Origin of the sequence: Paenibacillus sp. JSM ZJ436, from assembly GCF_044383795.1 — a bacterium.
In the GTDB taxonomy this organism is placed as follows: Bacteria; Bacillota; Bacilli; order Paenibacillales; family Paenibacillaceae; genus Paenibacillus_AQ; species Paenibacillus_AQ algicola.
On record NZ_JBISEO010000009.1, the window covers coordinates 1 to 115,343 of the forward strand.

The 115,343-nt window shown below is 53.5% G+C and carries 104 protein-coding genes, 1 rRNA gene and 1 pseudogene (1 of these 106 running past the window's edge); 21 read left to right on the plus strand and 85 right to left on the minus strand.

The genetic code is table 11. The annotated features are described in order from the left end of the window. Positions 1-225: ribosomal RNA gene (locus tag ACH6EH_RS12730) — 16S ribosomal RNA — on the minus strand; the annotation flags it as partial. A gap of 367 nt (positions 226-592) precedes the next feature. Further along, positions 593-1,483: a nucleotidyltransferase-like protein gene (locus ACH6EH_RS12735; RefSeq protein WP_397332581.1), complete on the minus strand. Its 891-nt coding sequence runs from the start codon at positions 1,481-1,483 to the stop codon at positions 593-595. A 115-nt stretch (positions 1,484-1,598) separates the two neighbouring features. Between ACH6EH_RS12735 and ACH6EH_RS12740 the strand changes: the two genes are divergently transcribed. Then, positions 1,599-2,000 carry a YgzB family protein gene (locus tag ACH6EH_RS12740; protein ID WP_397332582.1) on the plus strand — a complete coding sequence of 134 codons (402 nt, stop codon included), beginning with the start codon at positions 1,599-1,601 and terminating at the stop codon, positions 1,998-2,000. A gap of 57 nt (positions 2,001-2,057) precedes the next feature. On the opposite strand, the gene ACH6EH_RS12745 is transcribed toward ACH6EH_RS12740, so the two are convergent. The 17 genes from ACH6EH_RS12745 to uptA form a co-directional block, all read right to left on the minus strand. Beyond that, a complete protein-coding gene (locus tag ACH6EH_RS12745; RefSeq protein WP_397332583.1) occupies positions 2,058-3,773 on the minus strand; it encodes a glycosyl hydrolase family 18 protein in 1,716 nt (571 codons plus the stop codon). Positions 3,774-3,865: 92 nt separating this feature from the next. Then, positions 3,866-4,297, minus strand: coding sequence for a peroxide-responsive transcriptional repressor PerR (perR, locus tag ACH6EH_RS12750; protein WP_138226965.1), 432 nt, complete (start codon positions 4,295-4,297; stop codon positions 3,866-3,868). Between the two features lie 96 nt (positions 4,298-4,393). Next, positions 4,394-5,713: a DUF4097 family beta strand repeat-containing protein gene (locus ACH6EH_RS12755; RefSeq protein WP_397332584.1), complete on the minus strand. Its 1,320-nt coding sequence runs from the start codon at positions 5,711-5,713 to the stop codon at positions 4,394-4,396. A 39-nt stretch (positions 5,714-5,752) separates the two neighbouring features. Then, positions 5,753-6,349 (minus strand): hypothetical protein, encoded by a 597-nt coding sequence (locus ACH6EH_RS12760; RefSeq protein WP_138226967.1) that lies wholly within the window; start codon positions 6,347-6,349, stop codon positions 5,753-5,755. Between the two features lie 211 nt (positions 6,350-6,560). Next, positions 6,561-7,280 carry an MgtC/SapB family protein gene (locus ACH6EH_RS12765; protein WP_397332585.1) on the minus strand — a complete coding sequence of 240 codons (720 nt, stop codon included), beginning with the start codon at positions 7,278-7,280 and terminating at the stop codon, positions 6,561-6,563. Positions 7,281-7,318: 38 nt separating this feature from the next. After that, positions 7,319-7,804, minus strand: a complete 486-nt coding sequence (locus ACH6EH_RS12770; protein WP_397332586.1) for a GNAT family N-acetyltransferase — start codon at positions 7,802-7,804, stop codon at positions 7,319-7,321. A 133-nt stretch (positions 7,805-7,937) separates the two neighbouring features. Continuing rightward, positions 7,938-9,377 (minus strand): Asp-tRNA(Asn)/Glu-tRNA(Gln) amidotransferase subunit GatB, encoded by a 1,440-nt coding sequence (gene gatB, locus ACH6EH_RS12775; RefSeq protein WP_397332587.1) that lies wholly within the window; start codon positions 9,375-9,377, stop codon positions 7,938-7,940. A gap of 27 nt (positions 9,378-9,404) precedes the next feature. Next, complete coding sequence (gatA, locus tag ACH6EH_RS12780; RefSeq protein WP_397332588.1) at positions 9,405-10,859, minus strand: Asp-tRNA(Asn)/Glu-tRNA(Gln) amidotransferase subunit GatA; 1,455 nt, start codon at positions 10,857-10,859, stop codon at positions 9,405-9,407. A 21-nt stretch (positions 10,860-10,880) separates the two neighbouring features. Then, positions 10,881-11,168, minus strand: a complete 288-nt coding sequence (gene gatC, locus ACH6EH_RS12785) for an Asp-tRNA(Asn)/Glu-tRNA(Gln) amidotransferase subunit GatC (protein ID WP_138226972.1) — start codon at positions 11,166-11,168, stop codon at positions 10,881-10,883. Positions 11,169-11,304: 136 nt separating this feature from the next. After that, positions 11,305-11,685: an ATPase gene (locus ACH6EH_RS12790; protein WP_397332589.1), complete on the minus strand. Its 381-nt coding sequence runs from the start codon at positions 11,683-11,685 to the stop codon at positions 11,305-11,307. A gap of 167 nt (positions 11,686-11,852) precedes the next feature. Next, positions 11,853-12,068, minus strand: coding sequence for a hypothetical protein (locus tag ACH6EH_RS12795; RefSeq protein WP_208204318.1), 216 nt, complete (start codon positions 12,066-12,068; stop codon positions 11,853-11,855). Beyond that, positions 12,061-12,393: a DUF5345 family protein gene (locus ACH6EH_RS12800; RefSeq protein ID WP_397332590.1), complete on the minus strand. Its 333-nt coding sequence runs from the start codon at positions 12,391-12,393 to the stop codon at positions 12,061-12,063. Before ACH6EH_RS12800 ends, ACH6EH_RS12795 begins: the two co-directional genes overlap by 8 nt. Further along, complete coding sequence (sigY, locus tag ACH6EH_RS12805; protein WP_397332591.1) at positions 12,386-12,922, minus strand: RNA polymerase sigma factor SigY; 537 nt, start codon at positions 12,920-12,922, stop codon at positions 12,386-12,388. Before sigY ends, ACH6EH_RS12800 begins: the two co-directional genes overlap by 8 nt. 94 nt (positions 12,923-13,016) lie before the next feature. Continuing rightward, positions 13,017-13,205, minus strand: coding sequence for a hypothetical protein (locus tag ACH6EH_RS12810; protein ID WP_397332592.1), 189 nt, complete (start codon positions 13,203-13,205; stop codon positions 13,017-13,019). Positions 13,206-13,401: 196 nt separating this feature from the next. Next, complete coding sequence (locus tag ACH6EH_RS12815) at positions 13,402-14,028, minus strand: MBL fold metallo-hydrolase (protein ID WP_243896149.1); 627 nt, start codon at positions 14,026-14,028, stop codon at positions 13,402-13,404. A 2-nt stretch (positions 14,029-14,030) separates the two neighbouring features. Next, positions 14,031-14,603 (minus strand): thioredoxin family protein, encoded by a 573-nt coding sequence (locus ACH6EH_RS12820; protein ID WP_397332593.1) that lies wholly within the window; start codon positions 14,601-14,603, stop codon positions 14,031-14,033. Beyond that, entirely contained in the window at positions 14,593-15,213 is a 621-nt protein-coding gene (gene uptA / locus ACH6EH_RS12825; protein WP_138226980.1) for an undecaprenyl phosphate transporter UptA, read from the minus strand. The genes ACH6EH_RS12820 and uptA overlap by 11 nt, the downstream gene beginning before the upstream one ends. A gap of 177 nt (positions 15,214-15,390) precedes the next feature. Here uptA and ACH6EH_RS12830 point away from each other — a divergent pair, with 177 nt between their 5' ends. Next, positions 15,391-15,708, plus strand: coding sequence for a hypothetical protein (locus ACH6EH_RS12830; protein ID WP_138226981.1), 318 nt, complete (start codon positions 15,391-15,393; stop codon positions 15,706-15,708). A 121-nt stretch (positions 15,709-15,829) separates the two neighbouring features. On the opposite strand, the gene ACH6EH_RS12835 is transcribed toward ACH6EH_RS12830, so the two are convergent. The 4 genes and pseudogenes from ACH6EH_RS12835 to yyaC all read right to left on the minus strand — a co-directional run bounded on the left by ACH6EH_RS12835 (position 15,830) and on the right by yyaC (position 20,364). After that, positions 15,830-17,434 carry an O-antigen ligase family protein gene (locus ACH6EH_RS12835; RefSeq protein WP_397332594.1) on the minus strand — a complete coding sequence of 535 codons (1,605 nt, stop codon included), beginning with the start codon at positions 17,432-17,434 and terminating at the stop codon, positions 15,830-15,832. A gap of 132 nt (positions 17,435-17,566) precedes the next feature. Then, positions 17,567-18,709 carry a class I SAM-dependent methyltransferase gene (locus ACH6EH_RS12840; protein WP_397332595.1) on the minus strand — a complete coding sequence of 381 codons (1,143 nt, stop codon included), beginning with the start codon at positions 18,707-18,709 and terminating at the stop codon, positions 17,567-17,569. A 207-nt stretch (positions 18,710-18,916) separates the two neighbouring features. After that, positions 18,917-19,708 carry an alpha/beta fold hydrolase gene (locus ACH6EH_RS12845; RefSeq protein ID WP_397332596.1) on the minus strand — a complete coding sequence of 264 codons (792 nt, stop codon included), beginning with the start codon at positions 19,706-19,708 and terminating at the stop codon, positions 18,917-18,919. Between the two features lie 111 nt (positions 19,709-19,819). Beyond that, positions 19,820-20,364 (minus strand): annotated as a pseudogene (gene yyaC / locus ACH6EH_RS12850) (spore protease YyaC). Between the two features lie 210 nt (positions 20,365-20,574). Here yyaC and ACH6EH_RS12855 point away from each other — a divergent pair. Then, entirely contained in the window at positions 20,575-20,799 is a 225-nt protein-coding gene (locus tag ACH6EH_RS12855) for a DUF1128 domain-containing protein (protein WP_397332597.1), read from the plus strand. A 120-nt stretch (positions 20,800-20,919) separates the two neighbouring features. On the opposite strand, the gene ACH6EH_RS12860 is transcribed toward ACH6EH_RS12855, so the two are convergent. Next, entirely contained in the window at positions 20,920-21,921 is a 1,002-nt protein-coding gene (locus ACH6EH_RS12860; protein WP_397332598.1) for an asparaginase, read from the minus strand. A gap of 195 nt (positions 21,922-22,116) precedes the next feature. On the opposite strand from ACH6EH_RS12860, the gene ACH6EH_RS12865 reads away from it, so the two are divergent. The 3 genes from ACH6EH_RS12865 to ACH6EH_RS12875 all read left to right on the plus strand — a co-directional run bounded on the left by ACH6EH_RS12865 (position 22,117) and on the right by ACH6EH_RS12875 (position 23,345). Continuing rightward, the gene (locus tag ACH6EH_RS12865) at positions 22,117-22,374 is read left to right on the plus strand and encodes a GlsB/YeaQ/YmgE family stress response membrane protein (protein WP_138226987.1); all 258 of its coding nucleotides are present in this window, start codon (positions 22,117-22,119) and stop codon (positions 22,372-22,374) included. Between the two features lie 50 nt (positions 22,375-22,424). Beyond that, complete coding sequence (locus ACH6EH_RS12870) at positions 22,425-22,838, plus strand: YtxH domain-containing protein (RefSeq protein WP_397332684.1); 414 nt, start codon at positions 22,425-22,427, stop codon at positions 22,836-22,838. Between the two features lie 96 nt (positions 22,839-22,934). After that, entirely contained in the window at positions 22,935-23,345 is a 411-nt protein-coding gene (locus tag ACH6EH_RS12875) for a DUF5665 domain-containing protein (RefSeq protein ID WP_397332599.1), read from the plus strand. Positions 23,346-23,500: 155 nt separating this feature from the next. Here ACH6EH_RS12875 and ACH6EH_RS12880 read toward each other — a convergent pair whose 3' ends face one another. The 11 genes from ACH6EH_RS12880 to ACH6EH_RS12930 form a co-directional block, all read right to left on the minus strand. After that, positions 23,501-24,502 carry a magnesium transporter CorA family protein gene (locus ACH6EH_RS12880; RefSeq protein ID WP_397332600.1) on the minus strand — a complete coding sequence of 334 codons (1,002 nt, stop codon included), beginning with the start codon at positions 24,500-24,502 and terminating at the stop codon, positions 23,501-23,503. A 119-nt stretch (positions 24,503-24,621) separates the two neighbouring features. Further along, positions 24,622-25,392 carry a sigma-70 family RNA polymerase sigma factor gene (locus tag ACH6EH_RS12885; RefSeq protein WP_397332601.1) on the minus strand — a complete coding sequence of 257 codons (771 nt, stop codon included), beginning with the start codon at positions 25,390-25,392 and terminating at the stop codon, positions 24,622-24,624. After that, positions 25,389-25,841, minus strand: coding sequence for an anti-sigma B factor RsbW (gene rsbW / locus ACH6EH_RS12890; protein WP_138226990.1), 453 nt, complete (start codon positions 25,839-25,841; stop codon positions 25,389-25,391). The genes ACH6EH_RS12885 and rsbW overlap by 4 nt, the downstream gene beginning before the upstream one ends. Positions 25,842-25,857: 16 nt before the next feature. Continuing rightward, positions 25,858-26,196: an STAS domain-containing protein gene (locus tag ACH6EH_RS12895; RefSeq protein WP_397332602.1), complete on the minus strand. Its 339-nt coding sequence runs from the start codon at positions 26,194-26,196 to the stop codon at positions 25,858-25,860. Positions 26,197-26,340: 144 nt separating this feature from the next. Further along, positions 26,341-28,035, minus strand: coding sequence for a response regulator (locus ACH6EH_RS12900; protein WP_397332603.1), 1,695 nt, complete (start codon positions 28,033-28,035; stop codon positions 26,341-26,343). Positions 28,036-28,056: 21 nt separating this feature from the next. After that, positions 28,057-28,932 (minus strand): CheR family methyltransferase, encoded by an 876-nt coding sequence (locus ACH6EH_RS12905; protein ID WP_397332604.1) that lies wholly within the window; start codon positions 28,930-28,932, stop codon positions 28,057-28,059. A gap of 66 nt (positions 28,933-28,998) precedes the next feature. Beyond that, positions 28,999-32,670 carry a response regulator gene (locus tag ACH6EH_RS12910; protein ID WP_397332605.1) on the minus strand — a complete coding sequence of 1,224 codons (3,672 nt, stop codon included), beginning with the start codon at positions 32,668-32,670 and terminating at the stop codon, positions 28,999-29,001. Then, a complete protein-coding gene (locus ACH6EH_RS12915; RefSeq protein WP_397332606.1) occupies positions 32,667-33,842 on the minus strand; it encodes a PP2C family protein-serine/threonine phosphatase in 1,176 nt (391 codons plus the stop codon). Before ACH6EH_RS12915 ends, ACH6EH_RS12910 begins: the two co-directional genes overlap by 4 nt. Positions 33,843-34,024: 182 nt before the next feature. After that, the gene (locus ACH6EH_RS12920; protein ID WP_138227879.1) at positions 34,025-34,369 is read right to left on the minus strand and encodes a YflT domain-containing protein; all 345 of its coding nucleotides are present in this window, start codon (positions 34,367-34,369) and stop codon (positions 34,025-34,027) included. Between the two features lie 86 nt (positions 34,370-34,455). After that, positions 34,456-34,983, minus strand: coding sequence for a hypothetical protein (locus ACH6EH_RS12925; protein ID WP_397332607.1), 528 nt, complete (start codon positions 34,981-34,983; stop codon positions 34,456-34,458). Between the two features lie 64 nt (positions 34,984-35,047). Further along, on the minus strand, positions 35,048-35,575 hold the full coding sequence (locus ACH6EH_RS12930) for a DUF948 domain-containing protein (protein WP_397332608.1): 528 nt from the start codon (positions 35,573-35,575) through the stop codon (positions 35,048-35,050). A gap of 216 nt (positions 35,576-35,791) precedes the next feature. Here ACH6EH_RS12930 and ACH6EH_RS12935 point away from each other — a divergent pair, with 216 nt between their 5' ends. Beyond that, positions 35,792-35,959, plus strand: coding sequence for a DUF1328 domain-containing protein (locus tag ACH6EH_RS12935; protein ID WP_397332609.1), 168 nt, complete (start codon positions 35,792-35,794; stop codon positions 35,957-35,959). Between the two features lie 131 nt (positions 35,960-36,090). On the opposite strand, the gene ACH6EH_RS12940 is transcribed toward ACH6EH_RS12935, so the two are convergent. Next, a complete protein-coding gene (locus ACH6EH_RS12940) occupies positions 36,091-36,666 on the minus strand; it encodes a hypothetical protein (protein WP_397332610.1) in 576 nt (191 codons plus the stop codon). Between the two features lie 159 nt (positions 36,667-36,825). Here ACH6EH_RS12940 and ACH6EH_RS12945 point away from each other — a divergent pair, with 159 nt between their 5' ends. Next, positions 36,826-37,224, plus strand: coding sequence for a hypothetical protein (locus ACH6EH_RS12945; protein ID WP_397332611.1), 399 nt, complete (start codon positions 36,826-36,828; stop codon positions 37,222-37,224). Positions 37,225-37,315: 91 nt separating this feature from the next. Here the strand turns inward: ACH6EH_RS12945 and ACH6EH_RS12950 are convergent, their stop codons facing one another. Further along, entirely contained in the window at positions 37,316-38,200 is an 885-nt protein-coding gene (locus tag ACH6EH_RS12950; RefSeq protein ID WP_397332612.1) for a cation diffusion facilitator family transporter, read from the minus strand. Between the two features lie 294 nt (positions 38,201-38,494). Between ACH6EH_RS12950 and ACH6EH_RS12955 the strand changes: the two genes are divergently transcribed. After that, positions 38,495-38,677 carry a hypothetical protein gene (locus tag ACH6EH_RS12955; protein ID WP_138227002.1) on the plus strand — a complete coding sequence of 61 codons (183 nt, stop codon included), beginning with the start codon at positions 38,495-38,497 and terminating at the stop codon, positions 38,675-38,677. Between the two features lie 66 nt (positions 38,678-38,743). Here ACH6EH_RS12955 and ACH6EH_RS12960 read toward each other — a convergent pair whose 3' ends face one another. From ACH6EH_RS12960 to ACH6EH_RS12975, 5 genes are all read right to left on the minus strand, one after another. Continuing rightward, a complete protein-coding gene (locus ACH6EH_RS12960) occupies positions 38,744-40,369 on the minus strand; it encodes an ABC-F family ATP-binding cassette domain-containing protein (protein ID WP_397332613.1) in 1,626 nt (541 codons plus the stop codon). Between the two features lie 166 nt (positions 40,370-40,535). Further along, positions 40,536-41,567, minus strand: coding sequence for an MBL fold metallo-hydrolase (locus ACH6EH_RS12965; RefSeq protein ID WP_138227004.1), 1,032 nt, complete (start codon positions 41,565-41,567; stop codon positions 40,536-40,538). Between the two features lie 77 nt (positions 41,568-41,644). Next, positions 41,645-41,746 carry a cytochrome bd oxidase small subunit CydS family protein gene (gene cydS / locus ACH6EH_RS20235; protein WP_407669122.1) on the minus strand — a complete coding sequence of 34 codons (102 nt, stop codon included), beginning with the start codon at positions 41,744-41,746 and terminating at the stop codon, positions 41,645-41,647. A gap of 17 nt (positions 41,747-41,763) precedes the next feature. After that, positions 41,764-42,786: a cytochrome d ubiquinol oxidase subunit II gene (locus ACH6EH_RS12970; protein WP_397332615.1), complete on the minus strand. Its 1,023-nt coding sequence runs from the start codon at positions 42,784-42,786 to the stop codon at positions 41,764-41,766. Next, positions 42,783-44,135: a cytochrome ubiquinol oxidase subunit I gene (locus tag ACH6EH_RS12975; RefSeq protein ID WP_208204364.1), complete on the minus strand. Its 1,353-nt coding sequence runs from the start codon at positions 44,133-44,135 to the stop codon at positions 42,783-42,785. Before ACH6EH_RS12975 ends, ACH6EH_RS12970 begins: the two co-directional genes overlap by 4 nt. A gap of 349 nt (positions 44,136-44,484) precedes the next feature. On the opposite strand from ACH6EH_RS12975, the gene ACH6EH_RS12980 reads away from it, so the two are divergent. Further along, positions 44,485-45,618, plus strand: coding sequence for a virulence factor (locus tag ACH6EH_RS12980; RefSeq protein ID WP_397332616.1), 1,134 nt, complete (start codon positions 44,485-44,487; stop codon positions 45,616-45,618). A 227-nt stretch (positions 45,619-45,845) separates the two neighbouring features. Continuing rightward, positions 45,846-47,297 (plus strand): amino acid permease, encoded by a 1,452-nt coding sequence (locus ACH6EH_RS12985; protein ID WP_397332617.1) that lies wholly within the window; start codon positions 45,846-45,848, stop codon positions 47,295-47,297. 132 nt (positions 47,298-47,429) lie between these two features. Here ACH6EH_RS12985 and ACH6EH_RS12990 read toward each other — a convergent pair whose 3' ends face one another. The 4 genes from ACH6EH_RS12990 to xylA all read right to left on the minus strand — a co-directional run bounded on the left by ACH6EH_RS12990 (position 47,430) and on the right by xylA (position 54,303). After that, on the minus strand, positions 47,430-48,629 hold the full coding sequence (locus ACH6EH_RS12990; RefSeq protein WP_397332618.1) for a transglutaminase domain-containing protein: 1,200 nt from the start codon (positions 48,627-48,629) through the stop codon (positions 47,430-47,432). Positions 48,630-48,866: 237 nt separating this feature from the next. Next, complete coding sequence (locus tag ACH6EH_RS12995) at positions 48,867-51,224, minus strand: YcdB/YcdC domain-containing protein (RefSeq protein WP_397332619.1); 2,358 nt, start codon at positions 51,222-51,224, stop codon at positions 48,867-48,869. A 213-nt stretch (positions 51,225-51,437) separates the two neighbouring features. Beyond that, a complete protein-coding gene (xylB, locus tag ACH6EH_RS13000; RefSeq protein ID WP_397332620.1) occupies positions 51,438-52,931 on the minus strand; it encodes a xylulokinase in 1,494 nt (497 codons plus the stop codon). A gap of 55 nt (positions 52,932-52,986) precedes the next feature. Next, the gene (gene xylA / locus ACH6EH_RS13005) at positions 52,987-54,303 is read right to left on the minus strand and encodes a xylose isomerase (protein ID WP_397332621.1); all 1,317 of its coding nucleotides are present in this window, start codon (positions 54,301-54,303) and stop codon (positions 52,987-52,989) included. Between the two features lie 207 nt (positions 54,304-54,510). Here xylA and ACH6EH_RS13010 point away from each other — a divergent pair, with 207 nt between their 5' ends. After that, positions 54,511-55,677: an ROK family protein gene (locus ACH6EH_RS13010; RefSeq protein WP_397332622.1), complete on the plus strand. Its 1,167-nt coding sequence runs from the start codon at positions 54,511-54,513 to the stop codon at positions 55,675-55,677. A gap of 161 nt (positions 55,678-55,838) precedes the next feature. Continuing rightward, positions 55,839-56,036 carry a hypothetical protein gene (locus ACH6EH_RS13015; protein ID WP_138227012.1) on the plus strand — a complete coding sequence of 66 codons (198 nt, stop codon included), beginning with the start codon at positions 55,839-55,841 and terminating at the stop codon, positions 56,034-56,036. Positions 56,037-56,163: 127 nt separating this feature from the next. On the opposite strand, the gene ACH6EH_RS13020 is transcribed toward ACH6EH_RS13015, so the two are convergent. The 6 genes from ACH6EH_RS13020 to ACH6EH_RS13045 form a co-directional block, all read right to left on the minus strand. Further along, a complete protein-coding gene (locus ACH6EH_RS13020) occupies positions 56,164-56,403 on the minus strand; it encodes a glutaredoxin family protein (RefSeq protein ID WP_138227013.1) in 240 nt (79 codons plus the stop codon). 61 nt (positions 56,404-56,464) lie between these two features. Continuing rightward, positions 56,465-57,406: a thioredoxin-disulfide reductase gene (gene trxB / locus ACH6EH_RS13025; RefSeq protein WP_397332623.1), complete on the minus strand. Its 942-nt coding sequence runs from the start codon at positions 57,404-57,406 to the stop codon at positions 56,465-56,467. Positions 57,407-57,635: 229 nt separating this feature from the next. Continuing rightward, positions 57,636-59,621: a heavy metal translocating P-type ATPase gene (locus ACH6EH_RS13030; protein ID WP_397332624.1), complete on the minus strand. Its 1,986-nt coding sequence runs from the start codon at positions 59,619-59,621 to the stop codon at positions 57,636-57,638. Positions 59,622-59,916: 295 nt separating this feature from the next. Continuing rightward, positions 59,917-61,098 carry a hypothetical protein gene (locus tag ACH6EH_RS13035; protein WP_397332625.1) on the minus strand — a complete coding sequence of 394 codons (1,182 nt, stop codon included), beginning with the start codon at positions 61,096-61,098 and terminating at the stop codon, positions 59,917-59,919. Positions 61,099-61,291: 193 nt separating this feature from the next. Continuing rightward, positions 61,292-62,584 (minus strand): homocysteine synthase, encoded by a 1,293-nt coding sequence (locus tag ACH6EH_RS13040; protein ID WP_138227017.1) that lies wholly within the window; start codon positions 62,582-62,584, stop codon positions 61,292-61,294. Positions 62,585-62,711: 127 nt separating this feature from the next. Beyond that, positions 62,712-64,001, minus strand: a complete 1,290-nt coding sequence (locus ACH6EH_RS13045; RefSeq protein ID WP_397332685.1) for a Gfo/Idh/MocA family protein — start codon at positions 63,999-64,001, stop codon at positions 62,712-62,714. Positions 64,002-64,130: 129 nt separating this feature from the next. Between ACH6EH_RS13045 and ACH6EH_RS13050 the strand changes: the two genes are divergently transcribed. Next, complete coding sequence (locus ACH6EH_RS13050; RefSeq protein WP_397332626.1) at positions 64,131-65,003, plus strand: helix-turn-helix domain-containing protein; 873 nt, start codon at positions 64,131-64,133, stop codon at positions 65,001-65,003. A gap of 161 nt (positions 65,004-65,164) precedes the next feature. On the opposite strand, the gene ACH6EH_RS13055 is transcribed toward ACH6EH_RS13050, so the two are convergent. The 5 genes from ACH6EH_RS13055 to ACH6EH_RS13075 are packed head-to-tail and all read right to left on the minus strand — an operon-like array spanning position 65,165 to position 70,589. Then, positions 65,165-66,028, minus strand: coding sequence for an ATP-binding cassette domain-containing protein (locus tag ACH6EH_RS13055; RefSeq protein WP_397332627.1), 864 nt, complete (start codon positions 66,026-66,028; stop codon positions 65,165-65,167). Beyond that, positions 66,021-66,869 (minus strand): hypothetical protein, encoded by an 849-nt coding sequence (locus ACH6EH_RS13060; RefSeq protein ID WP_397332628.1) that lies wholly within the window; start codon positions 66,867-66,869, stop codon positions 66,021-66,023. Before ACH6EH_RS13060 ends, ACH6EH_RS13055 begins: the two co-directional genes overlap by 8 nt. Beyond that, entirely contained in the window at positions 66,847-67,521 is a 675-nt protein-coding gene (locus ACH6EH_RS13065; protein ID WP_397332629.1) for an RNA polymerase sigma factor, read from the minus strand. Before ACH6EH_RS13065 ends, ACH6EH_RS13060 begins: the two co-directional genes overlap by 23 nt. Next, positions 67,514-69,727: an ABC-2 family transporter permease gene (locus ACH6EH_RS13070; RefSeq protein WP_397332630.1), complete on the minus strand. Its 2,214-nt coding sequence runs from the start codon at positions 69,725-69,727 to the stop codon at positions 67,514-67,516. Before ACH6EH_RS13070 ends, ACH6EH_RS13065 begins: the two co-directional genes overlap by 8 nt. Next, positions 69,720-70,589, minus strand: a complete 870-nt coding sequence (locus ACH6EH_RS13075) for an ABC transporter ATP-binding protein (protein WP_397332631.1) — start codon at positions 70,587-70,589, stop codon at positions 69,720-69,722. Before ACH6EH_RS13075 ends, ACH6EH_RS13070 begins: the two co-directional genes overlap by 8 nt. A gap of 234 nt (positions 70,590-70,823) precedes the next feature. On the opposite strand from ACH6EH_RS13075, the gene ACH6EH_RS13080 reads away from it, so the two are divergent. Beyond that, positions 70,824-71,648, plus strand: a complete 825-nt coding sequence (locus tag ACH6EH_RS13080; RefSeq protein WP_397332632.1) for a manganese catalase — start codon at positions 70,824-70,826, stop codon at positions 71,646-71,648. A gap of 295 nt (positions 71,649-71,943) precedes the next feature. Here the strand turns inward: ACH6EH_RS13080 and ACH6EH_RS13085 are convergent, their stop codons facing one another. After that, complete coding sequence (locus ACH6EH_RS13085) at positions 71,944-72,852, minus strand: aldo/keto reductase (RefSeq protein WP_397332633.1); 909 nt, start codon at positions 72,850-72,852, stop codon at positions 71,944-71,946. 210 nt (positions 72,853-73,062) lie between these two features. Between ACH6EH_RS13085 and ymzB the strand changes: the two genes are divergently transcribed. After that, positions 73,063-73,398 (plus strand): protein YmzB, encoded by a 336-nt coding sequence (gene ymzB, locus ACH6EH_RS13090; RefSeq protein ID WP_138227025.1) that lies wholly within the window; start codon positions 73,063-73,065, stop codon positions 73,396-73,398. Positions 73,399-74,055: 657 nt separating this feature from the next. After that, on the plus strand, positions 74,056-75,780 hold the full coding sequence (gene rnjA / locus ACH6EH_RS13095; RefSeq protein ID WP_397332634.1) for a ribonuclease J1: 1,725 nt from the start codon (positions 74,056-74,058) through the stop codon (positions 75,778-75,780). Positions 75,781-76,002: 222 nt separating this feature from the next. On the opposite strand, the gene ACH6EH_RS13100 is transcribed toward rnjA, so the two are convergent. Then, the gene (locus tag ACH6EH_RS13100; protein ID WP_397332635.1) at positions 76,003-77,220 is read right to left on the minus strand and encodes an MFS transporter; all 1,218 of its coding nucleotides are present in this window, start codon (positions 77,218-77,220) and stop codon (positions 76,003-76,005) included. A gap of 83 nt (positions 77,221-77,303) precedes the next feature. Continuing rightward, complete coding sequence (locus tag ACH6EH_RS13105) at positions 77,304-78,386, minus strand: ATP-binding protein (RefSeq protein ID WP_397332636.1); 1,083 nt, start codon at positions 78,384-78,386, stop codon at positions 77,304-77,306. Positions 78,387-78,686: 300 nt separating this feature from the next. On the opposite strand from ACH6EH_RS13105, the gene ACH6EH_RS13110 reads away from it, so the two are divergent. Continuing rightward, on the plus strand, positions 78,687-79,307 hold the full coding sequence (locus tag ACH6EH_RS13110) for a hypothetical protein (protein ID WP_397332637.1): 621 nt from the start codon (positions 78,687-78,689) through the stop codon (positions 79,305-79,307). A 345-nt stretch (positions 79,308-79,652) separates the two neighbouring features. Here the strand turns inward: ACH6EH_RS13110 and ACH6EH_RS13115 are convergent, their stop codons facing one another. The 12 genes from ACH6EH_RS13115 to ACH6EH_RS13170 all read right to left on the minus strand — a co-directional run bounded on the left by ACH6EH_RS13115 (position 79,653) and on the right by ACH6EH_RS13170 (position 90,349). After that, positions 79,653-80,303: a YqaA family protein gene (locus ACH6EH_RS13115; RefSeq protein ID WP_397332638.1), complete on the minus strand. Its 651-nt coding sequence runs from the start codon at positions 80,301-80,303 to the stop codon at positions 79,653-79,655. 200 nt (positions 80,304-80,503) lie between these two features. Next, positions 80,504-81,310, minus strand: a complete 807-nt coding sequence (thiD, locus tag ACH6EH_RS13120; RefSeq protein ID WP_138227030.1) for a bifunctional hydroxymethylpyrimidine kinase/phosphomethylpyrimidine kinase — start codon at positions 81,308-81,310, stop codon at positions 80,504-80,506. 70 nt (positions 81,311-81,380) lie between these two features. Beyond that, positions 81,381-82,130 carry a type I methionyl aminopeptidase gene (gene map / locus ACH6EH_RS13125; protein ID WP_138227031.1) on the minus strand — a complete coding sequence of 250 codons (750 nt, stop codon included), beginning with the start codon at positions 82,128-82,130 and terminating at the stop codon, positions 81,381-81,383. 104 nt (positions 82,131-82,234) lie between these two features. Next, positions 82,235-83,023, minus strand: a complete 789-nt coding sequence (locus ACH6EH_RS13130) for a TerC family protein (protein WP_397332686.1) — start codon at positions 83,021-83,023, stop codon at positions 82,235-82,237. 304 nt (positions 83,024-83,327) lie between these two features. Continuing rightward, complete coding sequence (melA, locus tag ACH6EH_RS13135) at positions 83,328-84,626, minus strand: alpha-glucosidase/alpha-galactosidase (RefSeq protein WP_138227032.1); 1,299 nt, start codon at positions 84,624-84,626, stop codon at positions 83,328-83,330. A gap of 425 nt (positions 84,627-85,051) precedes the next feature. Next, on the minus strand, positions 85,052-86,353 hold the full coding sequence (locus ACH6EH_RS13140) for a pyrimidine-nucleoside phosphorylase (RefSeq protein ID WP_397332639.1): 1,302 nt from the start codon (positions 86,351-86,353) through the stop codon (positions 85,052-85,054). Positions 86,354-86,386: 33 nt separating this feature from the next. Beyond that, positions 86,387-87,094 carry a purine-nucleoside phosphorylase gene (gene deoD / locus ACH6EH_RS13145; RefSeq protein WP_397332640.1) on the minus strand — a complete coding sequence of 236 codons (708 nt, stop codon included), beginning with the start codon at positions 87,092-87,094 and terminating at the stop codon, positions 86,387-86,389. A 16-nt stretch (positions 87,095-87,110) separates the two neighbouring features. Next, positions 87,111-87,503: a cytidine deaminase gene (locus ACH6EH_RS13150; RefSeq protein ID WP_138227035.1), complete on the minus strand. Its 393-nt coding sequence runs from the start codon at positions 87,501-87,503 to the stop codon at positions 87,111-87,113. Positions 87,504-87,535: 32 nt separating this feature from the next. Further along, positions 87,536-88,201, minus strand: a complete 666-nt coding sequence (deoC, locus tag ACH6EH_RS13155; protein WP_397332642.1) for a deoxyribose-phosphate aldolase — start codon at positions 88,199-88,201, stop codon at positions 87,536-87,538. Positions 88,202-88,312: 111 nt separating this feature from the next. Beyond that, positions 88,313-88,972, minus strand: coding sequence for a ribonuclease H (rnhA, locus tag ACH6EH_RS13160; protein WP_397332643.1), 660 nt, complete (start codon positions 88,970-88,972; stop codon positions 88,313-88,315). A gap of 39 nt (positions 88,973-89,011) precedes the next feature. Continuing rightward, on the minus strand, positions 89,012-89,545 hold the full coding sequence (locus ACH6EH_RS13165) for a DUF2179 domain-containing protein (protein WP_138227038.1): 534 nt from the start codon (positions 89,543-89,545) through the stop codon (positions 89,012-89,014). Between the two features lie 153 nt (positions 89,546-89,698). After that, on the minus strand, positions 89,699-90,349 hold the full coding sequence (locus ACH6EH_RS13170) for a TetR/AcrR family transcriptional regulator (protein ID WP_138227039.1): 651 nt from the start codon (positions 90,347-90,349) through the stop codon (positions 89,699-89,701). A gap of 209 nt (positions 90,350-90,558) precedes the next feature. Here ACH6EH_RS13170 and ACH6EH_RS13175 point away from each other — a divergent pair, with 209 nt between their 5' ends. Further along, complete coding sequence (locus ACH6EH_RS13175) at positions 90,559-92,109, plus strand: DHA2 family efflux MFS transporter permease subunit (RefSeq protein WP_397332644.1); 1,551 nt, start codon at positions 90,559-90,561, stop codon at positions 92,107-92,109. A gap of 142 nt (positions 92,110-92,251) precedes the next feature. Here the strand turns inward: ACH6EH_RS13175 and ACH6EH_RS13180 are convergent, their stop codons facing one another. From ACH6EH_RS13180 to ACH6EH_RS13190, 3 genes are all read right to left on the minus strand, one after another. Beyond that, complete coding sequence (locus ACH6EH_RS13180) at positions 92,252-93,946, minus strand: M3 family oligoendopeptidase (RefSeq protein ID WP_397332645.1); 1,695 nt, start codon at positions 93,944-93,946, stop codon at positions 92,252-92,254. Positions 93,947-94,190: 244 nt separating this feature from the next. Further along, the gene (locus ACH6EH_RS13185; RefSeq protein WP_397332646.1) at positions 94,191-95,630 is read right to left on the minus strand and encodes a sulfatase-like hydrolase/transferase; all 1,440 of its coding nucleotides are present in this window, start codon (positions 95,628-95,630) and stop codon (positions 94,191-94,193) included. Positions 95,631-95,636: 6 nt separating this feature from the next. After that, on the minus strand, positions 95,637-97,019 hold the full coding sequence (locus tag ACH6EH_RS13190) for an FAD-dependent oxidoreductase (protein ID WP_397332647.1): 1,383 nt from the start codon (positions 97,017-97,019) through the stop codon (positions 95,637-95,639). Between the two features lie 123 nt (positions 97,020-97,142). On the opposite strand from ACH6EH_RS13190, the gene ACH6EH_RS13195 reads away from it, so the two are divergent. After that, positions 97,143-98,141, plus strand: coding sequence for a LacI family DNA-binding transcriptional regulator (locus ACH6EH_RS13195; RefSeq protein WP_208204347.1), 999 nt, complete (start codon positions 97,143-97,145; stop codon positions 98,139-98,141). Between the two features lie 32 nt (positions 98,142-98,173). Here ACH6EH_RS13195 and ACH6EH_RS13200 read toward each other — a convergent pair whose 3' ends face one another. Next, complete coding sequence (locus tag ACH6EH_RS13200; RefSeq protein WP_397332648.1) at positions 98,174-99,091, minus strand: AraC family transcriptional regulator; 918 nt, start codon at positions 99,089-99,091, stop codon at positions 98,174-98,176. 105 nt (positions 99,092-99,196) lie between these two features. Here ACH6EH_RS13200 and ACH6EH_RS13205 point away from each other — a divergent pair, with 105 nt between their 5' ends. Next, positions 99,197-100,321, plus strand: a complete 1,125-nt coding sequence (locus ACH6EH_RS13205; RefSeq protein WP_397332649.1) for a glycoside hydrolase family 88 protein — start codon at positions 99,197-99,199, stop codon at positions 100,319-100,321. 143 nt (positions 100,322-100,464) lie between these two features. On the opposite strand, the gene ACH6EH_RS13210 is transcribed toward ACH6EH_RS13205, so the two are convergent. From ACH6EH_RS13210 to ACH6EH_RS13250, 9 genes are all read right to left on the minus strand, one after another. Beyond that, positions 100,465-101,766, minus strand: coding sequence for a sulfatase family protein (locus tag ACH6EH_RS13210; protein WP_397332650.1), 1,302 nt, complete (start codon positions 101,764-101,766; stop codon positions 100,465-100,467). Between the two features lie 90 nt (positions 101,767-101,856). Then, positions 101,857-104,931 carry a sugar-binding protein gene (locus ACH6EH_RS13215; protein ID WP_397332651.1) on the minus strand — a complete coding sequence of 1,025 codons (3,075 nt, stop codon included), beginning with the start codon at positions 104,929-104,931 and terminating at the stop codon, positions 101,857-101,859. Between the two features lie 32 nt (positions 104,932-104,963). Further along, positions 104,964-107,249 carry a polysaccharide lyase 8 family protein gene (locus tag ACH6EH_RS13220; RefSeq protein WP_397332652.1) on the minus strand — a complete coding sequence of 762 codons (2,286 nt, stop codon included), beginning with the start codon at positions 107,247-107,249 and terminating at the stop codon, positions 104,964-104,966. Next, positions 107,242-108,303 (minus strand): glycoside hydrolase family 88 protein, encoded by a 1,062-nt coding sequence (locus ACH6EH_RS13225; RefSeq protein ID WP_397332653.1) that lies wholly within the window; start codon positions 108,301-108,303, stop codon positions 107,242-107,244. The genes ACH6EH_RS13220 and ACH6EH_RS13225 overlap by 8 nt, the downstream gene beginning before the upstream one ends. A 90-nt stretch (positions 108,304-108,393) precedes the next feature. Continuing rightward, positions 108,394-109,932: an extracellular solute-binding protein gene (locus ACH6EH_RS13230; RefSeq protein ID WP_397332655.1), complete on the minus strand. Its 1,539-nt coding sequence runs from the start codon at positions 109,930-109,932 to the stop codon at positions 108,394-108,396. Positions 109,933-110,503: 571 nt separating this feature from the next. Further along, the gene (locus ACH6EH_RS13235; RefSeq protein WP_397332656.1) at positions 110,504-112,792 is read right to left on the minus strand and encodes a helix-turn-helix domain-containing protein; all 2,289 of its coding nucleotides are present in this window, start codon (positions 112,790-112,792) and stop codon (positions 110,504-110,506) included. A gap of 161 nt (positions 112,793-112,953) precedes the next feature. Further along, entirely contained in the window at positions 112,954-113,676 is a 723-nt protein-coding gene (locus tag ACH6EH_RS13240) for a 4'-phosphopantetheinyl transferase family protein (RefSeq protein ID WP_397332657.1), read from the minus strand. 65 nt (positions 113,677-113,741) lie between these two features. Beyond that, positions 113,742-114,422, minus strand: a complete 681-nt coding sequence (locus ACH6EH_RS13245) for an MBL fold metallo-hydrolase (protein WP_397332658.1) — start codon at positions 114,420-114,422, stop codon at positions 113,742-113,744. Next, a protein-coding gene (locus tag ACH6EH_RS13250) for an MFS transporter (protein ID WP_397332659.1) crosses the window boundary here: on the minus strand, positions 114,412-115,343 show its 3' portion. The gene runs 367 nt beyond the window's last position; 932 of the gene's 1,299 nt are visible here — the last part of the coding sequence; its start codon lies off the right edge, out of view — the gene reads right to left on this strand; it ends in the stop codon at positions 114,412-114,414. The genes ACH6EH_RS13245 and ACH6EH_RS13250 overlap by 11 nt, the downstream gene beginning before the upstream one ends.

Genomic DNA, 115,343 nt, shown 5'->3' on the forward strand with positions numbered 1-115,343 from the left:
GATTGCTCCGCCTTTCCAGATCTCACTATGCAGCGAAATCAACTATCCGGTATTAGCTACCGTTTCCGGTAGTTATCCCAGTCTTGAGGGCAGGTTGCCTACGTGTTACTCACCCGTCCGCCGCTAACTATCAGAGGAGCAAGCTCCTCATCAAGTCCGCTCGACTTGCATGTATTAGGCACGCCGCCAGCGTTCGTCCTGAGCCAGGATCAAACTCTCCATGAAAGTTGAGTTCCATTGCTCATTTCAAAACTGACGAGATTATAAAATCTCATTGTTGATCTCACCCGAAGGCAAGATCGGTTTAACTCACTCGTTGTTCAGTTTTCAAAGATCAATTCTGTTCATTCTTTATCGTCGCATCTCTCAGCGGCGACTTTTATAATATATCACAGTGACCAATGTTTCGTCAAGAACTTTTTTTATTTTGTTATTGACGACATATTCAGCGGTCAACTGTCGATTAAGCCTCTTAAAAGGGGCGAGTTATAATGTAACACATCTCCAAGTTAGTCGTCAACCATTTTATTAAACTATAAGCAGACAAGCCTTGTCCCTCGAAGCATAGAAGGACAAGGCTTGCTAGCCAGGGCTAGATGGCATAGTAGCGGATGTGATCCCAGCCAGGCCGCAGGGACTCCTTCCAGCCTGCTTCCTCGTGGATAATGGAACGATAAGAAAGCTTCCGGATCATAAGAGGCAGATCATCAAGCACCGGCTCCATCGCCGGATGCAGCATCAGCTCCTGAATCGTCCAGGGCAGCTTTCTGCTACGCAGAATTCGCACCAGCGGAGCTGAATAGTCGGCCATTCTAGACAACACTGAGAACTCGCAGGCCAGAAGCACCAGCTCAATCCGCTGTAAAAGCGTCTCTGAGCTTAAAGTGAGCTCTTCATACAATTTACGAACTGGGGTGTTTAAACCGGAAACCTGCTCCCATATTGCAAACTCCGGATGAATATCTCGATCAATCAGTTCTATACAAGCCCAGTAGCGGAGGCTTTCTGTAATGCTTTGGTAAGCATCCAGCATATTCTTATGCCTCAAATGAGTCTTGGTATCCACGTAATGACGCAAGAACCGGGCAAAGCCTATAAATTGCTTCTGTTCTTTCAAGGAGCCGCTAAAGCGCAGGAAATCTCGTCTTAACTGGCTAATCCGACCGTCCGTGTCTTTAATCAGGTCTCCATTCAGGAGGCATCTGATAATCATGCTGTCCTCCCCGTTCATTAGACCCTCCTGCAGCTCCTGCAGGCTGACGCTAATCAACTGAAAGCTCTTATCCAGTCCCTGGATATGCTGAACAGCAGGCTCATCCCATTCCACTTCATATACCACTAGTAGATTCAACTCAAAGTCATGGACAAGCGAACCGCAGAACGCTGAGTCCCGATTTCGGTATGCGACCGCTCCTAAGGCGTTCTCATTAACCGAGTACCTATAATATAAAGAAAAGTTGGCTAATTCCACGATTCCCTCCATACATTCCTTGGCTAAATCAGGCCAATTCAGTTATAATGTAATTCTACAAGCTGATGTGAGTTCCTTCTTTTTGTTATATTTCGTTTTCTATTCCTACTGTGACAGGAGCTATCCTATGATCTTCAAAAGTGCAAAAATAAACGCGTTCCGTACCTGGGGACTTCTGCTGACTATGATTGGCATGGGGCTCATGGTGTTAGGTACTGCGGGAATTGTTTTTTGGGGCCAGGCTGGGAAGATATTCGCCGGCATCGGCTTGGTGCTGGGATTAATCACGATGGTCGGCAGTATGGCCATTTACTTCTGGGCCGGCATGCTGTCCACCAGTGCGGTGCAGGTTCAGTGTCCCGAATGCGGCAAGCTTACCAAAATGCTGGGCAAAACGGACCGCTGCATGTTCTGCCATACGATTTTGACACAGGATCCCGGCATGGCCACAATTACAGCGGACGAGCTGGAAGCCCAGGAGAAATCTTCTACGCAGGGACGCAGCTCAACCTCATCCCAACCACGTTAACGTTATATAAAAAGACTGGCCGCTTATGACAGCGGCCAGTCTTTTTTTTTAATATTTTTATTTATGAATGCTTTTCAGAACCTCCCACGCCTCTGATGACCCCAGCATCCGGCTCCAGGAAGCGATGCCGCCCAGATTATATTGATGCGCCAGCTCTACCCGCGCCTTCAGGGAAATCTGGTCCTCGATCCAGATTTTGTTCAGAGACTGCTCTTCTTGGTACTGTACATAATTCTGACCTGTGAGCTCGTCGTAAACCGGCGTCAGCGCCTTCTCCTCCAAGAGGGATTGTACGGCTTCCATTCCCACCGCCTTCGAGGTCACTTTTCCGCCGCCTTCTACTCCTTCTTCAGTCCATATTCTTGTATATAACGGAATGCCCAGCACCAGCTTGGAAGCCGGTACCTCATCCTCTTCCAATATTCTCGTCACCGTTCTCTCCGCCCAGGGCAGCGAGGACACTGAGCCTGCCTCAGGACTGGCAGCCCAATGCTCGTCATACGACATGACCATCATATAGTCCACAGCATGCGCCAATTCCCTGCGATCCAGGAAAACAGACCACATTTCGCTGGAGGATTTCGGTGTTACATCGATCGATACGATCAAGCCAAGCTCTTTTGCACGGGGATAAAGCTCTCTCATGAACGCAATCAGATTCTGCTTGTCCTTGGTGTATACATTCTCAAAATCAATATTGATTCCATCCAGTCCGTGAGCCTGGCTTAGCCGGATCACTTCCGTAATCAGAGCCGCTCGGGTATCATACGTTGAAAGCACAGCGGTCGTAATATCCGGATTGAAGCTATTGGTCAGCACTCCCCATACTTCCTTATCCAGCTTGTGCGCCCACGTTACATAATCCGGGCTTACCTTGGATGTCACATCTCCCGTTTCGCTCGTAATCTCAAACCAGGTCGGACTGACTACGTTTACGCCGGGCAGCTGCCCCAGCTTGCCCGGATCTGGATTACGGGAATATACCGCTTCCCAGGCCAGGTTAACGGATCTATCTCTCCACTCCAGGTCTGCCCGGGAAGGCTCGTGAATTCTTTTGGGGTAGATCTTATTTCCCTTAGGTTTAACCTGATCTGATGGCACATAGCCGGTATATCCCTGGTCGGTTTGAACCTTCAGCCAGCCCTGCTCTTCCTGGCCCCAGATCCGCAGCCTCTCCCCCGGCGGCATGTCCTGCAAAATCGGCGACTTGATCGACGGGCTCTGCCGCAAGGCAGCAAAAGACTGTTTGCCCGCTGGCACCGCTTCTCCGAGCTCAAGATGGTCTCCCGCCCGGGAGAGCAGCACCGCTCTTGTCCCCGGATGCTCGTAGTATGCCGTGTAATACAGCTCCTTCAGAAGCTTCGCAGGGACGTACAGCTTGCCATCAATACGCTCAACGGCCTGCTTAAAGGAAGCTTCGTTTCCGTTACGCATCCCCTTCAACGTACCTGCAGACAATGACAACACTTCCGAGGACGTCGTAAACACTACCGTTTCCGAGCCTTCATCTTCGTAAATATATGGATCCACATATTCCTGTACTAGGGCCAAAGGCAGCATGAGACCGCTTCCCTGCCCTGAGGCGGAATAACCGGTCAATTCCCCCTGAACCAAAATCGGCTGCCTCAGTCCGCGCCAATCCGGCTCGGTATAGCTGCTATTCGGAAGCTTTTGAAGCATCCACCAGACACCTGCTGCCATCAGGATCAGAAGCATCAAGGTGAAGACTCCCGCCTTTTTCCTGCCGCCTCTGCGCCTTATACGTCTTGCCACTTACGCTCCGCCTTTCTATATGCAATCTTATATACAAAATAAAAAAACGTGAAGAATGGGTCATTCCTCACGTTGCAGATTCACGTTACAGATTAGTGTTGCATTTGCTGACAGCAGGTACACACACCATAAAGCTCCATACGGTGTCCCTTCACCTGAAAGCCGGTGTTCTTCTCCGCCTGGTGCTCTACGTCGGAAAGCGTAGGATAACTGAAATCTTCAATTTTGCCACAGCATTCACAAATCACATGGTAGTGATCTGACACATTGGCATCAAATCGACTGGAATTATCCCCGTAGGTGAGCTCCCGAACCATCCCAGCTTCTATAAACATCTTAAGATTATTGTATACCGTAGCTACACTCATGCTTGGAAATTTCGGTTCCAAGGCACGATAAATGTCATCGGCCGTAGGATGGCACATGGATTCTACCAGATAAGACAAAATCGCGTGGCGCTGCGGCGTGATGCGGACTCCCGTCGCTTTGAGCTGTTCCAATGCATGCTGCACGGACGTTCCCATATGGTCCACCGCCTTTAGTAGATAGTTTAACCTGTAAAACTGTGTAAAAGCTGCAGGTTAACATTATTTTCGGCTATGTTTTTTAATTTGTCAATGTCAATATGGCAAAGGCGTTAAGCTGCCTTCTCCTGATCTTCGCTCATATTCCGGATAGCTTCGGTATACATTGAGATCACTGTTGCCTTCGATTACAATTTGGTGCTCCCCGCTGCCAAGCTGCCCTGTGATGGTCTTCTGTTCGACTTGAAAGGGCGTTATTTCTGAAAAAATCCGTCCGTAGCTCGTTGTGCCCTTGATTTTGTAGTCCCCGGCCAAAGGCAGATGAAGATTCATCTCGCCCACCGCGCTGTATACATCCCAGTTCCCGCCGATCAGCCCTGAGCGAATATCGACCGCACCGTTCAAGGACTCCGCTTTGAGACTTTGCCGGACACCCGCTAAAGTAATGTTGCCGTTCTTCGTTCGAACATCAATATCCTTGCCCAGCCGGTTCGCCGTAATATTGCCCACTTGGGTACTGAGCACGACGCTGCCACTCACATCATAAGCCTGAACTGTGCCGCTGCTTGTCGTCATTTGTACATCTCCGGTCAGATACCGCACGTTCATATTTCCGTTCAGTGTGGAGCCTGTCACATCTCCGTATACCCGGCTGAGAGTAATGGGCCCGTTGCCGCTTTCCAGGGTGATTTTGCGATTCGCTTCGATATTGAGCAGGAAGATACCGCCGTTCATGGTGCGAACCTCCAGATCCAGGCGCCGGTTGACCGGAACCTGAATGTCGAGATTCAGGCGAGGCTGTCTTTTTCCGGATTCTCCATAGGCCTTGCCCTTGGCGCGAATAGAAATGATGCTTCTTCCTTCCACCTCTACCGCCGACTGCTCGGCAATCGCTTCAGCAAGCCCCGGCTCCTCTTGATCCACCCACACCTCGGTCTGCACAATAATATCGTCTGTACTGCCCCGGCGCACCACAATATCCCCGTTCAGATGATCGATACTCAGCCTGGCGGCTTCAATCGTCACGGGAATTTCCAGCTCCGGCTTCACAAAGCGATTGCCTGTTTCATCACTATAATCCACACCGGCCGCCGTTAAATTCAGACTAACCCGATTCCATAAATGCAGGAAATGATCCTGCTGGGATACGATAAAAAAGGAGGCCGCTGCCGCCAAAGACAACAGCACACCCCGGATATCCGGCCGGAAACGCCACCGGCTTCCTTCTCGCCGAAGCTTGAAGTAGGCAAAACGGGCCAAATATTCAATGCCTAGCAGCACAAACAATGCCGGCCACCAGGTTAGCAGCAAAAATACATGGTCCGTGTTGTACCACTCGTCGATAAGCAGCAGGCCGCCAGTGGCGATCAGGAGTAGCGCTGCAGTGTATCTTCCAATTTTTACAGTATGCCTCATCGATTCATTTCACCTTCTTTTCGCAAAAGCTGCTGGCCTTTACAGCCTCTTCTTATGCTTCAGCATTTCCCGAATGCCCATGATGAAGCCCGCCGCCACCAAGGTCAGGGCAGCTATTTCATTACCGTAATCACGGATCCCAGCCTGCAGCCAGGGCGGCCTCTGATGCAGCAGCATCAGTAATGCGCCTCCCGCAACCAGCATCAAACCGAAAGACAAGCCTCCGGCTCCGCGGAATATGTCAAGCTCAGGGCGTTTTGATTTCTGAGTATGCAGAGTGACCTGCTCCTCCGCACGCCGTTTTCGGGATGTTAGATAATCTGCAGTCTGCAGCACATCGTATACATTATAGAAATAACCCGCTGGAACCAGCAGCCCCAGCAGCATGAGCAGCGGAACATTTATTTGCATACCGATGGATGAAAAATAAAGCAGCGCGGAAATATCCAGCATGAGGAGCAGCACAAACAGCAGGCCTTTTCGATACAAGCCCAAATAAATGTGGCCTAATCCTGGAATGATCGCCGCCAAGAGCAGGGCTGGCAGCTTCCTTCTTCTTCGGCTCATAAAGCCAGGTCCGCCGGGAGACAAGCTCCGGGAGCGTCGTTGCTTATGGGTTGGCTGAAGCTGTTGCATCACCGTTCTCTCCTTCCACGAGAGGCTCATCATGATCCGATTGTGTCTTTCTTTGATAGTACCCTAAACGACAGACAGAGTAACTGTCAAAAAACTGGATACGTGTATGAGCACTCTATCCACCGTCTAGATTTACAATTGTTATCCGAAGCTTGTTCCCATCCCATGATAAAAACAGCCAACCCGCTTAAGGGATGGCTGTTTTCAATACTTATTCTGCCGTAACCATAGAAACTCCGCCTAAATCACGGATCTGCTGGGTCAGCTTCACCGGATCAAACCGGCGGTCTGTAAGCACATGCAGCGAAATTTCCACTCCCGGTATAGCCGGCTGCGTGTCGCTGAAGGGTACCGTATTCCGCTCGTTCACGATCAGCTTTTTGATTACAAAGCCCTCGCTGTTCAGCATCGCTGACAGTCCATCAAGCAGTCCGGGTGCATTACTGGCATGGACCGTCACCAGATGAAGCTTGCTGCCCCGTATGTATCGCTGCTCCAGCTTGTTAAACACGACGAGATTCACCAGAATGAGCAGGGTGGAGACGATAGCTGCAAAATAAAAGCCGGCTCCCACGGCCAGGCCGATCGCTCCAACGACCCAGATCGAGGCTGCTGTCGTCAAGCCGGTAATGGATTTCCCGGTAAACAGAATGGTCCCGGCCCCCAAAAAGCCAATCCCTGTAATGACAGCCGTAGCCAGACGGGCAGGGTCAATTCGAACATTTACCTCATCCACAAAATCCGCAAACCCGTATACAGAAAGAAGCATAATCAGGGATGAGCCCATACACACCAAGATGTGCGTACGCAGCCCGGCAGCATGATTTGACCGCTCTCGTTCCCAGCCAATCATTCCACCTAGTATGAGAGCCAGCACTAGTCTAAAAAAAATACTCACATTGTCAATTACCCATGGATTTTCGAGCTCCATGCCATTCCTCCTCGCGTATGTTTGTCATCTGTCAGCCTTCAAGCTTTGTCAGCCACGTTTTCCTCTGACCTGTGCAGATGAAATTCCGTCAGCTCCACGGCAGGTGCTACATCCAAGGTGCCCACCGGCTGAAAGCCTGACTTCTCATACAATCTGACAGCGGGAAAATTCTTGCTTCCGGTGAATACAATCAATAACGGGACCTCTTTATAGGTGCTTAGGACGTGCGTGACCAGGCGGGTGGCGATACCCTCGCGAAAATGATCCGGCGCGACCATCATACGACTAATCGTAAGCTTTTCCTGCTCCAGCTCTACAGCTACAGCACCGATCAAATCACCCTCCGGATCCCTGATGCCATAAAAAATCTCGCCGCAGGCGGCAATAGATGCATACGTATCTCTCAGCGGCGGCAGATCACTCAGTCCGATCGCCTGGGCCTCATAGGGATAGGCCGCATGCTGAAGAGACCAGATTTGCTGCACCGTATCCTCATCGCCTAGCTGTAATGCTTCAATCTCCATCCCTCATACCAGCCCTTCATTAGGCATGCACCTTAATATATAATCCGAAATGATACGAAACATAACAAGCAATCCGGCAAAGGTGTAAAAAAGAGACTGCCGACAGGCAGTCCCTTTGAAATTCATGCGGCGGTTATACGTTCAGCACATCCACCAGCAATTTGTTTACGAGCGCAGGGTTCGCCTTGCCCTTACTTTCCTTCATCACTTGTCCCACCAGGAAGCCGATGGCCTTCTGCTTGCCAGCCTTGTAATCCTCTACAGATTGCGGATGGCTTGCAACCACCTGCTCTACAATGGTCTTAATCGCGCCTTCATCACTAATCTGAACCAGACCCTGCTCCTCTACAATCTGCTGAGGAAGCTTGCCGCTCTCCAGCATGGTCTTGAACACAGTCTTGGCAATTTTGCTGCTAATCGTGCCCTTCTCAATCAATCCAATCATCTCACCCAGCGCTTGCCCGGTAATCGGAACCTGCGAAAGCTCCAGGCTATTAGCATTCAGATATCCCATCAGATCGCCCATAATCCAGTTCGATACTGATTTGGCATCCTGGGTATACTTCAGGCTGTCCTCAAACAAATCCGCCAATGCCTTGGAGGAGGTAATTACAGCTGCATCATAATTCGGCAGTCCATACTCCGCAGCGTAGCGGGCCTTGCGGGCATCCGGCAGCTCCGGAATGGTTGATCTTACAGCTTCCTTCCACTCTTCACTAATGTGTACGCGTACCAGATCCGGGTCCGGGAAATAGCGGTAATCATGGGCTTCCTCCTTACCGCGCATGGAAAGGGTCTTGCCCTGCGCCTCATCCCAGCGGCGTGTTTCCTGGACAATCTTGCCGCCCTCATCCAAAATTTCGGCCTGACGGTATTCCTCATACTCCAGACCGCGCTGCACACCGCGGAAGGAGTTCATGTTCTTCAGCTCAGCCTTTGTGCCGAGCTTCTCTTGACCGTAGGGACGCAGGCTGATATTCGCGTCACAGCGCAGCGAGCCCTCCTCCATCTTCACATCGGAAACCTCACAATACTGCATGATGGAGCGAAGCTTCTCCATGTATGCCTTGGCTTCCTCAGGTGAAGAAATTTCCGGCTCGGAAACGATCTCCACCAGTGGTGTGCCGACACGGTTAAAGTCGACGAGAGAAGCATAGCCGCCATCCACGTGAGTCAGCTTGCCGGCATCCTCCTCCAGATGAAGGCGGGTAATGCCAATCCGCTTGGTCTCTCCGTTCACTTCAATATCCACCCATCCATTCTCTCCGATCGGCTGGTCATACTGGGAAATCTGATACGCCTTTGGAGAATCGGGGTAGAAATAGTTCTTGCGGTCAAATTTGCTGATGTCACCGATGGTGCAATTCAGCGCCATGGCTGCCTTCATTGCATATTCGACAGCCTGTCGATTGAGCACCGGCAGAACGCCGGGATGTCCGAGACAAATCGGACAAGTGTGGGTATTCGGCGGAGCTCCAAATGCTGTGGAGCAGCCGCAGAAAATTTTGGACTTCGTATGAAGCTCGACGTGAACCTCAAGTCCGATTACCGTTTCATACTTGGATGTAGACATCTCTTTGTTCCCTCCTTCTGCCGGTGATTACAGTTCCGGACGCCGTTTATGATGGTCTGTATGTTGTTCAAAAGCGTGTGCTGTACGCAGCACCGTCTGTTCATCAAACGCCTTGCCGATAATCTGCATGCCCACCGGCATCCCGCCTGCAAAGCCGCATGGAACACTGATCGCCGGTACACCCGCCAGGCTGACCGGAATGGTCAGAATATCATTGAGGTACATCGTCAGCGGATCATCCACCTGGGCACCCAGCTTGAATGCCGTTGTCGGGGCTGTCGGTCCAATAATGACATCGTATTTCTCAAACACCTGGTCAAAATCCTGCTTGATCAAGGTCCGTACCTTCTGCGCCTTCAAATAGTACGCGTCATAGTAACCGGAGCTCAGGGCGTAGGTACCCAGCATAATCCGCCGTTTCACCTCATCGCCAAAGCCCTGGCTGCGGGATTCATGATACAAATCGAGCAAATTGCCGCTGTCGGCCCGCTGTCCGTAGCGGACGCCGTCAAAGCGTGCCAGGTTCGAGGAAGCTTCGGAGGAGGCCAGCAAATAATAGGTAGCCACGGCGTACTCTGTATGCGGCAGCGAAACCTCTTCCCATACGGCACCAAGACCTTCCAGCACCTTCAACGCATTCAGTACAGTTTCTTTGACCTCGGCGTCAACACCTTCGCCCAGATACTCTTTCGGTACGGCAATACGGAGGCCGGAAACATCACCGCTTAACGCGCTGATATAATCCGGGATGTCCACCTTGGCTGAGGTCGAATCCATCGGATCATAGCCGGCAATGGATTGCAGCACATATGCAGAATCCTCTACATTCTTGGTCAACGGCCCAATCTGATCCAGGGAAGAAGCAAAGGCTACCAGGCCGAAGCGTGATACCAGGCCATACGTCGGCTTCAAGCCCACGACGCCGCAATAGGAAGCCGGCTGGCGAATAGAGCCTCCAGTATCCGAACCTAGAGTGAAGAATGCCTCTCCTGCCGCAACCGCAGCAGCCGAGCCGCCACTGGAGCCCCCAGGAACTCGCTCCACATTCCACGGATTACGGACAGGATGGAAGCTGGAATTCTCGTTAGATCCACCCATGGCAAATTCGTCCATGTTCAGCTTTCCGATCGTGATGGCATCTGCAGCGTTAAGCTTCGATACAACCGTGGCATTGTATACCGGGTTAAAGTTCGACAGAAACTGGCTGGCACACGTTGTACGAAGCCCTTCGGTTACAATATTATCCTTCAGCCCTGCCGGCAGCCCGAACAGCAGCCCTCTGGCTTCGCCCGAAACCAGCTTGTCATCCAGTAATTTCGCCTGAGCGCGCGCTCCTGCTTCATCCAGCGTAAGGTAAGCCTGTACCTTCTCTTCCCGTTCCCCGATCTGGCGGAACACTTCGTCTACCAGATCGCTGACGGACAGCTCCTTCTCGTGAAGCTTGCTATGTATCTCGTGTAATCTATAATCTAACAAACTCAAGGTCATATCCTCCTCTGCGCTCTATTCCAATACGGCAGGCACTTTAAATTGTCCGTCTTCCTCATCCGGTGCATTCAGCAGCACCTTCTCGATCGGAAGCGACGGCCGGTTCTCATCTTCACGCATAACGTTACGCAGCGGCAGGACATGGGTGGTAGCCTCTACCTGATCCGTGTCCAGCTCTTTCAGCTTCTCGGCATATTGTAAAATGGCGTTCAATTGGCCGGTAAACAGCTCTTCCTCTTGTGGAGTCAGGTTAAGCCTCGCCAGCTTGGCCACATGCTGAACGTCCTTGGTCGTAATACTCATGATTTCACTCCTCTTTCTTCCCTTCTCGCGTTTAAAGGGATAAAGTCGCGGATAACTTTTCTCATTATATTGTAGAAGAAGATACAATTCAATGTTCAGAGCCATGCAAAAAAGAGCCGGCTCTTGGCCGACTCTTCTAAATCCATGCCCGAAGATTCACTTGCTTGATGAAATCAGCCTGAGACATCGTCTCCTTGACCTCTTCCTCTACCTCGGTCTGATCCTGCTCACCGTTCATCACCTGATGAAACAGCTTCTCATTATATGTCGACAGGGCAAAATCGATGAGCGCTTCCCGCTCCACCCGCTCGGCTTCCTGTTTCAACACGACAGCCTCCAGCTCAATATCATCCGCCGGAACAAAAAAATTACGGTTGAGAGAAGGAATCCGAATGACGTAATCAAACGCGTTGTCCGGATTTCGGTCGTACGCAATAATATAGGCGTACTGGCCAACGGGAAGATTCTGCTCAAAGGCGTCTGCGACCACTGTGACTTTTTCCCCTAAACGCAGCATCGTCTACCTCCTGAGATGTCTTTCCTTGCTTATCTTAGTAGTCTACTAAAAATTCATAGCGTTGTCTATGAGAATCCCAAGTAAAAAACATCTGGAAATCTGCGAGGCTCTGCCGGGAATAAGTCCCGGTTCCGCTGCGGCTATGGCCCGTTCTACATCATGAATAATTACGTCCCTCTACCGCGGCGGAGAATGAGAAAATAGTAAACAACCAGTGGGGTCGGCACGTTCAAAATGCCCCAAACGCCCCAGAACCAGGCCATTCTCCCGAGCCCCCGTCTTCTGGCATCCAGAAATAGCGCGGTTCCCTGCGTCAGGAGGAGCAAGGCGATGACCAGGATGGCCCATGGAGGAATGGATTGGATCTCGCGCCACTCACTCATAGGAGCTTCCTTTCCGGCCGGTATAACGACCGGCGAGGAAGGCGGCCCCGACAAGCAGCCCCAGGCCTTGGATCAAGAGCAGCAGCACCGCACTTGCCCATGCCGCCACAAGCACCATGCTGATCACTAGAACAGCCAGCAATATGAAGCTTAACAATTCACGCCGCTCTCTTTGGCCCCTTCTCTCTATAGAAGCAAGCGCCATGGCTTCCAGCTCCGCAAGCGGCGGCACCCCGGTGCGGTCCGCTGCGCGGTCCAAACGCTCCAGCTCCTGATTCCATGCCTTGATCCACTGCTCGTGCTCTTCACCAAGCCGCTCAGACATGTCTCTTCAGCTCCTTTCGCAGTGACTGGATTCCATACGAGGCTCTGGATTTCACCGTGCCAGCCGGAATCCCCAGCATTTCCCCGATCTCATCATAGGAATAGCCATAGTAATGCTTAAGCAAAATGGCAATCCGGTGGTCGTCTGACAGCGTCGATAAGGATTCCAGCATTTCATTCCATGCATCGCCCCCGCTCTCCAGCTGCCATTTCAGCTTGCGGAGGCCCTGCTCCTTCTCTTTCAGAAACCAGGCACGCTCCCGCTTCCTCCGCCTCATCTTGTCCAAATAGATACGCGTTCCAATCGTGATCATCCAGGAGGAAAAAGAAGAGGTTCCATTATAACGGTGCAGGTGCTCCATGCAGCGAAGGACGGTATCCTGCGCAATATCCTCTGCCAGTGTGGAATTCATGGAAATCTTCAGCAGATATTTATGCAGAAAAGAGTAATGCTGCTGAAACAGCTCCGCCATCGCTGCTGGATCCCCCTGCCGGGCCCGTTCAATCACCTCAGCGTCTTGCCTCTTCATCTAGGCATCCTCACCTGCTTCATGTGTCATTTCCTTCTTAATACGATTCTGTCCTGCTAAACGTTCAAGATCCGGGCTTCCCATGGGAGTTCCATTATTTGTCGATACGGCGCAGTTCCAGCCTCACTCTCCAGGGCTGGGGAATACAGCTGTGCCTTAGCAGCTGCAGCCAGGCTGCGGAGCTCTCTCTTCTTGTCTCCTCACAGGAAGTCTTCCCTGCTGCTGCACTCTCATGCCTCTGATCCAGGCTGCCTTCAACCAGCGGCAAAAAATCGGTTTTCATATCCACAGCTCCCTATTCACAGCGTCACATTACAGCGAAAAAAGGCGTATAAAATAAAAGAACGCAAACCGGGAATGACTCCACAGTCTGCGTGCTTCGCGAAAGTTATTATGCAATTGACGTAATTGTAGCAATTTCGCAAAGGCTTGTCCAGCATTAAATGCTCGGATGCTGTCGTTTTTTGAACTAAGCCGCTTCATCTGACATACGGGTTTCGCTCTTTTTCGTAGCCGATGCTGGTTCGAGGACCATGTCCAGGGTACACAATCGTGTCGTCGGGAAATGTGAACAGGGTGTGCTGAATGGAGTTCAGCAGATCGCGCTCCCGTCCGCCCGGCAGATCTGTGCGTCCAACGCCCAGCTTGAACAGCACATCTCCGGAGAAGAGATGCTGCCCGCACAGGAAGCTGACACTGCCCGGCGAGTGTCCCGGCGTATGATGCACGGTGAAGGTGTGCCCGATGAGCGATAGACGCTGGCCCTCATCCAGCCCGTATTCTGCGGGCTCCGTGCTAAGCGGACCTGTGACCTGCGGCCATCTCAGGGACCCGTTGAGCTTGGGCGATTCCAGCCACTCCTGCTCCAGATCATGAAGATATACCGGACAGCCCTTCAGCTTGCGGAGCTCATCGACGCCGCCCATATGGTCAAAGTGAGCATGCGTCAGCAAGATCGCTTCAACCTCAATGTCCTGGATGACTTTCAGCAGCGGTCCCGGATTCATTCCCGGGTCAATAATCACAGCCTGGCGTGGATTCTCACCCGTTAGCATATAAGCATTCGTCTGCAGAGGGCCCAGATTAAAAGAAGTAATATTCAGCATTCTTACCCCTGCGCAATCCCGGCAAGCTGTTGCCGAAGCTCACCGATCACGGCCGCAGCCGATTCATGCTGCTCTCCGTAGGCCTGCTGAATGCTCTTGCGGGTCTGCAGCAGCTTCTCCTGATAATCCGGTGCTTCGCGGTCCGGGTTATCCTGCTTGAATGCAGCCATATGCTTCTGGACATGTGCAGGCCGCGGTCCCCACTGACGGAGTACGTTCCCGCCGGAATCCACTATAAGGACGACGGGAATCGAGCGTCCGCCAAACGTGAGGAACTGATCCATCGTTTCCAGATGCTGCTCCATCACAAGCACCTCGGTGGTCACTTCAGCAGCCTCCAGCGCTCGGAAAATGGCCGGCACATTACGCAACACATCTCCGCACCAGTCTGCTGCCAGTATAAGCACCCGCACATCCTTGCCCTTCAGGCTCTCGAAAAATTCACGATCCTCATCCGAGCTCCATTTAAAGGCATCGTAATTGCTTTGAAAAGCCTCTTTGTTCTTCTCCATGCTGTCCATAAATTGTCTCGGCGTGATGCCGGTGCCCAATTTATGCGCTACATTAACGGCCATGCTGCGCCCTCCCTTTTTTCAGCTTCATCCATTTAATTATAAAGTAAATGATGAGGATTGCCAAAGCGCCAAGCAGGAATTCCCGGATGTACGGAGAGGCCATCTCATGAGCTTGCTCCCACTGATCTCCAAGCAGCATCCCCAAATAGAGAAACAGGGCGGTCCAGGGTATGACTGCCAGGGTGGTGAGGAGGGTAAAGCGTCCGAGGTTCATTTTGGAGATGCCTGCAGGAATCGAAATGGCATGCCGGACCACGGGCACAAAGCGGGCGGTGAAAATGACGCCGGTGCCATATTGGCTGAACCAGTCTTCTGCGTAGTCGATGTGCTTTTTATGGATGAGGAGATATTTGCCGTAGCGCTCCAGAAAAGGCCTTCCCCCATAGCGTCCGATCCAGTAAACGAACAGCTGGGCCAGTACCCCGCCCGCGGTTCCAAACAGCATGGCTCCCGCAAAGCTGATCTGCCCTTCGGACACCAGATACCCGCCGTAAGCCAGTACAATCTCGCTCGGAATTACCTCCAGCATCAGTCCCAGCATTATCCCGAAAACCCCCAAACCTTGAATCCATTCAAACAAACCGGCAATGCCATTCATGATTGCATCCATATTTTATTAATCCCCCTGAGCTAATGTAGTCCCGGATTGTGAAATCCTGTGCGGCTCTGCGGCCGGATATCTCATATGTATTCTCCGGCTTCAAAGGACATGCATCCCGCCCAAATAAGGATCGCCTTGTGTCTTCCGCCCGGCCGGGCACATATCGTGAAGAAAGGAGTGATGCCCATGCATACCCCATACAGCAAGCAGGATGGCATCCGTCCCCCGTCCCCACGGGGTATTCGGCGCGCCTGCAGCAAGGAGCTGTACCGGACCGTCAAGCGGCTGAAAACGTACATTGAGCCCGAGCTTGTCAAGCAGGGAGAAGAATTGTATTACCGGAAGGTCATTGGCAATCTGATCTGGATTCATGAGAATTACAGCAACAAAAAGCTGCTGTGCGACTGGTGGGACACCGAGGTGTCCGCAGAGCTGGCCGAGCTGTGGCAGGTGCCGGAAAAAGCGCTGCAGGGGGCTTTTCGCAGCGCTTTTGGAGGGGCTTGAGCGCGGGAGCTTTGAGTCCGGCAGGAGCGGATGCGAGCCGCTTGCAGGCAATGCCGTGGCGTGGTGCGGTAGTGCGGGGCTCGGCATGAACAGGTGCAGCCGGCACGCTTTAGCGGGGCGGCTAGGAGCGCGGGTCAGGAGAAGCTTGCCCGGCGGAAGGGCGGCTTGTTTCACCGTTAGCGGCAAGCAGAATGATGATGAGCCAGACCAAGCCATAGCTCCAATCGAAATCAACCGCGCTGTGAATCAAGAGCGCAAGCAGCGGGGTCCATTGTGCCGCCTGCCTGCTTACGCTGACTGCCCTGCATAAGGTCCAGAGCAGAAGAGCAATGCCTGCTGCGGAGATCAGGCCCAGATTGAGCAGCCAGTCCAGGTAACCGCTATGAACCTCGGCAGCCGCATAAGACTGGCTCTGGAAGAAGCTGTACGTTCTCCACGTATCCCCGCCCTGCCCGAACCAAGGGGACTGCTGGAACAGCTGCCAGGCATCACGGTACATGAACAGCCGTGATGCCATCGTCCCCCCTTGTGGATCCAGCCGGGTATGGATCTGCGACCCAATTGCCACAGCCGCAACGGCGTATAGCAGCAAGGATGCCAGCAGCGCGAGGTGGGCGCGGGGCGACGCGAGGTGGGCGCGGGACAGCGCGAGGTGGGCGCGAGACAGCGCGAGGTGGGCGCGAGACAGCGCGAGGTGGGCGTGAGACGGCGCGAGGCGGGCGCGGGACAGCGCGGCGCCTGCGGGCTGGCTGCGAAGCAGCCCGCAGGCCAGCCACCGGCCGGCGATGCTCCCGCCGGCCCACAGCCCGGCCAGCCATAGCAGGCCGGGCAGCACCGCAGGAGCCAGCTGCGCCTCGGCCAGCTGGCGATAGAGCAGCGCCGCGCCCGCGAATGGCGCGGCTGCCGCCGCCAGGAGCAGCGCGGCACCGCGCCGCTCCGCGGCAAGACCGGCCGCCGCTGCCATGGCGGCCGCAAGCCAGGCGCCGCGCGACTCCGTCAGGAGCAGCGCGGCGGCGTAGGGCAGAAGCGGCAGCAAGGCAGCCGCTTCACGCCCCGAGCCGGTGCGGCGCTGCAGCGCACCGGGGAGCGCAAACAGGCGCTCCAGCAAAAAGGCGGCCATCACGGCCCCGAACGTGTTCGGGTACTGAAGGAGGCCGCCGAGCCTCGCGCCTGCAGCGCTAATGGCAGGGTCTGCCGTCCGCAGAATAGCGTCCGGCAGCTCCAGCACCCCATACACGGCAAGCAGTGCGCTTCCGCATAGCACAGCTCCCGTACCGTGCCAGGCCAGCCGCAGCCAGCTTCTCCCTCCGTCCGTGCGGCTCAATCGCCAAGCCGTCAGGCCTGCCGCAGCGCACAGACTCCAATGAAGCATTTCACGCTGGGTGCCCTGCACCGAAACCGGGCCGCTGATCAGATGAAAGCCGTATGCAGCTGTCATCATTATGCTGAGCAGCAGCAGCGGCATCACTGCAGGCCGCATAATGACAGCGGAAGGATGATTCCCCATAGCAGCCTGCCCTGCGGCGAGCCCCGCCTCATCTCCAGCGGCCAGCACTTTACTCCCTTCTGCCGCCGGCCTCACCGCCAGCACCGCGCTTGCAGCCAGACAGAAGCCTCCAGTCACAGCAGCCACCCCGTACATCTCATGATCAAAAAACAGCCCCGTCTGCAGACACCCCATCCCCAGCATTGTCAGCAGCAGGATACCCAGCATGCCAGTGACCATACTTACCCCTCCCTTGACGCACTTGATCCTACAAGTGTCGCCGCCATGCCGGGAGATTAACCGCCGTACAGGCGTAAAAAAAAGAGAACTGCCCAAAGGCAGTCCCCCCACTCTTCAACTCAGCTTTCTCGCCTACTCCTGCGGCAGCAAATCCCGACAGGCACGTTCCAGATAAGGCGATGCCTGCAGGAAATCCCGAAAAGCTGTATATTCACTCCACAGCCGTGCACGGTCGCCGGCATTGCCTTTTACAGCGCGGATCAGGATATTTTTCGGGGTATGCTCCATATCAATAAACTCCAGCAGCTGGCTTTTGTAGCCCATCAGATCCAGCAGCTTGGCCCGAATCCCGTCTGTCGCCAGCGCGGAGAAGCGCTCCTTCAAAATCCCATGCGACAGCAGCGGCTCCAGCACCGGGCTTTCGATCTGGCTGAACAGCTCGTGCTGACAGCAAGGGACGGACAGAATGACCGAGGCATCCCACCGAACAGCCTTTTCCAGGGCTGCATCCGTTGCAGTATCACAGGCATGCAGCGTAACCACCATATCGACCTGATCCAATTCGTCATAATCGGCAATGTCCCCGACAAGAAACCGCAAATTCCCGTATTCCATTCTTTTCGCCAGCAAACTGCAGTGTTCGATGACATCCGCCTTCAGATCGAGTCCGACAACATGCAGCGTTCTTCGAGCTTTTACCGCCAAATAGTGATATAGCGCAAAGGTCAGATACGATTTCCCGCAGCCGAAATCCACAATTGTAAGCGCGCGGTCCTGGGGCAAATGAGGGAGGACATCCTCCACCATCTCCAGAAATCGGTTGATCTGCTTGAACTTATCGTATTTTTTGGCAAAGACCTTGCCTTCCTCATTCATGATCCCCAGCTCAATCAAGAAAGGCACCGGCGTCCCTTCCTCCAAAATGTAAGCTTTCTTGCGGTTATGGGCGAGCATCAAATCATTCTTGGACTTGGTCGGCGATTTGGTTAAAATCGAGACCTTGAACTTCTTGGAGATCAGCACCTGATAATCGGCTTCTGCAGTGCAGAACAAGGCCTGGCGGAAAACCTCCTCTACGAGAGAGGTAAGCACGCCGGCAGCTTCGTCCGGCAGTACATTCTGGTGATTGACCTGTGTTGCTGTATAGTAAGCGATCTGATAGTGTAATTGCCCCTTTAGCTCTACAGGCTTTATAGTGACTTTGTTATAGGCGGCTCCTTCACGCTTGCGGAGCTGACTCAAGGTACCGGTAATGAGGGAGGCCTCCTCCATCATCTGTTGGATTAGTTTACGCAGTGCTTCCAAAAGGGTCTTCCCTCTTTCATGTTGGATTGTACAGCCGTTTCGTTCACATCCTCCATCATACCACCTTCGTCAATCCTTCCAAAATCCCATGCCTTTCTAGCTATTTCATAGAAAAAAGCATCCTTGACCCCCATCCGAAATAGTCCGGGAAAGGATCAAGAATGCTTGCTGTATCCATTAAGATGAAAACACAGAGGACAGGAAGGAGTCCATCGTGCGGGCCAGCTCCTGCGGCGCTTCCATCATGCTCATGTGGCCGGCTCCTGAGATTACAGCCTGGGTAACATTGGGATGATCGGTCGTGAACACCCGCTCTTCGGGAATGAGCTCATCCTTCTCACCGGCTACCAGCAGCACAGGTAATGTGGTTGCAGACAGCACGTCACGACGGTCCGGACGCTCCCGCATCGCCAGCGCGGCTCCCACCGCACCCTGTGGAGGGGTTTGATACCCGATCTCCTTGGCCTTCTGGATGGAGCCTGTTTGGATCTCCCGGTTACCCGGAGCAAACAGCCCCGGAATCAGGCTGTCGATAAAATCTGTAATCCCTGCACCTTGAATCGTGCTCACAGCTTTCAGACGCTTTTCCTTCGCTTCATCCGAATCACTGTAGCCGGTGGAGTGAATAAGCCCGAAGCCATTCAGGCGTTCGCTATGACGCTGGGCAAAGGACAATGTAATATATCCGCCCAATGAATGTCCAAGCAGTACGGCCTTTGGCACCTCCAGCTCATCCATCAGCATCAATACATCATCCGCCATTTGTTCTATGGTATACGGCCCCATCGGTGCATCGCTCTTCCCATGACCCCGAAGGTCAGGGACAATGAACCGATAGCCGTGCAAATGAGGCAGCACAGGTTCCCAATAAGAAGAGCTTCCGCAGAAGCCGTGAAGTAAAATGACCGGCTCACCCTGTCCTTGCTCCAGATAACAAATCGTTTTACCGTTACAAATTACTTTTTCCAAGAGAACCCCTTCTTTCTTAGGCTGACGACTCTATAGAGGCATCAGCTAAAGTTCATTCCAGCTATAATATACAGTATTAAACCCGATTCACGCTGGAATGAAACGGCTGGATCAAGGAATAAGCCTAAAGGCCGATGCGGCTGCATCCGCAATCCGGGACGCCATATCCATGACCCTGTGAAGAGAGGTCGACTGTAAGGTCCAATACGGCTTTGGACCCTTTTCATTCACGACTGCAGCGATGCTGTAGTGACCGACGCGGGGTAAAGAAAGGCCTACGGATTCTGCCGGGCTAAGCGGACCTTGGCCTGCGAGAAAGCTGCCGACGGAGGCACGCTGTCCCAGACAAGCATCAATCGCCACGATATCGTATGATGTTCTGGGATGGAGCCAAGCTTCTCCTCGATACTCTGCGCATCACAAGGATCCGGCAGCGTGCCGATGACATGGGGGAAGCCATGCGCCGCCAAGCGGCTTCCTGTCAGTGGACCCAGTGCGTCACCGGTAGAGCGGTCTGTTCCAATACAGACCAAGGTCAGGTGATCTGCAGATACTTCCCTGGCAATCGCAGCAAAAAATAGTGGAAGCTCTTCCCCCGCAAGTCTGGCCTTTCTGGTGTATATCCCCTGCCCCTTAGGCTCTGTTTCCCTGTTCATTCCGTTTTCCTCCTTGCAGCACGAAACGACAGAACGTCCCGTTCTGCCTTATTCTCAACCGATTGTAAACCATTCCGGCGCCACTGGCAAAAAGGATTACCTGCACCTGTCCTCCCATGGTACAATACAAGGAACGCACAGCTGTTAGGATGGAGCCGGAAGATTCATCTCCTGGCGCCTGCAGCATATATGGAAGGAGTGTAAGAAGGTATGAATTTGAATGAGAAGAACCGGGAGAATCTGGAGTTCATGATCGAGCAGATCAAGCTGAAGCTGCGCATGGCTTCAGGGGCGGCCATGCAGCCATCCGCTTTCTCGGAAGAACAATATGAAGATATTCGTGATGTGTACGACATTGTGATGACCAAGAGCAATATGAGTATTTCCGAGGTGGAAGCGATCGTATCCGAGTTGGGACGCCTGCGCGGCCGCTAGCACCGTTTCAGCCTCCTAGGGCCGCACATATTGCGACTACATGGATCGGCACGACGATAAAAGAGGGGCTCTACCAAGCTATCATCAGCTTGATAGAGCCCCCCTTTTCGTACTTAGGCTTTAACGCTGGAGTGTAAATACGGTCTCCACATGCCCGACCTGCTGACCGCCGTCATTCAACAGCTTCCGGGTGTAGGTCTGGCGAAGCTTCTCCAGCATCGGCCGGCTGCCGCTGCCGAGCTGCTCCAGAATGGATTCCGTAATCCACGCCCACTCCTCTTCAGAGCCATCCAGAACCTTCAGCACAATGCCGAGGCGCTCCTTCTTGAGCCCAAAGCAGAATATGCCCTTGAAGCCTCCCTTGGCAATAATATTGTCATCCTCCATCAGCAGTGTATCCAGACGGTTTCTGCCGCCGACCATATAAGGGTGACTTGTCATAGCCGACGTAATTACCTGTACCGCAGCCTGCATGCCGGGATCCGAAATCAGATCCGGACAAGCCAGCTTGACATAAGCAGCCGCCAGGGATTGCAGCGGCAAAGCGAACACGGGAAGACCGCAGCCGTCAATGCCCACCGAGATCTGCTCTACAGTCAGGCCGCTCATGGACGCCATGCTGTTCAGCACCTGCTGCTGCAGCGGATGAGACGGATCTTCATAGCCTTCCATAGGAAACTGCTGCAAGCTGCAGCTTGCCAGCATGCCCAGGTGCTTTCCGGAACAATTATGGTAGAGCCGACGCATCCCGGCCCCGTTCAGGAGCAGCTGGTCCCGGCTCCGCCGGTCCAGCGGATAGCTTGGTGCACAGACCAGCCGTTCTTCTTCAACCCCCAGCTTCATCATGAGGGCGGCGAGCACGGCCTGATGCTCCGGCTCCCCTCGGTGAGAGGAAACGATGACTGCAAGCTCCTGCTCTGTCAGCCCATAATGGGTATGCACACCCGCCATGATGGAAGGAATGAGCTGCAGCGGCTTGGCAGACGAGCGGGTAAAGGCCAGATGGCTCGGATCTCCAGCCCATGCGGCTAATGCTCCGGTGTCGTCCACGACAGCGATATGCCCGCTGTGCAGACATTCCACCACGCCAGCTCGATATTCTGTAATTAATGCGGTTTCCATAGCGGTTCTCTCCTTCAATTCTATCTCATGCCTGCAAGCATTCTGATCGGTATCCTTAGTATGAGCTTCATTAGTATAATACAAAATCTATTCTCCTTCAGCAGGCCGGTTTATTGTTTCATATCAAGGTCGGAGGTTTAAATACGGAATAAGCAAGCCTGCGCAAGCCAATGCACCTAAAAGGAGGCGATACTTATGTGGGGCATCGTAATCAGCATCGTAATGGCTATCATTATCGGCATTATCGGAGACGCCATAGTGGGCCATGATATGCCAGGAGGCATTATTGGTTCCATGATCGCCGGCTTTATCGGCGCTTGGCTTGGACCGGTCATACTGGGTTCATGGGGACCTGTTATTGGCGGATTCGCTATTGTCCCTGCGATTATAGGCACCGCGGTATTCATTTTCATCCTGGGACTGGCATCGAAAATGCTCCGGCGTGCAGCCTAATCACCTTGTTTTAACGTTTACACCCTATACTAATTTAAGGAGTGATTATGATGAATCAACACGAACAGGATTATACAAACCAAGGGAATTCCAATTTCTTTAAAGGGGCATTTATTGGTGCTCTAGTCGGTGCAGCGGCAGCGCTGTTGTTCGCACCGAAGCCGGGCAGCGAAATGCGCGGCGATCTGACTGAGAAGATCAATCTGGTGTCTGACAAGACGAAGGAAGTAGCCGGCGTTGTCGGCACGAAGGCTTCCGAGCTTGCCAAAACCGTAAGCACGAAAGCTACCGATGTCATGTCTACAGTGAATGAGAGCCGCAACAATGTGATGGCCAGCTTCAAGCAGGCTTCCACAGAAGTAGCTGATGAAGCTGCGGCTGCTTCGGAAGAAGTAATGGATAAGGAAATGGAAGCTTCTGCGGAGGTCAGCCAGGAGCTGAAATCCACGAACAACTCTCACTAAGCACATGATTGAGAATGAAATAGCCAGCTGACACAGCTGGCTATTTTTTATCCCAGGACATGCCATACATCTTGTACAGAAAGGGTGGGAAGAGGAATGAGCAAAGCCAATCCATATCCAATGAATGCAGCTACGGGCAGCCGCACACGAAACGACAGCACACGGCGAGAGTCGGTTTCTGAAGAGAAGCCGCAGCAGCATGCATATGAAGTCAATGAGCATCCCTTCGAGCTCCGGCATGAGGTGAAGCGTCTGAATACCCGGCTGGATAAGGTAGCCGATACGCTGGAGCGTGCCGACTTCAAAGATATCATTGAGAATTATATGAATCCCAAGCGGAGACTGATCACGAACTTTACGGCCGGTCTTGCTCGTGGTTTAGGCTTAACTGTCGGTACTGTGGTCGTATTAAGCTTACTCGGTTATCTGCTGAGCCTGTTCGTAGACCTGCCTCTCATCGGTGATTATATTGCCCAGCTTCAAGGATATATTGATCAGGCTAGATAAGAGGACGGTCCCCCAAGGAATCATGCGACTTGAGAGATATCCATATTTTTAAGTAAAGACCGTGTATATAAAATAACCAGCCCAGGGTACTGCACTGGGCTGGTTATTTCTCTTTATTCGCTTTTGCCGCCCGTTTTAGCAGGTGATTTCGGTATTCATAAATTCTTTTTTCGCGATTTGACGTTCAGCAGATCTCCGGTCCAATTCTTTCGCCACATCCAGATGTATAATAGTCCGGTAAATACTAGGGTCAGCACCATAACCGCGGTAAACCCCCAGCCTGCTTTGGTCATGGGTAACCGATCGAAATTCATACCCCAAATCGCCCCGACCACGGTGGCTGGTGTTAGCAGAACCGTGAAGATCGTCAGCGTCTTCATAATCTCGTTGCCGCGGAACCCGGAAACCGCATCGTCAATAGATATCAGAGTTTCAATTTCCCGGTGATAATGCATAAAGAGCTGCTCCATACGCTCTACCCGGTGCAGCAGCTGCAAATAAAACCGATTGTCCTTCACCCGGTCCTCATAGCCTTCTTTCGTAGCCGCGATTAGCTCTTGAAAGGGAATGAACAGGTTGTGCCAGAAGAGCAACTCGAAGCGCAGCGACAATATCTGATCCATTAGATTCCGCGCATTGCGCTTTCGCATAATACTTTCGACCTCTCGCAAGTGGGCTTCAAACCGATCCATCCCGGCATGAAAATAATGAAGAATCGCCCGAGCTAGTATGAACATCCCTTCAATGGGCCGCGAGCATTGCTTCATCATCGCAATTCGGTCCGGTTTCAGCATAAGCTCCCGGGTATGCTGATCCAGATTGAAGGTTATAAAGACGTCGTTATCCAGATAGAAATACAGCTGCTTGTCCTTCTGCTCCTCCGGCTTGTCTTCTTCATCCTGCTTCAAATCCTCCGCCGTTTTGTATAGTATGGAGCCCATCATCACCGGCTCCGAACCATCTGGAAAGCGCACAGACAAATAATTACGATCTTTAAAGGTAGGAGCCAGCTTGCACCACTCCTTCAGGGAGGGATAGCTCTTGATCAAAGGCTCCAGGAGATCATCCTGCCAGTCTGATACTTTAAGATCATACCAGGTCCATTCCTGTGCCAGCTCATGGACATGCTGCCCATCCTGCTCCTTAATTGCTTTCATAAGTTCATTCCCTCCTTCCTATAGTCATCACCATGTTAAAAAGGGTACGCACTTCCGATGTGGAATAGCGTACCCCTTATATCATCTTCCTGACATATATGCAGAAGAGTTTGCCCATATCAGTAAGAAGAATTGGACATGATCTGCTTCAACTTCTCTGTAGCGCGTTTCTGGATACGGGATACACTCATTTGCGAGACGCCCAGCTTCTGGGCGATTGCCCGCTGTGACTGGCCCTCTTGGAATGCGAGCAGCAGTACCTTCTGCTCCTGCTCCTTCAGCTGGCTGAGAGCCTGCTGCAAATCCATACGCTTCTCGACAGAGTCAAAATCATTGACATCGGAGCTAATGAGCTCACCAAGCGTCGCACCCGTTTCCTCTTGAGAGAGCGGAGAATCCAGGGATACATAGTGATAGCACTCCCGGCCGGCAAGCACTTCTACTGTTTCCTCCACAGTAAGGCCCAAATGCTCGGCAATCTCATGCACATCCGGCGAACGCTCCAGCTTGACCATCAGCTCGTCGATGGCCTGCTGCACCAAGGCACCCTTCTCCTTGATCCGGCGAGGCACCTGTATGTACCAGGATTTGTCTCGAAGGAAGTTCTTCATATGGCCGATCATGCTCTTCATCGCGTAGGGCTCAAACGGAATACCCAGGCTGATATCGTATTGCTGAAGCAGCCGGATAAGCGCCATCTGACCCACCTGATACAAGTCTTCGTAGAGATCAGGTCGATTTCTGGCAATCTTGCCGGCTGCCATGCGAACCATCGGCTCATATTTTTGAATAAGGACGGTGGCAATATCGTTATCCTTGGTCTGCTGATATTCCCAAATCAGGCCAATTGCCTCATCCTTGGACTCTGGGGGAGTCACTTTATCATTCATACCGGCTCCTCACTTCTCGCAAGTCGTTTGGTAAGAACAACCTCTGTACCCTTTCCTGCCTGGTTTTTGATGCTCACCTCGTCCATAAGCGCCTCCATAAGATAGAAGCCGAGACCGCCGATCTGAACATCGCTAAGCTCCTTATCATGAAGAGTCTCGGAGCCGCCAACCCGATTATTACTTTCGAAACTCTCCCCTTCGTCTCGAACGGTAATCGACAGGGATCCAGAGGTCACATCAAAAATAACGTCTACCATTCCGCCCTGCTGACCATAGGCATACAGCACGGAGTTGTTGCAGGCTTCTGAAACGGCTACCTTCATATCTTCAATCTCTTCATACGAGAAGCCGATCTTGGAAGCTATGCCGTAAAGGTTCAATCGAACAATATCTACATATTCTGCACTGGCTGGCAGATTCAACGTAATTCGTTGCGCATCAGTATTCATGCTTTTCGATCCTTTCCTATTGGGAGTTCCGCTGAGGGGCAAAAAATTTGGCAATACCTGTCATGTCAAACAGCTTCTGAATCTGCGGAGGAACTTCCTCCACCCCGAAGCTTGCTTCCATGCCATGTCGCGCTTTGAGAATGGACAGCAGAATGCCAATGCCTGTACTATCAATATATGTCATTTCCTTCATGTTCACGACTAAGTCCATTTCCGCGTTACTGACCAAGGGCTCCATGACCAACCGAAAATCCGGTGCAACGGAAAGATCCAGCTCTCCGCTCAAAAACACCGTGCATACCTTGTCATTCATTTGCGTTGTGGCGTTAAACTTATCTTGATTCGTTGTATTCATAGACACTCTCTCCCGACATATGTTTTCTCTACTGATAACCCTTAAAACAGAGGTTTGAAACAAGCAAGCGACCAAAGCACACAATCCAATTACTGGGCAGGATCAGGTTGAGAGTAAAATGAAGTGTATTTTACCGTAAAGGGCTTAAGCGTGGTAGACCCTCCAGTCATCCTCCGGGGCGTGAATCAGACCTTCGTGAGCGGCCTCATGTCCCGTAAACGAATAATGCTTCAGCAAATGCCTCACACTGCTCATCTTCACAGGCTTGCTAATGTACTCATTCATTCCCGCTTCCAGACAGCGGACCTGAATCCCTTCCATGACATTCGCAGTCATCGCAACAATAATTGTGTCCTGCCCCGGGAGACCACTGCTGCGAATGAGGCGTGTCGCTTCCAGCCCGTCCATCACCGGCATCTGCAGATCCATAAATATCATGTCATACGTCTTGCGGGAAGCCAGGAACACCGCTTCTCTTCCGTTCTCCGCCATTTCTGCAGAAAAGCCAAGCTTGTCGATCATACTAACTAAAAGCTTGCGGTTAATCGGATGATCATCTACAACCAGGATACTCGGCTCTTTATCCTTTGCTTTCAGGCGCAGACGCTCCGGCGGCTCGTTCAGTCCATCCTTATCTTCTTCATCCTCATAACACTCTACTTCGATTGTAAAGACGAAGGCAGCTCCGTCTTCTTCACTGGACTCGACATGGATCTCGCCGCCCATAAGCTGCACGAGTGATTTACAAATCGCGAGCCCCAGTCCCGTCCCCCCATATTTTCGGGTCATCGAAGAGTCCAGCTGAGAGAATGGCTTGAACAGGTAGTCCAGCTTCTCGGCAGAAATGCCGATTCCTGTATCCCGCACTGTAAATTCCAGAGTCATACGCTGCCCCGTGCTTTCCTTCAGTGTCGTTTCCAGATAAACTCCGCCTTGATTCGTGAATTTCACGGCGTTCGATACCAGGTTGATCAACACCTGGCGCAGACGCCCCATATCTCCGTAAATCATCCGGGGAATGGACTGCTCCACGAAGCAGTCCAGCTCCAGCTTCTTCTTGGAGGCCTCGGCCGAGAACAAGCCGGCTACCTCTTGAACGCAGGATTTCAGCTCGAACGGATGCGCCTCCAGCTTCATTTTGCCGGATTCCATCTTCGTAAAATCAAGAATGTCGTTAATAATGGACACCAGCGCATCGGCGCTGTTACGAATAATATCTGCATATTCTCTCTGCTCATCCTGCAATTCGCTTTCCATTAACAGGTCAATCATGCCGATGACTCCGTTCATGGGCGTGCGGATCTCGTGGCTCATCATGGCAAGAAACTCGGTTTTGGCCCGGACTGCAATCTCTGCAGCATCCTTCGCCTGCACCAGCTCCTGATTAATACGCTCCAACTCCTGCGTCTTCTGATGAAGCAGCATGGATTGGGTCTTCAGGCGCTGGTTGGACAAATACATGTCCACGAAGCCCTCAATCTTGGACTTTAAGATTTGAGGGATGAAGGGCTTGACCATGTAGTCAATAGCGCCTGCGGAATAACCTGCAAACAGGTGCTCCGCTTCCTTACTGTTCGCAGAGATGAATATAATCGGGATATCTTTCGTTTTATCACGTGCCTTGATCAGCCGAGCTGTTTCAATGCCGTCCATACCGGGCATCTGAACATCCAGAACAATGACAGCAAAATCATACTTCAACAGGCACCGCAGGGCTTCTTCACCTGAGGTCGCTTTGACAAGCTTATAGTGCACACTGTCGAGTACAGCTTCTAGTGCCAGCAAATTTTCAGGGCGGTCATCTACCAGCAGAATATGAATCGGTTCTTGAAACCCCATGGAATCCTCCTATAAAACTATCTATTTAATCTTTCGGTAAATCTTCTCCGTCCGGTCAAGAGCCTTATATGCTTCGCTGAAGCTTGTAAAATGAATCGACTCCTTGGCTCCCAGCACCAGAATACCGAAATGACTTAAGCTCTCGTGAAACAATCCGTGTACATGATCACGGAGCTCGTCGTTAAAATAAATCATTACGTTTCTGCAGAAAATAACATTGAATTCATTAAATGAGCGGTCTGTGGCCAAATTATGCTCGGCGAAAATCATGTTCTTTTTGAGAAACGGGTGGAAAATCACTGAGTTATATTTAGCTGTGTAATATTCAGAGAACGAGCGCGTGCCGCCCGCCTCCAAATAGTTCTTCGTATACTGCTTCATTTTCTTAATATCAAAGACGCCTTCTTTGGCTTGCTGCAGCGATCTGGAGTTCATGTCTGTGGCATAAATCCGCGCCTTGTCATAGAGTCCCTCTTCATGCAGCATGATCGCCATCGAGTACACTTCCTCACCGGTCGAGCAGCCTGCATGCCAGATGCGAATATAAGGGTAAGTTCGCAGCAACGGAATCACCTTCTCGCGGAAGGTGAGAAAAGCCTGCGGATCTCTGAACATTTCCGTCACCGGAATAGAAAGGCTGAAGATCAGCCGTTCAAAGCAGTCCCGCTCGTGAAGCACCTTGTTCTGCAGCGCAGAGATCGTAGTCAGCCCTTCAGCATATACATGATGCCAAATTCTCCGCCTTAGGGAAGGCACCGCATAATTGCGAAAATCATAGCCGTAATATTGATGGATGCCATTCAGCAGCAGCTCCATTTCAATCTGTTCCAGCTCGGTTTCATTCTTCTCTTCCATATTCAGCTTCAAGCTCAATTCCGTTAAATCATCGGATGACATACTTCGCACCGGCTTTCTTTCCTTGCAATTTTTCGATTACTACTAATCTTTACCCACATTTGAAGCTTACGAATACAGCCAGACCCGCATCAATGAAAGAAGCTGCTCGGTCTGAATCGGCTTCTTCATATAATCAGATGCGCCGGCTTCGATACACTTCGCCCGATCCTCCTTCATCGCCTTCGCAGTTAGGGCAATGATCGGAATCTTCTCAAAGCGCGGCTTCTTGCGAAGAATCCGCATAGCCTCATAGCCGTCCATCTCCGGCATCATCATATCCATCAGGATCAGATCATAGTCCGGACCGGCTTCAAGCAGATCAATGGCTTCTCTGCCGTTCTCAGCGAAGGTAACATCCATATTGTAGCCCTCCAGCACACTGGATAAGGCAAAAATGTTGCGGATGTCATCATCGACCAGCATAATCCGCTTGCCGTCAAAGAGCTCTTCTTTATTGTGCAGCTTCTGCAAAATTTTACGCTTGTCCTCCGGCAGATTCGCCTCCACCCGGTGCAGGAAGAGGGTCGTCTCATCCAGCAGCCGCTCTGGTGATTTTACGTCCTTGATAATAATGGACTCGGCGTATTTCCGCAGGCGTGTCTCTTCTTTGGTGTCCAGCTCTTTGCCGGTATAAATAATAATCGGCAGATCGACCAGCTTCTCATCCTCTCTGATCTTGTCCAGAAGCTCAAAGCCATCCATGTCTGTCAGCATCAAGTCCAGCACCATGCAGTCAAACCGCTGCTGCTGCAGCTTCTCCAGGGCCTCTGCCCCCGAAGCTACCGCTGTAATTGTCACATCGTCATGGTCAATCAGCTCGATAATCGACAGGCGCTGAATGTCATCATCCTCGACAATAAGCAGCTGCTTCATGGTCTTCTCGGCATAAGCTTCAATGTGGGAGAAGGCCCCTTCCAGCGCTTCACGCGTGGACGGCTTCTTCAAGTAAGCGATCGCTCCCATCATGAGCCCTTGCTTCACTTCATCAATGACGGAGATCACATGCACCGGAATATGACGGGTTGCGGCCGAGCCCTTCAATTCGCCGAGCACCGACCAGCCGTCCATCACCGGCAGCTGAATATCGAGAATAATCGCATCCGGCTGGTAAGACTGAGCCATCTTCAAGCCAATATCCCCCTGCAGGGCGACCAAGGCCTTAAACCCGCGTCCTCTCGCCATATCGACGAGAATCCTTGCAAACTTGACATCATCCTCCACAATCAGCAGCACTTTATCAGTAGGGCCAATCTGGTCCCGATCGTCCTCAACATTCTCAATGATGCTGCTTGGCCGTACCGCGGAAGGCATCGTATTCCTCGAACGCTCCTCGATCAGCATATCGGATCTCGAAGACTCTTCTGCGGCAGGCGCAGCTTCTTCCTCCGCGGCTGACAGAGCAGTCTGTTCTGGAAGGTAAAGCGTGAAGGTGCTTCCCTCACCTTCCTTGGACTGCACGCCGATGGCGCCGCCCAGAAGCTTAGCCAGCTCGCGGCTGATGGACAGCCCCAGACCCGTTCCCCCATACTTGCGGCTGGTCGTGCCATCTACCTGCTGAAACGCCTCAAAGATGAGTCCTGTCTTATCCTCCGGAATGCCAATCCCTGTATCCTTAACCGAGAAGGCAATATATTTGGCCTTCCGATCCAGGAGAATTGGCAGTTGCTCCGGTTCTGCCGGAGTAATATGGACTTCAATAGATCCCCGGCTCGTAAATTTAAACGCATTGGACAGCAAATTCCGCAAAATCTGCTTCACCCGGTGGCTGTCTGTAATGAGGCTATCCGGCACTTCCTGGGATTGATCGACCAGAAGCGTGACATTTTTCTTATAAGCCACAGCATCAAAGTTCTGATGGACGAAGGCTTCAATCTCTTTCATATGAACAGGCTCGCGGTTGATCTCCATCTTGCCGGCATCCACCTTGGACAAATCCAGAATCTCATCAATCATCTTCAGCAGATCCGAGCCTGACATATAAATCGTCTGCGCATATTCAATCTGCTTGGTGGAGAGGTTGCCATCCTTGTTCTCGGTCAACAGCTGCGAAAGAATAAGCAGGCTGTTCAGCGGGGTACGCAGTTCATGCGACATATTCGCCAAAAATTCCGATTTATACTTGCTTGTCAAGGATAGCTGCTCTGCCTGTTTCTCCAGCTGGCCGCGAGCTTTCTCGATTTCATCGTTCTTCTCCTCGACCTCCTGCACCTGCTCTTCCAGGGCCCGGGTCTTGGCCATCAGCTCGGTATTAAAGTGCTCCAGCTCCTCCTGCTGACGCTGCAGCAGTTCTTCGGATCGCTTCAGAGCTTTCGTCTGTTCCTCCAGGTTCTCATTGGAGCGGCGCAGCTCTTCCTGCTGGGTTTGCAGCTCCTCGGACTGGCTTTGCAGCTCCTCAGTCATCGCCTGGGATTCCCGCAGCAGCTCTTCAACGCGCAGACGGCCTGTAATGTTATTCAGGATAATGCCGAGCGACTGTGTCAGCTGCTGCAGCAGCTGCTTCTGCAGCGGTGTGAAGGAATCAAACGAAGCAATCTCCACAACGCCAAGCACTTCACTCTCGAACATTACCGGATAGACCAGCATGGATGCCGGCTGGGACGAGCCCCACCCGGATTTTACGGACAGATAGTTGTCCGGCAGGACGTTGAGCGTAATTGGCTTCTTGTCCAAGGCTGCCTGACCGACGAGCCCTTCGCCTACCTTGAAGTCCACCTCCGGATTTCCTTCAGCGTCCATCGCATATGAGCCCTTAAGCTCCAGCAGGTTCGGACTGGTATCCACCTGCCGCACATAGAGTGCCCCGTAATGGGCCCCCAGCACCGGTGTAAACTCACTGACAAACCGTTGACCGACCTCGGACAGAGAATGAACCCCTTCCAGGAGCTCTGTAATTCTGGCCATGTTGGAGTTGATCCAGGACTGGTCGTTCTGAGCCTGCTGATAGGTCTGCTCCAGCTTCTGCTTCTCTTCAATATCCTCGGCCATTTCTTTAAATACCTGCGCCACATCGCCAATCTCGTCCTTCGTGGTCACCTCAATGCTTCTAATCTCATGGAGCTTGCCCTCTCCAAAGCTCTTCAGCATCAACGAAACCGTATTAATCCCCCGCGTAATGCTCGGCACAGCCCACAGCATGACACCGAGGCCAATCAATATCCCGGCCACAAGGATAAAGGTCGTTGTCTGGAGCGAGCGCTCATAGGCAGCCTTCGCTCCTGCGATGTCTTCATCAATCTTGTTATCCTCATAGTTTGCCAGCGCATTCAAGCTGCGAAGCATATTCTCCTGCACATCCTGACCGGTGCTGATCCGGTAATCGTTCGCTTCCTCCGCATCCCCCTGAGCCACCAGCTCCAGCGTCCGGTTCTGATAAGCTAAATACGCCGTTGCAGCCTCCTCAATCTCACTGAGAAGCTGCATTTCTTCTGCTGTATTCAGTGTTTCCTTCATCGATGTATAGTAGCCTGCTGCTGTTTCGGTCATCCGCTCCAGCTCGTCAATCCGCTCTGCCGTAGAATCTGTGTCCTCGGACAGCATCAGATTCGTCAGGGCGCGGGCCATATTATTGACCTCACCCCGCATGGAGCTGGAATCGCGCACCTTCTGGTATCGTTCACTATAAATAGCATCCATCTGCTCATTCATAAAGCTCAGCCGGTCAAACATAATGACCGACAGCACAAGCATGATGGCAAGCAGCGATGTAAAGCCAATGACCAGCTTACTTTTAATCTTCATTCACGCTCTTCCTCTCCCTGTTTTAGAGAAACCCAGACCAAGCACTTGTCATCCTCACGCTCTACAGCTGCGCTGTCATTGAAGAACAGCTCCTTCATTTCCGTCTCGCGCCAGCTGTGGCTTCCCCCGAGGTGTGTCTTCAAATATTCCAGTTGCTCCTCATGACTGCCCTCGACAACTTCCATCAGACCGTCCGTGTACATCGCCAGATGTGCGTTGCCTTCATAGTGAAAGCTTCTAGGCTCCATATCCTGAATTCGGTCAAACAGGCCGACAGGACAACAGCCCTGATCTAGGGTCTGAACCGTGCCATCCTCGCCAAAAAAGAGAGCTGGAGGATGACCGGCATTAACATAGTCCACCCGCTTCATTCGAGTGTCTACAACCATATAAATAGCCGTAAAATAATATTGGATCAGCTGATTCTCAATATGCAGCTGGTTAAAGCGGCGGTTCAATTCCTGAATAACCTTCTCCGGCTCGACATAGGTCGTCACCGTATCCCGAAGCACGGAAGCGATAAACATACAGAACAGAGATGACGAGATGCCATGTCCCATCATATCCAGCAGCACAATGCCATACCGACCGTCACCGAGCGAATACCATGCATACAGATCACCAGCCAGCTCGGCGGAAGGCTGATACAGTGCATGCACCTCAAACAGCTGATCCTCAATCGGCAGACTGAGCACTGCATTCTGGACCATAGAGGCGAGCTTCAATTCATCCTGAATCCGCTGCTCCCGCTCCTTATGCCAGTCCTTCTCATGCTTCAGGCGAAGCGCCAGACGGATTCGCGCCATCAGCTCTACCTTATTGATCGGCTTGGTCACGTAATCCCCTGCTCCGGCATCAAGCGCCTCGGCCAGCTTCTTGGAATCGCCAACCGCAGTCACCATAATAATCGGGATGTCTCTTAGATGCTCATATTGCTGTACGATCCGGCAAGCCTCAATGCCATCCATTTCCGGCATCATCATATCAAGCAGAATCAGATCAATATCACTTTTCTTGGGACGAAGGTCCGCCTTGCGGTCTCCAATTCCGAGAATTTCAAGCATATCTATAGCAGAAGATGCCGTCACTAAATCGCGGTACTGCTCTTTTTTCAGAATTTCCCGGATAATAATGACGTTGGTTGGATTGTCGTCTACGATTAATATTCTCATATCCCTCTCCTTAACGTGACTTCATACGCAGAAATCTTCCATCCAGTATACTATAAACGGTGCAGTCGTTGGACACGAAAAAAAGACTTCCAATGCATGGTATATTCAAAACATAGATAAGGAATGAGACAGAATTGTCCCATTCCTTATCTATGTTTAATATCTATGCAGCGTGCTTTACCTTACTCATCCTTCTTGGCGATGACAAGCACTTTGCCTTGATCAAGCTGCTTCTCATAAAAGTCAGCCTCTGCTTCTGTAAAGCCGAGGGATTGAATCTTGGCTCTCAGCTCGTCACCACGGGAGCGAAACAGGTTCGCAATCGTATCGAACGCGCCTTCCTCTTTCATGCCGACCTCGCTGGCGTCGGAAGCTGATGCAATCCGCTCCGTCCGGTCCGAGTCATGAGCCAGAACGAAAATATGCTCCTGTGTATAGCCGCTGCTATGCAGGTTCTGGACTTCCTGTACGGCCTGAGTGCCATTGTCGGTTACTTTAGCGTATGCTTTCTGATTGGTTGATTCCATCATAATAACCTCCTAGATTCACTGCAGATTTAGAAAATACATAAGTCCCGAAATGTATTAACCAATTTATTCGCGGGTGAAACACCTTACTGACGATAATCGACAAATAAATCGACAGCGTGCAACTCCCCAGTATCCATGTCCATAAAAATCTTCAGCGCCTCGTATTCCCATACATATGAAACGCCATCTTCACCTCGGAAATACGGCTCTCCCAATGAAGAGAGCAGGGCATCAGTCGTCATTGCAATGTCTTGGCCATTCACCTGAACCGTGGAAGCGGATGGATGCACCCGAACATAGTCTGTCAGATCCTCATAAAAGCCAATCGTCATATCCGGATAATGATATTCCGTAGACCCCAGTAGAGGCTCCTTCGTGACCTCTAACGGTTCTCCCAGCTTGTCAACAACATCCCCGATGCGGTCCGTAAGCGAAATTCCGTTTAAGGTTACCGCCTCTGGCTCAGCAGGCGCTTGCTCCGGCATAGTGTTCAGCTTTAACTCGGCATGCACGACAGGTGATGTCATTGTCGAAGCGGTCATCGGCGTCAGCCCCACTTCACCGCTTATAGGTGACAGCATTCCCAGCAGCAACAGCACGACATTTAACATGATTCCCTCACCCCTTTGTATTTCCCTGCGAGACGTCAGGCGTCAGGCGCAGTCGCTCTTGATGTTAACGGACTTTCTGGCGGCGGAATTTGTTCCAGATTCCTGCAGCAGCATCCACATAGTTCAGCCATTTGCTTACATTAGAAGTGGAGCCTGATGAAGAGTCACTGTATACAGCGTTGTAAGACTGAACCGTACGCTCAGATGGCGTCACTGCGGAAGAAGAAGGCTGCGGCAGAGAGCCGCTTTTATTCTTGTTCTCTCTGGATTGTCTGAATTTGCTGACAACGCCGGCAGAAACCTCTTTAACTGCGTAAGTTACCTCGCTCAGCGCTTCACCCAGATTTTTCACTGTGTTCATGACTGGATCAATCTGTTTCATCTTATGCTGAACATCGACCGTAATATCATTCGTGTTACGAATGGTTTGCTTCACCTCATAGCTCAACTCATCAATGGTCTTTTGCACTTCCTGCAGCGTTTGCGTCACTTTGTCCAGCGACACCGTTGCAGCTTTCAGCGTTTTGATCAGGAAGAATACTAGGACTGCAAAGGCTACCGCAATAACCGCGATACTAATTTGAGTTAACATGGCACAACCTCACTTTACATTTTTGTTTGTTAGTTAGTTCATAGTTACCCTCTGCCTGGGTTGCCGAAACAATAAAAAGCCCGTACTCTAAAGCCAAATCAGGCATTGATTCAAGGTATTTTGACCCGGTTATAGTTATCTACAAGACACACCGATAAGGTGACATGAAGCTTCAAGTCTTACGCTCATACTATAAAAGAAAGCAAGGTGAGTCAGATGCTCAAATGGTCTGTAATCCTGCTGCTGATCGCAATTGCTGCGGGTGTACTGGGATTCCTCGGTCTCGTGGTAGAAGCGGTAGCCAGCATTGCCAAGGTCATTTTCTTCTTATTCCTGATCCTGTTTGTGGTTTCTCTGATCTTCGGGCGCAAAAGGTCCAGGTAAAGCCGCAGCAGCGTATTCATCCAGCATATGCCCCTTAATCCTATACGGTACAAACGCCAAAAAACTGCTTTCTTGTCTCTTGTGGACAAGAAAGCAGCTTTTTGGCGTGCTCCAGGAGGAGCTATTGGCGGCTAGAACCAGGAAGGCAATGAAAACCAATCGATCTTGAACACCAGGCTCACGCCGTCACCTGTCAGCTCGATATCGCGAACGGTCAGCATCTCGGGCAAATAATCCTTGAGGTTTACGATCAGAGGCTCCAGCTGAAACAAGCCCCCCGGTACCTCTGCACCCCGGATGCGGGTAGCCTGATGCTCCAAGAGCAGCCGGCTTCCGCTGGTCTTTATCGTGAAATCCAGCTGCGCGCCGAAAGGCACCCATCCCCATTTCCCATTCACATCCGCCCGCATGCTGCTGCCCTCCATCGTGAACCTCGCACCGGTAATATCGACGCCAGGATCCTGCTTGTCCAGGTATTTGACCAGATTCTTCTTGCTGAGCTGGCCAATCTCATCGGCGCTTAATGTTAAACGAGGCTCTCTGGTCTCCGCCATCTGCAGCAGCCTGTCTTTGAAATCCACCGTACGGTAGCCCATGTCCAGCCGCTCGGTGGGTGAAATCCACCATAGCGCCCCCGCTAACAAAACCACCACGACAATGAGAAGCGCAAACAGGCGTGCTCCTGTTTTTTTTGATCGGCGTGTCATTCCGGATTCCCTCCTCCCAAGCTCTCAACAGGCCCGGTCTTCCACCTTATTGTAAAACGGCATACAAAAAATAACCAGATTTATGGTTCATTTTACCTGCAAGCAGGTTATTACGATATTGTCGTTAACTAATTTACCGATCTCGAGGAGGAGTCAATCATGAAAAAAACTGTGAGTTTTACTGCTGCTTTGGGCCTGGCCCTGTCGCTGACTGCTGGAGCATCTGCCGCACCGGTCCAAGGCTACACGGATACCGTTACACCGGCAAGCACATCCGGCACGGTAACTACCGCTGAAGGAACGTCCATGGAACCAACCATGACCCTGGCCAATGAGCCGATCATTCAGGCAGATGAAGTGGTTTTGAATCCGACAGAGATTATTAATCTCATGAAGCGTACGTATTTCTACGACATGCCGAACGGCAAGGTCATCGGTGCCTTGGCTCCTCAGATGGTAGATACGACCGGCAACGAGCGCCAAATGCTGTGGACGGGTGAGTGGGTAGAGATTTATACTTGGCTCGGCAAAGCATGGATTCATATGGAAAAAATGTAGTTTGATATAGAACAGGAAAGGATCGGGCGATCGCTGCGATCCTTTTTTTGTTGCCTGCCGCTGGCTGAGGTCGGCTGCCGTCTATCAGGCATCATTCCTGCTCTACGGTTTCTTCCTTCGGCTCTACATGCACATGAATGTGCATAATATTATGCTTTCGTATCATCCGCTCCTCAATCGAGTCGCTGATCTCATGTCCCTCAATAACGCTCAGCAACGGGTCCACCTCAACGACCACATCAACCAGAACATGGTTGCCATGAATACGTGCCTTCATATCGCGGATCCCTTCGACCCCGGGTGTCCGCTCAATCGTGCTGCGGAAATCTGTTAAACGCGTCTCATCAAAGCCGTCTGTCAGGCTGTGCGTGCTATCCTTGAAAATTTCCCAGGCCGTCTTGCAAATAATGAGACCTACTGCAAAGGCGGCTGCCGTATCCATCCACGGCAGTCCGAGCTGCGCGCCGAGTATGCCGACCACCGCTCCAATACTGACTAAGGCATCCGACAAATTGTCCTTGGCCGCCGCCATGAGCGCCTGGCTGTTAATTTGCAGGGATAAGCGCTTATTATAGCGGTACACGCCCAGCATGGCTACAGCGGCTACGCCGGCTACCGCCGCCGCCCATAGATCCGGCGCCTCCTTGACTCCGGCGAACAGGCTACGTACCGCCTCCACCAGTACCTGGATACCGACGATTGCCATAATAAAGGAAGCAACTAGCGCAGCCACCGTTTCTGCCCGGAAATGACCATAGGCATGATCTTCATCCGGCGGCTTGCGGGAGATTCGCAGACCGATCAGCACCGCGGTCGAAGCCATAATATCAGTCAAGTTGTTAATTCCGTCGGCCGTCAGGGCGCTGGAAGCAAACCAGTAGCCGCTGGCCAGCTTGAATGCCGACAGGACCAGATAGGCTGTAATGCTGACCCAGGCGCCGCGTTCCCCTTTTTTAATATCCTCATATGCATCCACAGTTCGCCTTCGCTCCTTCGATTCTTCTCTCCCCCGTGGGAAATCATAGTTCGTGGTGTAACAGATACCATCCTAGCAAAGACCTCTGTTGTGGGTCTAGAGAAACGTTGTAGGGTATACGAAACCTTGTAAGGCGGGTCAAATCTTGTAGCCATATCGAAAATATGTTGCCTTGATTCACAATGTCTACAGCCAAGCCTTTCCAGATGCCGCCAATACATTTATTGTTACCCTTGCTCCGAGATTTAAAAACGAATAAAATGAGGACAAATAGACATTGAGGGGGAGTCCTCCATGACCGAATCTAACGGTCCGAAGAAGATCAGCCTGGCCGATGCCATCCGCCAGAAGCTGGAGCAGAAAAAGCAGGGCGGCTCCGGCAAAGCCGGCGGATTTCAGCAGGATAACGTCCAGAAGATGAAAAGCCAGAACAACAAAAAGCCGAACAATCAGCGCCGCCGCACCGGGGGCTCCTAGAATCCAAAAAAAATCTGGCCGCAGACGGGACATCCCCTCTGCGGCCAGATTGCGTTCACGCTATATCTACACTTCCACCGGATACATGCTCTGGCGCAGTGTTTTGATTTCTTCGCTCTCGAGATATTCATCGTAGCTCATGACGCGGTCAATGATGCCGTTCGGCGTGATCTCAATGATGCGATTCGCAATGGTTTGAATGAACTGATGGTCATGGGATGTGAACAGAATCGTGCCGTCAAAATCAATCAAGCCATTATTGAGCGCCGTGATGGATTCCAGATCCAAGTGGTTCGTCGGCTCGTCAAAGATCAGGACGTTGGCTCCGTTCAGCATCATCTTCGCCAGCATACAGCGAACCTTCTCGCCCCCGGACAGTACACTCGCCTTCTTGAGTGCTTCCTCACCAGAGAACAGCATGCGGCCCAGGAACCCGCGCAGGAAGGTTTCATCCTGATCCTTGGAGTACTGTCTCAGCCACTCTACCAGGTTCAGGTCCACTCCGTCGAAATACGCCGAGTTATCCTTCGGGAAATACGCCTGGGTTGTGGTGACACCCCAGCTGTACTCTCCAGCTTCTGCTTCTGTCTCGCCCATAATCGTCTGGAACAATGTCGTCTTCGGCAGACTGTTCGGTCCGACAAAAGCAATCTTGTCGCCCTTGTTTACTACGAAGCTGACGTTATCCAGCACCTTGTCGCCTTCCACGCTGATGCTCAGGCCATCCACCGTAAGCAGCTGCTTGCCGGCTTCGCGCTCCGGCTTGAAGTTCAGGAATGGATATTTCCGGTTGGACGGACGGAGGTCATCCAGTGTAATTTTATCCAGCTGCTTCTTCCGGGACGTTGCCTGCTTGGACTTGGAGGCATTCGCGGAGAAGCGCTGAATAAACGCTTGAAGCTCCTTGATCTTCTCTTCCTTCTTCTTATTGGATTCGCGCTGCAGCTGAAGTGCCAGCTGGCTCGACTCGTACCAGAAGTCGTAGTTGCCGACGTACATCTGGATTTTGCCGAAGTCGATATCCGCAATATGGGTACATACCTTGTTCAGGAAGTGACGATCGTGAGAAACCACGATGACGGTGCCTTCATAATCCATCAGGAAGTTCTCAAGCCATTGAATGGATTCCAGGTCCAAATGGTTCGTGGGCTCATCCAGCAGCAGGTTATGCGGACGTCCGAACAGGGCCTGCGCCAGCAGGACGCGGACCTTCTCATTACCGCTGAGCTCAGACATGTTCTTGTCATGCAGCTCGCGCTCAATACCGAGACCAATCAGGAGTGCTGCTGCATCCGGCTCGGCATCCCAGCCGTTCAGCTCCGCGAACTCGCCTTCCAGCTCTCCGGCGCGCATGCCGTCTTCCTCGGAGAAGTCAGCCTTGGCATACAGAGCGTCCTTTTCCTTCATAATATGGTACAGCCGCGCATGGCCCATAATGACCGTCTCCAGCACACGGTACTGGTCGTATTCGTAATGGTTCTGCTTCAGAACCGCCATCCGTTCATTCGGCGTCATGTGAACCTCGCCCTGGTTGGCCTCAATCTCCCCGGAAAGAATCTTCAGGAACGTCGATTTGCCGGCGCCGTTGGCCCCGATCAGGCCGTAGCAGTTCCCCGGCGTGAACTTTATATTTACATCTTCAAAGAGTGCTCTTTTGCCATAGCGGAGCGTGACGCCGCTTGTACTGATCATTAAGCATTACCATCCTTTATTCAACTATAGGGTTTTTGCACATTATAGCATAAGAACTCGCTGTACACGAAGCTTTTGATCAAGAAAGCGGGGCAGCCCCAGAAAAAAAGCCCTTTTCCGAGGATTTCACAGGGTGTCCCCCGTTTCTCGAAAAAGAGCGTGCTGCTTATGACTGTGGCTTCTCCTTTGGCGTGATCGACTCCGCCAATCTCCGTTCAGGCTTCACCTTAAAGGTCTCTCCGTATTTAAGCACCCGGATCTGCTCCTCCTGAATTCCCAGCCTGACGCGCTCCGCCTCCATGCGCTCCAGTGCCTCCTGCGCCGTATCATCCGCCAGCTTGAAGGTGCCGTAGTGCATCGGGATCATCGTCTCCGCCTGTACATCGAGAAAGGCCTGCAGCGCTTCTTCCGGATTCACATGCTGGGACGTCATAAACCATTCCGGCTCGTAGGCCCCGATCGGCATTAGCGCAATATGGATGTTATACCGCCTTCCGATATCCTTGAAGCCCGGGAAATAGCCGCTGTCCCCCGCAAAATACAAATTCGGCGGCAGCTTCCGCGTCCCGTCCTCCTGCAGCGGATTGTCCTCCGCAATCTCCTCGCTGTCCAGATTCGGCTCCAGCACAAAGCCGCCCCAATGCGAGGTGTTCGTATCAAATGGCGTCCGGCGCGTCCAGTGCTGGGTCGGCACGAAGGAAATCCTGACGCCCCCATGGGTAAGCGTCTCCCACCAGTGCATTTCAATCACCCGCCGAAAGCCCTTCGCCACCATCTTCCGCCGCAATCCGGCCGGTACGATAATGGTTGTATGTGAGCGGTACAGCTTGCGGATAGAAGCGACATGCAGATGATCGTAATGAGAATGTGATATAAGAATGAGATCCAGCGGCGGAATGTCCGTAATCGGAATTCCGGGCTCACCCAGCCGCTTTGTGAACGCCATGCGCTTTGCCCATACAGGATCGGTAACGATATTCAGCCCCTCGTACTGGATAAAAAAAGTCGCGTGTCCAACCCACGTTACGGAGGTGTCATGCCGGTTGCCATGCAAATAATCAAGGTCCGGCGAGATGTTCGGTATGACGTAGGAGTAATCCTTTTTCTTCTGCCGCCGTTCTTCTCGCCACTGCCTGAACTGCTTCAGCGTTTTGTCCGTGCTGACGTTGTCAATATTGTTGTAACGGGTTCGAGGCATGCTCTCCCTCCTTTCTCCCTGTCTGTTTCTCTATACCGTATTTTACCCCTTTTTGCGAAAAGTGTTCAAATGCCAGTTCAATCGGACGGGTCCTTGTATTTCATCGTATAAATAATCATAAACACAATGGCCGCCGCAACCGCCAAAAGAGGGGCAATAAATATATTAAAATCCTCCACTCTAACCTGCCCCCTTCCTAGCGGGATTGTCCGCGCACATAGTTTGCATTAAACAAGAACAGCCAAAGCAGCAGCACCAGAGACGGAATAAGCACGAGCAGGCCCAGTACGAACGCGCTGATCATAGCTACCGCCATCGTCTCGCTCGTAATGCTCTCATAGATGCTGATTTGGTCATACAGGATATAAGGCAGATGGGAGCGTCCATAGCCGTACCAGGCAAAGCCAAACTGCAGAATGACAAGCATAAAGGATAAGCCGAGGCGCTTCTGTCTATAGACGTGATAAATCGCGGCTGCAAAGCACAGAAAGGAAGCGATAAACATCCAGGCCATGTTCAGCATGTTCTGGAAATGCTCCGGATTCTGCCGGTTAATCTGGAAAAAGGCAAGTAGTGACGCCGCAATCGTTGGACCGCTCCAGAGCAGGGCGTAGCCCCTTACGACCTGAAACGCTGCCCGGTCCTTGGCCCGGTCTGCATAGTAGCATAGAAACATCGCCGAGATGTACAGTACGCTGACCAGTGCAAGCACAATGACAGACCAGGTATACGGGTTCATAAAGAAATTTACCCAGCTGATCCCGACCTTACCCTCATCCACGTGAATAATGCCGCCTTCGGAGATGGCCAGAATCGTAGAGAGCGCTGCGGGAATCAACAGTCCGGTGGCCCCGTATACCCCCATGTACAGCCGGTTATGACCCTTATGGTGCCCATAGGTGCTGTAGGCATAATATGCACCCCGAAGCGCGAGCAGAACGGTGGCGAGGCTTCCCGGCACCAGCAGCGCCGTCCCGTAGTAATAGGCGGCATCGGGGAAGAATCCCACCAGCCCCACCACGAAAAAAATAAGAAATACGTTCGTCACTTCCCATACCGGAGAGAGGTAGCGCTGAATAATATTGTGAATTTTGTTCTCATGGCCGGTCACGACACTGTAAAAGCTGAAAAATCCGGCCCCGAAATCAATGGATGCAATGATCAAATATCCGAACAAAAAGGTCCACAGCACCGTAATGGCCGTCAAGCCGTAGCTCATTGTCCCCTGCCTCCTTCCGGATCCCAGCCCAGCTGCGCAATTTCTTCCTCTGCACTTTTACTGCGGAACAGGCGGCTCAGCACCTTGACTGCCGAAACAGCCAGCACGATGTAAAGCAGAATGAACAGCAGCAGCATCCAGCCTACATTCGGCGAGGTGGTCGCTGCCTCCGCGACCTTCATATAGCCCCGGACAATCCAGGGCTGCCGGCCGACCTCTGCGAGAAACCATCCCAGCCAAATGGCTACCATAGCCGATGGTCCCAGGGCAAAGATGCCAATCAGCAGCCAGGTGGGATAAGGCTTCTTGCCAGGCAGCCTCTTGCGCAGCATGAACAGCAGCGGGATGAGCACAAGCAGCACGCCATTGGTTACTTTCAGGTCAAAGAAATAATGGATCATTAGCGGCGGCCGCTCCTCTTCGGGAAATTCATTCAATCCGATGACCTCTGTATTCGGCCGGTTTCCCGCCAGTATGCTCAGGGCGTACGGGATTTTGAGCGCATATTTGATGTCATTGTTCTCATCCAGTACCCCGCCGTAAATGAGTGGAGCTTCCGTCATCGTGTCAAAATGCCATTCCATCGCAGCCAGCTTTTCCGGCTGAAATTTGGCCAGGAACTTGCCGGAGAAATCGCCGATCAGAATCGTCGTCATGGCAAAGACAAAGGTGGAGATAACGCACAGCTTGAGCGCTTTTTTGAAATAAGGATGGTCTTTGCGCCTCAGCAGGCTGAAGGCTGCGATACTCGCCAGCACAGCGGCGCTGGTTGTGTATGCAGAGGCCAGCACATGAGCCACCTTGCTGGGAGTGGCCGGGTTGAACATGGCGAGGAACGGGTTGACGTTGGTGAACACACCATCCACCAGCTCAAAGCCCTGCGGCTGGTTCATAAACGCATTGAGGCTTGTAATGAACACCGCGGATGCCGATGACCCGATCGCCACGGGGATGAGCAGCAGCAGATGGGTGTACTTGTTCTTGAACCGGTCCCAGGTGTACAGATAAATGCCCAGAAAGATCGCCTCCACAAAAAAAGCAAAGGTCTCCATAAACAAGGGCAGTGCGATCGCCCGGCCAGCCACCTTCATAAACGTCGGCCACAACAGACTCAGCTGCAGACCGATGGCCGTTCCCGTCACGACGCCCACCGCCACGGTAATGACGAAGCCGCGGGCCCACCTTCGCGCCAGCAGGATGTAGTGCTTGTCTCCGGTCCGGATTCCTCTCCACTCCGCCAGCGCCAGCATGACGGGAATGCCCACTCCAATGGTAGCTAACACAATATGTACAAACAGCGTAACGGCCGTCAGAATCCGGCTCATAAGAACAGGGTCAAGCGTAGACATCATCTTCACTCCTTGGTGGTTAGTCACAGTACATCAGCTTTAGCTGAAATAGTGGATGTAGCGGATTAGTGCCTTCACGGTTGCATAGAGCATGATGACTGCTGATACAAAGCACACCGCAGCGAGCTTCTTCTCCTGCCGGATGTTCATCGTTCCTGCACCTCCCTTTGCCTGCGGCCTCCTGCAGTCTGATGTATACAGTTTGACAAGCCCCCCTTCTTTTTATCCGCCAAATTTGTAAAATGTGTGCAAGCTGAAGATTTGATGTGATCTTGTGACGCCAGGTTTTTTCTGCGCCCTAAAAGAGGTACAATATAGAGATGAAGGAAAAGGAGGTACGTCTAATCTCATGAAAATTACATTTATTGAGCCTACCCCCAGTCCAAATTCCATGAAGCTTCATCTTGACGAATCCCTGGAACCGGGAATCCGCAAAACATATACCCTGGATAATGAACGTTCTGCTCCTGCGTGGATCCGGGAGCTGCTGCATATTCAGGGCGTGAAGAGCATCTTCCACACCCTGGACTTTATCGCGCTGGACCGCAAGGGCAGCGCCGATTGGCAGGTAATTCTGAGCGAGGTGCAGGAGAAGTTCGGACAGGAAGGGCTTCAGGCCGGAGGAAGCGAGGAAGCTGCCGGCGCTTTTGGCGAAGCTGAGGTATTCGTCCAATTCTTCCGCGGCATCCCGATGCAGATCCGCGTCAAGAGTGCGCTTCAGGAAGAACGGATCGGCTTGTCGCAGCGCTTTACAGAGGCAGTCACCCAGGTGGCGTCCAACACGATGATCAAGGAGCGCAAGCTGAAGGATTACGGCGTCCGCTATGGCGAGCTGGCCGACATCGCCCGTGAGGTCGAGCAGGAGCTTGAAGCCGCCTTCCCGCAGGAGCGGCTGGATAAGGTCGTGTCACAGGCTATCGCCCATGGCGCCGCCGAAGAGGAGTTTATCGAGCAGCGGCGCAAGCTGAGCGATGAGGAAACGGCCGCCGCCATGAAGGATTCCGACTGGCGCGTCCGCTATGCCGCGCTGGACGTGCTGGAGCCAGAGGAGCGGCATCTGCCGCTTCTGAAGGAGGCGCTGTCTGATTCCAAGATGCAAATCCGGCGCTTGGCGATCGTATATCTGGGCGACTTCCGCACACCGGAAGCCATGGCCTTGCTGCAGCAAGCGATGACCGATGAATCGCCGGCGGTTCGCCGTACAGCAGGCGATACGCTGTCTGACATCGGAGACCCGGCGGCTACACCGGTCATGATTCAGGCGCTGAAGGACAGCAGCAAGCTGGTCCGCTGGCGTGCGGCCCGCTTCCTATATGAAGTGGGCACGGAGGAAGCCTCCGGGGCGCTGACCGAAGCGGCGGAGGATCCGGAGTTTGAGGTCAGCCTGCAGGCAAGGATGGCGCTGGAGCGCATTCAATCCGGTGAAGAGGCTGCCGGAACGGTATGGCAGCAGATGGCGAAACGGACAAAGGATGTCAAATAAAACCATTGCATTACAGATGGAATGTCTTTTATACTTAGACTCTGTTCAAATCTCTGTTGGGATCAGACGGACGGAACTGTCGTGTCTCTCTTGCGAGGCGCGGTGTGCTATCGGCTTGGTAACATGAGGCTGTATTTTCGGCCTGCAGTGTATACTGCAGGCTTTTTTTGCGGCGTTTATCGTCCGCGGACAGGCATTTTTTATCAGAAAGAAGGAGTGTTACGATCATGAGACGCCATAAATTACCTGCGACCTCACTGAAGCCCAGCTTCAAAGCCCGCCACATGACGATGATTGCCCTTGGAGGCTCTATTGGCACAGGGCTGTTTCTCGCAAGCGGCGGTGCTATCGCTTCTGCCGGACCTGGCGGTGCGCTGCTGGCCTACGCCGCTGTAGGCCTGATGGTTTATTTTCTAATGACCAGCTTAGGAGAACTGGCCACCTTCCTGCCGGACGCCGGTGCTTTCAGCACCTATGCCACCCGGTATGTCAGCCCGGCGTTCGGGTTTGCGGTCGGCTGGAACTTCTGGTACAACTGGGCCGTCACCATCGCGGCCGAACTGGCCGCAGCGACGGTCATTATTAAATTCTGGTTTCCGGACAGCCCGTCCTTCATCTGGAGCCTGCTCTTCCTAGGCATTATGTATGGGCTGAATGTGTTGTCGGCCAAAGGGTACGGGGAGTCTGAATATTGGTTCGCCATGATCAAGGTGGTTACCGTCATTATTTTTCTGATTACAGGTGTGATGATGATCTTCGGCATTCTGGGCGGGGAGTCGGTCGGATTTACGAACTTTAATCTTGATGGCGGCGGCTCGATGCACGGAGGGCTCTTCGCACTGATCGGCGTCTTTATGGCGGCAGGCTTCTCCTTCCAGGGAACCGAGCTGATCGGCGTTGCCGCAGGGGAAAGCGAGAACCCGCGGCAGAATGTGCCCCGGGCGATTCGCCAGGTATTCTGGCGCATCCTCATCTTCTATATCTTTGCTATCTTTGTCATCGGTCTGCTGATCCCGTATAGTGATCCCAGCCTGCTGCAATCAGACGTTAACAGCATCAGTGTCAGCCCCTTCACGCTCGTATTCGAGAAAGCTGGCCTGGCCTTTGCTGCCTCTGTCATGAATGCAATTATTTTGAGCTCGGTGCTGTCTGCCGGCAATTCGGGCATGTACGCCTCGACTCGCGTGCTGTATGCCATGGCGAAGCAAGGAATGGCGCCGCGCTGGCTGAGCCGCCTGAACAGCCGGGGGGTGCCCGTGGCTGCGCTCACGGTTACGGCGTCCATCGGCATGCTCGCTTTCCTGGCCTCGTTCTTCGGGGACGGTCAGGTGTATATCTGGCTGCTAAACGCTTCCGGCATGTGCGGCTTTATTAACTGGCTCGCGATCGCGGTAAGCCATTATCGCTTCCGCAAGGCTTATACTGCTCAGGGCCGGGATCTCAACGAGCTGCCCTTCCGGGCGCGCTGGTTCCCGTTTGGACCGCTGTTTGCGTTCCTGCTCTGCATCGTGGCCATTATCGGCCAAGGTGATTTCAGCGGAGATATCAGCTGGTCCACGCTGATTGCCACCTATGTCAGTGTACCGCTGTTCTTCGCCATCTGGTTCGGGTACAAGCTGTTTCGTACCAGCAAGCTCGTGCCGCTTGAAGACTGCGATTTCTCAACGCCTGCCAAGTAAACATTACGGGCAAAAATTAATAAATGGCGGTGCAGGGAGTTTATCCTGGCACCGCCATTTGCTTTGTGGATGATGTTATTTGCGTGGTCGACGATACTTGACACTTGCCTTAAAGACAGCATTATATTAGGTTCACCAGGAGATGTGCACCTTCAGATCATCACTGTCCTCCAGGCCGTCATGATAATAGCGGATCGTGCCGACACCAGCTTTACGCTGCAGCTCCTGCAGCAGAGCAAGCAGGCCGCGCTCCTCGCCATCGTATCGGAAGACGAGCTCCTGTTGATTTTTTCTGACGGCGGCATTCACCTTCGCATGAAGCTGGTCATACGTGCGTATGGCTGCTTTGGGATCATGAAGATCATACTCCAGCGCCTGAATCAATGCACGGTAGGCTGCCGCTTTGGAGGATGGCTTCGAGGCCAGGGCGTTCAGGGTCGTGCTGTATGAGGTACTAGCCGCAGGGTAGGATTTAACCCAGGTATGATCCTTCGCCATCTGGGCATCACTCCGTAAATAATGAGTGTAGGATACCTTTCCCTCCCGGTTCGGGACCGGATCATTCCAAGTCGTATCAAGGTGATACCACTTCCCGTCCAGCTTCACAAGATTCCAGGCGTGCAGCTGGCCCTGGCCGCTTCCCGAGGGATAGGCCGTGCCCTCCACAATCTTGTTCTCGATTCCGGCCGACTTCAGCAGCTTGTAGGTAAGCAGGGAATATCCCTGGCACACCGTACTTCCCGTGCTGAGCCCGTCATATGCCGTATATTTCTTCAGGGATGTGTCATATTTCAGGTTGAGCACTACCCAGTCGTTAATGGCCTTCACCTTCTCATGGCTGCTCATGCCCGGCTTGATGACCGCGGCCAGAATATCCTTCACTCTGCGGTCCACATACCTTGTCTGCTCCGCGGTTTCCCGGTAGGTTAACCGGACTGTGACGTCTGCCGATGAGGAGGTGCCGCGGTAATCGTAGCTGTAGCTTGCAATGGTATAATGAATGTAAGGGTCACTGTCCATCGCTTGATCCAGCGCGTTCTTCAGATGGGCTTTGAGTGACTTGGTCTGTCCCTGATAGACAAAGCGCAGGTAGGCTTCCCGGCTATTCATAGCCGTGAGCAGCTTCTGCCTGATGTCATCGACCGATGTCGTGACCGTCTTATCCGTCGTCGCATGGACATTGCTCACTTCCGCCGATTCTGGCACGGCAGCCACCGTCACCGCCAAGGTCCCGGTCAGCATCAGCTTTGTCAGAAGCGCCCGGTTCCATTTCATGGGTACCCCGCCCTTTCCTTCACCTCGATTGATAAATAACGCTTGTTCTTTCTTCATGATTATTTACAAGCCTGCCAAATCATTCAGCGTTTTTTCATGCCTCTATTGTAGCACAATGCCTGGAGTTACAACGTCCTATTCTTGCCCCAGATCCAGCAGATTTTCGGTCCTTAACCATCAGACAACACAAAGAAACCGCTCTTGGTTAGGATGGAAGTGACTAAGCCTGCCATCTAGACAAGGAGCGGTTTCATGGGCGCCTATGTGGAATAAGAGCAAGGGGTTCGTGCAGATCTAATAGTTCATATGATTCAGGAAATTATCGCTCTTGCCTCTCAGGTCAGCCAGCTTGACCAGCACCTCCGCAGCTTCAGCGCGCGTTACGACCTGATTCGGCAGGAATTTGCCGTCCCGCAGCGGCAGCAGGTTCAGCTTCACGGCGAACAGTGCCGCTCCCGGATGCTTGATTTGTGAGACGTCTGCCGTACCCGCGTCCACATCCGAGGCGCCAAAGGCTTCAGCCAGCTTGTCATACTTCAGCATCTTCATCAGCAGCACAGCGAGCTCATCCCGCGTTAGCTTGCCCTCCACACTAAATGAAGGCGAGGCTTCACGCGGTAGCCAGTCCCGGGACACCATCAAGTATACCGCTTCATAATATTTGGATTCCGGCTGCAGGCTGCCGTACGGAAACGGATCATACATTCCGATGCTAGAACCCTCATAATCCGGGCTCAGCGACCGCGCTGCCATGTCGAACCATTCTCCCGTGGTGATCTGTTGATCCGGATACACCTTGTTCTGCTCATCCGGGACCAGCACGCGGAACTCCAGCAGCTTCTCCAGTGCCTTGTGGGAGGCGTGCCCTTCAATATCTACCGCATTGAAACCTTCTGAAGACTCGCTATTTCCATAGTAATACCCGCCATTGCGCCATTTGCCCGTCACCGCATCGATCATCTTCATCGTGTAAAGCTCATTCTGTCCGTAGCTCGGCGCATATGCCAGCTTTAACGAAAGCGGCTCATGACCGGTCGGGCTGGTGTAGCCTCCATACTGGATAAATTTCAGCATCAGCTGAATTTGTTCCAGATAAGCCTTTCTTGCCTGATCCTGGGTCACGTTAGGCTTGGATGCCACCGGCAGCTCCTTCAGCTCCACATTGGAGCGGAAATGATAGTTACTTACCTTGCCTTCAGCATCAATGCCAACCGTAATGGATTCACCCCAAATTTTTATCTCGCCGGCATATCGGGTAAAGGTTACATAATAATACGCCTGACCCGGGAATGTGCTCTCCATAGCCCTGATCTCGGTCAGCTTGTATTCAGCCGCGGCATTCGGAACGATCTCCATGACCAGGTCCATCGCCTGCTGCTGGGCCTGCGCCTTCGTGAGCTTGGCCGAGGTGGTCTGCGGCTTGGAGTCACCGAGCTCATGATACCGATGTTCATTCATCGAATAAATCTGTCCTGTTGCGGCGTCCACCTCTGCTGACAGATGGGTTCCCATGAATTGAGATGATGGACTGTAGCTTAAGCTCCATACCTGCCTGCCGTTATGATAGCTCTCTCCCAGGGAGCTGCTCTGCAGCTTGTAATCCTTCGGAATGTCAAAATGTTCATTCAAAATTGTGGTCGCGTCGGCCGCTTTCGAAAGCGGCTTCACTGCCGGCTTGAACGGGGCCTTCTTGCTTGTTACCGGTGTTGGCTGCACTGCGGGATCGGTCATCTGCTTGCCTGTATAATCCATGGGCTTGCCGGTAGCGGCGTCAATCGCAGACATGGACTGGTCACCCGGTGCCCAGGCCAGATAATACTCCGGAGTGGTCCGGCTGCGATAATGCTGCATTTTCTCCGGCATGTAGACGAGCTCCAGCCCAAATTGCTTCTCCAGCTGCTCACGCGCTTGCTCGGCTGTAATGCCCGGCTTCGTCACCTTCGGCTTGACAGCGGTATTGTAGCGATTAAAGGAAGTAATGCTGCCTTCTGCATTCACACTGAGACTGAGCATATCCCCGTCTGATGGAATGCCGTTATATGAACCTTTATATTGAAAATAATAATTTACCGGAGAGAACAACGCCTCCATGCCGTAGCCTGGATGGTGAGAAGTAAGCTGCTTGGTATCCACATCCGGAAAATGGCTTTGTATCCACGCCTTGGCTTGTTGTTCTGCCTGCTGCCGGCTTAATGCCGTCTGATTCTCGGAGGTGCTGAACAGCCGCTCGGGTATATGTATAGAAATGACATCCCCCGTAACGGCATTTACAGAGGCATGAAAGCCTGTGCCGTAAGTACCCAGCTGATAGTCAAATTGCAGATCCCAGATCACCACCTCCCCTAATGACTTCTCCTCGCGAAAGCTGGATTGCACCAGCTTGGCCCGGCTTGTCACCGGGAACAGCTTATGGACACGCTGCTCCGCCTGTGCGGATGAAATCTTCGCTCCCTCTGGCAGCTCTGTACTTCCAATCAGGGTCTTTTGACCTGCAGCGGGAAGCTCTCCGGCCGCTTGGGCCAGCCTGGCCTTTACATCCGGATCGATAGCCTCCGCTCCCCATGCTGCCGGAGATATACATAACATGGCGGCCAGAGCACAGGCGGTAGACGTCACGGCCATTGCCTTCTTTGAACGTGTCGATGACTTCAATAGTTTGGCTCCCTTCGATCATATGGCGATCCATATGTTTTTACTAACATTACAGATTATACCATACTAGGAATCTTGCTTCCTTATGACTCTGGTCTTAAAAAGGCCTCCTTTCTTCAGCTAACACAGATTTGAGTCTCATCTTCCTGACGTAAAAAGCAAATCCCCCCTCTCCGGCCTCAGCCGTTAAGGGGGGATTGCTATAGCGTGCTGCTACCGATGCTTCGCCAGTGCAGCACTGAGGCTTTGGGTTTGTGGATATACATCCTGATATAGCTTGAACAGCTCCTCGTACTTCTCCACGACTTCAGGCTGCGGCGTATAACGCACCGCTTCCTGCAGGAACTCTTCAGCGCAGGCCTGCAGGCTCGGAAACCAGCCGCTGCCGTACGCAGCCAGCATCGCCGCTCCCATCGCCGGTCCCTGCTCACTTGCAAGCTTTACGATCTCAGCGTTAAAAATATTGGCCTGCATTTGAAGCCAGACCTCATTCTTCGCTCCACCCCCGATAGAGATGATGGTATTCACGTCCTTGCCCGAGGCTCGCAGCAGCTCTACAGACTCCCGGAGCGAAAAGGTAATCCCCTCCAGCACGGCACGTGTGAAATGGGGAAGCTTATGGCTGACATCCATCCCGATAAAGCTGCCGCGAATCTCTGCATCGGGATGCGGTGTTCGTTCGCCTGCGATATAAGGCGTAAAGAGCAGTCCGCTGCTGCCGGCAGGCACGGCTTCTACACCGCTTAACAGCTCCTGGAAGGAGATGCCGGGCGCGAATGTTTTTTTGAACCAGTCCAGACTGTAGCCGGCCGCGAGTGTAACTCCCATCACATAAAATGCATCCGGCTCGCTATGATTGAAAAAGTGAACCCGGCCCTCCAGATCGACATCCCGCCGCTCCTCAAAGGACAGGATGACGCCCGATGTGCCGATGCTGCACATAGTCTTGCCCTCCTCCAGAATCCCGGCGCCCAGCGCCCCGCAGGCATTGTCGGCTCCCCCGGCATATACAGAGGTGGAGGACAGTAAACCGGACTGCTCTGCGATCTCTGGCAGCAGGGTACCGCAATGCTGAAATGATTCCACCAGAGGCGGGCACAGCTCTTCCGGCAGATTGAAGGCATCCAGAATGTCTTTACTCCAGCTTCTGCCGGCGACATCCAGCATCAGCGTACCGGCTGCATCCGAATAATCCATGGCGTACTGACCTGTGAGCCGGAAACGCACATAATCCTTCGGGAGAAGCAGCTGGACTGCCCGGGCGAATATATCCGGCTCCTGCTCCTGCACCCACAGCAGCTTCGGAAGAGTAAAGCCTTCCAGCGCGCGGTTTCGGGCGATGTCCAGCAGACGGCCCTGAAGCTGCTGCTCGATCCTGCGGCACTGCTGCGTCGTGCGGGTGTCATTCCACAGGATAGCCGGGCGCAGCACGGCGCCTTCCCCGTCAACCAGCACCAGTCCGTGCATCTGTCCTGAGAAGCTCAATCCTTCTACGGATTCCGGTGCGGCCTGTGAGACGTGCATCAGCTTTTTTAAAGAGATCACTGTCGCGTCTACCCAATCCTCCGGCCGCTGCTCGCTGTAGCCGGGCTTCGGCTGGCTAAGTGGATAGCTCTCCGAATGCTCCGCTACCACCTCGCCGCTGCGGTTGACCAGCACGGTCTTCACCGCACTGGTGCCGAGATCTACTCCAATGACGTAACTCATTGCCTAACTCCTCTCCTGACCATCCTTGCATCGTCATTACGATACAAGTCTCTGATTAGTCTGCCAAAATGTACTGGTTCAGGATGCCCTTCAGCATTTCCTGGCGACCGGATTCATTTCTGCGCGGCTTCTCGTTCTGAAGAGCATACTCGGCGAGCGACGCGAGTGTAGCCTTACCCGCCACAACGTCCGCACCGATGCCTTCCTGGAAGCTGCTGTAGCGCTTTTCAATAAAGTCCTCGAACACACGGTCCTCAATCAGCTTTGCTGCCACCTTTAATCCCTTGGCATAGGTGTCCATTCCGGCAATATGGGCCAGGAACAGATCCTCATACTCAAACGACGGACGACGCACCTTCGCATCGAAGTTTACGCCGCCGCGGCCCAGACCGCCATTCATCAGCACCTCGTACAGCGTCAGTGTTGCATCATAAATGTTAACCGGGAATTCATCCGTGTCCCAGCCGATAAGCATATCGCCCTGATTGGCATCCAGCGAGCCCAGCATGCCATTGATGCGCGCTACCCGAAGCTCATGCTCGAACGTATGGCCTGCCAGTGTCGCATGGTTCGCTTCCAGGTTCAGCTTGAAATGCTTCTCCAGACCATACTTCTGCAAGAACGCAATCGTTGTCGCCGCATCAAAATCATACTGGTGCTTCGTCGGCTCCTTCGGCTTCGGCTCAATCAGGAATTGGGCGTCGAAGCCGATTTCCTTCGCGTAGTCCACAGCCATGTGGAACAGGCGGGCCAGGTTGTCCAGCTCCAGGCCCATATCCGTATTCAGCAGCGTCTCATAGCCTTCACGGCCGCCCCAGAATACGTAGTTTTCGGCGCCCAGGCGTTTGCCGACCTCAAGCCCTTTCTTGATCTGTGCCGCTGCGTGAGCATAAACGTCTGCATTGCAGGTTGTGCCCGCCCCATGCATAAAGCGCGGATTGCTGAACATGTTCGCCGTGTTCCACAGCAGCTTCTTGCCGCTTGCCTTCATATGCTCTTCGATGGAATCCACAATCGTGTCAATATTGCTGTAGAACTCACGCAGGCTGCTGCCCTCTGGCGCAATGTCTATATCATGGAAGCAAAAGTAAGGCAGGTTCATCTTATCCAGGAATTCAAAGCCGGCTTCTACGCGAGCCTTGGCCAGATCCAGCCCCTTCAGTCCGTCCCACGGACGTACCGCGGTGTCAGCCCCGAACGGGTCCGAGCCGCCTGCCGTCAAGGTGTGCCAATATGCCATGGAAAAGCGCAGATGCTCCTCCATCGTCTTGCCCGCTACGATCTCTGTTGGATTATAAAATTTAAACGCATATGGATTTGTGGATTTACTGCCTTCAAATTCAATCTTGTTTACTTGGTTAAAATAGGCCATGGATAAGATCCTCCCTTATTCAGCTCAAAGTCGTTACCGCTTTCACCGTTATCCTAGCATAAGGACTCCTACTTTGTCTATTGGTTAAACAAAGTATTTTTTAAAGGGTCATGTGCGGGAGAAGGCGGTTGCTTTTTTGAGGAGATCGCCCTAGACTAGGAGATTATGAAGCATTTCGGAAGAGAAGCGTGAAGGATGGTTTGGACAATGACGAGCATTACAGGTGACCAGGCGCTGGTCAAAAAAATCAACAGGTCGATCGTACTGAACACGATTATGCGGCACGCCCCCCTCTCCCGGGCGAAAGTATCCACGATTACCGGGCTGAACAAGGCCACCGTATCCAATCTGGTTCAGGAGCTGTGTGATCATCATCTGGTAGAGGAGATCGGTCCGGGTGAATCCAGCGGCGGCCGCAAGCCCCGGCTCCTGCTGTTTAGCGGCCGCGCCGGCTCCGCCGTCGGCATTGAGATCCGCTTATCGCAGATGATCGGGGTGCTGACGGATTTGGAAGGAAATATACTCTTTGAACGCGAGGAGCAGCTGGAGCGTCATGATCTCGACTTCGTGCTGAAATCCATGACCACCCTGATTAAAGCACTGATGCACGAAGCTCCGCCTTCTCCCTATGGCGTCGTGGGGGTCGGCGTCGGGGTGCCGGGGATGGTAGACGGCGAGGGCAACATTCTGTTTGCCCCCAACCTGGGCTGGGAAATGGTGCCGCTGCAGCAGCGGCTAGAAGAGGAAATCGGCGTGAGTGTCACGATCGATAACGAGGCCAATGCAGGAGCGCAGGGAGAATTCCGCTTCGGTGCGGGACGGGATGCCGAGCATGTGCTGTATATCAGTGCCGGCAGCGGGATCGGCTCTGGCATCATGATCCATGGAGAGCTGTACAAGGGCGCCAGGGGCTATGCCGGAGAAACCGGTCATATGAGCATTGAGGCAGACGGCATGGCATGCTCCTGCGGCAATCGCGGCTGCTGGGAGCTGTACGCCTCGGAGAAGGCCTATACTCAGGCGTCTCCGCCCCTGCCGTCACACCGCACGCGGCAGCTCGCCGATCTGGCGCACGCGGGAGATAAGGATGTCATCTCCCTGTTTGCCGGCATTGGCCGCTTCCTGGGGATCGGCATTACGAATCTGGTCAACAGCTTCAATCCACAGCGTGTAGTCATTGGCGGCCCGCTCGCTGATGCACGTCCCTGGATTTCTTCCGCACTGGAGGAGGTCGTCGCGCAGAGAACGCTGCCTTACCACCGGGAACGGATGGAGATTACCTTTGCCGAGCTCGGCAGCCGCTCTACCGTAATCGGTGCTGCATATTTAGCCGTATCGCAGTTTCTGGGGCCGGTTCGCGTCAGCACTCTCTGAGCCAGCAGCTAGTTGGCTATGGTGAGCAGGCCAAATGATCCAAAACCGCCTTATTTTGTGGCTGGGAGCTGCAGATAATGTTTCATATTTCCGTTATAATATAGAGATTGAGGCAAGCTTATGCCATCTTAATTTCGCTGTAGTATAGGGAGAGAGCTACGATGACTTATGTCAATACGTCTGAAATCGACGGCGGGCTGTTCTTGACGGTTATGCTGTTCCTGCTCGTCATTGCGCCGCTGTTCAGTCTGGCGATCATGAAGTTTTTTCAAGGGAAAAAGCGGACGGGCTTTATTCTCATGGGTGCCGGTGTCAGCTCCTACGTGGTGTTTACGCTCGTAACCTCATTGATGACCTGAATCACCTGAATTACGGCCTGATGATCAGGCAACCTTCTTACCACCCATAAACGAAAACGAATAAAGACATGGCCACAGGCGGGATTCCCCCGCACAATGCCATGTCTTTATGTTTAGAGCCTGTTACTTAACCTTCTGCCGGTGCCAGCGCCTTGTTCAGCTGGAGCTTGTTCATCCCGAGAATGCGGTGCTCGCCGATGACGGTGAGCGGTACTGCACGTACGCCCATATCCCAAACCTGCTGAGCAAACTCGTCATTCGTCTCGATGTTGCGCTCTTCGAATTCAACCCCCTGCTCGGTCAGATATCCTTTAACCTGCTTGCAATGAGGACAGTTGCTGGATGTGTATACAATTGCGTTTGCCATGTCTGTATCACCTCAGTCAAAGATTTAGTCATCCGTAATCACTACCCGGATCTTCTCCAGTTTAAATCACAACCGCCTGATGTTCCAGGCTTTCGATATATTTCTCGCAGTCCATCGCTGCCATACAGCCGCTGCCGGCTGCCGTAATGGCCTGTCTGTAGCGGGTATCCTGCACATCGCCGCAAGCGAAAATGCCTTGTACGTTCGTCTCCGACGTGCCAGGGTTGGTGACGATGTAGCCGTTCGGATCTGTCGTCAGCTGGCCGTTCAGGAAGCCGGTATTCGGGTGGTGGCCGATCGCTACGAACACACCGCTTGCGTTCAGAACCTCCTCGGCTCCGGTTTCATTGTTGCGAAGCTTGAGACCGGTAACACCATGCTCGCCTGCAACCACCTCCAGCGGAGTACGGTTTAGCGCCCATTGAATCTTCGGATTGGCTCTTGCACGGTCCTGCATAATCTTGGACGCGCGCAGCTCATCGCGGCGGTGAACCAGAGTCACCTTGGAGGCAAAGCGGGTCAGGAAGTTCGCTTCCTCCAGCGCGGAATCGCCGCCGCCAACCACGATAATTTCTTTATTGCGGAAAAAGAAGCCGTCGCAGGTTGCGCAGGTGCTGACACCGCGGCCCACATTCTCCTCTTCTCCCGGAATGCCCAAATACTTTGCGGTAGCGCCTGTAGAAATGATCAGGGTGTCCGCTTCAAGCTCTCCCATTCCTTCCACGTTCAGCTTGAAGGGGCGCTGGCCGGTATCGACGCTGTTGACCCAGCCTGTGCGGAATTCAGCACCGAAGCGCTCCGCCTGCTTGCGCATATTGTCCATCAGCTCCGGCCCTTGAATGCCGTCGATGAAGCCTGGGAAGTTCTCCACCTCGGTCGTGGTCGTCAGCTGACCGCCGGGCTGAGGGCCTTCAATGATGAGCGGGCTCATGTTAGCACGGGCAAGATAAATGGCAGCGGTCAGGCCGGCAGGACCGGTGCCGATAATAATGGATTTATACATATAAGGTTCCCTCCTGTATCTCTAAATCACTTATTTATAATCATTATAAACTGATACTTATTATGATTAATTCCGAAGAATCTGTCAACACCCGAGACCGGTATCAAAAGAAATAATTACCATGGCTCTTCATTCCTCTCCATCTAGCAAACAAGCCTGCCTGTATGATCCCGTTATCAGGATCATACAGGCAGGCTTGTTGGAGAGAAACGGGGCAATCATTCCCATTTTATTTCGCTCGAAGCAGCCGCAGTCCGTTTAGAATCACGAGAATGGTACTGCCTTCATGACCGATCACGCCCAGCGGCAGGGCAACGCCCTGAATAAAGTTGGCAGATATCAGGGTCAGAATGACCGTTACGGCAAAGACCATGTTCTGCTTCACAATGGCTGCGGCGCGGCGTGCGATTTTGACGGTGGAGGCAATTTCCTCAATGTTGTCATTCATCAGCACCGCATCGGATACCTCAAGGGCTGTTCCGCTTCCCGAAATCCCCATGCCGATGCCTACCGTAGCTGTGGCCAGCGCCGGAGCGTCATTGACACCGTCCCCGACCATGACGACATGTCCGTGCTGCTCCCGCAGCGCCCGAACATGCTTGACCTTATCCTCTGGCAGCAGGTCAGAGAAGACCAGATCAACGCCGATCTGGCGCGCGATGGCATCTGCTGTCGCCTTGCGGTCTCCGGTCAGCATCGCGACCCGGATTCCCATGCTCTGCAGCCGCTTGACGGCAGCCGCCGCCTGCGGACGTACCGCATCCTGCAATCCGATCATACCGGCCATCTGTCCGTCACGAAGAATGACTGAGACGGTCTTGCCCTCCTCTTCCAGGCTGCGGCGAAGCTCCCGCCAGTCCGGTTCTCCATTTCGTACCGAGTGAGCATCCAGGGTAAGAGCGTCCCCGTCAAGCACGTCGCTTTTTCCAATTCTCCATGCTGTACCCTGCACGGTACCCTGCATTCCCCAGCCCGTTATGGATTCCGCGTTCTCTACAGGCTGCAGTGCAACCCCCTCCGCAGACGCCTTGGCAACGACCGCTTGGGCCAGCGGATGCTTCGACATGCTCTCTACAGATGCACTGATGCCCAGCAGCTCTTCCCGGCTCATTCCGCTGCCAGCCACGAAATCCGTCACCACCGGTGACCCCATCGTTAAGGTTCCGGTCTTATCAAAGGCAACGACGGATGTCTTGGCCATGTTCTCGATATGCGCTCCTCCTTTGAACAGTACGCCTTTACGGGCCCGGTTCGAGATGGCTGACAGCATAGCTGGCATTATGGACGATACCAATGCACAAGGAGATGCGACAACGAGAAAGACCATGGCTTTATAGAAGGAAGTGTCCCAGTCCCACCCTGCCAGCGGAGCCAGCGCAAGGATACCGGCGGTGACTCCCACGACCACACGGGCATAAATAGCCTCAAACCGCTTGATAAAGCGCTCGGACTGCGGAACCTCATTCTCCGCCTCCTCGACAAGCTTCACAATCTTCGCAAATACAGTAGCTTCAGCAGATTGAGTCACTTCAATATAGAGCACACCTTCGCCATTCAGCGTTCCGGCAAATACTTCGTCTCCCACGCTTTTTTCCAAAGGAACCGATTCCCCGGTAATGGAGGACTGATTGACAGAGGACCCTCCCCGATAAACCTTGCCGTCTGCCGGAATCAGCTCGCCCGGCTTCACCAGAATCAAATCCCCGATCTCCAGCTTGCCGACAGCAACCTCCACCATGCTTCCTCCTTCAAGGCGCAGCGCCGTCTCGGGCTGCAGCTCCATCAGGGAGGAAATGTCCTTACGGCTCCGCTCCATCGTATAGCTCTCCAAGGCTCCGCTCATCGCGAAAATGAAGATCAGCATAGCCCCTTCATTCCAATAGCCAATGGCTGCTGCACCGAGCGCGGCTGCGATCATGAGCAGGTTGACGTCGAGATCCCGCTCCTTGATCAGCGTCTCCACGCCTTCCTTCGCCTTGATCCAGCCGCCCGCTGTATAGGAAATGACATACAGAATGACAGAAATCCATTCCGACCAGGAACTGACCGCCCAGGCTGTGAGCATGAGCACCCCGCTTCCCAGCGCGGCCAGCACCTCGGGATTGCGAAGCAGGCTTGCAAGATCCCATTTGCCGCCGGAATTCGGGCGCTCAGGGCCCTCCTGGCGATGCGCCAGTGATTGTGTACGTGCCCCTCTACTTTGAGTCCATTCCATCTTCATTACCTCCTGTACTTGAGAATGAGATCCATTCTTATTGCCCTGAAAATGACGTATGCTGCCCCGGCTAGGCCGGAGCAGCATACTAATTGAGAATGATAATCATTTTTGACTTAGTACAATTTATTTTCCTAAGTGCAACTTTATAGACTTATATTACCCCGATCCCCCCTCGTTGTAAACTCTCTTCCGCCTAATTTTTAAAATATATTTTTTGCACGCAAAAAAGCGCCGCTGCCTTAAGTTAGGCCCGCGACGCATATATACGCTGTCTTCCTTCCGCAGCCTGCTGTCAAGCCTCATCGGCCGAGGCGGCAGACTGCTGACTGGCTTCCAGGCGATACCCGGTGAGTCTGACGGCCGTCAGCCATTCCGGGTCACAGCATACCTCGTTCATCCCCAGCCGATACACCGCTCTTAAATCGGCCGGCCGGATATCCCCCCCGGCGCGGATGTCCAGCTCCGGCTTGATGCTGCGCATGGTATCTACAATCTCCTCCAGCCGGGAGCACTGCAGCGCCGGACCGCCCCAATCGCTGACGGGCTCCTCCAGCTCTATCATGCGGGCAGGCCCTCCCAGCGGCTGCTGCTCCTGCAGCAGATGAAATCGCGATGCGCTCTCTATATCCATGACGACCAGATCTGCAGAACGCGCAATGCCGGCAGCATCAACAGGCCGCACATCGGGGTGCAGCAAGGCGCCTACCTTACAATGCGCTTCCGGCCACCATGCTCCAAGCGTCTGCCGGCCCACTTCCTCAATGAAATCATATACGGCCAGCCATTCTTCCTCCTGCATCGGCCACAGCGCCAGCAGCGCAAGCTCAAAGGGAATCTCCTCCTGATCACATCGGATCATAGCGCGAAACATGGCCTCCAGCTGCACATCCTGAAGGGCTAACCGTTCCTCCGGAGCTGCAGCCTGCCGGGCATCCCAGGCGAGACTGACGGAGCAAGGCTTGCCGTCTGCGGCCTGAAGCAGTCTGATCCAAGCCTCTGTCCATAAATACACCAAGCGTCCACGCTTGAGCTTTCTTTCCTCCTCGTCCTCCGTGCATGAGAGCCATGCCTCATACACGGCCAGCAGGCTTTCGTCCCGCAGCAGCTCTTCACCCCGGAGCAAGCCAATGCCCTGAGCCCCCCGCTGGAGACCGGCGCAAGCCCTGGCCACGGAGTCCGCGCGGCTCGTCACCCGCAGGCGGCGCTGGCCGTCACTCCAGCCCAGCAGACGCTGCAGTGAAGCTTCATCGCTGGAGGCTGCGCCCAGCCTCTGGGCGAGGATCGACTCTATATCATCAGGCTGAGCCAGCAGCAGTAAAGCCTCCTCATGCGTGACACCCTTGCCGGCTGCCAGCTCTCCCAGCCCGGTCAGATCGAGTCCCTGCCCGGAATTACGCTCCCATTCCTTTCGGGCAAACCGATCATAAAAGCGCTTCCCTTGCTCGGCACCTTGTGTCCGTTTCGCTTCTGTCATGAGACTCTACCCCTTTTCGTGAATGGTATCGTATTCATGCTGCCGCCTCCATACCAGATTATTGTCCCGGGCCCCAAAATATACGGCTTTCCCCCATCTTTCTGAAGATGAACCTGCGCGCAAAAAGACCCATCAAGCGGTTGTTCACCATGCTTGATGGGTCTTGGTCATATTGTGTAATGATAATGTCAGCTTACGCCTGGCTTGCAGCCAGTGCCTGCTCCAGATCATACAAGATATCATCAATGGACTCCGTACCCACGGAAATCCGAAGCAGCTCCGGATTAACGCCTGCCGCCACCTGCTCTTCAGCCGTCAGCTGCTGATGTGTCGTGCTGGCAGGATGAATAATGAGTGACTTGGAATCACCGACGTTCGCCAGGTGAGAGAACAGCTTCACGTTCTCAATGACCTTGCGGCCCGCTTCGGTTCCACCCTTGATGCCGAAGGTCAGGATCGCGCCCTGGCCTTTAGGCAAATATTTCTGAGCCAGGCTGTAGGAAGGATGGCTTGCCAATCCCGCATAGCTGACCCATTCAACCGCATCATGCTGCTCCAGGAATTCAGCAACCTTCTTGGCATTCTCGCTATGACGCTCCATACGCAGATGCAAGGTTTCCAAGCCTTGCAGCAGCATCCAGGAATTGAACGGCGAGATGGACGCACCGATGTCACGCAGCAGCTGTACTCTGGCCTTGATGATGTATGCCAGCGGTCCTACCGCTTCCGTGTACACCACGCCATGATAGCTCGGGTCCGGCTCAGTCAAGCCTTGGAACTTGCCGCTTTCGGCCCAGTTGAATTTGCCGCTGTCCACAATGATCCCGCCAATGGACGTGCCATGGCCGCCAATGAACTTGGTTGCGGAATGAACCACGATGTCTGCGCCATGCTCAATCGGACGGAGCAGATACGGGCTTGGGAATGTGTTGTCCACGATCAGCGGAATACCGTGCTCATGCGCAATCGCTGCAACCGCTTCAATGTCCAGCACGTTGCCCTGCGGATTGCCAATCGTCTCGGCGTACAGTGCCTTCGTGTTCTCATTGATATGCTTGCGGAAATTGTCTGGATTTGAGGAGTCTACGAAATGGACCTTGATGCCCAGCTTCGCAAGCGTCGTCGAGAACAGGTTGTATGTGCCTCCGTACAGACTCGAAGCCGATACGATTTCATCTCCGGCACCGGCAATGTTCAGGATGGAGAAGGTGATCGCCGCCTGTCCGGACGCTGTAGCCAGGGCTCCGGCTCCGCCTTCCAGTGCAGCGATCCGCTGCTCGAATACATCCGTGGTCGGATTCATGATCCGGGTGTAAATATTGCCGAATTCCTTCAATGAAAACAGATTGGCGGCGTGATCACTGTCACGAAAGCCGTAGGACGTGGTCTGATACAGCGGAACTGCCCGCGACATCGTCGTGGGATCAATCTCCTGTCCGGCGTGTACCGCCAGGGTTTCAATAGACAGCTTGCGTTGCTCTGACATTAGGTATTTCCTCCCTTGTTTACAATGAAAATCATGAGTACAGTGAGAATTTCTCCCATTCTCTCATACTTTCCATCATTTGAAAAGAGTCAAATCCTATTATTTTCATCGGAATTAAAAAGCGGTCTTAAAATTTTACAAGCTGATCCACATGTACCGGCAGGCCGGTAGCAATGGCCTTGTTCGCGGCGATCCCGGTCAGAATGGATCTGGCACCGTCAATCTGGTCCGCCGCACGCTGAAACTTATCCTCCGCCGGCTCTCCGAACAGATCATTCAGCAGGACAGGGTCCCCGCCGCCATGGCCGCCTTCCTTCTCTTCAACTTCAACCTCGTACGGTGCGCCGAACATAGGCAGTACGGTGAGCGTCTTGCCCTTTAAGGCGCCCTCAAGCTTCTTGTCGCCGCCCGAGTTCACGTAGGACTGCTCGACAATAGACATTTCAATCCGGCCCTTCGTGCCGTTGATCGCCAGACGGTAGCCTTCCCATGGCTGATAAGCCACGAGAGAATACGTCAGAATCGCTTTGTTGCGATATTGAACGATGACGCCCATCGTGTCTTCGATGTTAATCCCGTCACCGAATACGCTTTGGTCACGCTGATATCCGTCCTCTTCTTCGGCGTCGAGGTACATGGCCTTTAAATGGTCATTGGAATCCAAATGAAGCGCGAACGGATCATCCTTTGCAGCCGGGCTGCCGGTTGCCCGGTTATAGAACTCGGTCACCCCGCGCTCTTCCGCATTTTCTTTACCGTAGAACATAAGGTCGCCAAATGCAAAGACGGTTTGCGGCTGAGAACCGATCCAGAAGTTTACGAGGTCGAAGTGATGTGTAGATTTATGAACCAGCAGTCCTCCGCTGTTGCGCTTGTCCCGGTGCCAGCGGCGGAAGTAATCCGCACCGTGCTGGGTGTTCAGCAGCCATTCGAAATGAACCGAGGTTACTTTACCGATGGTTCCCTCCTGAATGAGCTCACGCACCTTAGTGTGGTGGGGAGCGTAGCGGTAGTTAAAGGTAACGCGGATGTTGCGGCCCGTTCTTTTAGAGGCGTCCACAATTTCCTGGCACTTTTCTTCATCCACTGTCATCGGCTTCTCCGTGATTACATCACAGCCAAGCTCCATGGCGCGGATAATGTAACGATGATGGGTCCGGTCTACGCTGGTCACGATCACATAATCCGGCTTATGCTCCTGAATCATCTGGTCGAACTGATCTGCCGTATACATAGGAATTTCACGATGGTTGTATTTCTCTTTCAGCAGCCGATTGGCATACACCATCCGAGTCTTGTTGCTATCACAAAAAGCGATAAGCTCCGAGCGTTCTTGAAAATGCTCTGCCAGCGCGCCATAAAAAAACTCCGCCCGGCCTCCAGTGCCTACCTGCACATAACGTTTCTTCGTACTCATCATGATCGCCTCCTCTTATATTAGCTTCAGACTATAACAAATAAGCATTTATATCTCCGCATTTTATGCTTTGAAGTCCATAAATGCCGCTTATTTTGCTATAATCTGTGTACAAGGGAGGCGGTATAGATGATGAAAACACCGGTTCAAGGCAGCTATCAGGACCCATCCGGCTGGCTTAGTATCGAGTATGACCGCCGGGTGGGCTATTTCTCCATGGCTACGGATCATATTCATGACCATTATGAGCTGTATTATCTTATTGAAGGGGAACGGATTTATTTCATGAAGGACCGGACCTACCGGATTCGGGCCGGCGATCTGGTATATGTAAACCGGAATGTGCTCCACAAGACGCTGGACAGCGGGCGAGGAGACCACGAGCGAGTCGTATTCTACCTGCAGCCTGACCTTTTTGCCCGCAGCCTGGAACCGCATCTGGTCCGCCTGCTGCTGGAGCCCTTCGAGCGGGACATTCCGATCCTGCGGCTGCCTGCCCTCGGCAGTGATTCTGCAAGGAGCCTGGTGGAGCGCATTGTAGAGGAAATGGAGCATACCCGGCCGGGACGGGAGCTTCTGCTGCGACAGTGGACGGCCGAGCTGCTGCTGCACGCCTGGCGCAATGTCGCAGCAAGCACGGTTACGCCGGCGGATATTGAACCGATGCTGCATCCCACGATGCAGCAGATCGTCCGGGACTTGAATGAACGCTTTGCCGAGCCGCTGCAGCTTACACAGGTTGCCGAGGCTCACGACATCAGCCCGTCCTACCTCAGCCGATTGTTCAAGCAGACGACCGGCTTCACGTTCAGCGACTACATTAATCTGCTTCGCATTCAGGAAGCCCAGCGGCTCCTGCGCGAAAGTCAGCTTCCTATTACGGATATCGCGTGGCAGTCCGGATTCTCGAACTTTTCCCACTTCGGCAAAATGTTCAAGCGCACGGTCAAGCTCTCTCCCCGGGAATACCGCCGGCAGTATCAGCTGCCGGACTTCCGCTGAACCTTCCCCCAGCCGTATCCGGCTTCAGGAGAGGTATCCTCCGGTAACCAGTGCCACCTTCTCCTGAACAGCTCGTCCTGCAGCTTCCATTTTTAGCTCGCTCCCTTCAAGGTGTCGTTGTACGTGTTTCTTACCCTGCAGCGTACAATTTGCACCTCGCCTCAGAAGCGGCTCTCCTCCAGCGCGTCCAGATGCAGGAAAAAAGCGTCCTCCAGCGTCGGCTCCTTCTCCTGATATTCCGGCCCCGGCGCGGTGTGTCCCATTTGGCGAACCGTTATGCCGCCGGGCGACATTTGGAAATGGATCAGCTTGCGCTCCTCGATCCCCTCAAACTGCTCCCGCGACACCTCGGCCTCCCATACGCTCGACGGAACGCACAGCTTCCACGTCCTTACCGGACCGTAATACCGGATGCTTCCAAGGTGCAGCCAGGTCACGTAATCTGCCGCCTCCTCCCACTCGTTCAGCTCGTGAGCCGCCACCACAACGGTTCTCCCCCCTTTGGCATAGCGGGCTAAATAGGTGATGAGGAACTTGCGTTCCTCGGCGTCCATCCCATTCAGCGGCTCATCCAGAAACAGAAAAGCGGGAGACGCGAGCAGCGCCTGAACGACCGCAATCCGCCGCTGGATGCCTTGGGACAGTTTTTTCACCTTCGTTCGCTGGTAAGGCTCCAATCGAAAATCCCGTATGAATCGGTTCACAGCCTCCCGGGAATACACGCCCTTCAGCTCAGCCAGGTAACGCAGCAGCTTCCCGGTCTTCATATCGCCGTACAGCTCGATGTCTGCAGGGACATATCCGATCTGGCTGCGGACCAGCGGCAGATCGTCTGCCGCCTTTCTGCCCTGATACCGAATGTTACCTGCATCCGGAGAGCGCAGCGTCGTCAGCAGCTCCATCAGCGTGGTTTTGCCGGCTCCATTGGCTCCGACAATCAGGTTCAGACCGCGCTGAATCTGGGCCCGCTCCACCTCCAGCCGGTATGTTCCCGCCTTCCGCTCCAGTCCCTCGATGTCAATCATGAACCGCGCCTCCCTTCAAGGAGCTGCGCGGCCTCAGGCTTTGTCTGTAGGCTTTGTACAGCAGCGCACCTCCAAGGATAAGGAGCAGGACCTCCAGAGGCATTTTCAACATCGCCGTCCCGTTATCTATCGTCAGCACGGTCAGTAAAGCAATCCAGACTATATAGGCAAACAGCGCCGCAGCTACAGCATATCCCATCCCCTTGCGGAACAGCATGAACATCGCCGCCCCGCCGGTCAACAGGAGCACGCTCATCCATTCCAGCAGAAACGGCCCCATCCGGAAATAGGAGTATTCCACAGAAGCCGCGCGCAGTCCCAGCAAAAATGTACTGAGAATCCCCAGCCCTGTAATCATGACGGTAACGGACAGCAGCCGGCTGTACAGGACAAGTGATGGGGGGTACGGCGTAATATGCTCTACAGCCCGCATACCGCGGTCCCGGGTCCGGCTGCTGAACAGCATGGAAGACATCAGCAGGAGGGGCGTCACCAGCGGGAAGTAGCCGCCGGGGATGCCGTTCATCCCGCTTGTCGCAGAACGGGGATCGATCAGCAGCACCAGCATACAGAACACAGCGGCGGCCGCAAGCAAAATGGACTTTTGATTCAGGCGCAGCTGATTTAGCAGCAGCTGCTTCAGCGAGGGCGGCTCCACCTCCGCATTAAATGCCAGCTTGATTGTTGCATTATTCATTCTCAGCAGGTCAAATTCGCTTTGCAGCGATGAAATCAATTGCGATGTTTCCTCCGGTGTCGGCGGCGGCTGAATGGCACGGGTTAGCGGCTCTCTCAGCTCGTCCTCCAGACGCTGCAGCTCAGGATCGGTAATGGGAGCCATAGGAATACACCTCGCTTTCTGGTTTTGTTCTTGAATGCTCTTTCCGGGCGTCAGCGCAAGACGGGGAGGCAGGAGGAGCCTGGGCGTCCTGCTCCGGGACAGAAGCGCTGGAACGGGGGGAGGCCATCAGGCTCTTCAGCTTACGTAGGCCGCTATATAAATGCGTCTTGACGGTACTGAGCGGCAGGCCGGTCAACCCCGAGATCTCCTGCAGCTTCATATCGTGAAAGAAACGAAGTGAGATGACATTTTGCTGTACCTCAGGAAGTGCCGCAAGGGAAGCGGCAATCTCCCTGGAGGTTTCCTGCCGCTCCAGCAGCTCCTGAGCCCCTGCCGTTTCATCTGCGGCATCCGGCAGCTCCTCTGCAGGCAGCTTCTCGGAGCGGTACGCTGCGCTTTTCCAATAATCTCTACACAGATTGAGCACCACCCGGTACAGCCAGGCCTTGACGTGCTCCAGCGCCCCGTGGCGGCGCAAATGGCGAATCAGGCGCACAAACGTTTCCTGAACCATATCCTGTGCTTTTTCGCGGTCGCCCAGCTGGCCGGAGGCATAGCTGAGCAGCGGCCCGTGATAACGGGACACCAGCAGCTCAAACGCCTCCTGATCCCCCTCAGCCATCCGCTCGGTCAGCTTCTGGTCACTAATCAAGCTCTTCCCCCCTCTCATGCACCGACATCATCTCATCCCATTTCTCATTCCATTGTTTATAAGACACCGGAGCCTCCGGCTGGTAATATGCTTCTTCTCTGCCCGGCAGCCTCAAGCCGCTGCGGTAGAACTCATTCAGCAGGCTCTTCAGCTGCTCTGTTCTGCCGTCTTGAATCGCTTTCGCCGCCTGCGCGGCCAGCTTGTTACCCAGCCGATTCGGATCGGTGCTCTCATCCCCTTCATGAAGCAGGGTCTGCACGGATCTTGCCCAGCCGTATGAATGCTTCAGCTCCGCGTCACTCAAGCCTTTTTCCTCTTTGTAATAAAGATACCAGAACAAGCTGCTGATCAAATGACGGACGTCCTGCTCTTGCTCCAGCCCTTCCTCTCTCAGTCCTGCCTGATTCCCGAACAATATCGTATTCATCCATTCCCCGGGAAGGCTTTCTATATCATATTGATAATAATACTTCGCAGAAATGATCAAATCACCTTTCAGATCGCCGCCGACATAAAAGGGGTGGTCTGTATATATAATCTGAACCCGCCTGGTGCGCAGGTCCTTCACCCACGTCTCAAAGTAGGCATATCGGGTCTCCAAATACTGCAGCAGCCCTTCCGCATAAAACCGATCGTACGGCGTCGTAATTATCGTCACCGGAACCTTGTCGCTAGGTAGCTCCAGCAGATCGCGGCTTCCATACAGTTCCACGCCCCGCGTCTCTTCTCCCTCAAATCGCTGATACCCCGGCTTACGCTCGGTCTCCAGAATACTGGCATATACAGGACAAGCATACCCCTCCAGGGTGAGCGACATTTGTGCGGGAGGCAAAATCAGCGGCCGGTACACAATGGCCTGATTATAATCTACGGAGTTCAAGCCGTTCTTAAAATAAATAGGCTGATCCCCCGGCAGCGGGTACCAGGCTGCATTGGAAGGAAGGTTCACCTCGCAGCCTACGCTGAACAAGGAGCGGTTATAGGGCGGCTGCTGCACATAATCTCTCGGCTTGCCGGTATAGCTCACCGTAGCCTGCAGCTTCCCCGAGCCCCCCTCCGGCAGCAGGATGTCCAGATGATCCCCTTGACGGTAATATTCAGCCTTGCGGTTCTCGATGCTGACATCGACGACCTGAAAGCTGCGATGCAGCGTTAGCGGAAACACCTGCCGGCTCTCCCCGCTGGATGGCGGGATGCTGAGCACTGCAGTCAGCTGAAGTGAGTCATCCTGCTGTCTTTGCAGATGTATATCATATTTTGTGATTTCATACTCCGGATGAAAGTCCGGCTTGTAATTGTCTGGATTACTTGCTGAGAGCAAAGTAGGGTCTGCCAGAAGCTGCTCATACACCTCATAACGCTCCTGCCACAAGGCAAGGAATGGCCGGAATGCCGAGGTCGCCAGCAGTATGGACGCCACCGTCAACAAGGCCCAGCCGGCCAGATAACGCGTCGGACGTTTCCGGTTCAGCAGCAGCAGGCTGAATGACAGCAGTAGCAAGGTAAAGGCAAGCACAAAGAGCCAGGACGCATTCAGCTCCTTCCGATACAGGGCAATGCCCCACACTTCAGAAGACATATTCATGCTGTTTAGGAAAAATTGATTGAGATGAAATGTGGACAGGAACTCCAGTCCATTCTGTCCAATCAGAAAGATATCCATGAAAAAAGTCCCAAACATCCAGGCGCAAAAGCCGATGAGATAGACGACCCGATTGCCGACCCACACCGCCAGCAGCATAGACAGCGCCAGGGTAACCAGATAAGAAATTTCGGACTGTATCATGAAATGCAGAAAATATCTGCCTGCGATGTCTGCTGCAACTCCTTGTGTCCTCGATACATAATAAAGGACTGCATTCGCCGGCAAGGTATAGAGCAGGAGGTACAGCTGGCCCACGGCATATTTGGCCGACAGCATCAGCGAGAAGGATACCGGCAGGCTCCGGTTCCACTCGAAGGAAGGCTTGCGGACATCCCGGCGAATCATAAGAATGCCGAGCAGCATAACCACACCCAGCGACAGCGTGTGGGCGATTGCATATCGTTCATACAGCTGCCTGAATACTCCCTGGTACTGCGAGAACGGAAGCTGATCCATATAGAGCAGAAACAGCAGTCCAAGGATTAACGGGAGCAGCAGGAACAAGGGATTGCCCAGTAACAGCCGGAGCTCCAGCTGGCACTGCCGTAGCCATTTATACATGACGTTCCCTCCGCAGCAATGAAATATAACCTTCCTCCAGCTCTGGCTCTACCATGACGCTGCCGGCGAAAGGCCGCCTTGCATGAATCATGCGGCAGATCATATGCTCCCCATCCTGCCGGCTCGACAGAATCAGAGAAGGATCTGCAGCTTCATACTCACCATGGCTCATACGGGCTTCCCACAAAAAGCCACGCCCGCATGCCTGCAGCTCTGCGAGGCTGCCTGCCATAATGAGAGAGCCTTCATGGAGCACGGCCACCTCATGACAGTTGCTCTGAATGTCCGCCACGATATGTGTGGAGAGCAGCACCGTCCGGTTCAGGCTATAGCGTGTCAGCATGTTCCTAAAGCGGACACGCTCCCGCGGATCCAGGCCGGATGTCGGCTCGTCCACAATCAGTACATCCGGTGAGCCGAGCAATGCCTGGGCAATGCCGATCCGCTGGCGCATGCCTCCGGAGTAGGTCCGCATTTTTTGATCGCTGTGGTTGTTCAGGTTCACCACCTCCAGCAGGCGCGATACTTCTGCTGTGCGCTCCTTTCGGCTCTTGAGCCCTTTCATAGACGCAATATAATCCAGATAATCTCTTCCCGTCATCTGCGGATATACCTGAAAATTTTGCGGCAAATACCCAATGGACTGCCGGATTTCCTCCGGCCGGCTCAGCGGGATACCGCGTATCGTCACCTGCCCGGAGGTAGGAGATGCCAGGCCTGCCAAGATCCGCATCAGCGTGGATTTCCCGGCACCGTTAGGTCCCAGCAGACCGGTCATGCCTGTCCCGAAGACAGCCGATATGTCCAGCAGCGCCCAGGCGCCGCGGCGATAGGTTTTGGAGACGTGTTCAATGCTAATCATAGAATTTCCTTTCTCATGTGCCCGGTATGATCACGAGTTTACAGCGGTGCTGGACTCTTACAGTTATAACGATACAACCCGGGATAAAGTTTAAGGTACAGCGAAATACACGAATTGTAGCCCGAGAGCTTTTTTTATTTTTAAACTGTAACATCCATGAATCGTTTTAAAAATATGGGAAAGGGTAAGTAACACATGCCAATGAGCAAATTTAAATGAAGAGGTGACCTTAGTATGTTCTTTCACAAAAAAGTGCTGCAAAATCCAGCCACGCCGGAGCGCCCTGATCCGTTGTTTGCCAAGAAGCTGCAGGAAATACTAGGCGGCCAATTCGGTGAAATTTCCGTGGCCATGCAATATTTGTTCCAGGGCTGGAACACGCGCGGCCATGACAAGTACAAAGACCTCATTATGGACACGGCGACCGAGGAAATCGGTCATGTGGAGATGATTGCAACGATGATCGCCCGCCTGCTTGATGACGCACCCGTCAAAGATCAGGAGGAGGCTGCGAAGAACCCTGTCATTGAATCGATTCTGGGTGGAATGAATCCTCAGCATGCGATCGTCTCCGGTCTTGGAGCCATGCCGGTCAACAGTGTAGGTGTGCCGTGGAATGCCGGCTATATTGTAGCGAGCGGCAACCTGCTCGCCGATTTCCGGGCGAATCTGAATGCCGAATCCCAAGGGCGCCTGCAGGTCGCCAGGCTCTACGAAATGACCGATGACCGCGGCATTAAGGACATGCTGTCCTTCCTGCTCACCCGGGATACGATGCACCAGAATCAGTGGCTGGCCGCCATTCGGGAGCTGGAGGCGAAGGAAGGGGTCATCGTTCCAAGCACGGCACCGCCAGAGCTGGAGAAGCAGAACATGTCCCACGTACTCTATAACTTCTCAGAAGGCGAAGAGAGCAGCCTCGGCAGCTGGGCATCCGGACAAGCCCCGGACGGCGCCGAATTCCAGTACTCTGCCGAGCCCGGTCCGTTTACAGAAGAGCAGAAATTAAAGCCGGCTCCGCCGTATACGCATAATACCTTGCCGGGTGTTACAGAATAATAGAACTCACATAAATGAGGCTGTCCCAAAAACTCCAGGAGCTTGCGGGATGGCCTCGTTTGTTGTGAACGGCTTCGGAATCTGTAGAAGAAGGCGGCCATCGATCACAATAAAGACATGGCGGTGCTGAACTAATCTCCCAGTCACCGCCATGTCTTTATTTTTTTGCTTCCTATTCCAATGAATTGCCTCGTTTAACCAAAATCTACTCGGGGACTGCCTCTTTTATAGTAATCTCAGCGAATTGGGTTAAGCACAAAACAGCGTGTCCAGCCGTTGTCCACCCTGTTAAGGCTCAGCGGTGCTGCTCATACTGATTCCGCTTGCTTACAGCCTGGATATATTGAAGCTCCTGCGGACTCAGCTCTTCGGCCTGAGCCGCCAGCAGGTTATCACGCAGCTGTTGGGCGGAGCTTGCACCGGGAATGGTACAGGCAGTTGCCGGATGAGCAAGCGCATAGCGAATGCCTGTCTGAGACAGCTCACGCCCTGGCTGCAGTCCTTCCCGAAGCTGCTTTACGGTTTCAAGCAGCTCTTCCCGGCTATAGTCCAAATACCCTTTGGCCGCCTTTTCCTCGTAACGCTCGGACAGCACCCCTTTGGCAACCGGACCTCTTGCAATCAGCGAAATTCCGTGCTCGGCCAGCAGCGGCAGGATTTCCTCCTCCGGGCGGCGGTCGAGAATACTATACTGCATCATGACACTGACAATGCCAGACCGCTTCACATACTCCCGAATGACATTAGGGCGGATTGAAGAAATGCCATACTCTCGGATCCAGCCCTGCTGCTTCAGCTCTTCAAACGCCTCAATAGTCTCCTCAATGCGATCGTCCATCGTGCCCCCGTGGAGCTGATACAGATCAATATAGTCTGTCCCGAGACGGCGCAGGCTATCCTTCACCGCCGTCTGGATGTAGTCTTTGGAAGGATCCCAGGTCCAGCCCTCTTGTCCGGAAATCCTGCGGTTGCCTACCTTGGTCGCCAGCACAACCTGGTCTCTGCGGCCCTTGATCGCTTTGCCCACAAGCTCCTCATTGATGCCTCCATCATACAGATCGGCGGTGTCGAGCAGCGTGACCCCTTGCTCCAATGCTTCATGCACAAGGGCGACCACCTTTTGTTCCTCCTTACCCAGGGACATGCAGCCCAGTCCAATCTCTCCAACGACCAGCTCTGATTTACCGATTGTATTTGCTCTCATCCACTGACCTCCTCCTTCAATACTTTTCCCGTTTTGCATGGCTTCAAGATTCATTACATTCCTCACCCTAGTATATCACTCCATGCCTTACAGACTGTAACAGCGATTGGCATATCTACGAATACATAAGCAGTCCTGGTGCAATAATAGCCGACAATTGGGGTAATGATTACAGATCACCATTATGTACTTTTGAAGGAGGGCTATGAGATGAAGCATTCGCTAAAAGAAGTGTCACAGTGGCTGGATTCCCATAAACAGCAGGAGCTGACCATTGAAAAGCGGGAGCTGGACGATGTCGATCAGATCAGGTTAACTGTAGATTCTGTGGAGCTCTTGGACGGCAACAATTGCAGCATTGATGACTATTTGGCCTGTCAGGCTCTGCTGCTCCGCGGTAACGGAGTCATTGTGACCGACGTCGAGGAGGCTCCCCTGCCAGGCGGCTCCTTCTCGATTCCCTTGGAAAGCCTGCGCGAGGCGGAGGTTCAGGAACGGCAGATCGTGCTTGAAAATGAACGGGGGACGTACACGATTACAGTGTAGCTTTTTTGATAAATACTGTTTCTGCAAGCAGAACTGGGACTTGAGTAAGCCATACTGCTTCATCTGACAGCCGTAACGGGCAGATGCCGAATATCTGCAGTTACGGCTGCTGTCTGTGACTTCGTAGCTGTACAAAAGCTGTACAAAACAGTGCCCTTATGTGCAACGAAATGCTGATCAGAAGGGCCTTCGAGCATTATTCTCAATATACCACTACCACACTCTGCTATAAAAATGGTAAACTGAATGAAGATCATTTCATGTGCGACCGGATTCATGCTGGAACTTCAGGTAAGATTTCTGGTATAAGGGGCAGGATAGACATATATTCTCCGATGGGAGACCGCCTCTGTTCCGTCATAATCCTTAAGGTTTAAATATATAAGATGAGCTATTGATTTAAGATCGCCTGAATGGACACAGAGACCGTGAACAACCAGGCTGCCCTATATAACTTTTTAGTTTGGATGCAAGCCGTGCGGTTATTCACGCTAAGCTGCTGCCATCCTGTCCTGAAGTCATGCCCAGCGCTTGCTATGGCGTCTTATGCGCGCCCGTATTTTGATGCTCATTTTTTCCGAGTCTCGGATTACATATTGTTAAATATGAAGGAAATCCACGCCACCGACTATCGATAGAGAGGAATATTACCACATTATGTCCAAACCATTATTGAATGATAAAATACAAAGTCCGCCTGCCCGCAAATCGAAGCCATCGAAGCCATCCTCCCCGCCTGTACGTGTATTCGCACTCGGAGGATTAGGCGAAATCGGCAAAAATATGTATGCGGTCGAATTCCGCAATGAAATCGTGATCATTGATGCCGGACTGAAGTTCCCGGATGCTGAAATGAGCGGAGTCGATTACATTATTCCCGATATCCGCTATCTGATTGAGAATAAGAGCAAGATCAAGGGCCTGTTCCTGACTCATGGACATGAAGACCATATCGGAGCCATTCCTTATGTGCTGCGCCAGATTCAGATGCCTATTTATGGAGGACCGCTGACGATCGGTCTCGTTCGCGCGAAGCTCGAAGAGCACCGTCTGCTGGATCAAAGCGATCTGCGGGTGTTTCATGAGAATGATAAATACAGCTTCAAGCACCTCGCCGTGCATTTCTTCCGCACGACACACAGTATTCCGGATGCATTCGGCGTCGTCATTGAAACTCCGTACGGACCTATTGTCCATACCGGAGACTTCAAGTTCGACTTTACTCCAGAGGACAAGCCGGCCGACATTCATAAGATTATGAGCCTTGGCCGCCGAGGGGTACTTGCGCTTCTCGCGGACAGCACAAACAGTGAGCGTGAGGGCTTCACTCCATCCGAACGAACCGTAGGGCTGTCCATCCTGAAGCAGTTCCAGGAAAGCCCCGGTCGGATTCTGTTCGCGACCTTCGCCTCCAATGTCCACCGTCTGCAGCAGGTCGTAGAGGCCGCTATACAGACGAACCGAAAGCTCGCCATCGTGGGACGAAGCATGGAGAAGGTGTTTACGATCGGCCAGGAGCTGGGCTATATCCGAATCCCGGACGGCATGCTGATCGATGTGAAAACGGTCAACCGTTACCGTGACCATCAGGTCGCGATTATTTGTACAGGTAGCCAGGGCGAGCCCAACGCAGCTCTCACCCGAATTGCTTCAGGATCACACCGCTCGATTCAGATTCATCCCGATGATACGGTAATCTTCTCCTCCTCGCCCATTCCGGGGAATACGCAAAATGTAAACCGGAGCATCGATCTGCTCATGCGCGCTGGCGCTGAAGTAAGATATGGCTCGATTCTGGACATCCATACGTCCGGCCACGGCTGCCGCGAGGATCTCAAGCTGATGCTCAGCAGCCTGCGTCCGAAATATTTCGTGCCGATTCACGGAGAATACCGGATGCTGCTCAATCATCGCCAGCTGGCGAAGGATGTGGGCGTTCCCGAGAATCATGTTTACTTGCTGAACATCGGCAACACTCTTTCCTTGTTCCGCAACGGGGCTCGTAAAGGCCGCAACATCCCATCCGGAGATGTCTACATTAACAACGGAGAGCTTCGCACGCACGAGAAGGAGCTGCTGGAGGAGCGCGTGCAGCTTGCTCACGACGGTGTCGTCATTGCTGCCATGACCCTGAACCGTGAAACGCGGAAGCTCATTGCCGGTCCCGAGCTGATCACCCGCGGATTCGTTTACATGCAGGACTCGAAGCCGCTGCTGCGCCGGGCTGAAGCCATGCTGCGCAAGCATCTTAACAAGGCTGGAGAGCAGCGGGAGTATGATGAGTCTGCATGGGAGCAGATGACAACATCGACCCTCAATCGTTATTTCAAGCGCGAGCTTGGACGGAGCCCTTACATCATGCCTTCCATTATGGAGATTTAAGCGCCAGGCTTGGCAACAATTGAGCAGCGATGCTGATCTGACGCAGAATATCAATGAGGCTGTTCCCAAAGTGGATTCTTGTTTAACGAGGCAGCTCCCTTGAGTGAAATAGGAAAGCAAAAAATAAAGACATGGTAGAGTCAGGGAAGTTATCCCGTCACCGCCATGTCTTTATTTTGTTCTATGGCCCGCCTTCTTCCAAGAATGATGGGCGATCACGTATTAATCCGCCAGCTCCAGTCCCTTAGTCTCCCGGCCCCAGACCAGGACAGCCGCCGCCCCGATCAGAATGGTTACAAAGAACAGCAGAAAGATGCTGGAGATGCTGGTGCCGTTCTCTTTCAATACACCGACGAGCAGCGGTGCAATGACACCGCCAATACGTCCGAAGGACGTCGCCAGGCCTACGCCGGTGGAGCGTATTCTCGTGGGATAGAGCTCCGGGCTGTACGCATATAGTCCGCCCCAGGCGCCCAGATTGAAGAAGGACAAGCAGATGCCGGCAGCAAGAAGCATTCCTACAGAGGTGGCATAGCCGAACCACATTGCGCTTAAGGCTGTGAACACGAGATAGGTGACGAGTACAAATTTGCGGCCAAACTTCTCAATCAAGTAAGCAGCTGTGAAATATCCTGGCAGTTGAGCGAGTGTCATGATCAGCACATACTGAAAGCTTTTCACCAGACTGAAGCCTTTATCCACCATCACGGTAGGCAGCCACAGGAACATGCCGTAATAAGAAAAGACGACTGTAAACCACAGCACCCACAGCATCAGTGTGGTCTTCCGGTGCTCGCTCGACCAAACAGAGGAAATACGCTCTGACAGGCTCAGCCTCCGCGCCGCCTTCTGTTTCACATACCGCGGAGAATCCTCAATCGCCCGCCGGAGATACAGCGCATAGAAAGCGGGAAGCGCTCCAATGACAAAAGCCATCCGCCACCCGTAATCCGGGATAATAAAATAAGCGATCAGCGCAGACAGAATCCAGCCTGCCGCCCAAAAGCTTTCCAGAAGCACTACCGATCTCCCCCGGTCCTCTACCGGCATGCTCTCCGAAACGAGCGTTGCTGCCACCGGAAGCTCACCGCCCAATCCAATGCCCGCAACAAAGCGAAGGATACACAGGACCGCGAAGCCGGTCGCCAGCGCCGATAAGCCGCTGGCAGCCGAGAAGATGATCAGGGTCCAGAGCAGCAGATTTTTCCGTCCGTACCGGTCTGCCAGCATCCCGGCCAGCAAGGCGCCGAACACCATGCCGATGGAGGTGCTGCTGGCCAGCAGCCCCACCTCCTGAGAGCCCAGGCTCCATTCCTTCGCCAGCGCAGCGACCACGAAGGAGATCATGCCGACATCCATGGCATCAAACATCCAGCTGATTCCGGCACTGAACAGCAGCTTACGCTGCTTCGGATTTTTCAATAGCTGAGTACGATTCATTATATGACCCTCCTTGCTTCTATTGGTAGCTTGTTACGAAAGCCGCTCTCCCATGCATTCCTCCTCCTAGAGTGATGAACTCTTTAAATCGCGGCAGCATTATAGACTGCGGGCAGCATCACCCGGACCGTTGTGCCCTGCTCTGGCTTGCTCCTGACCTCAACCGTTCCCCGGTGCTCTTCAATCATCTTCTTGCTGATCATAAACCCGAGCCCCGTTCCCTTCTCCTTCGTCGTGTAGAACGGCTCTCCCAGACGGGACAAAATATCCTCCGGCATGCCGCTCCCCTCATCGGTAATGTCGATCAACAGTTCACCTTCCAGGCTGCGGGTAGAGATCGTGATCATCCCCCCGCCCGGCATCGCCTCAACTGCGTTCTTGATAAAATTAATAAATACCTGCTTCATTTGGTTCTCATCGCACTCTACATCCATGTCCTGATCCCGAAAATCCGTTTGAATCTCGACGTTATTCAGTATGGCCTGCGTATTCAGTAACGTAATCACCTGGCTGAGTAGCACCCGAATGTTCCTTCGCTCGAACTTGATGCCCTGGGGCTTAGCCAGGATGAGCAGTTCTCCAAGGATCAGCTCGATACGTTCGATCTCGGAAGAAATAATTTCATAATACTGCTCCTTACTTCCAAAGCCGCTGCGCAGCAGCTGGATAAAGCCCTTGATCGAGGTCATGGGGTTGCGGATCTCATGTGCAATACCGGCAGCCAGCTGTCCCGCGATGGAAAGCTTGTCCGACTGAATCATCATCGACTCCGCATAATCACTCGCTCTCTTCTGCTCCGTGAGGTCCTGGATATGTACGACATAGCCAGCCGGGAACTCCTCGTCATTCATTATGGCAGACCACGACACAGACACCCAGATAATATGGCCCTGCTTATGCAGCAGCCGAATTTCAGTTTCGAAGCTTCCCTGGCCTTTTTGACTCCATTCCGCCCTGTTTACTGGGTTAATAAAAGCATCCTCTGGATGAAATATGTCCCCATAAGGACGATTCATCAACTCCTCGGGTTCATAGCCCAGCATAGCGCAAGCAGAGCCATTCATATATTGTATGCGGCCATCCGACTTGAGAAATGCACTACCGATCGGCGAGCTTTCCATTGCATGCAGCAGCATCCTATTCCATAGACGTTCATCATCTGCCATAGCCCGACGCTCCTCCATTCTTGCGTTGTACAATCATTCTACATAAATTCGAGGCAGCGTGGTGTTTTTCCTTCTATGTTGGTGAATTCAACCAGTTCCTATCTGATGCTGTCATATTTTCAAAGATGCTGTCACATCCCCTGCGGCGGCAGGCGGAGGAGAGCTACGTCTAGAGACCGATTTGAAAAAAATGGGTTTATTTTACCTTGAACAACCTGGGGATTTCGTTTATTGTGGAGGAAGAACGCACGGGCAGCATGCTGTATCAACAAGCACCACCGTTAAAAGGAGTCTGCGAGTATGGATACAAAACAACATATTTGGATCGTGCTTACAGGCACGGGAACCTGGTTAAGCCGGATTATACAATGCTTTACAAACGCCCCGCTCAACCATGCATCCATTTCATTTGACGGCCAGCTGCAGGAGGTTTATAGCTTCGGCCGGAAGAATGTCAGCAATCCATTCAGCGGCGGACTGGTCCGCGAGAATCTGCGGGCCCCTTTCTTCTACGCCTCCCATTGCGCGATTTATCGGATGGAAGTCAGCCATGATAAGTATAAGCTTATGGTTCATCAGGTTCAGCAGATGATGAACGATCGGGATCGCTATAAATACGATCTGCTGGGCATGATGGGGATGCTGTTCCGGGTCCGCATTGACCGGGCGGATGCGTATTTCTGCTCTTATTTTGTAGCCAGCATTCTGGAGCAGGCAGGCCTGCATCCTGTAGGTAAGCCGCCTCAACTGGTTACTCCCTGTGATTTCTCCCACTCCGAGCAGCTGGAGGAGATCTATCAGGGATCGCTGGACCACTATCTGAACCGTTTCCCGGTAGAATCACTGCCATACCCTGCACCGGCTTATATCTCCTCTGAGCCTGGAGAGCCGGCCAAGCGCCTGCAAGTAGGCGCCGGTTGAAGATGATTGGAGGACTGAGCCCAGTCCTTCCCCCTTAATCAATACCCAAATGAGAGCGCTTGAAACAGTCCGGCTCAATCACCCTTGGAATTGACAGCACGTACCTTTCTCACGTCTAAGTGTATGTACACATGAAACCGCTCCTTTTTAAATGGTGGCCTTGTCACTTCCATTTAACCAAAGAGCGGTTTCTTTTTATTACCTGTTTGTTGGGATCCCTTGAGCGAGGGAGGAACGTTTCGTACGCGGAGCCTCTCACAACAACAAACGAGGCCATCTTCGCAAGATCCTAGATCTTGTGAGACAGCCTCCATCATATCATTTCGGGGTGCCGTAATCCCCTGGCTACGCCGAGGGGGTTTGAGTCTCCGGAAGCACCTTCATTGCAGACTGCTGCTCCGCCTCCAGGCGGGCTGCTTCCAGGCGGGCTGCTTCCCGCTTTCTTTTACGTCTGCGAACCAGAAACATAACAAGCAGGAGTAGCGGCACAGCAATAACAAAAATATACAAGGATACATTCTCCACCATATTCTCGGCTTTTCTCCCGTAATAATAGAACAGGATTCCGACGACGTAGAATTTAGTCGCTCTTCCCAGAGCGGCGTACGCCATCAGGCGCCACAGTGGAAAATTCAAGCATCCGGACAAGATCGTAAACACTTTAAAGGGAATGGGCGTAAAGGAGCCTACCAGAATGGCCGCTTCCCCACTTTTCTGAAAACGATCCGTAGCTGCGTCAATCCATTCTTTCTTCAAAATCTTGTAAAGCACCGATTTACCGAGCAGCTTGCCGATGAGATAGCCGACGGGCGTTCCCAGCAGACAGCCGATAAAGCCGGCCGTAGCCAGCCACAAGGCTGAGGATGGATGAAGTATACTAAGGGATACCTGCAGAAAAAACGCGGGAACCGGAAATATAACCGCATCAAGGAAGGAATGAATAAATAACCCCCATGGACCAAACTTCATCAAAAAATCCATTACGTCCTGAAACATAACTCAACCCCTAAACATTTTCTGCCTTACCAGACCCTTACTCATTGAGTATATCACATTCCCCCCTGCGAAAAACCGGAAAACCGTTCGGATTTAAGATTAATTGTCGAATTTATTAGCAAAAAGGACTGTCCCTCAAGATCCTAAGATCTAAAGAGACAGCCCTTGTCTGTCCGGCCGCCTAAAAGCGAGCAGGTTGATTAACGCTGTGTGCGATGTGCCGAATGGCGCGTCGGCCCAACAAATTCATTCAGCTGAAATCCGTTGGCAATCGCTTCCGTTACGAATGCTTTGGCGCGTGCAATGGAATCGGCCATGGAATGTCCATGAGCCAGATTCGCCGTTACCGCAGCGGAGGAGGTGCAGCCTGCACCGTGTGTGTATGCCGTCTCTATGGCTGGCGACTGGAACCACTGATATTCCTTGCCGTCATACAGCAGGTCCATCGCTTTGCCCTCTACAATCCGGCCTCTGTCCTTGATCAGCACATGCTTCGCGCCCTTGTCATGAATGATGGCCGCGGCTTCCTGCATCTGCTCTACCGTCCGAATCGGACCGGATTTAGCGAGCTGGGAGGCTTCGAACAGATTCGGCGTGACGAGATCTGCCCGGGGAAGGAGAAACTCAATCATGGCTTCCGTATTCTCTGGCTGCAGAACCTCGTCGGTACCTTTACATACCATAACCGGGTCAATGACGACCGAGGTCAGGCTGTACTGATCTATATATTTCGACACCAGCTCAATCATATCCACCGAGCCCAGCATGCCGGTCTTCATTGCGTCAAAGCCGATGCCTTCAATGACGGTCTTCAGCTGTGTCTCCAGAATGTGCAGATCCACCGGAAATACCTGATGATTCCACGTTCCCGGCTCCATGCACACGATGGTGGTCAGAGCCGTCATACCGTAGACGTCGAATTCCTGAAAGGTCTTGAGATCGGCCTGGATTCCGGCGCCGCCGCTAGTATCCGAGCCTGCGACCGTGAGTGCTTTCTTTACTGTCATGATGAACCATATCCCTTCCTGTATACAAAAATGATTTCTCTATTATACGGGACAGGGTGAATTCTTACAATTACTGCTGTTCGGTCAAAATCACAGGCCCGTTCTTGGTGATGGCGATTGTGTGCTCATATTGTGCCGAAAGCTTGCCATCCGCCGTCCGGGCTGTCCAGCCGTCCTCGTCAATCTTGACGTTGAAGGTGCCGATATTGAGCATTGGCTCGATCGTAATAACCATGCCTTCCTTCAGGCGCGGTCCCCGGTGCGGAGGTCCATAATGCGGAACCTGCGGCTCCTCGTGCATTTGCTGGCCGATCGCATGGCCGACAAAATGACGGACAACCGACAGGTTCTCCCCTTCGGCATATTGCTGAATCGCGTGTGAGATATCGCCGATGCGGTTGCCGACCACCGCCTGCTCAATGCCCAGATACAGTGATTTGCGAGTGACCTCCAGCAAATGTGCAGCTTCCTGTGAAATAGTGCCTACCGGATAAGACCAGGCGGAATCCGCAAGCCAGCCGTCCAGACGAACGACCATATCAATAGTGACAATATCTCCGTCGTTCAGCGGCTCCTCCTTAGGAAAGCCGTGGCAGATGACATCGTTCACCGATGCACAGGTTGCATAAGGATAGCCATGGTAGCCTTTTTGCTCCGGGTGAGCCCCGTTCTGCTCCAGGAATTTCTCAACGAAACGGTCAATCTCTGCCGTCGTAACCCCTGGCTTGATCATCGCCCCGATCTGACGGTGGCACTCCGCCAGCAGCTCGCCGGCTTTCTTCATCTTTGCAATTTCTTCTTCGGTTTTGATAATAATCATGATAGCGCTCCTTTATTCACTCATCCAGCATACCCGTAATCATTTTATTCTACTCTTGGCAGGCTGCGAACACAAGATGAGGCCCATTCAGCAACAACGAAGGCTTATTCATGCATCAGCTCTTTTTTCTCCGCGTCGGTCATTTCCGATTTGTCCTTGGAGAGGAACCAGCCGAGAACCGCAATCAGAATCAGAACGCCCCAGAAGATCAGCTTCCAGCCCGTGCTTTTCGGAAAGTTCTTGTCAATGATGCCAATCTCGGGGTGAGCCAGCGTGTAGATGGCCAGCTTGATGCCGACCCAGCCCACGATCAGAAACGCGGCCGTTTCAAGACCCGGCTTCCGAACCAGCAAATTGACGAATTTGGAAGCTGCAAACCGCATAATAATCAAACCGATGATTCCGCCGGTCAAGATCACCAGGAACTGCCCTCCGTCCATTCCGCCAATCGCCGGAAGTCCGGTCGCCGGAAGCGTCAATGCCAGCGCTACAGCCGCCAGAATCGCATCGACGGCAAACGCGATGTCCGCCAGCTCCACTTTAAGCACCGTAACCCAGAAATTCTCCTCTTTGTTGGCTGCCTTCTGTTCGTGGACCTTCTTTTTGACAAATAGCTGCTTCACGATGTGGTTAATGCTGATATACAGCAGGTAGACGGCGCCCAGTGCCTGGACATACCAGACATCCGCCAGATAAGAAATAATGAATAAGGAAACAAACCGAAACACAAACGCACCTGCCAGGCCGTAAAACAGCGCCTTCTTGCGCTTCTCCTCCGGCAAATGCTTGACCATGATCGACATGACGAGCGCATTATCCGCCGCCAGAATGCCCTCCAGGCCAATCAACACCAGCAATACCCATCCATACTCTAATAACAATCCCGTGTCCACATCCATCGTTCCCTTCCGGTTAGTGATCCGTATTGTTCAGGGTACCTTATGACGATATAAAAAATACCCTTACCCCGAAAAATCCGGCGGTAAAGGTATTTACCCACAAATAGATGAAGGGAAAAAGACCTTTACCGATGAATATCGGCAAAGGTCTCGCTTACAGCGTAATGCTGCCAATAAAGCCGGAGACACCGGAAGTGTCACGGAATGACGACTTTATTGCTAGAGCTACTCCCCTTTACGAATTACAAGCATTATAGCATGGCTCCATGGAGGAGCAAAGAGATATTTTTCCTATTACTTATTTGAACTTTGGAAGCCAGTCGCCATGAGCTTCGATCAGATCGTCACACAGTGCCGTGATGTCGTCCATCGACAGCTCTGCTGCCGTATGCGGATCCAGCATTGCAGCATGGTAGATATGCTCCTTACGTCCAGTCAACGCCGCTTCAATCGTCAGCAGCTGTGTATTGATGTTTGTGCGGTTCAGCGCAGCCAGCTGCGGCGGCAAATCGCCTACGTAGGTCGGCGTTACGCCGGAAGCATCCACCAGGCACGGAACCTCGACACAGGCTTCCTTCGGCAGGTTTGTAATCAGGCCGGTGTTCATGACGTTGCCGCCGATTTTGAACGGAACATTCGTTTCGATCGCTTCCATAATGAACGATGCATACTCATAGGAACGCTCGTGCTCGATGCTTTCGCTCGCGAACAGCTTCTCGCGCATATCCTTCCAGCCGTTGATCTGGTCCACACAGCGGCGCGGATACTCGTCAAGCGGAATGTTGAATCTTTCGATCAGCTCCGGGTAATTGCGCTTGATGAAGTATGGATGGTATTCTGCGTTATGCTCGGAGGATTCTGTTACATAATATCCAAACTTCTGCATCAGCTCGAAGCGGACCATATCCTCATGCTTTTCCTTCTGCTTCTCGGCAGCGCGGCGCTTGATCTCCGGATACAGGTCAACTCCGTCCTTCTTAACCTCCAGCAGCCAGGCCATATGGTTGATGCCGGCAATTTTGGATTGAACACCGGTAGCGTCCATATCCAGCGCTTTAAACAGACGGGACACACAGACCTGAACACTATGGCACAGACCTACGGTGTTTACACCGCCAGCAGTGTTCATTACGCTTGTCAGCACGGACATAGGATTGGTGTAGTTCAGGAACAGGGCGTCCGGGCATACCTCCTGGATATCACGGGCGAAATCCAGCATCACCGGGATGGTGCGCAGGTTCCGGAAAATTCCGCCAATGCCCAGCGTATCTGCAATCGTTTGACGCAGGCCGTATTTCTTCGGAATCTCAAAGTCTGTAATCGTACAAGGATCATAGCCGCCAACCTGGATGGCATTAATGACGTACTTGGCACCGCTGAGTGCTTGCTTGCGGTCCAGGTAAGCCTTGACGGTGCAAGTGCTTCCCAGGGTGTTCTTAATGCTCTCAAGCAGACGCTCCGAGTCGCGAAGACGCTCCTCGTCGATATCATACAGAGCCAGCTCGAAGCCCTGCAGTGCAGGGGTTGTCAGAACGTCACCCAGAATATTCTTAACGAACACGGTGCTGCCCGCACCGATAAAAGTAATTTTTGACATGCTTGGTTCCTCCTGTGACAGCGCTTTTATTTGCTTTAACTATACTGCGAAAGGCGGTCACTTCACCATGGCGCAAACTCTGTTCTGCATGTCATAATCCCACTTTCAACGGTGCTCTGTCCCTTAAGACTTTCCTTTGTTTACCGCCAGTCCGATGATCATCACAATGAGTGCCAGCAATGCAATCAGCTGATCCAAAGTCATACCGTCCGCCTCCTTGTTTCCTAAGGATGGCTCTTCCAGACGGCTCTTCTCTCCCTGGTTCTTTTACAGCCCAGTCGTTTCCCCATTAGCAATCTATGAGGCCCTGACCTGAAATATGACTAATCCAGATAATTTATACAAAAAAAGCCCCCTCCCTGCTTGGCAAAATAGCGGCGGTAAAGCCAGCCCAGCATATGGAGGAAGCCTCTTATTTATAATGCTTAACCCGTCACGATATCCAGCACCAGTGCCGGAGCCTTTCCCTCTGCTGCAATCGTAATACTGGCGTAGAGCTTCTGAATCACGTCGTCCACCTGCTCCGTGTTCGCATGGATGGTGACCAGTGACTCGCCCTGCTTCACCGTATCTCCGATCTTCTTGTTCAGCATCAGGCCTACCGCCAAGTCAATCTCAGATTCCTTGGTTGCACGTCCCGCTCCCAGCAGCATCGCTGCCGTGCCGATTTCGTCAGCCACCATCTCTGTCACCTTGCCGGATGCTCTCGCCGGCACCTCGATGTGGAATGGGGCCTGCGGCAGCCGCTCCGGATGATCAACAACGGAGGCATCTCCACCCTGATTGGCTATGAATTCCTTAAACTTCTGCAGTGCTTTGCCGTTACTTATAGCCTCTCGCAGCCTCTCCTCCGCTTCCTCCAGAGAGGACGCCTTGCCAGCCAAAAACACCATTTGCCGGCCTAGAGCGAGACACAGCTCCTCCAGATCCTTCGGTCCCTGACCGCGCAGCGTATCTATCGCCTCCTGCACCTCCAGGGCATTACCGATTGCCTGGCCCAGCGGCTGGCTCATATCCGAGATCACTGCCATCGTCTTGCGCCCGACACGGTTTCCGATGCGTACCATAGCCTGAGCAAGCTCGCGGGCATCCTCCGGAGTCTTCATAAATGCGCCTGCACCGGTCTTCACATCCAGCACAATGGCGTCAGAGCCTGCTGCGATCTTCTTGCTCATAATCGAGCTGGCAATCAACGGAATGGAGTTGACCGTAGCCGTTACATCGCGCAGCGCATACAGCTTCTTGTCCGCCGGCGTCAAATTGCCGGTCTGTCCAATGACCGCAATCTTCTGACGATTGACCAGATCTACAAACTGCTCCTTGCTGATCTCGACGTCGAAGCCTGCAATGGATTCCAGCTTATCAATCGTGCCGCCGGTATGTCCCAGACCGCGACCGGACATTTTGGCAACCGGAACATCCAGAGCGGCCACGAGCGGAGCCAGCACGAGAGTCGTCGTATCGCCGACACCGCCTGTGGAGTGCTTATCTACCTTGATCCCTTCAATGGCAGAGAGATCAATCGTCTCGCCCGAATTCACCATTGCCATGGTCAGGTCAGCCCGCTCCTGCTCACTCATATCCTGAAAATAAATGGCCATAGCCAGCGCACTGGCCTGGTAATCCGGAATCTTTCCTTGCGTATACCCCTCAATAAAAAACTGAATCTCTTCAGAGGTCAGCTCCTTGCCGTCACGCTTCCTGGCGATTATATCAACCATTCTCATCGCGTACACTCCTCACCGCTTGATGTCTGGGGGTTAAACGGTCACGGCTGTGTCCAGCGCAACCTCCATCATGTCATTGAAGGTGGACTGGCGCTCTTCAGCACTGGTCTCCTCACCTGTCAGCAGATGATCACTGACCGTCAGAATGGTCAGCGCCTGCACGCCTTTACGCGCAGCGATCGTATAGAGCGCTGTCGTTTCCATTTCTACTGCAAGCACGCCATGATCCATCAGCTTCTGGACAGCGCTTTTGTCCTCACGATAAAAGATATCCGATGTGAAGACATTCCCTACACGAAGCTGCAGCCCCTTCTCAATACCCCGGTCGTAGGCAGACTTCAGCAGCGGGAAGCTCGCAATCGGAGAATAGTCATAGCCTTGAAAATGATGCCGGTTCATACCGGAATCGGTGCAAGCCGCTTGGGCGAGAATGACGTCACGGACCCGGACATCCTCCTGCATCGCACCGCAGGTACCGACGCGGAACAGGTTCTTGACGCCGTATTCAGAGATCAGCTCATTCACATAGATGCCGATGGATGGCACTCCCATACCGGTCCCCTGAACCGATACACGCTTGCCTTTATAGGTTCCTGTAAAGCCGAGCATGCCGCGAACCTCGTTATAACAGATAACATCCTCCAGATAGGTCTTGGCAATAAACTGGGCCCGCAGGGGATCTCCCGGCAGCAGAATAGATTCTGCAATGTCGCCCGGTTTCGCTCCAATATGAGTACTCATAGCTCCTTCTCCTTCCTTATTCCATATCCTTGGCACTAAATGCACCTGGCAGCAGACGCTCCATCGTCCACTCCTCTGTATTACCGTGCAGGTTGCTCAAATAGATGACCGTATCCGGGTCACAAAACTCTGCTAGCACCTGACGGCATGCGCCGCAGGGAGACACGGGGCCTTCTGTATCCGCTACGACGGCAATGGCCTCAATCTTCTGATGGCCTTCGGAAACCATCTTGAATATGGCGGTCCGTTCAGCACAGTTCGTTAAGCCGTAGGCTGCGTTTTCTACATTACAGCCCTGGTATACCTTTCCGCCGGCCAGCACGGCTGCACCAACACGAAATTGAGAATACGGCACATAAGCCTGCTTGCGGGCCTCCAATGCTTGCCGAATCAGCTCTTCTCGGTTCATTCTTTCCCCTCCTTCACAGCATTACAGCAGGATTAATAATTGCCTTCTGACTGCTCGCCTTCCATAATCTTAACGCCGGAGCTGGCGCCGATCCGCGTTGCCCCTGCCTGAATCATGGCCTGCATATCAGCCAGGCTCCGAACGCCGCCGGAGGCCTTCACACCGACTCGGTCCCCAACCGTTCTGCGCATCAAAGACACATCCTCTACGGTTGCGCCTCCGGTAGAGAAGCCCGTGGAGGTCTTGACGAAATCAGCACCTCCTTGCACGGCCAGCTCACACGCCATGACCTTTTCTTCTTCACTCAGCAGGCAGGTTTCAATAATGACCTTCACCAGCGCCCGGCCTGCAGCCGCATTGACGACGGACTGAATATCCTGAAGCACCAGCTCCTTGTGGCCCGACTTCAGAGCGCCGATATTGAGCACCATATCCACCTCGGCTGCCCCTTCTTCAATCGCTGTCGCAGTCTCAAAAGCCTTAACTGCGGAGGTCGACGACCCGAGCGGAAATCCGACGACGGTGCATACCTTGACCTCACTACCCTTCAACTCCGCCGCTGCCACCTTGACCCAGGCCGGATTCACGCAGACAGAAGCAAAGCCGTATTGCTTCGCCTCCTCTGCCAGTTTCACAATGTCTGCTTGAACGGTATCCGCCTTCAATGCGGTATGATCAATCATGCTGGCCAAATTCATGGGGAACCCACTCCTTATCTATTCTTAAAGTTTCACTTGTCTCCAAAATTCGCGAAAATCATAACATACTCCCCGGTCTATGTACAACTTGCTCCAGAGGAACGGCTGCCCTTACTTTCTCCCGTAGTCTGCTTTGATTTCGCCCCACTCCCGGGTCTGCCATTTCAGCACTTTATTGCTGTACGTATGCGTCCTCAGCCAGGCTTCCGCGCGGTCGATCAGCTCCCAGATTTCCGTGGTGGAGGAATCGCGCGGCAGGGTGGAGGACACCTTCTTCTGCTTGACCCACTTCAGCGCATTCGCGGAATCGCTGTAGATACTCCGGCTGTCCCCCAGCTGATGAAGATAGGCCAGCGCGTGGACGATGGCCAGGAACTCCCCCAGATTGTTCGTCCCCTTCGCAATGGGTCCCTTGGAGAAGATGATGCTGCCCGTCCGGGTGTCCACTCCTTTGTACTCCACCGGTCCCGGATTCCCACGGGTGCCCACATCCACCGAGATGCTGTCATAGTCAATGTCCAGGCTGCCAGGCTGCGAGCCTTCGGTCCCCTTTTTCCCGGATTCGGCTGCTTTCTTCTTCGGTGCACTGCCGGACTGTCCCCAATAGCCCTTCCATCCGGCAGCATAAGCCTGCTCTGCTTCAGCGCGGGTGGCGAACGCCTTGTACTTCGCCCCCGCCGAATGATTCACCTGCTGCTGACATTCAGCCCAGCTGGTATAAATACCGGGCCTCGCTCCCACCCAGACAACATAAAATTTCCCCTTCGCCACGTTACTTCATCCTCTCCACTCTTGCCGCAACGCTCCTTCTTAGAAGCGCCGGCCTTCCGTTAGCTTGACCCAGAAGCCGCCTTTAAAATTCTTGGGCTCGTGGGAAATAATAAACGCATGCGGAGACAGCTTCTTGAGGGTATCCATCAGCCGCCGCTCATTGCTGCGCTTCACCAGCACCTGCAGCACCAGACGCTTGCCCTCCTTGCCGTCCGCCGTCCAGGAGGTGACCCCATAGCCCTTGTCCCGCAGCTCAGCGGCCAGATCCAGCTCCAGCGAATCCACAATGACCTGAACGACCAGATATCCCAGCGCCAGGTACTCCTCGATCCGGCTGCCCAAATATACCCCGAGACCGAAGCCGAGACAGTACGCCGCCATATTAAATGGGTTGTCCAGGTTCTGCAGAACCAGATTCAGACCCATCAGATAGACGAACACCTCCGCCATCGACAGGAAGGAGGCGAGCGCTCTGCGGTTTTTGATCATCAAAATCAGACGAAGCGTAAAAATAGACACATACACGACATTAATTCCGATGATGGAAGCGATCAGCCCAATAGATATCGTCATGTAATACCATCATCTCCTTTTTTATTTTGCTTTTTGCTATGCCGAATGGTCAGCCTACAGCCTTTAGTGTGGACGGGAGCATACCATTTCAGTCATCCACAAGCGGACGAAGACCATGCTCTTCATTACCCCGTGCAGGAAGGTTGTTGACCCTCAATCCCCCGGCTTCTTCCGCTTCTCGGGGGCCTGATCCTTATATAAGGTAAACGGATTGCTGAAGATCAGGCGCGACAAGATCAACGACACCTGCCGTGGCGATTCCTTCATGCCTTCATGAAGCCAGTGCTGGATCACCCCGAGCTGCGCGGAGATTGCATAAGCCGACAAGTATTCCATGGGTACAATCAGCTCCTCCCGATCTTCTGCCAGCCGGGACAGAACACTCTGAGCCATGGTGCGCTGCATAATCTCCTTCAGCTTGACATGAAACGCCGGATTACCGCCGGGACCCAGCAGCAGCGCTACAAACTCTCCATTCTCCTGCAAATATTTGAACAGCTCCTCTACCAGCGGCAGCGGCTTGTTCATATAGTCGAAATTCGGCAGCTCTTCCTTCGTAATCCGCTTCTTCTTCTCGCTGCGGATTTTGAGCACTCCGTTCAGAATCTCCTCCTCGCTTTGCTGAAGCAAATCATACTTGTCCCGATAATGGAGGTAAAACGTACCCCGGTTAATATCTGCCCTTGTCGTCAGATCCAGCACCGTGATTTCATCGAACGTTTTCTCTTTCATTAAAGAAGTCAGGGCGTCACGAAGCGCTTTCTTCGTCTTCACAATTCTCCGATCCAGTCCAGGCTCTTTCATAGCTCCCCCTTATGTCAACATTTTAATATACTCTAAGGCCCCTTTATTAGACAAAAGAGGGTGTCGTGTCCATAACATGACAGATGCACTGATATTGTCGGTTGCATTGCAATATGGGTATATTATAATAGACTCCACGATCAATAATAAACAGTTTGTTTATTATTTTTTGTCAAAGAGTACGTTATTAAAGGACTGGAGGAAGTATCATGGAAGACACCCATAAACAGACACCGGCGATTCCAAGGTCTGTTTATCTGATCATTGGTATTTTGCTGGCAGGCGCCTTTGTCTCCCTGCTGAGCAATACGCTGCTAAATATCGCCCTGCCGTCGATCATGAATTATTTCGAGCTGTCCAGCCCGTCTACGGTACAGTGGCTGACGACCGGATATATGCTGGTCAATGGCATTATGATCCCTACCACCGCTTTTCTCATCCAGCGGTTCTCGGTCCGGGGATTGTTCCTGACCGCCATGACCCTGTTCACGCTCGGGACGATGCTGGGCGGCTTTGCCCCCAGCTTTGGCATTCTGCTCACGGGACGAATGATTCAGGCCTCCGGCTCGGCCATTATGATGCCCCTGCTCATGAACGTCATGCTCACCAGCTTCCCCGTGGAAAAACGCGGCGGTGCCATGGGCATGTTCGGGCTCGTGATGATCTTTGCCCCGGCCATCGGCCCCACGCTATCCGGCTTTATTATCGAGCGCTATGACCGCTGGGATATGCTGTTCCACCTGATCTGGCCGATTGCACTGCTCGTGCTTCTGTTCGGCTTCATCAAGCTGCGGGACCATAAAGAGAGTGTGGCTATTCACCTGGATTCCCTCTCCATCGCTTTATCCAGCATTGGCTTTGGCGGCATTCTATACGGCTTCAGTACAGCCGGCAACACCGATCTGGGCGGCTGGGACAATGGGGTTGTGTATTATACGCTTGCTGCCGGCTTCATCGGCCTGCTTCTATTTATTGTCCGCCAGTTCAGGCTGGAGAAGCCGATGCTGGATTTTCGGGTTTATCAATATCCGATGTTTGCCTTGTCCTCGGTCATTTCCATTATGATGAATATGGCGATGTTCTCGGCGATGCTGCTGATGCCCATCTATTTGCAAACCATTCGCCATATTTCGCCGCTGGATTCCGGCCTGCTGCTTCTGCCGGGCGCCATCGTCATGGGGATTATGTCTCCCATTACCGGCAAGCTGTTTGATAAATTTGGAGCGAAGCTGCTCGTCTTTACCGGCCTTGCGATCTCGGTGATTACCAGCTACATGTTCAGCCAACTGACGCTGTCCACGGCGTACTCTACGCTGATCGTCATTTATACCCTGCGGATGTTCGGGATGTCGATGGTTATGATGCCCATTATGACAAACGGGCTGAATCAGTTGCCGATGCGCTATACGCCTCACGGCACGGCAATGAACAGCACCCTCTCCCAGGTGTCCGGAGCCATCGGCACCTCGCTGCTCGTCACGATCATGACGACCCGCACGAAATCGTACGTAGAGAGCATGGTTTCTGAGGCGGCAGCCGGTCTTCCGGCTCAGCCTACCGGAGAACAGCTGCAGCAGCTTGCTGCCGAGGTAACGCCTCAAGCGACGGTTCACGGCATTAACGATTCTTTTATGGTTTCCGTCGTGCTGCTTCTTGCCGCGCTGCTGCTGTCGCTCTTTATTAAGCGGACATCCCCGTCCAAGGACAAGAATCCCGAGACCGCGCCCGCAGCCCGCACACCGCAAGTCAAACGGGCCTGATCTCTGCTTACCCCGCATTCATAAATAGAAGCTGCTCCTTGAAGATCTTCATCTTCAGGGGCAGCTTCTTTATTAGATTTATCTTAGAAAAAGCAAGGAGCGCAACAGCCCACAATCAGCACCAGGTTACGTCTTGTCAGGGTTACAATGCCTGGTCGTCCACGCTGTTCAGCCAAGCCTCAATCTGATCCACTACCGATGCCACACAGCCATCCTCAAATGGCGATCTCAGGCCCGCGTACTTGACCAGCTCCACGAAGGAGCGGCTTCCGCCCACTTGACACAGCTTCAAATAATCAGCCCAAGCGGCTTCATAGTTCTCATGCAGGCGCACCCAGAACTGGAATGCACAGATTTGTGCCAGCGTGTAGTCGATATAGTAAAACGGCGTTCTGAAAATATGGCTCTGCTTATGCCAGAAGCCGCCCTGCTCCAGATAAGCATTTCCGGCATAGTTCCGGTGCGGCATATATTTACGCTCGATCTCGCGCCAAGCCGACTTGCGCTCTGCCGGGCTAGCCTCCGGGTTAAGATATACATAGTGCTGGAATTCATCCACAGCCACACCATAAGGAAGGAACAGCAGCCCGTCCGCCAGATGGTTGAATTTATATTTGTCACTGTCTTCCTGAAAGAACAGCTCCATCCATGGCCAGGTGAAGAACTCCATGCTCATGGAATGAATCTCACAGGCTTCATAGGTCGGGAAATTATATTCCGGCACCTGGAAACTGCGGCTTTCGTACACCTGGAAGGCGTGCCCGGCTTCGTGGGTCAGCACGTCAATGTCACCGGAGGTGCCATTAAAATTGGAGAAAATAAACGGGGCACGGTGCTCCGGAATGTACGTACAGTAGCCTCCGCCCTGCTTTCCTTTTTTGCTGACGAGATCCATCAGGTTGTTATCAATCATAAAATTAAAAAATTCATTCATTTCCGGCGACAGCTCGCTGTACATCTTCTTTCCGTTCTCGACAATCCATTCCGCATCACCCTTCGGCGCTGCATTACCGGATTTAAAGCTGAAGCCCTCATCATAGAAGAGCAGCTCCTCCACACCAATCCGGCGTGACTGCCGCTCTCTTAGCCGGGTAGCGATCGGTACAATATATTCCTGCACCTGCTTGCGGAAGTTATCCACCATCTCGGCATTATAATCCGTCCGTGCCATACGGGCATAGCCCATCTCCACAAAATTTTGAAAGCCAAGCTTCTTGGCCATCTTGTCCCGTACCTTCACCAGCTCGTCATAAATGCGGTCAAATTCCGCTTCATGCTCCGCCATAAATTGGTAACGAGCCTCGAACGCGGATTGGCGCATCTCGCGGTCTGTAGACAGCTCATAAGGTGTCAGCTGAGACAGCGTCAGTTCCTCGCCGTTGAACGGAATTTTGGCCGAAGCGATCAGCTGGGCATATTCGGTGGACAGCTTGTTCTCCAGCTGCAAATCCTGAATGATGTCAGGACTGAAGGTTTGCAGCGACAGCTCAGCCAGGGCGAACAGCTGCCGGCCCCACTTCTGCTCCAGCTGCTCCCGGAACCGGGATTTCGTCAGCGAACGATAGTAATCGGTTATGTACTCCTGATAAACCGGCTCTGTTTCATCCATGTAATCCTGCTCTTGCTTGTAAAACTCATCATTGGTATCTACAGAATGGCGAATGCTGACCAGGGTGCTCTGGGTTTCCACATGCTGGCGAAGCCTGTTGATCTCAGCCATCGCTTGATCCTGCTCTTCAAACGTTGCAGCCCCGTCAAACTGCTGCAGCAGTTCTTTAAACCGCTGTTCAATTACCTTGATGTCCGGGCGTTCATACGGATACTCCGTAAATTTCATGAAATAACCCAACCTTTCTGCTCTTAAAGTAGCTTCATTATACTAAATTTACAGGGAGTTAAATACCATAAATTTTCAGGTATATTCATACAGGACGGTCAAGGCCGCTGAAAAATAAAACACAGACCAAAAAACCGCCCCTCGTCAGAGTCCAGGCGGCAGTGCCCTTCTCTTGTCCGAGAAACGGTTTATGGTGTTAAATATTTATGCAGCTATGGCTGAGTAGCCGAATTCTACAATGATCTTACCAGTGGCCGCCGTAGCGAATCGGTCCCCGCCAAGCGAAAGGATTCTTCTGGCGGTGCTTCCGCTCGTCATCCTCGGATGACCGCCCTTTGCGGCCTTCAGCCGCAGCGGTGTCCGGAAAGCGCTCGGAAAGCAGGCTGCGGTAATGCGCAAGCCGCTCAGCATGCTCCGGCTCCGGCGCAAGATCCTGCATCTCGTACGGATCACTCTCCAGATGGAACAGCTGCTCTTTGGCATCTTGGGCGTAGTATACATACTTCCATTTCCCATCCGTACTCATATACAATCCGCCTTCATCCTGGATGTAACCAAGCAGGACTCTTTCCCCGTTCGGGTCCTCCATCGCTTCGATCAGAGAGCGTCCAGCCCGTTGATCCCGATCCGTCTCCACACTGCAGCCTGCCAGCTGGGTCAGAGTCGGATACAGATCGGCCAGCATGACCGGACGGTCGCAGACACTGCCCGGTCCAAGCGGAAGCTTGACGTCGCCGCCTGGCTTGATGATCAGCGGAACCCGCGCGGAAGGGTCGTAGAAGCAGGACTTGTGGAACAAGCCATGGTCTCCCAGCATTTCGCCGTGGTCGGAGGCAAAGACGATGATCGTATTATCCCACAGTCCTTGCTGCTTCAGCTCTCCGAACAAACGTCCCAGCTCGTAGTCAATATGCGTAATCATCGCATAATAATGCTTGCGTGCAGCCAGAATGACCTCATCATTCAGCCGGTCCAGCTTGCGGGACAAACGGCGGTGGTGCACCCATTCTGGCTCACCTTCTCCGGTCCATGCTCCCGCCAGCGGCTTCGATATCGGCAGATCCCGGTACAGCGACACAAACTGCTCCGGCGGATCGAACGGCGGATGCGGCGCTTCAAAGCTGGTCCACATGAAGAAGGGCGATTCTCCGTCCCGCTGTCTCAGAAAATCAATGGATTCCGAAACCGTCCAGTGCGTGGACGTATGCTGAATCGGAACAGCGCTGAATACAGGATAGACCTCATTGCCTCCGAGTCCATGTCCCCGGTACATGCCTTTATATTCCGTGCGCTCCAGATCATTGACATAATCCTCCGGAAGGAGGCGCATGCGTTCAAATCCATTGCGGTTGCGCGGAGGATAGAAATGCATTTTGCCGGCCGCATGGGTCTGGTATCCTACCGAGGTCAGACGCCCCGGCAGCGTATGCTCCCGCTCCTCGGGAATACGGAATTCTCCGTTCGTATCCACCCCGTGCTCGTAGGCTGCTTTCCCTGTCATGATCGTCGTGCGGGAAGGAATACACAGCGGACAGTCACTATAAGCCCGGGAGAAGCGCACACCTTCGTCAGCAAGCTGATCCAGATGCGGCGTCATGACCGGATGTGCAGACTTCTCAATACCGAGGCAGTCCGCCCGCTGCTGATCCGTCGTAATCAGTAAAATATTCGGCTTCCTGCTCATCTTGGCTCAGACTCCTTCCTCCAGGCTGTCATCGCGGTCCAGCATTGCACCCTGACTGCGCAGTACGGCTTGAAGCTCCTCAATATTAACCTCGCTCGGAGCAATGCTGTGCTTGACCGACAGTCCTGCCGCAGCGCCCGCAGCTTGTCCTGTTGCCATACAGCTTGGCGTCAGGCGGGTCGTGGCCAGAGTTTCATGCGTTGTCGAGATACAGCGTCCGGCGACGAGCAGGTTGTTGATCTTTTGAGGCAGCAGACAGCGGTAAGGAATGTCATACGCTCCGTCTCCCTCGACCCAGGCTGCTTCCACGCCTTTGCCTGTCGGGTCATGAATGTCAATCGGGTACCCGCTGCGCGCGATGCAGTCCGGGAATGGCTTACCCTGCAGCACATCCTGCACCTGCAGCGCGTACTGGCCGTCAATACGGCGCGTTTCCCGAATCCCGATCTGGGTGCCTACAGAGGACAGGGAAGCGTTCTGGAAGCCCGGCAGACAATTTCTCATGAAATCGGATACCATTTTGACCTGCTTGCGGCCCAGCACCTCGGCTTCTGTCAGATCCTGAACATTGGTTCCGTCCAGACCTTGTACGCGGGTCGTATTTACCAGTACCTCGTCGGGTCCCGGACCGGTAAAGAAGAGCACCTGATCCCGGTTGATCGGCAGGTCAGCTTCCTTCCAGTGCTTGTAGTAGCCCAGCACTCCCGATAATGGCAGCTCCTCTAACTCGTCAAACGGAGTCTTTTTGTAGAATTCGTCCGGATGGTCGATCATGTACTGCTTGACCTCATCCAGATCGACGCCGCGCATCCGGAATTTCATCGTCATCGGCTGGGTCTGCTTATCGCCTTCCCGGCCCTGCAGGCACGGTGCCCCGGACAGGAACGCCAGATCCGCATCTCCCGTCGTATCTACAAACTGCTTGGCATAGATGTTGAAGCGCCCGGACTTGGTCGTCACCTCAATGGACTCGATCACGTCATCCACGGTATGAACCTCATCCATAAAGCTGTGCAGCAGGACGGTAACGCCTGCTTCACGGAGCATATCAAACATAAGAATCTTATAATATTCCGGATCATATGGAGTAATCGTATTTACAAAGCCAACGGTGTCCCGAACATGGCCCGGGGAAGCGCCCGCTGCCTGCAGCCGGTCTACAATTTCCTGAGCGATGCCGCCAATGACCTGCTTGCCCTCTGTCGTGTGGAACGTCATCCACGGATAGACCAGTGCAATCGTGGACATGCCGCCGAGAAAGCCGTACCTTTCAATCAGAATCGTCTTGGCTCCGCTGCGGCCGGCAGCCAGCGCTGCGTTAATGCCTGCGGGACCTCCGCCGCAGACGACAATATCTGCATCCATTCTTTGAAGCTTCGTATGTTTCATGGTGTTGTCGCTCCTTCCGATTGATCTGAGTCTCATTATAGGCAGGGAACGCACTTTAATATAGTTTCATTTTTGTTTAAGATAAGAAGAATGACTGTACATAAGGAGGCGACTCAACCGGCTATGGGTAGAAGAAAAGCAGCCACACTGGAGGATTTATCCTTGGAGCTTGGCATCTCGGTTCAGACGATTTCCAAGGCCCTGCGGGGACGGCCCGGCATGTCGGAGGAAACGCGGGGGCGGATTTTGCGCGCGGCTTACGTCCGCGGCTATTTGTCGACCGCACAGGCCCGGGAAATGGCAAGGCAGGGCATTGCACCGTATCCATCCATACGCCTTCGCTTTATCTTTGTTCAATCGCACCAGTCCCTGAACTATAACCGGCTGCTGACCGACGGGCTGGAGGAGCGCTTTGGACAGTTTGATCATCAGCTGGAGCGGTATGTGCTGGATGAGGACTGGACCGACCCGCAATTTCAGGAGTGGGTCCAGCAGCACAACATTTTGCATGCCGACGGGCTCCTGATCGCGCCGCGAATCCGCTCTAGCCTGATCGAGAACAAGCTGCTGTCACTGCCGCTCGCCAAGACGCTCATTAACTATCCGAAGCCGCTCTCGCAGGTCGATAGTGTAGTGTGGGATGTGCAGGAGGCGATCTATCAGGCAGTGGACGCTTTATATGCCGGGGGCCACCGCTCTATCCTCTATGTCGGAGATGCACATTCACAGCGGGGGTATGTGCTCCGGCGGCAGGCGTTCGATGAAGCCATGAATGACCGGGGCTTGCCGCTCATGCACACTTCGGCAGAGGCCTTTCTGGACAGCTACCGCCGCTTCCGGCCGACGGCCGTGCTGTGCGGGATTGACGAGGATTGCAGCCGGATTTACGAAGCCCTTACGGGTGCCGGGGTAAGCATCCCGAAGGATTGCTCCATGGCGGCGCTCGTCAATGAGCAGCCTCCCGGCCTTCCCTTGCTCAGCCGTCCGCAGCTGCTCATCAAGGAAACCGGATTTGAGGCCGCAGACCGCATGCTGTGGAGAATTGCGCATCCCCATCAGCCGGTCATGCATTCCCGGATTACCGGCTCCTTTATGGAAGGAAGCACGATTGCCGAGATCTAGGCGTCCCGGGCCCGCTTAAGCCCTTCCCTTCCTCAGGCCTGATCCGGCTTCACTTCAAGCTCTGCCATAGCTCTGCGCTGACGCTTGCGGTACTGATGGGGCGTCACACCGGTCCACTTCTTGAACCGCTGTACAAAATGTGACGCCACCGGCCAACCCACCTGTGTGCCGATGTCTGCGACCGGCAAAGAGCTGCTGCCGAGCAGCTGGCAGGCCTCCTTCATCCTTCTCACCTGAATGTAGTCCGTGATCGTGCTGCCGGTCTCCCGCTTGAAGGTGTGCAGCAGATGGTACTTGGATATATGAAGCTCCTCCGCCAGCACCTCCAGTCGATACGGCTCCGCGTAATGCTGCTCGACCCATTGCAGCACTGCCTCGGAATGGGTCAGGCTCCGCGTAGCGGCAAAGCCTGGCTGCGGCAGCACATCCTGCAGCTGCCCCTGAACCGCCAGCAGCAGCTGCTGCAGGAGCGTCGCAAACCGCTCCATGCGCCCTCGCTCGTGTCCCGGCAGCATAGACGCTGTGCCATAGTACTGCAGCAGCGTCTCGATCGGAGCATGCTGCGGCATGAGGCAGAACACCTGTTTTTGCATCGCTCCCTTCCATAGATGCTGATAGACCTCCATCAGCTGCTCAAAGGGCTCAAAATATCGCTGAAATACCTGCGGCTCGAACTGAATTCTGGAGCGGACATACGGCGTTTCTTCGCCAACATCGGCTTTGACATGATGCAGCTGAAACGGCTGAAAAATATATAGATCGCCAGGCTTCATGGTGTGTACCTGCTGGTCCAGCACCAGCGTCCCGCTTCCCTCATGGATATAGAGCAGCTCCACCCCCTGATGATAATGGAAGTAGCCGCTGTACGAAAGATCGGCCTTTGCCATAATACTGGAGCGAAAAGGCATCGTAATAAAGTCAATGGTCTGAAGTCGGTTGTTTCCCATCATACACTCCCAATACAACAATATAGCTACATTTTAACACAACCAGCATGCACTAAGGGTAACCGTTTTCTTTTATGATAGAGAGAGAATAACGAGGAGGCTGAGTGTATGTGGAAGCAAGCGATTGAAGATGCGGTAGAGAAAACAAGATTAAACATTGAGCGTTTCGGAGATGCCTATCCGCAATGCAGTAAAAATGATGAGTATATGCTATTGCCTAATGCCAACTGGACGAACGGGTTCTGGTCCGGCATTTTGTGGCTGTGCTATGAATACAGCGGAGACGAGGTGTTCCGCACGGCAGCACGCCGGACGGTAGACAGCTTCAAGGAGCGCCTGGATCAGCAGATCAAGATGGATACACATGATATCGGATTCCTGTTCTCCTTGTCCTCGAAGGCACAGTGGATGATTGACAAGGACCCGGCTGCCAAGCAGCTGACTCTTGATGCGGCCGATATGCTGATGAGACGCTGGCGTTCTACAACCGGTGTGCTTCAGGCCTGGGGCCCTGAGGGCGATGCAAGCAATGGCGGACGGATGATCATTGACTGCCTGATGAATCTGCCGATCCTGTACTGGGCGTATGAAATGACGGGCAAGCAGAGCTACCTGGATGTGGCTACTAACCACGCCAACAAAAGCCGCCGTTTCCTGGTTCGCGGTGATGACTCTTCATACCATACCTTCTACTTCGACCAAGAGACCGGTGAAGCGCTCCGCGGAGCTACTCATCAGGGCTATACTAACGGCTCGACCTGGACACGCGGACAGGCATGGGGCATTTACGGCTTTACGCTGTCGTACAAATACACCAAAGACCCGCTCTATCTGGAAACGGCACTGCGCATGACCCGCTTCTTCCTGGACCGCCTGCCGGAGGACAAGGTTGTGTACTGGGATTTCGATGCACCGATTCACGCCGACACGAACCGGGACAGCTCTGCTAACGCCATTGCGGCCTGCGGTATTCATGAAATGCTCAAGCTGCTTGCGGCAGATCATGACGCAAGAGGCTGGCTGCAGAAGGGCTTCGACGATTGCATGAGCGGATTGATGGACCCTGAATATTCCACCATTCAAGAGCCGGAAGCACAAGGCTTTATCAAGCATGGCTCATACAGTGTTCGCAAAGGTAATAATCCGGACGATTTCACCATCTGGGGCGATTATTTCTATCTGGAAGCCCTGATGCGTATGGAACGCGGACATAAAGGCTACTGGTACGAGTAAGCCTTCTGACAATTGAAACAGACCGGCCCGAGAAGATCCTGACGATCTCCTTGGGCCGGTCTGTTTCGTTGTATCATAAAAAGCGGCTCTCTCCGCACCAGCGCCATAGCGGGCGGGAGAGAAAGCCGCTGTAATACGTCTATTTATTCATAGTCGGGAACCTGGTTGCTGACACAGCTTACCTTGTTGATGCGCGCTCCCTCCGGCTTCTGCACCTTACCATGCAGCAAAGGATCGCCGGTTTCCTCCATCCAGGCCATCAGGCGCGAGGACAGGTCTTGATATATGCCGGCATACGCTTCATCCCGGACGACATTGACCCGCTCCACCGGATCAAGGTACAGATCATACAGCTCTACCGGCTCTCTTCGTGTGCTCAGCAGCCCCTGCTCTACCAGGAAGCTCTTGGTCGGGGAATCGTCGATATTCGCCGGCACCAGTCCGTCATGCTCATCAAACCAGCGGATCAGCTTGTACCGGTCGGTCCGGATACACCGCATCGGCTCATAGGCAGCATGGAAGGTGACCTCCGCAAAAATCTCCTCCCGAACCTTGTCGCGGCTTCCTTCAATGAGCGGCAGCAAGGATACGCCCTGCAGCCTTTCTGGCTGCTCTACGCCCAGCATGTCGCACAGCGTCGGGAACAGATCCACCTGGGATACCAGCGAATCCTCGACATGTCCGGCCCGGATGAGTCCCGGCTTCTTCATCATTAGCGCGACCCCGATTCCTGTATCGTACAGGCTGCATTTCATGTGCGGGAAGGCGAGGCCGTGATCGGTTGTAAAGATCAGCAGTGTGCTGTCCTCCTGCCCCGATGCCTTCAGCGCCTCCATCACAATGCCGACACAGCGATCCATCAGCTTGGCAGAGCTGATATAATTCGCCATATCCTCGCGGTTCTGAGCCGTATCCGGGAACGGGTGCGGAGGCAGCACATAGTTCGGATTCACCTCCGGGTCTCTCTCCGGGAACTCCCGGTGAGTGTTAAACAGCCCCAGCGACAGGAAGAACGGCCGCTCCCGATCTTCACGAATATAAGCTGCGGCCCGCTCGGCACATCTTACGTCCTCATGCTCCTGCTCCGGTGCAGCCTCAGGCTCAAGCAGGTGCTCATATCCGAGGATCGCTTTGTCCGGCGCTTCATGCTGAACGCCGCACAAGGCGGTCTCATATCCCTGGTCCGACAGGAACGAAACCAGGTGCTCCTTGTAATCATTCAGCAGAAAGCCCCGGTGCGTCAGTCCCAGCATACCGTTGGAATGCGGAGCCATGCCTGTCAGCAGCGCAGCCCGGCTCGGTGAGCAGGTAGGTGCAGCACAGAAGGCCTGGCGGAACAAGGTTCCTCCGCGCGCCAGCTCCATCAGGTTCGGCGTCGGAACGGCGTAGCCGTATGGCTGAATGTATCTTCCAGTATCGTGCGTATGCAAGTATATGATGTTCATCTCACGAACTCCTTTTGTATGTTTATATAAAAACAGACGGAGGGAAGGGACCCGGCGCAGTTGCTGCCGCCTTGATCCCTCCCCTGTCTTTTATTCCGTCACGGATACCGTGACTTTCGCCTCGGCTCCTTTATACATTGCTACCAGCTCGGTGCTGCCCGCACTCAAGCCCTCAATGACAGCTTCAGCGCCGCGGGATTGCAGCAGCCGTGCCAGGCTTGCGTCATCGCTGTACCAGATGACTTCCTCCGGATCGCTCACCGGCTGCCCCGATGGATCCAGCACCTGTGCATGGACGGTCAACTGCTCGAATGAATCCAGTGCAATGCTAGAGGTACTGATCTGTACAGTGTACGGTGCCGTGCTCGGTCCCGGATAATGATAGCCCTTGGAAGCGCCGTACAGCTGGCTGTTGAAATCCGTACTGTCGCCTTTCCAGTTCGCATTCGAGCCATTCACCAGCTGCGGGTCCGTGCCTTGAATTCCTGCGGAGTATTCCTCAGTCTGATAAGCATTCACCTGACCGCCGTTCAGCGTGTACAGGTCTCCTCCCCGGCTGTCGCCGATGATGGAGTTGTACAGATCTACCTGGTTGGTCGGGCCCTCCAGGGAAATCTCGGACTGCGCATTGTTGTACAGGGTGCTGTAGTACATTTCAGCTTTGCCGACTGCGCTGCCGACCCACAGCCCGATGGAGTCACTGTTACCGCCGCGCTTGTAGGAATAACCGCCGATCGCTCTCATAAATACCGCTTTATCGGCAGACCAGATCCGGTAATTCCGCTTGTTGCCGAACGCAACCGTATCAATAAACACCGGGTTGATCGACTTGTCATCCCAGCCGCCGTCCGTGCTGTCAAACGCCTTGCTGCGTACATAGGTCAGGTTGTATACCTGTCGCTCCGCACTAAAGCCATCTCCATTCCAGTAATTACTGCTGCCATTCTCATGCCAGCTGTTGCTGCTCACGACATCCTGGAACACGATATCATGGTCAAAAATATATTCCGATTCCGGTGAGTTGCCAATTCTGAAGCCCATCGGGAAGTTGCCGGATGTGAAGTTAGCCTGACCGCCGGCATCTGCCGTTACGCCAATAACACTGGCCAAATAGTTGCCGTTACGGAATCGAACCGCACTTTTCGTGTAATTCGTATATGTGCCGCCCTTGATCATAATATCATGGGAGCCCGCGTCCGGATTGGAACGGGTTGCCCGGCCCCACAAGTACACACCGTCGCTCATATTATGCATATCCACATCCACGACGCGGATGCCGGTATGCTGTCCATTCGCATAGATACCATAATAGTAATTTTCGATGACAATGTCCTCGATCTGCCAGTAGCTGACGCCCAGCGGCACATCAATCAGCGAACGGTTGACTTGATTTTGCAGCGACCAGTCTCCCTGGAATACAGGCACCCCGGCACCGGTATCGACACCCTGAAGCTTCTTCCAGTTCTCTCGGTCCGTACCGCCACGAGTCAGGGTCACGGTTTGCGGAACGGTGTAGGTGCCGCTGCCGATATACAGCGTGTTGGCATCCCCGGTAGCATCCCAGGCTGCCTGAAGGCCGCCGACCTGATCTCCGGCCAAGGCATTCGCCCAGCTGCTGCCATCCTTCGTACCTGCGCCCTGCGGCGTCACGTACCGGTCTACCGCCGCCGGAGCCGGTACTGTAACCGCCGTGCCTACCGTGTCCGCCAGCAAGGTGGCGTCGCCGAAAGCGACCGTATTCTTGTAGTTATCTGCAATGCCGTTCCAGACGAGCTGCGCTTCCCTTGCACCGCCGTTATCGTCGTCATTGACGGCAAGATCAAATCCGAAATCAAGGCCCGCCTCTGCCGTCAGGCCGAGATTCAGCCAAGGAATGGCCAGCTCGACCGCGTACCCGCCAGGAATCGCAGCGGAGGCATGCTGCACGCCGATCCGCTCATTCAATCGCTCGAAGAGCGCATCATCGTTGTACCCTTTACGGAAATGCCAATCATTCACATCATAGGTCGAGCCGTGATTGTGGTCACCGTCGATGAACACCTCGACAGAGTCATTCTCGTAGGAATCCTCGGAATCACTGTAGAGCTGATCATCAAACACCTTCACGCCAACGTATAAGTATTTGTCATCCCAGAGCGTCCCGAAATTTACCGTATTGCCGCTGGTGCCCAAAACGGCTTTGCGTGCCGTACGGTCCAGATTCCAGACGCTTTCATCCAGCACGCCATCGACCGCGATCGGCTGAAGCGTACGCTTCAGCTCCAGCGGAAGCTCTTCCTCCAGCTCCTGCACGGTTACCGCTGCGGTAGCCTCCAGATTGTTAAAGGAAGCACGGATCGTTGTTGTGCCTGCAGCGACAGCCGTCACGTTACCGGCGCTGTCTACGGCTGCTATTGCAGCATCATCACTGCTCCAGCATACCGCTGCGTCGTTCATCGGCTGTCCGCCCTGATCCAGCACCGTCGAGCTCAGCTTGCGGACCTCATCCACGAGCAGCACTGGGCTGTCAGGCTGAACGTCGATGGACACGGCCGTTCTCAGGTCGCTGACCAGAACGTCATCCACGCTATAGCTGGACTTGCTGTAGCCGCCAATGGCAATCTTGCCCTTGGTGAGCGAGCTGTCCGTCGCCGAAAGCAGCGGCGTCCCGTCTACATAGCCTGTGAGCTGGTTTCCGTCTACAGCAAGCTTGACGGTATACAGCGTGTTCAGATCGAGCACGACAGGCGCCGAATCCAGCAGTGTCGCGTTACCGTTCAGCTTTTTGACAAGAGAGAGTGTGTCGCTCCCTGTATCCAGCCGAAGCAGATAATGGTTATTTTCTCCCCCGTATCTGGCATACACGCCAATACTGTTGCTGTCCGAGGAGCTTTGAAGCTTCGCCTCTACCGCGTACTGGCTCCAGTCCGAGCTGCCTGCTACCGCATACTTGCGCGTAGAGCTGCCAGACTGATATACATACCGGAGCATTTTGTTTCCATTGTCGGTATGCAGGGCAAAACCAGAAGGAAGGTTCCAATCTGAGGTATTCCCGTCCTCAAAATCATTAAACAGCAAAGGGGGATTTCCCTGAGCCTCTACTGCAGTATTTGTAGTTCCAATCCAGGATAATGACAGACAGATCACAAGCATAATCGAAATCGTTTTCATAAATGATGAATTCATTTTGGCATCTCCTCCAGAAGTTTAATCTTGAATCAGGATGCTTCGATTTTCGAAAATACGACGCATTGTGTCGCACCTCTTGCCCCTTTCCTTTGAAACGTTAGCTTCACCGTGGGCTGTAGCTGAGTCACGGCGATCAATTCACTGCAGGCGATCACCTCCCGTCCGGCTAAAATGGCGAGCTCCAGCTCGATGGTTCCTTCCTCGGCATGCGTCGGATCCGCAACACACACTTCAATACGTTCTTCGCTTTCCTTCACCATGACACTAGCACGCTGGTCACAAGTGATCGGTCCCGCCGATTTCACCCCGTCCTCCCAGAAGAAGGCGGCGAACCTGCCTTGCCCCGGCTCAGCTACCGCGTGGACCTCGCGGGTGCAGGCCAAGATGTGGATGCCTGGTTCGGCGGCATAGCGGGCTGTTTCCTGTGGGCTAGCCCCAGGCAGCAGCATATAGGCATAGCCCTCATCCTGTGCCGTCGCATCGTGCTCAAACCAGGCTGTGAGATAATGTCTGGTAACCAATTCCGCCGAGCCCTTGTTATCCAGCTCTCTCCAGCTGCCGCTCCGGGCTTCTCTCAGCACCTGCAGGAGGCCGGCATCCGGGAATACGTAGCCTATATCGGCTCCAGGAACACTGCCGGACAGATGCATCCACGCTGGGCTTGACGCCAAGGTGTCGCCGGATTCCTTCACGCCCTCCTGTCCGTCGATCAGAAGCACGTTACTGCCCTCTTGATTCAGCATCCGGTTGTCCACGATCGTTTCGGTCGCCCCGGCTGCTCCTTCCAGCACCGTTCCCAGACAAGCGTAGACTTCTCCGAACAGAAACCAGGATTTCCGGGCCCGGAATTCGTCCGGCTCTACGAGCTCCATACCGACCAGACCGCTGTCCTGTCCGCATTGCACGCCGCCGGCAAACTGTCCCAGCAGCGGACGGTTCAGCCCGAAGCCGTCCTGCCTTGGCACCGTGCTCACGGTCGTCCCCGGCAGCCGGTGCGGATTCACCGTAGGCCAGAAGCCATCAGCGTATACCCGTAAATCGGAGTTATACAGATACGTCATGCCATGGGCAGTGTACCAGCCCTTTAAGTTCTCACCATTGATCGATTCATAGCTGCCGATCCGCTCGGAGAACATACTCACGCCCAAGGCATGGCCCGGTGCTCTCGATACGGCCCGGTCCATACTGGCAAACACCTTGCAGAAGACCTTCTCTTCGGCCGGCTCAATACTTTCGTCTTGAAGCACCTCCCGAGCTAGAGAAGCCGCGGCAGGTCCCAGGCCGGTATCCCCCCAGCCCTCGGAGAGTGCTAGCAGCCATTGCTTGGCCTGGCTACGCAGCCAGGCGGCAGGCTCCGGTGAAGCGGCTTTAGCCAGCTGCAGCGACGCCACGGCCACCGCCTGAACATTGGCGTGGCTTCCCGGAGTCTGGCGCGACAGCTCCCTGCCCCGAACCATCTCCATCATGAGCCCTCGGAAGATAAAGGGAGCGAAGGAATGCTGGACCCAGCCGGCCATCTCATCCGCTTGTTCTTTGGAGATGGTCCACTGCGAGCCCTGCAGCACAAAGGTCAGCTCTGCAAGCTCCTTCAGCAGCGATTTGCCATACCCGCCGGTATACGGAAATTTCTTATGCTGAATGAATGATCCGTCCGGGTAGAAGCCGTCCCCTGCGGAAACGGTTCCAAAAACTGGCGAAAGCGCATCTCTTGCCGCAGCAATCCCTTCTGCATCTTCATGCAGCAAGGAATAGAATAGAAAGGCGCGGGATTTCCACACCCGATTCGCGCCGGTAGAGAGATAAGGCTCCGGCAGATCGGCCGTCCGCATCATCAGCGGATTCGGCACAAACCGGTGCACGGGACGAAGATATTGAACCATTCTCTCCGGCGTCAGCCGCTCCTTCATCAGGCAGAGGATATTGACCAGAAGCAGCGGCGAGCCAATCTCCCAGTACCACCAATTGCCGTAAGTCGGTACCTGCTCGTTGTAGCGGTGCTCATACATCCATTCCAGGCCTTGCAGTATCGACTGCTCTAAAGCGCTGTCTTGATAAAGCGACGAACCGGCGGTTTCCAGTGCCAGTGTCATTTCGTAAAGCCGGGAGTAATTATGGTGCAGATCGGCCGCATTGATGAGCTTCGGCAGATCGCTCCACAGTGTTTCCCCGTGGTCAGGTGTCATTGACTGTACAAAGCGGGTCACCGCCTGGCTCTGCTTATCTCCGTCATTCCCGCGGGCCGGGGAGCGGCCTGACTCTGCAGCCGCTCCGCCAACCAGCAGAAATCTCCACCGTTCCAGCAGCATATCAAACATCGGCAGTCTCCTGGGATTCTTCCGTCAGCTTGATCGCCTCTCCATACAGCATGAACAGGACTCCGTACGCATACAGCGTCTCGGTGTAAGGAACCTGCAGATAGCCTTCCTTCTCCTGACAATCGGTGCCGCCGGAGGCGGATTGCGGAATTCCTTCTTCCGACACATGCTGCGCCAAGGTCTCTGTGGTCTGCCGGCCCCAGGCCTCAAATTTATTTTCCAAAATGCCAAGTCTGACGCCCTTCAGCGCAGCGTAGCCGAACAATGCGGTTGCAGTTGCTTCCGGATAGGCCTCCTCCAGCTCCGGCAGGGTGCGGAGCATCCCGTCCTTCAGGCGAAGCTGATAGCCCTTCTCCATCAGACGCTGGAACACCTCCACATAGCGGCCTTCCGCGCTGTCTACTCCTTGATTCTCAATTAATTCAATCAGGCTCGCAGCAGCCCAGCCGTTGCCTCTGCCCCAGAATTCACCCAGCGGCTTCTGTTCCAGACAGTGATAGCCGTGATAGAACAGCCCCGCCTCCGGATCAAACTGGGAACGGATATGAATATCAAACTGCTCTTTCCCTGCTGCCAGCAGCTTCTCGTTCCGGCTCCAGGCACCATAGCGGAGCATGAACAGGCCAGCCATAAACAGGGAATCGATCCACAGCTGATTTTTGTAGTCCTCAAGGCCGCCCTCGCTCCATACGTGAGCAAGCCCCCCATTGGTCGTCTTGAGCGAAACGTTCAGGCACCAGTCGGCATATTCCTCGCAGATGGCTGCATATTTAGCATCCCCGGTTTCCTTCAGCAGGAGCAGGGCTACGTTCGCCGGAATGACCGTATTCACCGAGCCCGTCTTGCGCTGCTCAACGTTCCGGTCGTACCACTCACTCAGAAAAGACAGATATTTCTTCTCGCCGGTTGCTTCATACGCCTTGATGATCCCGAACAGGCAGACACCGGAGTTCCACTCCCAGAAATCCATTCTGAGGCGCCATACGTCCGATTCAATGCCCTCTACGCGATGCAGCAAACGTTCCAGTAATTGAGATTGTTCCATAGTATTCATGTGTAATTTGCTCCCTTCTCCTGTTCATTCTTTGGATCGATCCGCTTCTTGCTTTTCTCCAGAAATCTTGCTCATGGTTCATAGATTTCCTTATTTTTTCGACCGCCGGTACTGCTGGTTCAGCTCCTCTATGACCTTGCTGCCCCCGGCATCCATCCATTTCTGCACAGCCTTCTGGTAGCCTTCGGCATCCAGATCGCCCATCACATATTTCGCCATCATGTCATATCGCATATCATCCAGCTGCTGTCCCTTCTTTGTGTAGGTATTGGAATCAAACGGCTGCGCCGGATTGTACACGGCATACTCCTCATTGGCAGCCTTTAGCTCCTCCACCTTCTCCTGCACGGGATGCAGTCCTCCCGCCGGCAGCAAATTCATCGCTACCTTTAGCTGCAGATGCTTGTAATCCAGAATCTCACTCTGCATCAGCTCGGTGTCCAGCATGACGGCCTTGCCGTCCTCCACCTTATAGTGCCTGCCCTCGATTCCGTACTCCAGCAGGTTCTGCATTGGTGCATCATTCATCTGGTCCAGGAATTGCAGAATGCGATGAAATTGCTCCTCTGTCTGGACGGAGCGCTTGGGAATCATATAGACCCCGAGATATCCGCTGCCGGCCCGCGCTCTCTTCCCGTATCTGGCTTCCAATGTGGAGAATACGCCCAGCTCTGCGCCCGGCTCTGTCTTGCCGGCAGCCGACCAGGCCGCCGGATTGTTGAGAGAGCTGAACATGGCTCCTCCCTCGCCGGCAAGAAACATATCATTCGCTTTGGCTCCGGCAAGGACGGCAAAGTTAGGATTCATCAGCTCTTCGTCATACAGCCTTTTCATGAAATTAAGAGCGTCCATATATTCTTTGGTCACAAAATCCGGGATGAGCTCTCCGTTCTCGTCCACACCCCAAATATTCGGACTGCCATACCAATTGGCCAGAATGCGGAACATCGACAGAAAGTCTTCTTTCCAGTAAATAAAGCCGTACGTATCATCCTTGCCGTTCTGGTCCGGATCGTTCTCCTTGAACGCCTTCAGCAGCTTGTAGAACTCCTCCGGCGTCCGGGGCTCTGATAATCCAAGCCGCTCCAGCCAGTCTTTCCGGTACGTGACCCCGACCTGTGCCGGCGCAGAGTGCCGGTAAACGGCATACACCTTTCCGTCAATCGCCAGGTTGTCCAGAATCTCTTCATTGGCCTGACTCAGGTTCGGATAGTTCTTGAGCTCGGGGCCAATCTCCCAAAACGCTCCCGCTTTAATAGCATTCAGAAAGCTGGAGGACTTCATGCTCTTTACATACATCAGGTCAGGCAGCTCGCCGGAAACCATGAGCAGATTGCTCTTCTCGTCATAGGTATCCTGCGGCACCCAGGTGATGTCCAGACTACTATTCGTATACTGCTCAATGGCTTGATGAAACGCATTGTCCTTGCCCGGATTCTCGGCATTGAGACCGGGGATCATCAGCTTCATAGGGAAAGGCTCATTCCCGGAGCCGGCTCCGCCTTCCCGGCTGCTTCCCACAGCCGCCTCATTGCTTTCCTCCGAGCAGCCGGACATCAGGCCGGCCATTAGCAGGAGTATCCCTGCCAAGGTCCAAAGCCCTCTCCATGTTCGCCCTAATGTGATCATGTGCTTGCCTCCCTTGAAGGTATCAGGTCTGGTTGCCAGTCGCTAGCATTCCTGCCAGACGACGCATATGACAGAGGGGTCAGCCTGGGTTAACTTGAACGCTCAGCCTCTCATGAGGCCCTCACTGCGACTCACTGCAGCAAGGGTCAGGCCGTAAAGAGCAACGCGCTGCGATCTCTCCTGAATCACTGTCATTACTCTAAATTATAGCGTCAAACTAGTCTCTTCGGGGTGCCCCAGCGCAAAAAAGTGCAGCTGCAGCATTTACCAGCATGAACAAAACCGGGAGAAGCAGTGGCTCATAGGGATCAGGGAGTCTTCCATCACAGCATGTAAACGGTTACGAAGAAGGACATCTTTAAACATTCTATAGTCCTTAATCTATCACCCTGCTCTATAACCGTATATAATCTTTTCCCTGCTCATTTCCATAACTTCAGCCCAAGCCCCCGTTTCAGCCCTCAAACGCCGCCGCGAGTGTCATATCAAGGCAATAATCTCTGTGTAGACAATGATTGCTCGATAAATTCAACAGAATGATTATATACAAAAAGCTCCCGAGACACGGGTCTCAGGAGGCATCGGGATCATGATGCTGCTTTCTGTATTTGCCGGGCGATACGCCCTCCATTTTCTTAAAGTAGCGAATAAAGTTCTGGGCATTGTTGTAACGAAGCCGCTCGGCAATTTCTGTAATCGTCATTTCTGTTTCCTCCAGCCACTGCTTGGCCATCTTCAGCCGATGCTGAGCCAGGTATTCACTGAAGCTGATGCCGGACTCCTTCCGCAGGATGCGCCAAATGTAGCTGGGATGATAGTGGAGCCTTGCTGCACACTCCTCCAGTGTCAGATCGGTGTCGTATTCCTCATGAATGATGCGGATGACCTCATCGGAGATCGACTTGTATTTCTCGCCCCGCCGTTCATCCAGCAGTGTAACTGCTGGGGCAATGACGGTATCCCGGAACCACTCCAGAATATCCTGTCTGCTGTTCAGCTCAAACAGCTGGTCAATGACCGACTTGTTCTCCTGATCCTGCCAACGCAGCGATTCCCCGGTATCCTGCACAATCCGCATAATCTGGGTCAGCAGCCGCACCAGGGACAGCCGGTATTCATCAATTCTCAGCTCTGTCCGGAACAGCTCATTGACCCATTCCTCCAGCAGAGTCACGGCCTGATCGGCATTGGTCTCCTTCACGGCATCCAGCAGCCGGTTCTCCAGCTGCTCCGGATAAGCCAGATTGCCGCCGCCTGAGGTCATGTCCTCAATAAACAGAATGGACTCATAGCCCAGCTTCATCCGGTATTTAAGCGCCTCTACGCTTTCACTATAGGCTAAAGGCAGCTGTTCGAAGTCGCTGTATACCCTGCTGATGCCAATGCTGGCCTTCAGCTTCAAATAATGCTTGATCTCCTTCTGGAACGTCTCCGCCTCGGCATACAGCTCCTGAAGAAACTGCTCCTTCGAGGATTGATTGCTGCCGCGCACCACAATTACGCTATGTCCCGTCACCATGCAGGCATGCAGTCCTTGGGATGGCGCAAGCTCGGTCACTATATTTTTCATAGCGAAGAGCATTAAATCCTTATCCTTCTCCTCGTACAGAGTGCCTTCCAGCGTATCAATCTGAATGGCCAGCACACACTGATGCATGGTGGATTCATCGTATCCGAACATATGAAGCCGTTCTCCAATGTCCTTGCGGGGAATTTCGCCGTGCAGCAGCTTCAGCATAAAAAATTCATTCAGCTGCTCCACCTGCCGGTCCAGCTGCTCCGTCAGGCGGCTCCGGTTCATATCCAGCCGCTGGATCCGCTCGCTAATAATCCGGAACTCATCCCCGCCCCGGGCGAGCGGCTCTGCCGTCGTCCCGGTCATCTGCGCAGACAGATCATACAGACTCCGGATCGGCTGATACATTCGGAAGGAGCCGAAGAAAGAGATCAGCGACGTGAACAACAGAGTCATGACACAGATAACCAGCGTCAGCCAGCCGATCATGCGCGATTCGCTCGTTATATCATCAATCGAAACGATGGATAGATAGGACCAGCCATTATAGCTGGACTCAATAAAGCTAATGGCTGAGCGCTCCTCGCCAACATCACTTTCGGTGTAGCCGGATGTGAGGCCAGTATTCTGAATATCCTGAAAGAAGCCATGGCGCGCCGCATTGTCTCCTATAGCCAGCTCGGTTTCGGACAGCAGCACCCGATCCTGATGGTCCAGAACCATGATGCTCCCGGAGCGCTGGCTCTTGAAAATGTGGCGGTTCACGTCTCCCGACGACGTGCGCACCAGCAGCAGGCCGGACGGGTTGCGGTCATTCAGTGGAATTTTGATGACGAGATTAATATCTCCGGCCTGACTGCCCGTGAAGGGATCGCCGGCCTCACTGATCCAGAAGGACTGTCCCGGACGCTCCAAATAATAGTTCAGCTCATCGTATCCGATCTTGTCGGCCATAGGGCTCAGACCGTCATCACTGACGGCCCAGCCCTCCCGTACACTGATCAGAACCGGGTCCATATATTGAAGCTGGCCGCCGGACAGCGTCGTCAGCTCGTTCATTAAATCGCCAACGATGCCAAACTCATGCGGCGTTAAAGACACGTCAATATGGTCATTCACCAGCGGGGAATTGGCAAACCGCACCGCGGTATGCTCCACAGTCTTCAGCACCTGCTCCACGGTCATCTGCGTCTGCTTTAGGCGCAGCATGTTTCCGTCATTGACCTTGTCCTGAATGTCTGATGATGATTTAAAGTAAGAAAAAATACCAAGAATGGCGACAGGCAGCATGCTCAGCAGCAAAGTAAACGCAATCAATCTCTGCAGATAACCATTCAGCTTCATAAGTAAACACATCCTCAACGAGATCGCACTGATGTATATAGTATAGCGCAGAATCATCATTTGCGCGCCTTGACAGCAAAGAGATGCTGCCGAAGCAGCACCTCTTTGTGAACGCTTTTACTGGCTTTACCCTAGCATAAAAAGGATGTAACAATCAATCCTTATTTGCACAAAGTATCATCCAGGCGCTGCAGGCAGCACGCCTCCAGCAGCTCCCCGGCATCCAGTATTTCAGGCTGCAGCGGCAGCTTACTCCCCATGCCCCTGGCACATACTGCGAGCTTGTAGCCGCTGCCCAGCGCGTCATACGTTCTTAAGGTATAGGGAATCAGGCGGTCTCCGTCCTGAATGTGCAGATGCCCGGCTTCAGGTTGAATCGTAATGTCGCGGGGCGGGTAGGAGAATCCCGTACCCATCGCCTTCAGGCAGCTTTCCTTGCACGTCCAAAGCGTATAGAAGTACTCTCTCGCGTCGGCACCCTTCCGGGCTGACAGCGCCTCTCGCTCCGGGGCTGAGAATACCATGTCTGACACGGAGAGATCTATGTCCTGTACCTCTTCAACATCGATTCCGACCGGAACCCCGCCGATGACACCGACCACCCACTCCCCGGAATGGGAAATGTTAAAGCAGCATTCCGGATCCGCAAGCCAGTATGGCTTGCCATAAGTCGTCCTTGTCAGCTGGCTGCTCTCTGGAAATACGCCCCTGTATGCCGAGATGAGCCAGGCCGACAGCAGCTGGCCGGCGGTGCTTCGAACCTGATCCTCCCGGCGGACAAGCTGGCGAATCCGCCTCTCTTTGTCACGGCTGAGAAGGGACAAGCCGGCTTCCAGCTGAGAGGAAGCGTAGCCGTTCCCCACATGCACTGCATACATCAGCATAACTCCCACCTCTTTTCTCCCTCATTGAAGAGGGTATTGGGCTTGCCTGAAGACCCTGCTGGCCGTTAGTGAAAGCTCATCAATGAGGTCTGCCCCTTCCGCATCCGGAAGGATACAAAATGCTCCAAAGAGGCGATCTGGAAGTAAGCATTCATCTCGTGCAGGCGGCTCATGCTCTGACCTGGCCGCTCACCAAAGGAATGTCCCGGATACACCCTGGTGTCTGGCGGCATAAGCTGCTGAAGCCGTTTGACGCTGTAATACATCTCCACAGGATCACTGCCTTCCGACGAACACATGCCGCAGCCCTCTGTAAAAATTGTATCCCCGGTAAACAGGCTCCCCTCCAGCCAGTAGCATCCCCCGCCCGCCGTATGTCCCGGTGTGAGTAGTCCGGTGATCGAGGTATGCCCTACCTTCAGCTCCTCGCCGTCTTTCAGCCCATGCAGGGAAGGAGCGCTAAAATGATAATAGTCCAGCTCCTTCTGCATCATAAATACGTGCGGAGCATATCGCTGGCACAGCGGCGGTACGAGATGCACATGATCCTTGTGAGAGTGGGTCAGCAAAATCGTACTCAGCTTTGCCTCATAGCGTTCCAGCGCCGCCTCAATAGCTTCCAGCTGCCAGGCAGGGTCTACGACCGCCGCCTGCCTGCTCTTGCGGTCCACGATCAGGTAGCTGTAATTGATATACCTGTCGCTGCATACGCGAAGGATTTCAAGCTGATATGTGTTACGGTTCATCCTTTGCAGCCTCCCCTCGCTTCCCCTCCTGAACCGTTCTAACGGGTGAGCTCCAGATCCACAGAAACGAAAGGGCCCCGCCGCAGGCAGCAGCGCAAATCGTTTCATACAGCCCGATCCAGGTGCCCAGCGCCCCGCCTGACAGGGCTCCGAGCGGAATGACGCCCCAGACGACAAAACGCATTGTAGCGTTCATCCGTCCCAGCATGTCCGGCGCTGTGATCGATTGCCGGAAGCTGATCTGCGCCACATTGTATACCGTTGTCGTCAGCGAGACGATAAACATGGACAAGAGGATCATAAGGAACGCCGCCGTTTTCGTGCCGGCTGCGCCGAACAGAAACAGAAATCCCAGCCCTTGTCCCAGTGCAGACCCTGCAATAACAGGACCCAGGCCGAACCGGGCAACAAGCCGGCCGCTGAACACTACGCTCAGCACGGCCCCCAGCGAGCCGAGCGTCATCACCAGGCCAATCTCGGCGGGACTGAAGCCGAGTGTCCTGGTCGTGTACACAATGATGACGGCGAGGATCATATTATAGAAGAAATTAAAGCTAGCCGAGCAAGCGGCAATGGAGCGCAAATAATGATTCTGAAACACCAGGCGCATGCCCTCGCCAATCTCCCGCGAAAGGCCTGAAAGGAGCGATTGCTTCACTTGCCGCGGCGGCTCGTCCACCTGCACTCTACAGGTTAGCAGGCCCGATATAAGAAATGAGAAGGCATCCAGCACAATAGCAACTGCGCCGCTCAGCCACTGGACGAGCAGGCCGGACAAGCCCGGTCCGGTTACACCGGCGGCAGACCGGCTCAGCTCCATCTTCGCATTGGCATCCACTAGCAGGTCCTTCCTCAGCATGTAGGGCAGGATGGACTGATATCCGATTGAATAAAAGGTGGTGCAGACTCCCACCACGAACG

Coding starts and splice junctions, on each gene's coding strand:
- ACH6EH_RS13210 (WP_397332650.1), bottom strand. CDS start 101,766: ATGAACATCATATACTTGCATACGCACGATACTGGAAGATACATTCAG.
- trxB (WP_397332623.1), bottom strand. CDS start 57,406: ATGTATAAATCCATTATTATCGGCACCGGTCCTGCCGGCCTGACCGCT.
- deoD (WP_397332640.1), bottom strand. CDS start 87,094: ATGAGTACTCATATTGGAGCGAAACCGGGCGACATTGCAGAATCTATT.
- ACH6EH_RS12810 (WP_397332592.1), bottom strand. CDS start 13,205: ATGAAAACCGATTTTTTGCCGCTGGTTGAAGGCAGCCTGGATCAGAGG.
- ACH6EH_RS13215 (WP_397332651.1), bottom strand. CDS start 104,931: ATGAATTCATCATTTATGAAAACGATTTCGATTATGCTTGTGATCTGT.
- ACH6EH_RS12910 (WP_397332605.1), bottom strand. CDS start 32,670: ATGAAGATTAAAAGTAAGCTGGTCATTGGCTTTACATCGCTGCTTGCC.
- ACH6EH_RS13060 (WP_397332628.1), bottom strand. CDS start 66,869: ATGGCTCCCATTACCGATCCTGAGCTGCAGCGTCTGGAGGACGAGCTG.
- ACH6EH_RS13185 (WP_397332646.1), bottom strand. CDS start 95,630: ATGAGCAGGAAGCCGAATATTTTACTGATTACGACGGATCAGCAGCGG.
- ACH6EH_RS12965 (WP_138227004.1), bottom strand. CDS start 41,567: ATGCCTCGAACCCGTTACAACAATATTGACAACGTCAGCACGGACAAA.
- ACH6EH_RS13105 (WP_397332636.1), bottom strand. CDS start 78,386: ATGGCAGATGATGAACGTCTATGGAATAGGATGCTGCTGCATGCAATG.
- ACH6EH_RS12820 (WP_397332593.1), bottom strand. CDS start 14,603: ATGGCCGTTAATGTAGCGCATAAATTGGGCACCGGCATCACGCCGAGA.
- deoC (WP_397332642.1), bottom strand. CDS start 88,201: ATGAATTTGGCCAGCATGATTGATCATACCGCATTGAAGGCGGATACC.
- ACH6EH_RS13240 (WP_397332657.1), bottom strand. CDS start 113,676: ATGCTGATGTATGCAGTGCATGTGGGGAACGGCTACGCTTCCTCTCAG.
- ACH6EH_RS12815 (WP_243896149.1), bottom strand. CDS start 14,028: ATGCTGAATATTACTTCTTTTAATCTGGGCCCTCTGCAGACGAATGCT.
- ACH6EH_RS13020 (WP_138227013.1), bottom strand. CDS start 56,403: ATGGCAAACGCAATTGTATACACATCCAGCAACTGTCCTCATTGCAAG.
- xylB (WP_397332620.1), bottom strand. CDS start 52,931: ATGAGTTACGTCATTGGAGTAGATCTCGGCACCAGTGCGGTGAAGACC.
- ACH6EH_RS12770 (WP_397332586.1), bottom strand. CDS start 7,804: ATGGAGATTGAAGCATTACAGCTAGGCGATGAGGATACGGTGCAGCAA.
- ACH6EH_RS13070 (WP_397332630.1), bottom strand. CDS start 69,727: ATGTATAAATGGCTACGGCAGTGCCAGCTGGAGCTCCGGCTGTTACTG.
- ACH6EH_RS12740 (WP_397332582.1), top strand. CDS start 1,599: ATGATCTTCAAAAGTGCAAAAATAAACGCGTTCCGTACCTGGGGACTT.
- ACH6EH_RS13190 (WP_397332647.1), bottom strand. CDS start 97,019: ATGAAACATACGAAGCTTCAAAGAATGGATGCAGATATTGTCGTCTGC.
- ACH6EH_RS13100 (WP_397332635.1), bottom strand. CDS start 77,220: ATGAATCGTACTCAGCTATTGAAAAATCCGAAGCAGCGTAAGCTGCTG.
- ACH6EH_RS13150 (WP_138227035.1), bottom strand. CDS start 87,503: ATGAACCGAGAAGAGCTGATTCGGCAAGCATTGGAGGCCCGCAAGCAG.
- ACH6EH_RS12875 (WP_397332599.1), top strand. CDS start 22,935: ATGAGCAAAGCCAATCCATATCCAATGAATGCAGCTACGGGCAGCCGC.
- map (WP_138227031.1), bottom strand. CDS start 82,130: ATGATTATTATCAAAACCGAAGAAGAAATTGCAAAGATGAAGAAAGCC.
- ACH6EH_RS12935 (WP_397332609.1), top strand. CDS start 35,792: ATGCTCAAATGGTCTGTAATCCTGCTGCTGATCGCAATTGCTGCGGGT.
- gatC (WP_138226972.1), bottom strand. CDS start 11,168: ATGAGTATTACGACCAAGGACGTTCAGCATGTGGCCAAGCTGGCGAGG.
- ACH6EH_RS12920 (WP_138227879.1), bottom strand. CDS start 34,369: ATGGAATCAACCAATCAGAAAGCATACGCTAAAGTAACCGACAATGGC.
- ACH6EH_RS12835 (WP_397332594.1), bottom strand. CDS start 17,434: ATGGTCACTGGCATGCTGGGTATCCTGCTGCTGACAATGCTGGGGATG.
- ACH6EH_RS13175 (WP_397332644.1), top strand. CDS start 90,559: ATGGAAGACACCCATAAACAGACACCGGCGATTCCAAGGTCTGTTTAT.
- ACH6EH_RS13165 (WP_138227038.1), bottom strand. CDS start 89,545: ATGACGATATCTATTGGGCTGATCGCTTCCATCATCGGAATTAATGTC.
- ACH6EH_RS12765 (WP_397332585.1), bottom strand. CDS start 7,280: ATGGAGCTCGAAAATCCATGGGTAATTGACAATGTGAGTATTTTTTTT.
- ACH6EH_RS13110 (WP_397332637.1), top strand. CDS start 78,687: ATGGATACAAAACAACATATTTGGATCGTGCTTACAGGCACGGGAACC.
- ACH6EH_RS13235 (WP_397332656.1), bottom strand. CDS start 112,792: ATGAAGCTGAATGGTTATCTGCAGAGATTGATTGCGTTTACTTTGCTG.
- ACH6EH_RS13115 (WP_397332638.1), bottom strand. CDS start 80,303: ATGTTTCAGGACGTAATGGATTTTTTGATGAAGTTTGGTCCATGGGGG.
- ACH6EH_RS12975 (WP_208204364.1), bottom strand. CDS start 44,135: ATGTCTACGCTTGACCCTGTTCTTATGAGCCGGATTCTGACGGCCGTT.
- ACH6EH_RS12915 (WP_397332606.1), bottom strand. CDS start 33,842: ATGAGAATATTAATCGTAGACGACAATCCAACCAACGTCATTATTATC.
- ACH6EH_RS13200 (WP_397332648.1), bottom strand. CDS start 99,091: ATGATGGGAAACAACCGACTTCAGACCATTGACTTTATTACGATGCCT.
- ACH6EH_RS12970 (WP_397332615.1), bottom strand. CDS start 42,786: ATGAGCTACGGCTTGACGGCCATTACGGTGCTGTGGACCTTTTTGTTC.
- ACH6EH_RS13085 (WP_397332633.1), bottom strand. CDS start 72,852: ATGAGAGCAAATACAATCGGTAAATCAGAGCTGGTCGTTGGAGAGATT.
- ACH6EH_RS12990 (WP_397332618.1), bottom strand. CDS start 48,629: ATGAAGAAAGAACAAGCGTTATTTATCAATCGAGGTGAAGGAAAGGGC.
- ACH6EH_RS13030 (WP_397332624.1), bottom strand. CDS start 59,621: ATGGAATGGACTCAAAGTAGAGGGGCACGTACACAATCACTGGCGCAT.
- thiD (WP_138227030.1), bottom strand. CDS start 81,310: ATGACAGTAAAGAAAGCACTCACGGTCGCAGGCTCGGATACTAGCGGC.
- ACH6EH_RS13010 (WP_397332622.1), top strand. CDS start 54,511: ATGACGAGCATTACAGGTGACCAGGCGCTGGTCAAAAAAATCAACAGG.
- ACH6EH_RS12955 (WP_138227002.1), top strand. CDS start 38,495: ATGACCGAATCTAACGGTCCGAAGAAGATCAGCCTGGCCGATGCCATC.
- ACH6EH_RS12735 (WP_397332581.1), bottom strand. CDS start 1,483: ATGGAGGGAATCGTGGAATTAGCCAACTTTTCTTTATATTATAGGTAC.
- ACH6EH_RS13015 (WP_138227012.1), top strand. CDS start 55,839: ATGACTTATGTCAATACGTCTGAAATCGACGGCGGGCTGTTCTTGACG.
- ACH6EH_RS12940 (WP_397332610.1), bottom strand. CDS start 36,666: ATGACACGCCGATCAAAAAAAACAGGAGCACGCCTGTTTGCGCTTCTC.
- ACH6EH_RS13040 (WP_138227017.1), bottom strand. CDS start 62,584: ATGTCAGAGCAACGCAAGCTGTCTATTGAAACCCTGGCGGTACACGCC.
- ACH6EH_RS13195 (WP_208204347.1), top strand. CDS start 97,143: ATGGGTAGAAGAAAAGCAGCCACACTGGAGGATTTATCCTTGGAGCTT.
- ACH6EH_RS12795 (WP_208204318.1), bottom strand. CDS start 12,068: ATGAGTGAGTGGCGCGAGATCCAATCCATTCCTCCATGGGCCATCCTG.
- xylA (WP_397332621.1), bottom strand. CDS start 54,303: ATGGCCTATTTTAACCAAGTAAACAAGATTGAATTTGAAGGCAGTAAA.
- ACH6EH_RS13205 (WP_397332649.1), top strand. CDS start 99,197: ATGTGGAAGCAAGCGATTGAAGATGCGGTAGAGAAAACAAGATTAAAC.
- ACH6EH_RS12865 (WP_138226987.1), top strand. CDS start 22,117: ATGTGGGGCATCGTAATCAGCATCGTAATGGCTATCATTATCGGCATT.
- ACH6EH_RS12755 (WP_397332584.1), bottom strand. CDS start 5,713: ATGAGGCATACTGTAAAAATTGGAAGATACACTGCAGCGCTACTCCTG.
- ACH6EH_RS13045 (WP_397332685.1), bottom strand. CDS start 64,001: ATGAGTACGAAGAAACGTTATGTGCAGGTAGGCACTGGAGGCCGGGCG.
- rnjA (WP_397332634.1), top strand. CDS start 74,056: ATGTCCAAACCATTATTGAATGATAAAATACAAAGTCCGCCTGCCCGC.
- ACH6EH_RS12760 (WP_138226967.1), bottom strand. CDS start 6,349: ATGCAACAGCTTCAGCCAACCCATAAGCAACGACGCTCCCGGAGCTTG.
- ACH6EH_RS12980 (WP_397332616.1), top strand. CDS start 44,485: ATGAAAATTACATTTATTGAGCCTACCCCCAGTCCAAATTCCATGAAG.
- gatB (WP_397332587.1), bottom strand. CDS start 9,377: ATGTCTACATCCAAGTATGAAACGGTAATCGGACTTGAGGTTCACGTC.
- ACH6EH_RS12985 (WP_397332617.1), top strand. CDS start 45,846: ATGAGACGCCATAAATTACCTGCGACCTCACTGAAGCCCAGCTTCAAA.
- ACH6EH_RS12830 (WP_138226981.1), top strand. CDS start 15,391: ATGCATACCCCATACAGCAAGCAGGATGGCATCCGTCCCCCGTCCCCA.
- melA (WP_138227032.1), bottom strand. CDS start 84,626: ATGTCAAAAATTACTTTTATCGGTGCGGGCAGCACCGTGTTCGTTAAG.
- ACH6EH_RS12945 (WP_397332611.1), top strand. CDS start 36,826: ATGAAAAAAACTGTGAGTTTTACTGCTGCTTTGGGCCTGGCCCTGTCG.
- ACH6EH_RS13245 (WP_397332658.1), bottom strand. CDS start 114,422: ATGAACCGTAACACATATCAGCTTGAAATCCTTCGCGTATGCAGCGAC.
- ACH6EH_RS13035 (WP_397332625.1), bottom strand. CDS start 61,098: ATGACAGAAGCGAAACGGACACAAGGTGCCGAGCAAGGGAAGCGCTTT.
- ACH6EH_RS12880 (WP_397332600.1), bottom strand. CDS start 24,502: ATGAAAGCAATTAAGGAGCAGGATGGGCAGCATGTCCATGAGCTGGCA.
- ACH6EH_RS12790 (WP_397332589.1), bottom strand. CDS start 11,685: ATGCTGCGTTTAGGGGAAAAAGTCACAGTGGTCGCAGACGCCTTTGAG.
- ACH6EH_RS13080 (WP_397332632.1), top strand. CDS start 70,824: ATGTTCTTTCACAAAAAAGTGCTGCAAAATCCAGCCACGCCGGAGCGC.
- uptA (WP_138226980.1), bottom strand. CDS start 15,213: ATGGATGCAATCATGAATGGCATTGCCGGTTTGTTTGAATGGATTCAA.
- ACH6EH_RS13170 (WP_138227039.1), bottom strand. CDS start 90,349: ATGAAAGAGCCTGGACTGGATCGGAGAATTGTGAAGACGAAGAAAGCG.
- ACH6EH_RS12895 (WP_397332602.1), bottom strand. CDS start 26,196: ATGAATACAACGAATCAAGATAAGTTTAACGCCACAACGCAAATGAAT.
- ACH6EH_RS13225 (WP_397332653.1), bottom strand. CDS start 108,303: ATGAATACTATGGAACAATCTCAATTACTGGAACGTTTGCTGCATCGC.
- ACH6EH_RS13050 (WP_397332626.1), top strand. CDS start 64,131: ATGATGAAAACACCGGTTCAAGGCAGCTATCAGGACCCATCCGGCTGG.
- perR (WP_138226965.1), bottom strand. CDS start 4,297: ATGGGAACGTCCGTGCAGCATGCATTGGAACAGCTCAAAGCGACGGGA.
- rsbW (WP_138226990.1), bottom strand. CDS start 25,841: ATGAATACTGATGCGCAACGAATTACGTTGAATCTGCCAGCCAGTGCA.
- ACH6EH_RS12960 (WP_397332613.1), bottom strand. CDS start 40,369: ATGATCAGTACAAGCGGCGTCACGCTCCGCTATGGCAAAAGAGCACTC.
- ACH6EH_RS12860 (WP_397332598.1), bottom strand. CDS start 21,921: ATGGAAACCGCATTAATTACAGAATATCGAGCTGGCGTGGTGGAATGT.
- ACH6EH_RS12870 (WP_397332684.1), top strand. CDS start 22,425: ATGAATCAACACGAACAGGATTATACAAACCAAGGGAATTCCAATTTC.
- ACH6EH_RS12885 (WP_397332601.1), bottom strand. CDS start 25,392: ATGAATGATAAAGTGACTCCCCCAGAGTCCAAGGATGAGGCAATTGGC.
- ACH6EH_RS12905 (WP_397332604.1), bottom strand. CDS start 28,932: ATGTCATCCGATGATTTAACGGAATTGAGCTTGAAGCTGAATATGGAA.
- ACH6EH_RS13055 (WP_397332627.1), bottom strand. CDS start 66,028: ATGATTGACATCGAGGGACTGGAGCGGAAGGCGGGAACATACCGGCTG.
- ymzB (WP_138227025.1), top strand. CDS start 73,063: ATGAAGCATTCGCTAAAAGAAGTGTCACAGTGGCTGGATTCCCATAAA.
- ACH6EH_RS12855 (WP_397332597.1), top strand. CDS start 20,575: ATGAATTTGAATGAGAAGAACCGGGAGAATCTGGAGTTCATGATCGAG.
- ACH6EH_RS12900 (WP_397332603.1), bottom strand. CDS start 28,035: ATGGGGTTTCAAGAACCGATTCATATTCTGCTGGTAGATGACCGCCCT.
- ACH6EH_RS13180 (WP_397332645.1), bottom strand. CDS start 93,946: ATGAAATTTACGGAGTATCCGTATGAACGCCCGGACATCAAGGTAATT.
- sigY (WP_397332591.1), bottom strand. CDS start 12,922: ATGAAGAGGCAAGACGCTGAGGTGATTGAACGGGCCCGGCAGGGGGAT.
- ACH6EH_RS13075 (WP_397332631.1), bottom strand. CDS start 70,589: ATGATTAGCATTGAACACGTCTCCAAAACCTATCGCCGCGGCGCCTGG.
- ACH6EH_RS13230 (WP_397332655.1), bottom strand. CDS start 109,932: ATGATCACATTAGGGCGAACATGGAGAGGGCTTTGGACCTTGGCAGGG.
- ACH6EH_RS12840 (WP_397332595.1), bottom strand. CDS start 18,709: ATGATGGAGGAGGCCTCCCTCATTACCGGTACCTTGAGTCAGCTCCGC.
- ACH6EH_RS12930 (WP_397332608.1), bottom strand. CDS start 35,575: ATGTTAACTCAAATTAGTATCGCGGTTATTGCGGTAGCCTTTGCAGTC.
- ACH6EH_RS12925 (WP_397332607.1), bottom strand. CDS start 34,983: ATGTTAAATGTCGTGCTGTTGCTGCTGGGAATGCTGTCACCTATAAGC.
- ACH6EH_RS12800 (WP_397332590.1), bottom strand. CDS start 12,393: ATGTCTGAGCGGCTTGGTGAAGAGCACGAGCAGTGGATCAAGGCATGG.
- ACH6EH_RS13220 (WP_397332652.1), bottom strand. CDS start 107,249: ATGTTTGATATGCTGCTGGAACGGTGGAGATTTCTGCTGGTTGGCGGA.
- ACH6EH_RS13140 (WP_397332639.1), bottom strand. CDS start 86,353: ATGAGAATGGTTGATATAATCGCCAGGAAGCGTGACGGCAAGGAGCTG.